Origin of the sequence: Actinokineospora sp. UTMC 2448, from assembly GCF_024760565.1 — a bacterium.
Lineage (GTDB): Bacteria > Actinomycetota > Actinomycetes > Mycobacteriales > Pseudonocardiaceae > Actinokineospora > Actinokineospora fastidiosa.
Map to the genome: position 1 here is coordinate 3,835,756 of NZ_CP031087.1, position 113,418 is coordinate 3,949,173.

Genomic DNA, 113,418 nt, shown 5'->3' on the forward strand with positions numbered 1-113,418 from the left:
GGTTCTGCGGGTCGACGGTGATCCGGGTGACCCAGCGGCCGGGGAACACCGGGCTGCGCAGCCGCTCCCAGGTCACCTGGGCGGGATCGGCCGCCATCGCGTTGCGGCTGACCCACATCAGGCCGCTGTCGGTGCCCGCGTAGACCAGGTTCGGGTCGGCCGCGGTCGTGCCCAGCGCGGTGACGGTGCCGAAGCCGGGGGCGCGCGGCTCGGTGCCCTCGGTCAGGTCGGGGCTGATCCGCTGCCAGGTCCGCTGACCGGCGTCGGTGTTGATCCGGCTGACGTACTCGCTGGCGCCGAACAGGATCCGCGGGTCGGCGGAGAACTCCAGCGGCGCCACCCAGTTCTTGCGCGCGCCGGGGATCGTCATGGAGAAGCCAGCGCCGTCGACGAAGCCGCGGCAGCCGCCGTTCTGGGAGCAGCCGTAGTACTTGCGGTCGTCGGTCGGGTCGATCCGGTTCATCATGCCGTCGCCGCCGACGAAGCCGAACCAGTCGCCGGTCACGGTGTTGTCCGAGCCCCACGACTTGAGCGAGCCGTTGTCCTGGGCGCCCGCGTTGACCCGCGAGCCGTCCTGGTGCGAGACGTCCATGGCGTAGAACTGGGTCACGGGCAGGTACGGGGTCTTGGCCCACAGGCCGCGCGCCGCGCCGTTCTCGGTGGACCAGTAGAAGCCGCCGTCGTTGCCGAGGTACACCCGGCCCGGGGTGAACGGGTCCCACTCCAGGCCGTGCTGGTCGGCGTGCGGGGTGCGCGAGGTCGTCCAGGTGAGGCCGCCGTCGAGGCTCTCGGCGAGGCTGACGCCCGCGACGAACACGTGCAGCGGGTCCACCGGGTCGACGTAGACGCGGCCGAACCACCAGGCGAACCCGCCGCTGATCGACTGCAGCGTGCCGCCCGAGGTCGCCCCGACGGGCGTCCAGGTCGCGCCAGCGTCGGCGCTGGTGAAGAAGCCGTTGAAGTTGCCGCCCGCGGTGCTGGAGATGAGGTAGGCGCGGTTGGGGTCGCTGTCGCTGAAGTCCACGCCCATGCGGCCGACGTAGGTCGCCGAGTCCGGCTGGCCCACCACGTCGACGCTCTGCGGCAGCGGCGCCTGGTGGATGTTCACCCAGGTGCGGCCACCGTCGGTCGAGCGGTACAGGAAGGAGTTCTTGCCGTAGATGCGCGACTTCTCGTCCCGGACCTTGTCCCAGGTCGTGGCGAGCATGATGTCGGGGTTCGTCTTGTTGACGGTCACGTCGATCACGCCGGTGGACGCGCTCGGCGGGGCGATCACCCTGGTCCAGGTGGCGCCGCCGTCCTCGGTCATGAACAGGCCGCGGGTGGGCTCGGTGTCGTGCAGCGCGCCCATGACGGCGACGAACACGCGGTCGTCGTCGCGCGGGTCGATGACGATCTGGCCGACCGTGTCGCCCGAGGAGAGGCCCACGTTGGTCCAGGTGGCCCCGCCGTCGGTCGACTTGTAGACGCCCTTGCCGTAGTACGCCGAGCCGCCGCCGTGGTCGGGCTCGCCGGTGCCCGCCCAGACCACGCCCCGGGAGTCGACCGCGACGGCGCCCATGGACTGGGGCAGCCGGTCGTCCCAGGCGGTGTCGAAGGTGGCGCCGCCGTCGTCGGTGCGCCAGAGGCCGCCCGTCCCGGTGGCGATGTAGACGACGCCCCGCGTCGTCGGGTCGGTGGCGATGTCCCGGATGCGGCCGCCGATGTTGCCGGGGCCGAGCTGCTTCCACACCTGGTCGGTGCCCGCCGCGGCCACGCCCAGCTGCTCGGACTGCGCGATCGCCTGCGTTACCGCGGCGTCCGGGATGGACCCGTCCGGGTTCGCCCGTTGCAGGTACATCCACTCCTCGGCGCCCACCGGGTCGGCCGTGCGCTCGGCGGCGTCGGCCCCGGAGGTCTCAGGAGTGGAGACGGCGCTCGCGCCCGCCATGGCCAGAACCGCGGTGGCGGCGACTATCCAGACAGGGGTCTTGACCACGCATTCCTCCGCCGATCACGGGCGCCCTGCGCGCCGGTGCCACACCGTAACACCGGATGATCGGATTTCACCCCATCGTGAGGGCTGCGGGCATTCCCAGAATTACCTACAGTGGCCGCCATGGTCAAACGGGCGCTGATCGCGGTGGCGGTCCTGCTGACGGGCTGCTCAACCGGGGTGGGCGCGTGCCCGGACCCGGCCGCCGCTCCCCCCGCGGAGGTCGCGCTCCTGCCCGCCGGGCTGTCCCTGGACCAAGTGGGAACGGTGACGCGGGTGGAGAGCGCCGACGGCCACCTCTCGGTCCGGGCCGTGACCGCCAAGCCCATCGACGAGGTCACCGTGCTGATCCAGGACGCGGTGACCGCCGCGGGCTACCGCCCCGCCGGGATGGACAACGAGGGCTTCGAGGCGGAGGTCTTCTTCACCGCCGGGACGTACGCCGCTGGCCAGGCGCTCGTCCGGCGGGGCGCGTGCGAGGGCCAGTGGGACATCGACCTCGTGCTGATCGACCCGGCCACCGTCCCCAGTGGAGGATGAGGTCCCCCTAGGGGTCGGGGCGCCGCCAAGATCAGGGGTTCGACCGGATGTGCGGGCCGCCTGCCCACCCGTAGGTTCTCCGCGTGCCACTCATCGAGACCACAGCGCTGGAGATGCGCTACGACGGCGGGGTGACCGCCCTGGCGGACCTGACGCTGGCGATCGAGGCGGGCGTGGTCGGGCTGGTCGGGGTCAACGGCGCGGGCAAGACCACGCTGATCAAGCTCGCACTCGGCCTGCTCACGCCCACCGGCGGCGGGATACGCGTGCTCGGCCTCGATCCGGTCGCCGACGGCGACCGGGTCCGGGCCAAGGTCGGCTACATGCCCGAGCACGACTGCCTGCCGCCGGACATGATCGCCGCCGAGTTCGTGACCCACATGGCCAGGATGAGCGGCCTGCCCGCCGCCGCTGCCCGGGAACGCGCGTCGGAGACGCTGCGCCACGTCGGGCTCTACGAGGAGCGCTACCGCCGCATCGGCGGCTACTCCACGGGCATGAAGCAGCGGGTCAAGCTCGCCCAGGCGCTGGTCCACGACCCCGAGCTGCTGCTGCTCGACGAGCCGACCAACGGCCTCGACCCGGCGGGCAGGCGGGCCATGCTCGACCTGGTGCACCGCATCGGCACCGAGTTCGGCGTCTCCGTCGTCATCTGCTCGCACCTGCTCGGCGAGATCGAGCGGATCTGCACGTCGCTGGTCGCCATCGACGCGGGCAGGCTGCTGCGCTCGGCGACGCTGTCGGCGATGACCGAGCACAACGACCTGCTCGTCGTCGAGGTCGACGAGGGCGCCGACCGGCTGGCCGACGCGCTCACCGCCGCGGGGTTGGACGTGCGGCGGGACAACCGCGTGCTGACCGTCCGGCTGGGCGATGACGACGGCCCGGCCTACGACCTCATCCGCGACGCCGTCGCCGACCTCGACCTCGCCCTGCACCGGCTCGAACGCCAGCGCCACCAGGTCGCCGACCTGTTCCGCGACCTCCCGACCCCGGCGGTGACCCGTGTCTGAACCCGGCGTGATCCACGACATCGGCTACCAGCGCTACGCGGGCCCCCGGCTGGGCCCGGGCTACTCGGCGCGCTCGCTCTACGTGCACAGCCTGCGCGGCGCGTACGGCCTCGGCCGCAGCCCATGGGCGAAGGTGCTGCCGATCGGCCTGCTCGGCCTGGCGAGCATCGCCTCGCTCATCCTCGTGATCGTCAACAGCCAGCTGCCCGCCCCGGTGATCGACTACGTCGGGATCGCCTCGACGTTCACCTTCGCCGCCACGGTGTTCGTCGCCGTGGTCGCGCCCGAGCTGGTGTCGGTGGACCTGCGCACGAAGCTGCTGCAGCTGTACCTGTCGCGCCCGCTGAGCCGGTCGGCCTACGCGCTGACCAAGGTCGCCGCGCTGGCCACGGCGACGTTCCTGCTGTTCGCCATCCCGATGCTGGTCATGTTCATCGGCATGGCGTTCGGCACCGACACCGGCATCGGCGGGGTGTTCGACGAGCTGGGCGGCCTGCTGCTGGGCCTGCTCGCCGCCGTCGTCCACGCCGCGCTGCTGGCCGCGCTCGGCCTGCCCATCGCCTCGCTGTCCGGGCGGCGGGTGTTCGCCACCGGCATGATCATCGGCGTCTTCCTGCTGACCGCGCCGATCTCGGCCATCCTGCGCGAGCTCGACCCCGGCGCCCTCGGCGCCCTCGCCGGGCTGCTGGACCCGACCAGCCTGCTCAACGGCGTGGACACCTGGCTGTTCGGCTCGGACATCGCGCTCGGCGCGATCGACGGGTACGGGCCGGTCTACGGCGCCGTGACGCTCGCGCTCATCGCGCTCGGCACCGCGTGCGCGGTGTGGCGCTACAGGGGGATCGATTCGTGAACACCGTCGAACTGACCGGCGTGTCCCGCTGGTACGGCAACGTCGTCGCCGTCAACGACGTGACCCTGTCGATCGGCCCCGGCCTGACCGGCCTGCTGGGCCCGAACGGCGCGGGCAAGACGACCGTCCTGCACCTGATGGCGGGCCTGCTCGCCCCGTCGCAGGGCGAGGTCCGCGTCAGCGGCGAGCCCGCGTGGCGCAACCCCGCGATGTACCGCAACCTCGGCCTGGTCACCGAGCGGGAAAGCGTGCCCGGCTTCCTCACCGCGTGGGAGTTCGTGCTGGCCAGCGCGAAGCTGCACAAGCTGCCGGACCCGGCGGCCGCCGCGCGGGCAGCGCTGGACGTCGTCGAGCTCCGCGACGCCCAGGACCGGCGGATCTCCACCTACTCCAAGGGGATGCGCCAGCGCAGCCGCGTCGCCGCCGCCCTGGTGCACGACCCGGCCGTGCTGCTGCTCGACGAGCCGTTCAACGGCATGGACCCGCGCCAGCGGATGCACATGATGGACCTGCTCGACAGCATGGCGGGCGAGGGCAGGACCATCGTGTTCAGCTCGCACATCCTGGAGGAGGTCGAGCAGCTCTCCGGCACCGTCCAGGTGATCGTGGCGGGCAGGCTGGCCGCCTCCGGCGACTACCGCCACATCCGGCGGCTGATGACCAACCGCCCGCACGTGTTCACCATCGCCTCCTCCGACGACCGGGCCCTGGCCACCGCGCTGATCGGCGAGGAGTCGGTGTCGGGCGTGAGCGTCACCGCGGGCGGCCTGCAGGTGCACGCCAGCGACTACGGCACGTTCACCCGCGCCGTGGCCAAGCTCGCCAAGGCCCGCGCCATCCGGCTGACCTCGATCCTGCCTTCCGACGAGTCGCTCGAGAAGGTCTTCTCCTACCTGGTGACGACATGAACCCCACGATCATGCGCCTGACGGCGCGGGCCCTCCTCGGCCGCAGGCGCGTGCTGCTGCTCCTCCCGATGCCGATCGTGCTGATCGGCCTGACCCTGCTCGGCGTGGCCAGTGAGGACGAGTACGTCACCGCGGGCGACTGGGGGCCGCTGGTCTTCGGCAACCTCGGCCTCGCGGTCATCCTCCCGCTGACGGCGCTCATCGTCGGCAGCAGCGCGTTGGGCCTGGAGATCGACGACGGCACCATCACGCACCTGCTCACCAAGCCGCTGCCGCGCGGCGAGATCATCCTGTCCAAGCTCACCGTCGCCTGGCTGGTCACGACCGCGGCCACGGCCGTGCCGCTCGCCGTCGCGGCGCTGATCGCGGGCTCGGGCGCGCTGGCCGTCGGCATGGTCGTCGGCGCGGCCGTGGGGTCGCTGGCCTACAGCGCGCTGTTCCTGGCGCTGAGCGTGATGTCCAAGCGGCCGGTCGCGGTCGGGCTGGTCTACATCGTGCTGTGGGAGAACCTGCTGGTGTCGTTCGTCGACGGCGCGCGGGTGTTCAGCATCCGCCAGCACGCGGGCGCGCTCGCCGACGCGATCGGCGACACCCCGCTGGTCGACTCCTCGCTGACGGTGCTCACCGCGGTCATCATGGCCGCCGCGTTCGCCACGCTCGGCACGTACGCCGCCACACGGCGTCTGCGGTCCTTCGCGCTCACGGGTGAGGCCAATTAGCCCAACGCGTTGCTCCAGAGGAGCGAACGCGACCGGCGGCGGGGGCAAAAAGTCTGGTCTTGATCTTTTAACGCCGGAAAGCTTTGAGCTTCCGACCCCACCTGACGGAAGGACATGGCGTGGGATCAAAGAAGCTCCGGCCATTATCCCGGTTGACCGCCGTCACCGCCGCGCTGTTCCTGCTGGGCGCCACCGCGGCGCAGGCCGAGGGCGACCTCGGTGAGGGCGCCTTCGAGACCAGCGACAACGTGCGGCTGATCGCCAACGTCCCGCACACCGCGCCGCTGACCGACAACGGCGGGCGCGGCAGCGACCTCGCCTTCACCGGGAACTACGTCATCGGCGGCAACTACGCGGGCTTCACCATCTACGACATCGCCAACCCGCACCGGCCGCGCATGGTCAGCCAGGTGCTCTGCCCCGGCTCCCAGGGCGACGTCACCGTGCAGGGCGACCTGCTGTTCTACTCCGTCGACTCGCGGCGCAGCGACGACAGCTGCGCCTCGACGGCCCAGAACGACGGGAGCAAGCCCTACTGGGAGGGCATCCGGATCTTCGACATCAGCGACAAGGCCAACCCCCGCTACATCAAGTCCGTGGAGACCGACTGCGGCTCGCACACCCACACCCTGGTCCCGGACAAGGAGGGGAAGAACGCCTACCTCTACATCTCCTCCTACGGCCCGTCCCCGTCCATCGCCCGATGCAAGCCGCCGCACGACAAGATCTCCATCGTCAAGGTCCCGCTGGCGGACCCGACCGCAGCGGACGTGATCGCCACGCCGGTGCTCTTCCCGGACGGCGGCAACCCGGGCAAGCCCGGCGACGTCGACTCGGGGTACGTGCGGGAGACCAGCGGCTGCCACGACATCACCGCCTTCCCGGAGAAGGACATCGCGGCCGGCGCGTGCATGGGCGACGGCGTGCTGTTCGACATCACCGACCGCGAGCGGCCGAAGGTGATCACCCAGGTCAGGGATGACGCGAACTTCGCGTTCTGGCACTCGGCGACGTTCAACAACGACGCCACCAAGGTCGTCTTCACCGACGAGCTCGGCGGCGGCGGCGCGGCCACGTGCCGCCCGGACATCGCGGCCACCCGAGGCGCGGACGGCGTCTACGACATCACCGGCTCCGGGACGTCCGCGACGCTGCAGTTCCGCTCGTACTTCAAGATCCCCCGCCACGACACCGAGATCTGCGTCGCGCACAACGGCTCGCTGATCCCGGTCAAGGGCCGCGACGTCATGGTGCAGTCCTGGTACAAGGGCGGGGTGTCCGTCTGGGACTTCACCGACTCGGCGAACCCGGTGGAGATCGGCCACTTCAACCCGCTGCCCGAGCGCAAGGGGCCGTCGGGCACGTGGTCGGCGTACTGGTACAACGGCTACATCTACTCGATGGACGGCCAGCAGGGCCTGGACGTCATCGAGATCAACGACCCCCGCGTCAACCAGGCGCGGTCGGTGCACCAGAAGGTGTTCAACGCCCAGACCCAGTACACGGTCCGCCCCGGTCGCAACTGACGACCCGGCTGAGTTAGCGAACGGCGCCCGGGCGCGCAGGGGTCCCACCCCGCGCTCCCGGGCACCGTCGCGTCAGGGGGCGGACAGGTTGTCCGTCGCGTCGCGGCCCGCCGCCGTGGTGCGGTGGAGGAAGTCGGCGATCGCCTCCAGCTGGTCGACCGTGTAGTCGGCCATCAGCTCGTCCATGGACGTGTTCATGCCCGCGTAGAGGCGGAACACCTCGGGGTTGCGCTCGCGCCGCGCGCGCAGGACGACGGCCCGCCGGTCGGCGGGGTCCCGTTCGCGGTCGATCCAGCCGCCGCGTTCGAGCCGGTCCAGGACGCCGGTCATGGTCGCCGCGTGCAGGCCCACCCGCCGGGCCAGCGCGCCCGGGCTGATCGGCTCGTGCCGCCTGATGGTCTCCAGGCAGTCGAAGTCGATGTCGCGCAGCTCGAAGCGGGCGCTGATCCGGTGGTTCAGCAGCGACAGCTGGACGCTCAGCTCACGCAGCGACTCCTTGATCTCCGTGCCCGTGCGCCGCCGACGCCGTTTCGCGTCGGCGTTCTCGTCCCCCGAGCCCCGCCCCGTAGCCATGCCGGGATCGTAGGGCAGCCATCGTACGACTTCCAAAACATCTGCTACGGTTTCCGTAGTATCTGAAACTCGAACGAAGTGGGGGCAGTCATGATCCTGGTCACCGGGGCCACGGGCACGGTCGGCAGACCGCTGGTAGACGCGCTGCGGGCCGCGGGCGCGCCGGTCCGCGCGGTCTCGCGGGACGCGACGGCGGCGGCCTTGCCCGTGCCCGTGGTGGAAGCCGACCCGGCCCAGCCGCGGTCGCTCGCCGAGGCGCTGGACGGTGTCACCGCGCTGTTCCTGCACCCGCGCGCGGTGGGCGCCGCCGCCGCGGATCTGGTCGCACTGGCGCGGGAGCGGGGAGTCCGGCGGGTGGTGGCCCTGTCGGCGATGAATGTGGACGATCCGCTGGCGGAGCAGCCGTCGCGCTACCGGGGCGACCGCAACAAGGAGGCCGAGGACGCGGCGGTGGGCAGCGGCCTGGGGTGGACCAGCCTGCGGGTCGGCGCGTTCGCCGGGAACGCGGTCGGCATGTTCGGCGCCCAGCTCCGCGCCGGGGACGTCGTCCGGTACCCGTTCCCGGGGTTCGCCGAGTCGCCGATCCACGAGCGGGACATCGCCGAGGTAGCCGCCCGGGCCCTGCTCACCGACGACCTGGTCGACCAGCGCCTCGACCTGACCGGCCCGCGGTCGCTCACCCACGCGGACATGGTCGCCATCATCGGCGATGTCCTCGGCAGACGCCTGCGATACGAGGAGATCCCAGTCGCGGACGCCGCCGCCCGAATGGTCGCCCACGGATTGCCCGAGCCGTTCGTGACGGCGTTGATGGCCCGATACACCAGGCACGCCGACGCGCCCCAGCACCCACCGACCGACGACGTGGCCAAGGTCCTCGGCCGCCCCGCGCGCCCGTTCGCGGAATGGGTCGCCGACAACGCCGCCGCCTTCCAGAACGCCGACCGCTGACCGGAAGCCCAGACGCGCCCGCGCGGCGGCTGCTTCACCGCGAATGAAACGGGTGCCCAGGCCGACCGAAGCCGACCTGGGCACCCGAATGACTCACACCAGGTCGAACCGGTCCAGGTTCATGACCTTGTCCCACGCGGCGACGAAGTCGCGGGCGAACTTCTCGGCCGCGTCGTCGCTGGCGTAGACCTCGGCCAGGGCCCGCAGCTCGGAGTTCGAGCCGAAGACCAGGTCAACGCGCGTGCCCGTCCACTTGAGCTCGCCCGTGATGGGGTCGTAGCCGTGGAAGGTCTGCGCGTCCTCCGAGGTCGGCTTCCACGTCGTGCTCATGTCGAGCAGGTTGACGAAGAAGTCGTTGGTCAGCAGGCCCGGCTTGGCGGTGAGGACGCCCAGCGGGGACTGCCGGTGGTTCGCGCCCAGCACGCGCAGGCCGCCGACGAGCACGGTCATCTCCGGCGCGCTCAGGTTGAGCAGGTTCGCCCGGTCGACCAGCAGGTACTCGGCGGGCAGGCGGTCGCCCTTGCCGAGGTAGTTGCGGAAGCCGTCCGCGGTCGGCTCCAGCACCGCGAAGGACTCGACGTCGGTCTGCTCCTGCGTGGCGTCCGCGCGGCCCGGGGTGAACGGGACCTCGATGTCGTGGCCCGCGTCCTTGGCGGCCTTCTCCACGGCGGCGCAGCCCGCGAGCACGATCAGGTCGGCCAGCGAGATCTGCCTGCCGCCCTCGGCGTTGAACGCGGCCTGGATGCCCTCGAGCACCCGCAGCGTCTCCGCCAGCGCCTCGGGCTCGTTGACCTCCCAGTTCCGCTGCGGCTCAAGGCGGATGCGCGCGCCGTTGGCGCCGCCGCGCTTGTCGCTGCCGCGGAACGTCGACGCCGACGCCCACGCGGTGGCCACCAGCCGCGACACCGACAGGCCGGACTCCAGGACCCGCGCCTTGAGCGCGGCGATGTCCTCGGCGTTGACCAGCTCGTGGGTGACGGCGGGGATCGGGTCCTGCCAGATCAGCGTCTCCTGCGGCACCAGCGGGCCGAGGTAGCGCGTGACCGGGCCCATGTCGCGGTGGGTCAGCTTGAACCACGCGCGGGCGAAGGCGTCGGCGAACTCGTCCGGGTTCTCCAGGTAGCGCCGGGAGATCGGCTCGTAGATCGGGTCGACGCGCAGCGCGATGTCCGCGGTGGTCATCGTCGGCGCGTGGGTCACCGCCGGGTCGTGCGCGTCGGGAACCGTGCCCGCGCCCGCGCCGTCCTTGGGCTTCCACTGCTTGGCGCCCGCGGGGCTGTGGACCAGCTCCCACTCGTAGCCGAACAGCGTCTCGAAGAAGCTGTTGTCCCAGGTGGCCGGGGTGGGCGTCCAGGCGCCCTCCAGGCCGCTGGTGATCGTGTGCTTGCCCTTGCCGGTGCCGAAGCTGTTCTTCCAGCCCAGGCCCTGGTCCTCCAGCGGGGCGCCCTCGGGCTCGGGGCCGACGTGGCTCGGGTCGCCAGCGCCGTGCGTCTTGCCGAAGGTGTGGCCGCCCGCGATCAGCGCGACGGTCTCCTCGTCGTTCATCGCCATCCGGCCGAACGTCTCGCGGATGTCGCGCGCCGAGGCCAGCGGGTCGCCGGAGCCGTTGGGGCCCTCGGGGTTGACGTAGATCAGGCCCATCTGGACGGCGGCCAGCGGGTTCTCCAGCTCGCGGTCGCCGGTGTAGCGCTCGTCGCCGAGCCAGGTGGTCTCCGGGCCCCAGTAGACGTCCTCGTCCGGCTCCCAGACGTCGACGCGGCCACCGGCGAACCCGAAGGTCCGGCAGCCCATCGACTCCAGGGCGCAGTTGCCCGCGAAGATCATCAGGTCGGCCCAGGAGATCTTGCGGCCGTACTTCTTCTTGACCGGCCAGAGCAGCCTGCGCGCCTTGTCGAGGTTGCCGTTGTCGGGCCAGCTGTTGAGCGGGGCGAAGCGCTGCATGCCCGCGCCCGCGCCGCCGCGGCCGTCGATGGTGCGGTAGGTGCCCGCGCTGTGCCAGGCCATCCGGATGAAGAGCGGGCCGTAGTGGCCGTAGTCGGCGGGCCACCAGTCCTGCGATGTGGTCATCACCTGCTCGATGTCCTGGCGCAGGGCGTCGAGGTCGAGGGTGGCGAACTCGGCGGCGTAGTCGAAGCCGGGGTCCATCGGGTTGGCGACGGCGGGGTGCTTGCGGAGAATCTTCAGGTTGAGCTGGTTGGGCCACCAGTCGCGGTTGCCGCCACCCTCGGTCGGGTGCTTGCGGCGCACCGCCGTCACCGGGCACTGACCCGCTGGCTCGTCGTTCAACTCTCCAACAACGGCGTCTGGGCTGTCAGACACGAACATCCTCTCAAGAGTGGAAAAAGGACACTCAGGAATCGAGTGCGGACGAGCATTCGGGGCACCGGCCCCAGTAGACGACCTCGGCCTCGTCGATGGTGAAGCCGTGGCTGGCGGACGCGGTGAGGCACGGGGCCTCCCCGACCGAGCAGTCCACGTCGGCGATGGCGCCGCACGACCGGCACACGACGTGGTGGTGGTTGTCCCCCACCCGCGCCTCGTACCGGGCGACGGAGCCCTGCGGCTGGATGCGCCGCAGGAGCCCCGCGGTGGTCAGCGCGCGCAGCACGTCGTAGACGGCCTGGTGGGAGACCTCGCCCAGCGCCGCGCGCACGACGCCGATGATCGAGTCGGTGTCGGCGTGCGGGTGGTCGTGCACGGCGGACAGCACCGCGACGCGCGGACGCGTCACGCGCAGGTTCACCCCCCGCAGCATCCGTTCGAGGTCCGAGGTCGCAGGCACGCCCGAAGTGTGCCGCATCTTCTTGAACGAGTCAAGATTAGGGGGTGACGCCGCGCTGACGCCCCGGCGGCCGTCCGGTGTCGGGCCGGTATTCGGGAAATGGCGATTTCCAAGGTTAGGCAACGCTTAGCACCAGGTTGCGGGCCTGTGCTACCGGTGCCACTGTCCATTCCGTATCGGCGTTCGAGACCAGGGAGAAATCATGACCACGATGGAAATGCCCGCGGTGAACGAGTGCACGGTCACCAACTGCTCGTACAACCACGACGGCTGCCACGCCTACGCGATCACCGTCAGCGGCATCGACGGCTCCGCCGACTGCGGCACGTTCGTCCCGCTGCAGGAGAAGGGCGGCCTGCCGAAGGTGATCGCCCAGGTCGGCGCCTGCTCGCGCACGGACTGCGTGCACAACTCCGAATTGGAATGCACCGCCTCCGGTGTGCGCGTCGGCCCCGGCCAGGGGTCGCACGCGGCGAACTGCCTGACCTACACCCCGAGCTGATTCCCGGCCAGCCCGTCATAGGCGCAGGTGATCCGGCCGCGGTCGTCGCGCCACACCCGGCCCTCCACGGTGAACACCTCCCGGAGCAGGGCCGGGGTGACGGTGGCGGCAGGCGGGCCGTCGGCGTGGACGACGCCGTCGCGCAGGGCGATGACGCGGTCGGCGTAGCGGGCGGCCTGGGCGAGGTCGTGCAGGACTGTGACGACCGTCAGGCCGCGTTCGGCCCGCAGCCGGGTCACCAGGTCGAGGATGTCGAGCTGGTGGTGGATGTCGAGGTAGGTCGTCGGCTCGTCCAGGAGCAGGACGGGCGCGCCCTGGGCCAGGGCGAGCGCCAGGCGGGCGCGCTGGCGCTCGCCGCCGGAGAGCCGGTCGAGCCGGGCGTCGGCGTAGGCGGCGGTCCCGGTGTCGGCCAGCGCCGCGGTGACGGCGGGGTCGTCTCCCCCGGCGAGCATCCCGAGCGGTCCGCGCGCGGCATAGCGGCCCTGCCGGACCAGTTCCCGCACGGTCAGCCCGGAGTCGGGCATCGATTGGGGCAGGACGGCGATGCGGCGCGCGATGTCCCGTCGGGACAAGCCCGCCAGCGGTGACCCGTCGACGGTGACCGTCCCCCGGTCCGGGCGCAGGAGCCCGGCCATGACCCGCAGCAGGGTCGTCTTCCCGCAGCCGTTGCGGCCGACCAGCGCCAACCACTGGCCGCGGGGGACGTGGACGTCGACGTCGTCGAGCACGGTGCGCGGCCCGAAGCCGACGCGCAGGCCGCTGGCCCTGATCACCGGGCGCCTCCCTGGGCGGTGCGGATCATGACGATGGCGCCCGCGACGGCGGTGAGCACGCCGGCGGGCAGACTGGGCGGGGTCCCGCCGACGGCGGGCGCCCAGCCACTGACGGTCTGGGCCACGGCGTCGGCGAGCGCGACGGTGGCCGCCCCGGCGAGCGCCGCGACGGGGACCGGCGGCCCGCCGAGCGCGCGGGCCAGGTGCGGGGCGAGCAGCCCGACGAACGCGAGCGCGCCCACCGCGGCGACCGCGGCGGCGGTGGCGACCACGGCGACGATCAGGACGACGGGCCGCCACCGTGCGGGGTCGAGCCCCACCGCCCTGGCGTGGTCGTCGTCGACGGCCAGCACCGCGAGCACCGGCCCGAGCAGCGTGCCCGCGACGACGCACACCAGCGCGAACGGCCACAGCGCCGCCCAGTGCTCCCAGGTCCGCCCGCCGAGCGAGCCGACGAGCCAGCGCGTCATCGCCCCGGCGAGCTGCGGCCGCGCGGTGAGGATGATCAGCGCGGCGCCCGCGAGCACGGCGGAGACCAGCACCCCGACGACGGTCAGCCCGCGCGGGTCTCCCCCAGCCCTGGCCGCCACCAGCCACAGCACCCCGCCGCCGACCGTCCCCCCGATCACCGCGGTCAGCACGAGCCCGGCGGGACTCGCCGCCGCCGTCGTCGCGACCACCGCCCCGAGCACCGCCCCGGACCCGACCCCGGTCACCTCCGGCGAGGCGAGCGGATTGCGCAGCACGGCCTGCAGGATCACCCCGGCCACACCGAGGCACGCCCCCGCCGCGACCCCCACGGCGACCCGAGGCAGCCGCAGCTCGACGAGGATCGCGGTCGCCCGCGGGTCCCCGGAGAGGATCTCGCCCAACGCGAGGGTGGACCCGGTGGCGGCTTGGAGGGCCGCGACGATCGCGGTAACGCCTATCAGGGCAAGGACGGGTCTCACCGCCACCTCCGTGCCGTCAGCAGCCCGGCGACCACGGCCAGGACGGCGGTGAGGCCGCCCACGGGGAGTTCGACCGGGTACAGGACGGTCCGCGCGAGCAGGTCGGCGCCCAGCACCAGGACCGCGCCGCACGCCGCCGCGCGGCCGAGGCCGCCGCCTGCCAGTCGAGGGGCGAGGAAGCCGACCCAGGCGACCGGGCCGCAGTGGGCGACCACGCTCGCCACCAGGGCGCACGCCACCGCCAGCACTCCCAGCCGTGCCCGACCCGGACGCAGGCCTGCGGAGGCGGCCGCCTCGTCGCCGAGCCGCAGCACGCGCAGCGCGGGCACCGCGAGGACGGCGAACGGGGCCGCCAGCGCGGCGATCGGGAGGGCGGTCAGCACGTCCGTCCACGTGGTGCCGGTCAGCGAGCCCAACAGGTAGCGGACCAGCACGCCCTGGTCGCGGGTGTCCGAAAGGGAGTGTGCGGCCAGCAGCACGGCCTGCAGCGCCGCGCTGACGGCCGCGCCCGCGAGCAGCACCGAGTCCGGGCCCGCCACGCGGCGGATCGCGAGCAGGGTCAGCGAGCCGCCCACCCCGGCGCCCAGGGCGGCGGCGGCCAGGAGCGGGACGGGGAGCGTGAAGACGACGGCCACGGTGACGGCCGCCGCCGCGCCGGAGGACACGCCGAGGAGTTCGGGCACGGCCAGCGGGTTGCGCAGGGACTCCTGCAGCAGGTGCCCGGCCGCGCCGAGGGCCGCGCCCGCCAGCAGGGCGAGCGCGGCGCGCGGCGCGCGGGACTGGACGACCAGCGCGTGTTCGAGGCCGTCGGCGGCCAGCAGCGCGGGGACGAGCCGGTTGAGCCCGACGAACGGCTGCCCGACCATCACCGCGGCCAGGCCCAGCACCACCACCGCCAGGCCGAGCGCCCACGGCCCGGCGAGGCTACGGGGCAAGACCCCGCGCCTCGGCGAGCACCGCTTCGAGGCTGCGCAGCCCGCGCCCGGAGCCCCACAGCTTCGGGTGCACCTCGTGGACCGCGCCGTCCCGCACGGCCGGGATCTGCCGCCACACCGGGTTGTCGGCCAGCTGCTCGCTCAGCGGCTTGTCCGATGTGGAGAACAGCAGGGAGTAGACGAACACCGTGTCCGGCTGCCGCGCCAGGAGTTCCTCGACGCTGTAGTTGCTCGCGGTCGCGGCGTCGGTCCCCTTGGCCGGGAACGGATAGTCGTAGACGGCGTCGAGCAGGTGGCCCTTCAGCGAGTCCGCGGTGTCCACGCCGATCGCGTCCGCGCTGCCGTAGATCACGACCACGGTGCGGTCGGAGGCCGCGGTGTCGGCGAGGACGCCGCGGAAGCGGGTCTCGGCGGCGACCGCCTCGGCGGTGCGGCCGGTGAGCGCGCCGAGCGCCCGCAGGTAGCCGACGGACTCCTCCCAGGTCGCCGGCTCGGCCAGCCACAGCGGGGCGAACCGCTCGATCGCGGGCCGCAGCGCCTCGTGCACGCCCTCCAGGCCGATCACCAGGTCCGGGTCCAGCGCGGCGATGCTCTCCACGTCCTCGCCGCCGAACGACCCGGCGACCACGGGCACGGCCTTCCCGCGCTCGCCGAGCAGGGCCGGGTGGCTGATCAGCGCCGGGTTGCTCGTGCCCGCGGGGACGAGGCCGAGGTCGACCACGATGTCGTCGCAGAGCCCGTTGAGGCACACGATGCGCTCGGGCGGCGCGGGGAGTTCGATCCGCACGCCGTGCGGGTCGGTGACCGCGAGGGCGGGGTCCAGCGGGGCGGCGGTCCGGTCCACCGAGGGCGGGGCCGGGGCGGGGGCCGGGACGGTCGGGGCGGCCGAGCAGCCCGCCGCGACGAGGGCGGCGGCCATGAGGAGGGTTCTGCGCACGGACCGGTTCTACACGATAACGAGAATCGTTCTCAAGTAAGCTGCGCGGCGTGCGCGATGTGGACTTCCGGCGGTACCTGGCCGCCCGACTGATCTCCGTGGCCGGGACGCTGGTCTCGGTCGTGGCCCTCCCCGTGCTCGTCTACCGGTTGACCGGCTCGGCGGGCTGGACGTCGGCGGTCGCGGCGGGCGGAGCCCTGCCCTACCTGCTGTTCGGCCTGGTCGCGGGCTCGGTCGCCGACCGCGTCGACCGGCGGCGGCTCATGGTCGGGCTGGAGCTGGGCGCGGGCGCCGCGCTGGCGACCATCCCGGCGGCGCACGCGGCAGGCGCGTTGACCGCGGTCCACGTCCTCGCCGTCGGGTTCGCGGTGCAGACCTGTTTCGTGTTCTTCGACGCGGCCAACTTCGGCGCGCTGCCCGCCCTGGTCGGGCGGGAGCGGCTGACCAGCGCATACTCGGCCGTGTTCGGCGGCACTACCGCGCTGGAGCTGGTGATCCCGCCGCTGGCCGGGCTCGCGGTGGCCGCGTTCGCGCCATCCCCGCTGCTCGCGGTGAACGCCGCCACCGCCGTCGCGTCGGCCCTGCTGCTGCGCGCGATCAGCGGCCCACTCTCCGCCCCTGCCGGGCCGTCGTCCGGAATGCGCCGCGACATCGGCGCGGGCCTGGCGTTCCTGTGGCGGCACCGGGTGGTCCGCACGCTCACCCTGGTCGGGACCACCCACGCCGCCGCCGCGGGCGCGTGGGTGGCGATGCTCGTCCCGTGGGCCGACGAGGTGCTGGGCGTGCGCTCCTCCGGCGACGCCCGCCTGGGCGCCCTCTTCAGCTGCTGGGGCATCGGCGCCGTGGTGGCCGCCAGGACCACGCCCCGGCTGGCGAGGCGGCTGGGCCGCGCCCGCCTGGCCCTGGCCGCGCTGCCCGCGTCCCTGGTCAGCGGTCTCGCCGTCCTCGCCGCCGACCACTGGATCCCCGCGGTCGCCGCCGCGACCGTCTGGGGGTGGACGCACTCGACGGTCGTGCTGAACGCGATCACCTACCGCCAGCAGGTCTGCCCGGACGACCTGCAGTCCCGCGTCAACACCACGGCCCGCATGCTGTCCTGGGGCGTCGGCCAGCCCCTGGGCGCCGCGGTCGCCGGAGCCGTCGCGGTCAGCGGGCCCGGCCCGCGCGGCGGCCTCGCCGCCGGCCTGGCGATCCTCCTCCTCGGCGTCATCGCCGCGTGGTCGACGCGCGATCTACGCCACGCCCCTCGGGAGGAGACCTGACCTCGCCCGGCCGCGTCACTCAGGACAGGACCCGGTAGGACAGGTGGTGGGCCGCCGGGGTGGACACGACGTCGACCCGCTCCAGCCGCAGCCGTCTCCCGTCCTCGGCCGGGAACAGCCGCGTGCCCGCGCCCAGCACGATCGGGGCGACGTGCAGGTGCAGGAGGTCGACCAGGCCCTCGGCGAGGAACTGGTGGCAGACGTCGCCGCCGCCCATGACCACGACGTCCTTCTCCCCCGCTGCCGCGCGGGCCTGGCGCAGGGCGCTGCGCGGGCCGTCGGTGACGAAGGTGAAGCGGTCGCCGAGCCGCCAGGTGCGCGGCGGGTGGTGGGTGAGCACGAAGACCGGCGGCGGGGCGTTGCGGTCCGCGCCGTAGCCGATCGCGTCGTTCCAGCCCTGGGGGCCGTCGACGACGTCGAAGGTGCGGCGGCCCATGATCACCGCGCCGGTCCGCGCGCTCGTCTCGTCGAGGATCACGCCGTCATCGGGGGTGCCCGCGAACACCCAGTCGTGCAGGGGTTCGCCGTCGACGCCGAGGCCGTGCTCGACGTCCGCGCCGGACGCGGTCACATAGCCGTCGAGCGACATCGTGATGTCGACGATCACCTGGCCGGTCACCGCGCCAGCACCTCGTCCAGCCGCTCCATCGACTCGCGCATGCCGTGCTCCATGCCGCTGGCGACCATGGCGTCGCGGGCCTCGACGGTGGAGTAGACGGAGCGCCCGTGCACGCGGGTGCGGCCGTCGCCGAGGTCCTCGAACGTCATCGTCTCCAGGCAGACGTCGTTCGGCGCGCCCTCGTACTCGAAGGTCTGGATGATCAGCTCGTCCTGGACGACGTTGTGGAAGACGCCGCGGAAGGCGTACTCGCCGGTGTCGTCGGCGTGGATGTAGCGGTAGCCGCCGCCCGGGGTCGCGGTGAACTCCACCACCTTCATCGTCATGCCGCGCGGGCCGAGCCACTGCGGCACGATCTCCGGGTCGGTCCAGGCGCGGAACACCCGGCCGCGGGGCGCGTCGAACTCCCTGACGACCTCGATGAACGGGGTGTCGGGCCGGGCGGTGATCGTGGTCTCGTTCATTTCTCCTGCTCCTCCATGGCTTCCAGCACGGCATCGAGCCTGCGGTAGCGCCGCTCGACCTCGAGCCGGTAGGTGTCGATCCAACTCGTCAGCTCCTCCAGCGCGGCCGCGTTCAGGTGACACGGCCGCCGCTGGGCGTCCTTGCTCCGGGTGATCAGGCCCGCCGCCTCCAACACCTGGATGTGCCGGGAGACGGCCTGCTTGGTGATGGCGAACGGCTCGGCGAGTTCGTTCACGGTCGCGTCGCCCCGCGACAGCCGCGCGATCAGCGCGCGCCGGACGGGATCGCCCAGCGCGGCGAACGCCCGGTCCAACCGCTCCTCAGACTCGTCAGCCGCCATGCTTATCAACCGCTTCCTTTATCAACCGATGTGTTGACTATAAGCCCGCGATCCAGCGCCCGTCAACCGCCATGAGCGACCGTCCCGGACCCCGCGCTCGCGGGCGCGGGCGTCGCGCACCCCCCCCCCGCGGTCTCCGCCGACAGCCTCAGCCGGGGCGCCTACGGTTGCGCGGCCCCAGGCCCCGGAGCGCGGTGTCCACGACCTGCTCGGCGTACTCGGGGGTGAGCGGCCCGGTGCGCTGCAGCCAGCGGTTGAGGATGGGGCCGAACAGCAGGTCCACGGCCACGTCGAGGTCGACGTCCTCGGCCAGCTGACCCGCGCGCTGGGCGGCCCGCAGGCGGGCCTTCTTCAACTCCCGCATGGGCTCGTCCAGCCGCTTCGCGTAGTCGGCTGCCAGGGCGGGGTCGTGGACGATCTCGGTGTGCAGCGCGCGCATGGGCAGGTCGAAGCGCGGGTCGTTCAGTTCCTCGACGGTGGCGCGCAGGACCAGCTTCAGGTCGGCGGCAAGGTCGCCGGTGTCGGGAAGGGCGGCGGCGTCGCCGTCGCCCGCGAGGCCGAGGAACGCGTCGAACAGCAGCACCCCCTTCGACGGCCACCACCGGTAGATCGTCTGCTTGCCGACTCCCGCTGCCTTGGCGATGCCCTCGATGCTGAGCTTCGCGTAGCCCACCTCGGCGACGAGGTCGAGGGCGGCGGTGAGGATCGCCCGCCGCGCGGTCTCGCTGCGGCGGCTGGGATCGGGCAGGGCCTTCGTGGACACGTGACCACGGTAACAGACATGAGACGAGACGGTCCGTCTTGACAAGCGGAACCCAACGGGTAGTCTTCCGGTCATAACGAGACGGAACGGTCCGTCTCGCAATCGAAGGGAACCATATGCGCACCTCTTCTCGGGTCTGGTTCGTCACCGGGGCGAGCCGCGGTCTCGGCCGCGCGTTCACCGAGGCCGCGCTCGCCGCGGGGGACCGCGTGGTCGGCGCGTCCCGGGACGTCTCGCCGCTGGACGACCTGGCCGCCGCGCACCCGGAGCGCCTGCTGGCGCTGCCGCTGGACGTCACCGACCGCCAGGCGGTGTTCGCCGCGGTCGACGCGGCGGTGGAGCGGTTCGGCAGGCTCGACGTGGTGGTGAACAACGCCGGGGCGTTGTTCACCGGCATGGTCGAGGAGTTCGGCGAGGCCGAGGCGCGCGCCCAGCTGGAGGTCAACTTCTTCGGCGCGCTGTGGGTCAGCCAGGCCGTCCTGCCCCGGCTCCGCGCCCAGGGCGCGGGCCACATCGTGCAGATCTCCAGCATCGCCGCGCTGGGCGGCTTCCCGAGCACGGGCCTCTACAGCGCGAGCAAGTTCGCGCTGGAGGGCATGAGCGAGGCGCTGGCCGCCGAGGCCGCCGCGTTCGGGGTCAAGGTCAGCATCGTGCAGCCGGGCGGCTACTGGACCGACCTCTACACCAGCAGCACCGCCACCACCCCCGACCCCGCGTACGACCCGCTGCGGGCGGAACTGGAGAAGCAGTGGGCCGAGGGCTCCGTCGACAGCGAACCCCGGCTCGCCGCCGAGGCGCTCATGGCCCTGGTCGACAGCGACGACCCGCCGCTGCGGCTGCTGCTCGGCAGCATGGTCTACGACCTCGCCTTCGACATCTCCCGCAACCGCATGGCCACCTGGGCCGGGTGGGAGAGCGTCAGCCGCGGCGCCGAGAAGGCAGTCCCGGCGCCGCGGTAGCGGATCAGCCGGCCGCCGCCGCGACCGGGACCCGGTCCTCGACGACCCGGGCGGCGGCGCGGCGGTCGACGCCGAGGGCCACGGCCGCGCATCCGGTGACCGCGAGGGTGACCAGGCCCGCGACGACCAGCGCCGGGCCCGGGCCGAGGCCCTCGCACATCCAGCCCAGCAGGGGCCCGCCCACGGCTCCGGCCGCGGCCGCCACGGCGCCCTGGACGGAGAGCACGCGGCCGCGCATCTCCTCGGCCGAGTCGAGTTGGACGCGGGTGCCCATCACGGTGTCGATGACCACCGCGCCCGCGGCGATCGCCAGGATGAGCGCGGCGAAGCCGAACAGCCCGGGCATGAGGCCGCTGACCGCCTGCAGCACGCTGGTGGTCGCGGCGGCGGCGAGCAGGACCGGCGCGCCGAGGCGGCGCATCCGTGCCGCGATCAGGCCGCCGATGACCGCGCCGACGGCGAACACCGCCGAGAGCAGGCCGTAGCCCTCCGCCCCGGCGTCGAGCGGTCCCGAGGACATCGCGGCCATGGTCACCTGGTAGTTGCGGCCGAGGCTGGACAGCACGAACCCGAGCGCGAACAGCGTGAGGAGGGTGGAGTTGGCCCGCACGTGCGCCAGCCCGGCGCGCAGCCCGGCCCGTTCCGGGGCGCTGACCGCGAGCGGGTGCAACTCCCCCACCCGCACCGCGCGCACGGTGGAGATGACGGCGAGGAAGGTCACGGCGTTGACGAGGAACAGCGCCGGTTCGCCGACCGCCGCGGCGAGCACCCCGGCGAGGCTCATGCCCAGCACGCGCCCCGCGGAGTTCACCAGCGAGCCGAGCGCCAGCGCGTTCGGCAGGTCCTCCGGCGGCACCACCTGGGCCCCGAACCGGCCGAGCGCCGGACCCTCGACACTGGTCACCACTCCCGACACCGCGGTGAGCAGGTACAGCATCCCCAGCGGCGCGCCGCCCCACACCAGCACGGCGAGCAGCAGCGCCAATCCGAGGTGGACGGCCTGGCCCGCCATGATGATCCGGCGCGGGTCGACGCGGTCGGCGAGCGCGCCCGCGAACGGGCCGACCAGCAGCGCGGGCAGCGTGCCCGCCAGCACCGAGAACCCGACCGCCGTGGCCGAGCCCGTGCGTTCCAGCACCACCCAGTTCAGACCGAGCACCTGCATCCAGGACCCGGTGACCGACACCAGGTCCGCGCCCGCCCACAGCCGATAGTTGTGGTGTCTCAGCGCGCGCGCCGACGACGGCAGGGTTCGCCGCACCGTTTTCCTCCGGGATTTCGGCGTAGCCCAACCGCACGCCACCAACAGACCGGGCGCAAAGCTACCCACTGCCCCGAACGGGCTCCAAAGCCACGCGGTGTGGGATGGCCGACACGCGCGGCTGTAACACTTCTCCCACCGTCCAGAGTGGATCATGAGGCACGGCGGCGACAAGCCGGCGGCGACGCGGATCGCGGTGGAGGCGGAGCAGGGGTGCCAGCGGCACAGCTCGCGAGTTGTGCGATGCCCACGCCTGATCGTCGTGCTGGTACTCGGAACGCGGCGTTCGTTTGCCAGGGAACACCGCGCCCGTGGGCTCAGCGGAGGGCAGCGATGGTCTCCCGGAGAGCGTCGTCGGTGGGCGTCGGCTCGATGCCGAAGGCGGCGGTCGCGGCGGAGGAGCCCAGCACGAACGGGCGGCGCAGCTGGTACTGGACCTCCACCAGCTCCCGGGCCGCCGGGGTGACGAGTCCGGCCAGGCGCAGGGCGAACGCGGGCATGCGGGTCAGCCTCGGCGCGGGCGCGCCCGCCAGTTCGGCGGCGCGGACGGCGAGCGCGCGCAGGGACAGCGGCGGCGCGGTGGGCACGTGCCACGGCCTGCCCCACGCGGTCTCGTCGGCGGCGACGGCGACCATGGTGCGGGCCACGTCCCCGACGTAGGTCCAGCTGTGCGGCGCGTCGAGGTCGGCGGGCGCCGACGCGCGGCGGCCCGCGAGGACCCTGGGCAGGACCATGACGCTGAACGGGGACACCGCGCCGGCGCCGAGGTAGTCCGAGCCGCGGACCTCGGCGGTGCGGATGCGCCCGGCGTCGTGGGCGGCCAGCGCGTCGGTCCACAGCCTGGCGCGCACCTCGCCCTTCACCGAGTTGGGGCGCAGCGGCGTCCGCTCGGTCATCGGGGCGTCGACGGCGCCGTAGCCGTAGAGGTTGCCCGTGGTGACCAGCACCGCCCCGGTGGCCTCCGCGGCCCGGATGAGCGCGGCCATGAGGGGCGGCCACTCGGCGGGCCAGCGGTGGTAAGCCGGGCCCGCGCAGCAGTACAGGGCCGTGGCTCCCGCCGCGTGCCGGATGAGGGCGTCAGCGTCGTTGGCGTCGGCGGCGACGCGGGTGATGCCCTCCTGCTCGGGCCCGCCGCCGCGCCGGGTGATCAGGCGGACCTGGTCGCCGCGCGCCGCGAGCGCCCGGGCCGTCGCCGAGCCGACCGGACCCGCTCCGACGATGACGTGCAGGGACATGGGGCGACACCCTTGAAGAGAACACTGTTCTTGGATGTGGACACCGTACTCGGCGGGCGATCACCGGGTCAAGAACACCGTTCTCGCTTCATTCTGGCGTTCTCGGCGCTGTGCGAGACTGGCGGGCATGTCCGCACCGTCGTTGCGCGCCGAGGTCCGCGCGCAGATGAACCAGCGCATCAAGGACGTCGCGCGCAGGCGCCTCGCCGCCGAGGGCGCGAACCTCTCCCTGCGCGCGGTGGCCCGGGACATGGACATCGTCGCTTCCGCGCTCTACCGGTACTTCCCCAGCCGCGACGCGCTGCTCACCGCGCTGATCATCGACGCGTACGAGTCCCTCGGAGCGGCGGCGGAAGAAGCTGAGGCGGCGGTCCCGCGCGCGGACCTGCGCGGCCGGTGGCTGGCCGTCTGCCGCGCCGCGCGGGCGTGGGCGCTCGCGCACCCGGCCGAGTACGGCCTGCTCTACGGCAACCCGGTGCCCGGCTACGCCGCGCCCCAGGAGACCGTGCGACCGGCGGCCAAGGTCGTGTTCCTGCTGGTGGCCGTCGCCATCGACGCCGCCGAACTGCTGGCGCCGGTCACCCCGGCTGTCCCGGAGCCCGTCCGCTCCGACCTGCGCCGCCTGATCGACCGGTACGGCGGCGGGCTCTCCGCCGACCACCTCGACCGCGTGTTCGTCGGCTGGACCCACCTCTTCGGCCTGATCAGCTTCGAGGTGTTCGGCCGCTTGGACGGCATGGTCGACGCTCGCGCCGAGCAGTTCGAGCACCACATGTCCCTGATGGCCGACCTCGTCGGGCTTCCGCGCTGATGCTCACTTCGCCCCGCGCGGCGCCGCTTGCCGAGGGGATGTCGGTTGCCGCCGGTAGGTTCTGCTCCGTGGACGCACGGGAACGGATTCAGGAGCTGGCCGATCGGGTCGTGGTTCTGCGCGACGCGTACTACCGGGGATCGCCGCTGGTGGCCGACGCCGAGTACGACGCGATCGAGGACGAGCTGCGCGCGCTGATCGCGGCGCACCCGGAGTCCGCGCCGGTGCCGAACCCGCTGGAGCAGGTCGGGGCGCCGAGCGTGCTGCACGCGCCCGTCCGGCACTCGCGGCCGATGCTCTCGCTGGAGAAGGCGACCAAGCCCGAGCAGGTCGCGGCGTTCTTCGACCGGTTCCCCGGGCAGCCCGTCGTGGTCATGCCGAAGCTCGACGGCCTCTCGCTCGCGCTGGTCTACGAGTCGGGCAGGCTGCGGCAGGCCATCACCCGCGGCGACGGGACCACCGGCGACGACGTCACCGAGCTGGTCCGCGCGCTGGTCGACGGCCTCCCCGACCGGATCGCGCCGCAGGGCCGCGTCGAGGTGCGCGGCGAGGCGATGATGCTGCGCTCGACCTTCGCCGCCTACAACGCAGCCCACCCGGACAAGCCGCTGATCAACCCGCGCAACGCCGCCGCGGGCACGCTGCGCGCCAAGGACCCGGAGACCGTCGCCGAGCGCAGGCTGCAGTTCCTCGCCTTCGAGCTGGCCACGGAGGACGCCGCCGAGGTCGACCTGGAGGCCGGGCTGCTGTCCCTCGGCTTCACCGTCGCCGACATGCGCCACTGCGCCGACGCCGCCGCGGCGCTGGCGGTGATCGCCGAGATCGAGGCGCGCCGCCACGACCTGGACTACGACCTCGACGGCGCCGTGCTGCGCCTGGCCGACCGGGGCGCCTACGCCGCCGCGGGCACCAGGTCGAACTCCCCGCGCGGCGCGCTGGCCTACAAGTTCGCCGCCGAGGAGAAGACGACCGTGCTGCTCGACGTCGTGTGGGACGTCGGCAAGACCGGCAAGATCGCCCCGGTCGCGTGGCTGGAGCCGGTGTTCGTCGGCGGCACGACGGTCACCCGCGCGACGCTGGCCAACCAGGAGGTGATCCGCGCCCGCGGCATCCGCATCGGCGACACCGTGCTGGTCCGGCGCGCGGGCGACGTCATCCCGTTCGTCGCGGGCGTGCTCGACGAGTCCCAGCGCACGGGGGCCGAGCGGGAGATCGTGCCGCCGTCGGTGTGCCCGTCGTGCGAGCAGGCGCTCACCGAGCAGGGCAACAGCCGGGAACTGTTCTGCACCAACGTCGCCTGCCCGGCGCAGACCGTGCGCAGGCTCATCCACTGGGCCTCGCGCGCGGCGGCCGACATCGAGGCCGTCGGCGGCGTGTGGATCGAACGGCTCGCCGAGGCGGGCCTGCTCGAACACCCCTCCGACTTCTACCGGCTGACCACCGAGCAGCTGCTGGAGTTCGACCGCATCGGCGAGGTCTCGGCCACCCGCATGATCGACTCGATCGACGCCAGCCGAGGCGTCGGGCTGCGCAGGGCGCTCATCGGGCTCGCCATCCCGATGGCGTCGGAGGGCACTGCCGCGCGCCTGTGCCGGGCGGGCTTCGGCTCGCTGGAGGAGGTCGCCGACGCTGGCGAGGAGCGCCTGGTCGCCGTCGAGGACATCGGGCCCAAGGTCGCCGCGTCGCTCACCGAGCACCTGGCCCGCCTGCGCCCGGAGATCGACCGGCTGCGCGCGCTGGGCGTCTCCCTCGACGTCCGCGAGGAGGACCTGCCGCCGGTCGTCGCCACCGACGCCCCGCTCAAGGGCAAGACGGTGGTCGTCACCGGCTCCATCAGCGACCCGCGCACCGGGGAGAAGATCCCCCGCCCCACCTTCCAGCGCCTCTGCGAGCGGGCGGGCGCCACCACCGCGGGCTCCGTGTCGGCCAGCACCGACCTGCTGATCACCGGAGCCGACGTCGGCGCGGCCAAGCTCACCAAGGCCGAGAAGCACGGCGTGCAGGTGGTCGACCAGGGCGAGATCTGGCAGCAGCTGATCGCCGCGGGCCTGGCGTGAGGCGTGGATCACCGGCGCTTGACCTCCAGTTAACCTGACATCGGACTGTTGGCCTCGACGGAACGGATTCTGTGGAGGTCGTGATGCTGGCTGTGCGCGCGGTGGCGTTCGGGGGACCGGAGGTCCTGGTGCCCGGCGAGGCGCCGGTCCCGGTCCCGGGGGCGGGTCAGGTGGTGGTGGCCGTGTCCGATGTGGACGTGTTGTTCCTGGACACCCAGATCCGCGGCGGGTGGGGTGAGCAGTTCGGGCTGACGCCGCCATTCGTGCCCGGGGGCGCGGTCGCCGGGCACGTCGCCGCCGTCGGCCCGGGGGTGGCCCCGGCGTGGGTTGGGCGGGCGGTCGCGGCCAGGACCGTCCACTTCGGCGGGTACGCCGAGCACGCGCTAGTGGCCGAGCAAGCGCTGGTCGCCGTGCCGGACGGGGTGGGGCTGGCGGAGGCCGCCGCGCTCCAGCACGACGGCCCCACCGCGGTGGGCCTGTTCGACGGCGCTGAGATCCAGCCCGGCGAATGGGTGCTGATCACCGGCGCGGCAGGCGGCATGGGCGTCCTCCTCGTCCAGCTGGCCCGATCGGCAGGCGCCCGCGTGATCGCCGCGGCGCGCGGAGCCCGCAAGCTGAAGGAGGTCGAGAACCTGGGCGCCGAGGTCGTGGTCGACTACTCGACGAACTGGCTCGACCGACTCCACGAGGCGACCGACGGCATCGGCCCGCAGGTCGTGTTCGACGGCGTCGGCGGCGACCTCGGCGCAGCCGCCTTCACCGCGACCGCTCGGGGCGGCCGCTTCTCCGCCCACGGAGCCGCCAGCGGCGGCTTCGCCCCCATCGACCCGCGAGAGGCGGAACGCCGCGGGATACGGGTGCGCGGCATCGAGCAGGTCCAGTTCACCACCGAGGAGGCGAAGCGCCTGACCGAACGAGCCCTCAGCGATGCCGCCGCAGGCCGCATCAGGCCCTTGATCGGCCAGACCTTCCCCCTCACCGCCGCAGCCGACGCCCACGCCGCCATCGAGGCACGGCAGACCCTCGGCAAGACCCTCCTGCAGGTAAGCCCGACGCGCTAGCCCACTGGAGAGCCGGTTCGACTCGCGGGACATCGGATCGGCGGATCGACCACTTCCCGGCAGCCGAGGAACGTCGCCAGCTCCATCCCGAACCCGACTACCCGGCTGAACACCTCGGCTCCATCGCCCAGTCCACGGGGAAGTCCACTCCCCGCCGACGAAGGAACGTCGCTGGTTCCATCCCGGCCCACCAGGCCGACTGACCACTTCCCAAACCCCAACCCGCTCCCAGCGACCGAGGACCGTCACCGGCTCTGTCTCCAACCGGGCGGCAAGCCCCTGGGCAGCCGAGGTTCATCCTTGGCTTCACCCCGGCCGCGGAGTGGTGGCGGCCCCATCCGGTCCCCCAGCCCGGGCGGCCAGGGCATCCGTCGGGGGCGTTGTTGTGCATCCCGTGATTGGCGGGACTGGGCTGCGGGCAGTCCCGGATGGTGAAGACCATCGGGGTGGGTGTCCTGGCCGCCGTGGCGGCGGGGGTGGGGTTCTACGCCGCGTTCGCGACCACCGTGTGGGTCGGGGGGCTCGACGCCGCCGATGTGGTGCCGCCTGCCAGTCTCGCCGCTGCGGGACTGGGGGCGGGGGTGGTCGCCGCGCTGGCGTGGCCTCGGGGCGTCCCCGGAACGGTGGGGCTCGTCGTCGGGCCTGCCGGTGTCGGGGCGGTCCTGGGGGTCGTCATCGATGTGATGAGGTCGGGGCTTGTCTGGGGGGTGGTCGGCGGGGCGGTCATCGTTGTCGGGACTGTGGCGGCGGCTCGGATGACCGCCCGGTGATCACGCCGCCATGCGCTGGGCTATCTGGATCGTCGTCTGCTGGGTCACGCCGTTGACCGTCACCGCGATCACGACCGTCGACGGGCGGAGGCCGGTGACGGTGCCGGTGGTCGGGTCGAGGTGGGCGGTGTGCCAGGGGCGGAGGTCGCGGCGGTGGCCGATGTGCAGGTTCGGGGACCCCGACCAGTCATGCGCCACCGGGTACGCCACCGGAACACTCCGGGAGCCCTGGACGACAACCGCATCGACCGGTGCTGACTGCCCCTCCCCCACCACAGTCGGCGCGCGCAGGGTCAGCGAGTCGACGTGCGGCCGCATCTCCGCCAGCAGCCACGGCGGACGGGGCCGGTGCGGCCACGCCCGGTCGGGGGCCGCCGGGTCGACGCCGACAAGGGTCCAGCCGGTGAAGCCGCCAGCGCCCGCGTCCCCGGACGGCGCCTTGCCGCTGTTTCCGTTGATCAGGTACGGCACCCCGTCGACCCGGGAGGCGTGGAAGACGCCGACGTGCGCGCCGATGAAGGCCGCGCCCTTGCCCGTGTCGCGGCGGAAGTCGGCGAGCCAGCGTTCGACCATGGCCGCCTCGCGGCGGTCGGACAGCTGGCTGCCCTTGGTCGGCGTCGGGTCCCGGGGCGGGTGGTGGTGCAGGACGACCACCGAGTGGACCGGGTCGGCGGCCGCGCGGTCCAGCGCCTGCCGCAGCAGGACGGCCTGGTCGAAGCCGCCGCCGCGGAGCGTGCCGGTCGAGGAGTCCAGCAGGACGAAGCGGGTCCCCTTGTGGTCGAACGCCCGATGGGTCGCGCCGAACTCGCGGGCGAAGTTGTCGATCGTGCCCGGGCCCATGATCTCGTGGTTGCCCGGAACGTAGTACCAGGGCAGCTCGTCGCCGAGTTCCTCGGTGAGGACGCGGCGGGCGAGCGCGAGGTCGGCGGGCGCGGCCTCGTCGACGAAGTCGCCGTTGACGACCAGGAAGTCCGGCCGCTGGGCCTTGATCTCGCGCAGCGTGCGCCGGGCGGCGCGGACGAGGTCGCTGTCGGGGTTCCGGGCGACGAACTGCGCGTCGGACATGACCGCGAACCGCCACTGCTTCCCCGCGACCGTGCCGTCCTGGACGACCATGGGGTCGGTGACCGCCGGGTCCTCGGGGATCGCGACCGGCGGCGGCACCTTCGCCACGAAGTCGTCGATCAGCACCTCGCCCGTGTACTGCCGGTCCGCCTTGGTCTCGATCGTGTAGAACCTGTTCACCTTCAGCGGAAACGCCATGCCCGCAGGCACGGGAATCTCCATGTACTTCCATCCCGTCCATGTGATGTACGGGCCGTACAGCGAGCGGGTAGCGCCTTGGCCGTCGGTGACGGTGAACGCCGTCCACTCCCCCTTGCCGTGCCCGTACACCCACGCGCCCAGGGCGAGCGGCTGGCCCTCGATCGTGATCGGCCGCGGCGGGATGGCATACGCGGTGCGGGTCCCGGTGGACTTGGTGAAGTCGTAGGTCAGCCGCAGACCGGGACCGGTCCGCCCGTCGGCGGGCGCCACCGAGCCGGTGCCGCGGGCCGAGCCGAACGTCCACGACGCGGCGTCGTCGAACGCGGCGAAGGTCTGCGCCCGCAGGCCGACGGTCACCGCGACCCGGGTCACCCGCTCGCCGACCCTGGCGGTGATCACGCCCGAGCCTTCCGCGCCCACCGCCCTGACCTGCAGGCCGCCGTCGGCCACCGGGGTCACCTCCAGCAGCCCCCTGTCGTAGTCCAGCTCCACATCGGACGGTTCGATCGGCGCGGTCGAGCCGGTGTCGTCGTAGCCGACCACGCCGAACGTCGCCGTGTCGTCCTGGCCGACCAGGCTCAGCCGCGTCGCGGTCGGGGTGACGCGGGTGAGCGGGCCGAGCACGGTCAGGGCGATCCGGCCGGTCACCCCGCCCCGGCGGACGGTCACCTCGGCCGTCCCGGTGCGCTGCGCGTGGAAGACGCCGTCGGCGTCGACCCGGCCGTGCGGGCCGCGCACGTGCCACGACCTCGGCCCGGGCCGCGCGGGGCCGTACGTCTCGTCGTACCCGTTGGCGACGAGCCTGCGGGTCAGGCCGGGGAACACCCGATCCGGGTGCCCGCCGGGCACGGTGTCGGCGCCCGGCGCCCTGGCGGGCTCGATCGCCGTGCGCACCCAGAACCCGGTCAGCTCCCCGCTGCCCGCGGGCGCGAACAGCGCCAGGCCGTTCGGCACCAGGCGCTCCGCGCCGTCGGACGGCTGGTTCTCCACCCGGACCCCCTCGGCGCCGGGCTCCCGGGCGACCATCGTCGACGAGCCGCCGCCGTCGAGGTTGAGGGCGTTGTGCGCGCCCATCTCCTTCAGCATCGACGCGACATCACGCAGGTTGAGGCCGAGCATGTACGGGCCCTGCCTGCCGTCCACGGTCAGCAGGAACATCTTGGTTCCGTCGTGCGAGAACCCGACCGCGGTCCGCGGGTGCAGCGGGTCCGGCGGGGCCACGATCTCCCCGTCCCTGATCAGCAGCTGGTTGCCGCCGATGGCGGTGCGCGGCACGCTCCCGTCGCTCGTGCGCGAGGTGTACGACACCCGCGCGCGGTCACCGACGACCAGGGCCGCCAGCGTGTCCGCGCCCGCGTCCCGCCCGAGCAGGACGTACCCGTCCGCCGGAATCGGGTCCGCGCCCGCGCCCGCGCGGACCTCGGCCACGACGTCGCCGCGCACCACCACCTCGGTGACCCGCGCCGCGCCGCGGACGGCCCTCGCCCGCGAGTACTCCCCCCACATCGGGTTGAACACGCCGATGCCGTTCACGTCGATGTGCGAGGCGTTGAGCTGGGTGAGCGGGATCGTGCCGTCGCCGGTGGCCACCGCGCCCTCGAAGAAGACCTCCATGACCCGGCCGATCCCGGCCGCGTCCACGCCGACCGCGCGGTGGTGGCCCCGGTTCGGGGACTTGACCAGCTCGCCGTCGCGGATGCCCACGCCCTCGGGGGCGTTGGAGTTGTTGATGTCGAAGAAGTCGCCGTTGACCGCGGCCACCGCACGGCCCGCGTCGGCCTGGGCGGACAGCGGCGCGGCGGCGGAGACCCGGCCGGGGTCGAGGTAGCCGACGGTCGTGCCCGCCGTCAGGTCGGCGGTGAGCACATCCCCGCGCACCCACCCGCCCGCGTCGCCGGGCTCGTACCAGTCGAAGGAGTCCAGCGTGACCCCGGGCGCGACCGGGCGTGACGTGCGGGCGGTCTCGATCCGCCGCCCCGGGTCGACCGCCGCGGTGGACGCGGCCGCGACCCCCGGCAGGTCGTGCACCACCGGCGGCGCGGGCCGCGCCTCCGCGACGGCGGCGGGCGCGGGCACCCACCCGGCCAGCGCGACCACCAGACCGACCGACCACCCACGGGCACGTAACGGCACGGCGACTCCCCACGACGTCCATATCCAACGGACTGTGACGCTATCGGGTGAGTGAGTTGCGAAGACACCGCTGACAGGTGCACATCGGCCGACGTCGGCGTGAACCGCGGCGGCCGGAACGCCGCGTGGCGCCGACCCCCGGATCGGGATCGGCGCCACGCGGGTTCACCCGGGGTTACGGGTTGTCGAGCTGCCGCTGGAGCTCATCGACGCGTTTGCCCAGCGCCTGCACGGCGGTGAGGAGCACGCCGATGGCGTCGACCAGCGGGATGGTGCGCCCGTCCGCGCTGAGGCCGAACACCTGCTGCCAGTCCTGCGCCATGGGACCGAGGTGCCGGACGTCCTCGGCCTCCCACTGGTAGCGCCAGGTGCTTATCGGCAGGTCGGCGAGCTTGTCCAGGATCTGGTGGCCGTTGACCGGTTCGGGCGCGACCACGTCGGGGTCGGCCGTGGCGTCGATGGTCACCGGGTCCAGACCACCTCGACCACGTCGCGCTTGATCGTGCGGTCGCTGAGGCCGCCGAGGATGCTGTTGAGGACGCCGCCCAGGCTGCCGATGGCGAGGCTGGCGGTGTCCTGGCACTCGGCCGCCCGGGCCGTGGGGGCCGCGAGGCGCTCGGCGTTGGCGTGGATGCGCTGGCGCAGAGCGTCAACTGTGTTCTGCATGGCTGAGGATCCCTTCCATCAGGTTGATCTTGCTGGTCCGGCAGTAGGTGGTCTCGGTGCTGTCGAACCTGCCGGTCTCGAAATACTTGTTGGCCACCTGCCCGCCGCGGCAGTACGCGTAGTACGCGCAGGAGTCCCGGCACGCGCTCGCGCCCGCGATGGCCTCGGCGACCCACGGGACGCGCGGGGCCTGGGCCACCAGCTCGGTCAGCTGGGTGCGCAGGACGTTGCCGGTGGCGAAGGCGCCGTGCCGGGGGTGGGTGAACCCGGCCAGCTCGGGGCCGATCGGCACGACGTCGCCGTCCCAGGTCACCATCGGATACGACGGCAGGGGCCGGTTCGCGCGCGCGTCGGCCACGCCCGCCAGCTCGGCCCGGAGGTAGCTGTAGGCCTGGTCGAGTTCGCGGACCCGGATATGCGGATCGGCCTGCCAGCAGGCGGCCAGCTCCCGCCAGAACGCGGTCACCTCGGCGCTGGCCCCCTGCCCGGGGACGTCGTTGACGCCCTTCTGCTCGGCCAGGTTGACGCCCAGGCCCACGCAGCCCAGCTCGCAGGCGAACCGGTAGAGCTCCCGGGCCGCCGCGGGGGTCGCCTCGGCGACGACGGCGATCAGGCCGAAGGGGATCCGGTGCTCGCGCAACCGGTCCACGCCGCGCAGCGTGCGGTCGGTGCTGGCCTGCCCGGCCCAGTCGGCCCTGGCGGCGTTGGCCTCCCCGACGCCGTCGATGCTGACGGTGACCGCGACCGGCCACGAGGCGAACAGCTCGCACCACTGGTCGTCGATCAGCGTGCCGTTGGTCTGCACGGAGTGCGTGACCGGGTGCTCGTCGCCGGGCGCGAACCGCTCCAGCAGCCCGCGGAAGTATGGCGCGCCCACGGCCAGCGGCTCGCCGCCGTGCCACACCACCGACACAGGGTGGAAGCGGGACCACGTGCGCACGCTCGCGGCGACCGAGTCCGCCACCGCCGTCGACATCCGCCGCGCCACCGCCCGCTCGGGGAGGTAGCAGTAGGAGCAGTCCAGATTGCACAAGGTCGTGGGCTGCATCAGCACCACCGCCGCCGAGGTCGTCAGCCGCACCGGCGGGACGTCACGCTCCGAAGTCGACAAACCCGAACCCTCCACCCGCGGACAACGTCGTGGCCATCATCGGCCCGCGCCCGGCATCCCCCCGCCGGTTCACACCATCGTGGGCGCGTCCGACCGAGCTGCGCGGACGAATGCGAAAAATTTCGGCGCGCGCGGGCCTTTTATCGAAAGAACGCATTCACGCCACGTTTTCCGAAACATAACCGAAATCATTGACCGCACAACGCCGCCACTCCGATACTGACGGGCAAAGGAATGGCGCCCGTTCCACGGCCTCAACGGGGAGGAAACACCGACATGAATGACGCCACCGCCGTCCCGACCGGCCGCAGACGCGGCGGGCTCCGGCGGCTGATCGGCCGGGCTGGCGCGGTCGCGCTGGTCGCGGCCGCCACGCTCGCGCCAGGGGTGGCCGAGGCGGCCATCACGACAAATCAGACCGGCACCAACAACGGCTACTTCTACTCCTTCTGGACAGACAGCCAGGGCACCGTTTCCATGGAACTGGGCTCGGGCGGCAATTACAGCACCTCGTGGCGCAACACGGGGAACTTCGTCGCGGGCAAGGGGTGGGCCACCGGCGGGCGCAGGTCCGTCAGCTATTCGGGCTCGTTCAACCCGTCCGGCAACGCGTATTTGACGCTGTACGGATGGACGAGAAACCCGCTCGTCGAGTACTACATCGTCGACAACTGGGGCACCTACCGGCCCACCGGCACGTACAAGGGCACCGTCACCACCGATGGCGGCACGTACGACATCTACCAGACCACCCGCTACAACGCCCCGTCCATCGAGGGCACCCGGACGTTCAACCAGTACTGGAGCGTGCGCCAGTCGAAGCGGACCGGCGGCACCATCACCTCCGGCAACCACTTCGACGCCTGGGCGCGCCACGGCATGAACCTGGGCAGCCACGACTACATGATCATGGCGACCGAGGGCTACCAGAGCAGCGGCAACTCCAACATCACCGTCGGCGGCACCGGCGGAGGCGGAGGCGGAGGCGGCGGTGGGGGCAGCTGCACCGCGACGCTGTCCGCTGGTGAGCAGTGGAGCGACCGCTACAACCTCAACGTCTCGGTGTCCGGCGCCACCAACTGGACGGTCACGATGAACGTCCCGTCGCCCGCCAAGGTCATCGCGACGTGGAACATCAGCGCCAGCTACCCGACGGCCCAGCAGTTGGTCGCCCGGCCGAACGGCAGCGGCAACAACTGGGGGGCCACCATCCAGCACAACGGCAACAGAACCTGGCCGACGGTCTCCTGCAGCGCAGGCTAGCGTCGCCCCGGAACAGCGCCGCACCGCCGTCCTGGCGGTGCGGCGCTGTCCTCATGCCGCCGTGTGGGCCAGCCAGTGGTCGGCCAGGGCGCGGTCGCCGGTGATCGTGATCCGGGAGGCGGGCAGCCGCCGGGTGAAGACCAGGAGCAGGTCGGAGATGGGCGCGGCCATGGTCACGTCCGCGGGGCCGGTGGTCCTGTCCCACTCCACGCCGTCGGGCGTGCGGGTGATCAGCCAGCCGGGGCCGGTGTCGGGGCTGAGCTGCAGGGTCTGCCCGGCGCCGCGCAGCGCGGCGAACTCCGGCTTGATGCTGGGGGTGACCGGGTTGGACAGCAGCTCGAGCCACTCGGTGACGGCGTCGGCGGCGATGTCGGGCTCCACGGCGAACGGCGCGCCCGTGGCCAGCGCCGCGTCGGCGTGGTGGATCGTGGTGTCGTGCAGCATGCGGCGCAGCCAGAACCGGGCGGGGCGCTCCCCGAAGAACGTCCACACCGGACTGTCGCCCGCCGCGGCGACGGCGTCGGCGAGTGCGGTGGCGCCGTCGCGCAGCCAGGCGGACCACTCCCCCGGCGGACCGGGGTCGGCGTCGACCGGGTCGGGGACCGGGGACGGCCCGGACCCGACGATGCCCGCCGCCCAGCGGTGCGCCTGGCCGATGTGGCCGACCAGCACCCGCAGCGGCCACTCCGGGCAGGTGGGCACCCGGGCCTGCGGGTCGGCGCCCGCCACGGCGGCGGCGAACGCGGCGGTGTGGTGGTGCAGTCCCTGAGCGAGTCGCGCGTTGTCCATGGACCTACCGTAGGAACTCCACTCGGCTGGAGGTTCAACCGACGGTGACCGGAGACACACTCGGGATCGGCGACCTGGCGCGGCGCACCGGCGTGCCCGTGCGCACGATCCGCTTCTACTGCGACGAGGGGCTGCTGGAGCCCGCGCGCAGCGTCGGCGGGCACCGCCGGTTCGGCGCGGACGCGGTCGAGCGGCTGAGCCTGGTCCGGCGGCTGCGCGGGCTCGGGCTGGGCCTGCGGTCGATCACCGACGTGCTCGCGGGCCAGCGCTCCCTCGCCGAGGCCGTCGCCGCCGAGCGCTCCGCCCTCGACCGCGAGCTGTCGGCCCTCGCCTGGCGGCGCTCGGCGCTGCGGGCGGTGGAGGAGGCGTCCCCCGCGGAGCGCCCCGCGCGACTCGAACTGCTGTCCGCCGTGCAGGACGGGCACGACGCGCACGAGGTCCTGGTCCGCCTCTGGCAGCCGATGACCACCGGCCCGATCCCGCCGGACACGGCGCGCATGTTCCTCGACGTCAGCGCGCCGCGCCCGCCCGAGCTGCCGACCCCGACGCAGGTCGTCGCCTACGCCGAACTGGTGCTGCTCGCCGCCGACCGGACGCTCGCCGCCCACCTGCGGGCCAGCACGCTCGTCGACCACGACCGGATCGCCGACCTCGCCGCCCTCCACGCCGCCGTCGCCGAGGCGTGCGAGCTGGCGTTCCCCCAGGTGGCGGCAGGCGCCCGACCACAGCCCGGTCCGGCACTCGACCGGTTCGTCACCGCCCATGCCAGCGCCCTCGGCGCCAGCGACAGCCCGGACTTCCGGCGCGCGCTGAACCGCCGCACCGCAGCCGACCGCCACCCCCGGCTCCGCCGCTACTGGCACCTCGCGGGCCAGATCACCGCGGAGCCCGCCCCGCTCGGCGTCACCCACACCTGGCTCCTCGACGCCCTGGACGACTCGGTCGCCTGAGCACGCGGAACCGTCGCTTCGCCGAGCAGGCTCGCGCTACGTTCCTGGCATGTTCACCGAAGCGGACGCCGTCCGGATCGCGCGGGAGGCGCATGACGGGCAGGTCGACAAGTCCGGCAGGCCGTACATCGGGCATCCGCTACGGGTCATGGCCGCGGTGGACGGGGAGCACGAGCGGATGGCCGCGGTGCTGCACGACGTCATCGAGGACACCCCGGTGACCGCGGACGACCTGCGGGCGGCGGGCTGTCCCGACGAGGTCGTCACGGCGGTCGTCGCGTTGAGCAAGGTCGACGGCGAGGACCAGGACGCCTACCTCGCCCGCGTCGCCGCCAATCCCTTGGCCGTCACGGTCAAGCGGGCCGACATCGCCGACAACACCGCACCCGCCCGCATGGCGGCGCTGGACCAGGCCACCCGGGCCCGGCTGGCCGCCAAGTACGCCGCCGCGCTCGCCTTCCTCGACACCCACGGCTGACGTGGACGTCAAGCGGTCGCTGACCCGGCAGTCGCTGGCCGTCGCCGGGGTCTGCGCGGTCACCGACACCGGGCTGTTCCTCACCCTGGGCCCGCCGCCGGGCTGGGAGCTCGCGCTGCTGCTCGGCTGGCTGCTCGTCGCCGACGCCGCGCTGGCCGCGCCCGCGCGGTTCTCCGGGTTCGTCACGCTGGCCCACGCCGCGCTGGTGCTCGTGTCGTGCATGGTGCTGAGCGACTTCGACGGCATGCGCGTGCCCAACAACTCCGGGCTGCTGGTGGCGGGCTTCCACGCGGGCGCGTGGCTGCGGCCGGTGCAGGCCGGGCTCGCCCTGCTCGCGGTGATCGGCGCGCTGCTGGCCAGCGTGGCGGTCGCGGGCCGCTACGACGGCGACTGGCGGGTGGTGCTGTTCGCGGGCGTCATCCCCAACGCGGTGCTGCCCTGGCTCGTCGGCCGGTACACCACCGCCCGCCGCGCGTACCTGGCCGAACTGGAGGCCGAGGCGGAACAGCGCAGGCGCGACGAGCGGGTGGCGGTCCAGCGCGCGGTCGCCGAGGAGCGCAGCGCGGTCGCCCGCGACCTGCACGACATGATCTCCCACCACGTCAGCGCGATCAGCATGCACGCGGGCGCGGCCCGGCTCGGCGTCGCCGACGACGGGCCGGTGCGCCGGTCGCTGGCCGAGGTGGAGTCGGCGAGCCGGTCGGCGATGGCGGACCTGCGGCGGATGCTGGACCTGCTGCACGGCCACGACCCCGGCCCGCGCAACCAGCCGGGCCTGTCCACCGTCGACGAGCTGATCGACGGCGTGCGTGCCGCCGGGCTGCCGGTGCGGCTGACCGTGCGCGGGACGCCGGTGACGGTGCCCGGGTCCCTGGACATCGCGCTATACCGGATCGTGCAGGAGGCTCTGACGAACGCGCTGCGGCACGGGGGTGGTCAGGTGGAGGTCGACGTGGCGTACCGGCCGGAGGGGCTGACGGTGGCCGTGGTCAACGACATCGGGGCCGCCCCGCAGCGCACCGCGTCCCGGCTGGGGCTGCGGGGCATCCGCGAGCGGGTGGCGGTGTTCGGCGGCGACGTCTCCTACGGCCCCGACGGCGGCCGGTGGCGGACCGTGGTCAGCATCCCGCTGGAGCACCCGTGACCGTGCGCGTGCTGCTGGCCGACGACCACGCCATGTTCCGCTCCGGCGTGCGCGCGGTGCTGGACACCCAGCCGGACCTGGAGTGCGTCGCCGAGGTCGGCGACGGCGACGCGGCGGTGGCCGAGGTGGCCCGGCTGCGGCCGGACGTGGCGCTGCTCGACGTGCGCATGCCCCGCCTCGACGGCATCGCCGCCACCGAGGCGATCATGACCGCGGGCGCGGGCACCCGCGTGCTCGTGCTGACCACCTACGACCTCGACGACTACGTCTACGCGGCGCTGCGGGCGGGCGCGAGCGGGTTCCTGCTCAAGGGCACGCCGCCGGAGGAGCTGGTCGCCGCCATCCGGGTCGCCGCGCGCGGCGACGCGCTCATCGACCCGGCGGTGACGCGCAGGCTGATCAGCCGGTTCACCGAGTGCGTCCGGCCGTCGGCCCCGCCGCCGGGGCTGGAGCGGCTGACCTCCCGCGAGCGCGAGGTCCTGCTGCACATCGCCGAGGCGCGCAGCAACGCCGAGATCGCGTCGGCCCTGCGCGTCGGCGAGGAGACGGTGAAGACGCACGTGTCCCGGGTGCTGTCCAAGCTCGGGCTGCGCGACCGCGTGCACGCCGTGGCGTATGCCCATCGGCACGGGCTTGTGGGCCGCCCGTAGGGGCCCCCGTCCCCCGGATTGGGGATGCCTGGTCCCCCGCCGTCCGGACGATCCGCGCGGGAAAGATCACTACCGTGGTCGGCATGGGGGTCAGGAAGGTCTTCGTCGTGCTGGCCGCGCTCGTCGCCGCGGTGGTCGGCGCGGGTCCGGCGCTGGCCGACGGCGCGCCCTCGGCCGCCGACCTGCACGTGGCGCAGACCCTGGGCGAGCGCGAGCTGACCGTGGTGATCCGGCGGGCGGAGCCGGTGCCGGGCCCGCTGCGGGTGGAGGTCGTCACGCACGCGGGCACCGCGCCCGGGACGCTCGTGCTGCGCGCCGCGGCGACGGGCGCGTCCACCTCGGACGAGCCGAGCACGCCGAGCGAGGCGACGCTGGCGCTCGGCGAGCGGCCCGGGCCCTACGCCGCGACGCTGCGGGTGGACCGGACCGGACCGTGGGAGCTGGCGGTCGACGACGGCGAGCGCGTGGCGCGCATCCCGTTCATCGTGCCCGAGCGGGTCGTCTCCGCCTGGGAGAAGGCCGCGTACGGCGGGTTCGTCGGCGCGGGGCTGTTCATGCTGGTCACGGTGGTGGTCGCGGTGCGCGTCCGGCGCGGCTGGGTGGCGCTGGCGCCCGCCGGGGCGGTGGTGGCCGCCCTCGCCGTGGGCATGACGGCGGCGCTGCTCTCGGCGAGCCTCCCGCCGCCCGTGCCGCCCGGCGTGCTGACCGACCCGACCGGCGGCGCGCCGGAAGCCCGCCTCTCCACAGTGGACTACTCGCGCCCGCCGGTGAACCTGCTGGTGCGCGCCGACGGCGACGGTGTCGGCCGCCCGCTGGACCTGCGCATCGGCCTCACCGACACCGGGAGCGGCCGACCGGCCGACGACCTGCTGGTCCGCGACAACGCCCTGATCCACCTGGTCGTCGTGGGGCCGACCGGCGGACTGTGGCACCTGCACCCGATCCGCACCGCCCCCGGCGAGTACACGGCCCGCCTGACGCCGCCCGCGCCGGGCGAGTACGCCCTCGCGGCCGAGCTGTCGCGCCGCGGCGGCGGGGTCCAGCTGCTGCGCTCGGAGTTCACCGTCGGGGCCCCGGGAACCGACTATCGACCGGCGCCGGGTCCCGGTCCCCGGGATATCGAGGGCACCCCGGTGACGGTGGACGTCTCCGGCCTCACCACGCAGGCCGCGAGCGCGGTCACCGCGCGGTTCGGCGACACCGCGGACCTGCAACCGTGGCTGGGCATGGCGGGCCACCTGATCATCGTCGGGCCGCTGTCGACCTCCGCGGCCGACGCGCCGGTCTGGGCCCACGTGCACGCGATGATCCCGGCGTCGCTGGGCAGGCCGGACGAGACCGTGGCGGCCTTCGGGCCGGAGGTGTCGTTCGCGTACCGGTTCCCGCTGCCCGGCCGCTACCGGCTGTGGGTGCAGGCCGAACGCGACTACCGCGTGCTGACGGTCCCGGTCGAGGTGGTCGTGCGATGAAGATCGTGGCGCTGGTCGCAGGCGTGTTCGCCGTCGTCCTGCTCGGCTGGCTGGTGTGGCCGACCGACGACGAGCCGACGGTGCTGCACGCGCGGACCGCGCACCACGTCGTGCGGCTGTCCATGGCCGAGCCGAGGATCGGCGCGAACGAGGTGCGGCTGGAGATCACCGACGGGCAGGGGCGGCCCGCCGACCTGCGCGAGGTCACCGTGGAGCCCGTCATGCCGCAGATGGGCCACATCACCGCCCCGGTGCCCGCCCGCCCGGGCGCGGACGGCCGCCGGGTGGCCGAACTGCCGCTGAACATGGGCGGGCAGTGGGTCATCACCGTCACCCTGCACGGCCCGGCGGGGTCCGAGAACGTCGACTTCCCCTTGCTCGTCAACGGATAGAGGACTGCCATGCAACTCACCGCTTCGCGGTCGGACACCGCGCGGGGCGCGCTGCCCGCCGCCGTGCTGATGGGCGCGTCCCTGTTGTCGCTGGTCGGCGCCACCTGGGACATCCAGTGGCACGAGGACGTCGGCCCGGACACCTTCTTCACCGTGCCGCACCTGCTGCTGTACGCGGGCGCGGCGATCGCCGGGCTGGTCAGCCTCGCCGTCGTGCTGAGCACGACCGCCGCGCAGCGCGCGGGCCGCCCGATCGACCCGGCGGTCGGCGGCAGGCCCGTCCGGATCTTCGGCGGGATCTTCACCGCGCCGGTCGGCTACGTCGTCTCGGGCACCGGGGCCGCGCTGTTCCTGCTCTACGGGCTGTGGGACCTGTGGTGGCACAGCCTGTACGGCTTCGACGCGGTCATCGACTCCCCGCCGCACATCGGCCTGCTGCTGTCGGACATGATCACCTCGATCGGCCTGGTCATCGTCCTGGCCGCGGGCCGGGCCAACCGGTGGCTGGCCTGGGGAACGCTGGCCGCCGTGGCCATGCTGTTCACCTCCAGCACGATCACCGTCCTCGGCCTCGGCCAGCTGCCCGGGCCGGTCCGCTGGACGAACGCGGGCACGGCGTTCCTCGCGGTGCTGCTGCTCTCGCTGGCGTGGGGGTTCCTCGGCCGCAAGGGGGTGCTGGGCGCGGCGGGCATCGTGCTGGCGCTGCAGCTGGCGTTCTGGTGGTTCGCGCCGTGGGCGGCCCGCGCGTACGCCGACGCGGTCGGGCTGTCGGTGCGCGACTACCTCGACGGCGTCCCCGTCACCCCGGCGCTCGTGCCGTTCTGCCTGGTGCCGGTCGCCGCGCTGATGGCGGCGCTGTCGCGGGTCCCGGTGCTCGCGGGCGGGATCGCGGGAGTGGTCATCGTGGTCTGCGCGCCGCTGCAGGTGATGTGGCTCTACGACGCGCCCGGCCCCGATCCCACGCGGCTCATCGCGACCTGCGTCGCGGGGGCGCTGCTCGGCCTGCTCGGCGGATACCTGGGCGCGCGCTTCGGCGCGATGCTCCGGCTGACTTCTGGAGTGCGTGATGCGTAAGGCGATCGTGGCCCTGCTGGCCGTCTGCGGGTTGCTCGTCGGGTCCGGCACCGCGCTGGCCTACCCGCCGGTGGAGACCGTGCACACCGAGCAGGTGCAGGCCGGGCCGTACCGGATGACCGTGGGGTTCAGCGTGTGGCCGCTGCGGGCGATGCAGTCGCTGGACTTCAGCTTCGTGCCCGACGGCGGGATCGCGGGCAAGTCGGGGACGCTCGCGCTGGTCACGCCGGACGGCGGCGAGTACCGCCCGCGGCCGCTGGCCCGGCACCCGCGCGCCCGGGAGGTGTGGGGCCTGGACGTGTTCGCCCTGGACGCGGAGGGCACGTGGACGTTCCGGTTCACCGTGGACGGTCCTGCCGGTCAGGGCCAGGGCGAGATCGCGCTGCCCGTGCTGGAGCAGCCCGGCCCGCCGATGGCCCTGAGCTGGGCGATCAGCGTCATCCCGCTCATCGGGCTGGTGACGTTCCTGGTCGTGGCCTGGCGCCGGGCCAAGGGCGAGCTCACCCGAGCGTGACGGGCAGCTCGACCAGGCCGCGGTTGCGGAACGACGGCAGCGCGCGCAGGTCGCCTGCCGGGACCGCCAGCGCGCACCCGCGCTCCAGCAGCGCCGCCACCGCGATCGCGGCCTCCACCTGGCTCAGCCGGGAGCCGAAGCTGCGGTGCACGCCGTGCCCGTAGCTCAGGTGCGGGTTCGGGTCGCGGTCCAGCCGCAGCGCCTCCGGCTCGGCGAACACGGTCTCGTCGTGGTTGGCCGAGGCGATGCCGAGCAGGACGGTCTCGCCTGCCGGGACGGCGACGCCGCCCACCTCGATGTCGCACACGGGGAAGCGGCGGATGGCGAACTGCAGCGGCTGGTCGTAGCGGGTCAGCTCCTCGACGGCCGTGGGCAGGTCGGTGACCGGCTGGTCGTGGGTCAGCAGGGCGCGCATGCCGTTGCCGATGAGGTTGACCAGGTTCTCGTACCCGGCCCACAGGGTCAGGAACGCCATCGAGACCAGTTCCGCCTCGCTGAGCCGGTCGTCGTCGTCCCGGGCGGCGATCAGGGCGGACAGCAGGTCGTCCTCCGGGGCGGCGCGCTTGGCGGCGATGAGGTCGACCAGGTAGCCGTGCATGCCCGCCACGGCGTCGCGGGCGGCGGTCGGCGGCTGGCCCGGCGACGGCGTGAGCAGCGTGCGGGTCCACTCGCGGAAGCGGGCGCGGTCCCGACGCGGCACGCCCAGCAGGTCGCCGATCACCCGCAGCGGCAGCGGGGCGGCGAAGGCCGCGATCAGGTCGACGGGCTCACCGGTCGGGCAGGCGTCGAGGAGTTCGGCAGCGGCCGAGGTGATGGCCGGGGCCATGGCCTCGACCCTGGCCGGGGTGAACTCGCGGGCGATCAGCGCGCGCAGCCGGGTGTGGTCGGGCGGGTCGAGGTTGAGCAGGTTGGCGTCCAGCGCGGGCGGCAGGGCGAAGCCGCGGTAGCCGTCGCCCGCGTTGGCCCGGTTCAGCGACAGGCGCGGATCGGCCAGGCAGGCGCGGACATCGGCGTGACGGGTGACCAGCCAGGCCTTCGATCCGTCCGGTGTGGACACATGGTGCACGCCGCCGTCGGCGCGCAGCCGGGCGTAGGTGGGATACGGGTCGGCGTAGAAGGTCTCGTCGAATGTCGGGACGGGCGTCACCGGTGCTCCAGGGTCGAGAAGGCGCGGGAGACCCGCACCAGCCAGTCGGTCTCCGCGTCGGCGGGCGGGGTGGCGGGCACGGGGTTGGTGGCCGCCGACTCGGCAGCGCCCACGCTCGCGCGCGAGAGCGCGGCGGCGATGGCGGCGGCCTCGACGTGCGCGCGCAGGTCGTCACCGGAGAGCCCCGGGGGCGCGACCACGGCGTCGGGGTCCTGGTACGGGCGCAGCCAGCGCCTGCCGTCGAGGATCTCCACCACCCGGCGGTGCAGGCGGAAGTCCAGGTCCCGCACGGCGGTGCGGCCCGCCTCCGGGTCCAGGGCCAGGTCGGGGTTGGCCGCGCGCAGCGCGGACCAGAGCGGGTAGAGGTCGCGGTAGGCGCGGTAGTCGCGCAGCCAGTGGCGCAGGGCACGCACCTGCGGTCCCCAGCCCGGGACGCTGAAGCCGATCAGGGTGAGGATGCCGCCGCCGCCCGCGCCGAGCCGGGCGACCACCTCCCAGTCCGCCGGGTCGAGCCCGAGCGGCCCGGCGAGCACGTCGGCGTAGCGGGCCACGACGTACACCAGGCCGCCGACCGCGCCCACCGCCGCCAGCCGCAGGCCGCGGCTGAGCCACCGGCCCTCGACCGCCCGCGCGTACCGCAGACAGCGCACGACCAGGAGGTACTGGGCGACGGCGAAAGCGGTCACGTACAGCAGCAGGTAGAGGGCGTAGCGCCAGTTGCCCGCGTACCGGATGACCGCGGTCGTCGTGTCCTCCGTGCTGAGGTCTGCCGCGGCGAACAGGCCAGCCATCACCGCGAAGAGGCCGATGAACGCGTACGTCTGGCCGCGGACGCGGGGCCGGGCCTCCTCCGCCGAGCGCTCCCAGTAGGTGAGCGCGGCGAGCTGGCTGGCGGCCACCCCGATGACCGCGCCCTGCGACAGCAGCAGCGCGAGGTTCGGCACGCCGCTGACCCGGCTGACCAGCGCCCACACCCTCGGGTCGCTGATGGTGAACGTCAGGCCCATGAACAGGTAGAACAGCGACACCGCCGCGGCGGCCGGTCCCCTGCCCCTGCCGAGCACCTTGAACAGCAGGCTCACCCAGGCGATCCCCGCGCAGAGCGGGTAGAGCACGGCGTTCACCGCGGCTCGCGGTGCGCGGAGTGGTTGAGCGAGTCGGCGATGCGCGCGGCCACGTCGTCGGCGTCGACCGACGGCGCGCGCAGGATCTCGGCCAGCAGGTAGGCCATGACCTCGGCCTGCTGCTCCTGCTCGTCGCTGTAGGTCGTGCGGGCGAGCATGGCGCGGACCAGGTCGGGGTCGAGGTCGGGGAACAGGTCGGGGACCGGGTCGCCGCCGCCGGTGTGGCCGCAGATGAGGTGCCCGATCTCGTGCAGGATGATGTGCTCCTGGTGGGCGCGGCCGGTGTCGGCGTCGTAGAAGACGTAGTCCTCGTCGCGTGTGGACAGCCACAGCCCGCACGGCTGCGACGCGCGCATCGACACCGGCACCACGTGCAGCGGCCTGCCCCTGGCGGCCGCGAGATGGCCGCACAGCCCGGCGAGGTCGGCGCGGGCGGGCAGCCGCAGGCCGTCGAGCAGACGTCCGCACTCCCGCCGGATCCGGCGCAGGTCGGATCGCCGCCCCGCCACGGCTCAGTCCTGGGCGACGTCGGTGACCGGCGGCAGGCCCTGCTGGCGGCGGGCCTGGTCGAGCATGGCGATGATCAGGTCGAGGTTCGCCTGCGGCAGCCCCACCGCCCGCTGCGCGATCCCCACGACGCCGCGCTCGCGCAGCATCTCCAGCTGTTCCAGCTGCCTGCGCACCCGCTCGCCCTGGCCGTCCTCGTCGTCGAAGAAGTAGCTGGGGTTCACGCCGAAGAAGCGGGCCAGCGCGACGAGCAGGTCGGTCGACGGGCTCGTCCGCTTGCCGGTGCGCAGCATGGACAGGTACGCGCCGCTGACCCGCAGGTCCGGGTTGGCCTTCTTCACCTCGGCGGCGACCTCGGCGTTGGACCACTGCCTGCCGCGCGGGCGGCTGATCTTGAAGAGCCGGTCGAGCCTGCTCGTCAACGGCGTCGGCCCGCCGTCGGACATGTGCGTCCCCCAGGTGTGTGTCGCGGAAACAGCCGAACCAGTGTCTCAGGGTAACTGTGCGTTGACAACACGCCCTCCCGGCCCACTACGATGATCGCGGCGGATTAACTGAGAGTTATCCGTCGGCTCGCGGGCCCGTATTTGGGGGTGTGCCGTGTGGTGGGACAACGCCGTCCCGCCACACGGGGCCCGGCCCTGGACATAAAAGAGTTCCGCGCTCGACCGGCCTGGGGGTCACCGGGAGCGCGGAACCGCACTGATCATACCGCCTACCCCCCGGGCGCGCGCAACGGGAACGCCCGATCGATCATCACAATGCGGGGGATCGCCAGGTCGGCTGGCGATAATCCGGTTGAGCGGATGCGGCATCCGCGGTCAGGGTCGGCTCGTGCATCCCAACGAGGTCCCCACCGGCGTCGATCTGGTCCGCCTGCTCCTCGCCGACCAGTTCCCGCGGTGGGCCGACCTGCCCGTCACCGCGGTCACCTCCTCCGGCACCGACAACGCGATGTTCCGGCTGGGCGCGGACCTGGCCGTGCGGCTGCCGCGGATTCCCGGCGCGGCCGGGAACATCGCCCGGGAGCGGGAGTGGATGCCGCGCCTGGCCCCGCACCTGCCCGTCCCCATCCCGCTTCCCGTGGCCGAGGGGCGGCCGGGCCGCGGCTATCCCTTCCCGTGGTCGGTCTGCCGGTGGGTCGACGGCGTGAACCCCGGAGAGGGCGCCGATCCGGTGGGCCTCGCCGCGTTCGTCCGCGCTCTGCGGCGCATCGAGCCCAGTGGGCCCGCGTCGTTCCGCGGTCAGCCGCTCGTCAGCCGCGACACGCCGACCCGGGAAGCGATCGCCGCGCTGGACGGGATGGTCGACACCGTCGCGGTGACCGAGGCGTGGGAGGCCGCGCTCGCCGTGCCCGCGTGGTCGGGCCCGCCGGTCTGGGTGCACGGCGACCTCTCCCCCGGGAACCTCGTGGTCCGCGACGGCGCGCTGACCGGCGTGCTCGACTTCAGCGGGGTCGGCGTGGGCGACCCGGCCGTCGACCTGATGCCCGCGTGGAACCTGATGCCCGCCTCGGCCCGCGCCGCGTTCCGTCGGGCGACCGGTGTCGACGACGCCACCTGGCTGCGCGGGCGCGGGTGGGCGTTGTCGGTCGCGGTGATCCAACTTCCCTACTACAAGGACACGAACCCCGTGCTCGCCGCGAACGCCCGGCGGGTCATCCGCGAGGTCCTGGCTAGCCGACGCCGACCCGGGTCGCCATGAGCCAGGCGCGGTACTCGGCGTAGCGGGCGCGCAGGGCGTCGCCCGGCCAGCCGGCTGGCAGGAGGGCGGGCGGGAGGACCGGGTCGGTCAGCAGGTGGCGGACCGACATGGCGACGGCGGCGAAGCGGGTCGCCGGGTCGGCCGCGGTGGCGATGGCCTCGAGGAGGGCGCGGCCGTGGGCGGCCCAGGCGGGGAGGTCCCACAGCGCGGCGGCGAGGTCGGCGGGGTCCCGGTCCGGGCGCGCGGTCAGGCGCAGGGTGGCCGCGGTGACGGTGTCGGGCCAGGCGCGGCGCAGGTTGTCCGGGCGCAGCCAGACGCCCTCGCGCAGTTCGGCGAGGCGCAGGGCGGCGAGGTCGGCGCGCAGGGCCGCGCGGTCGGCGGGATCGCGGCCGGTGGCGGTCACGACGACGGTCTCCCACTCGCCGTGCCACGGGGTCGTCTCCGGGTGCACGGCGGCGTCCTGGCGGCGCTGGCGGGCCAGCAGGCGCGGGGACAGCGTGTAGCGGCCGTCGGCGCGGTCAAGGTCGCCCGCGGCCACCATGCGCGACAGCGCGGCGCGGGCGGCGGACTCGGCGACCCCCACCAGGCCGACGGCGGCGACCAGCTCGCGCGCGCTCATCGTGGGCGGATGGGCGCCGAGCAGCATGCTCAGCAGCGCGGACCGGGCCGACACCGGGCGGACTAGGGACACGGCCGCCGATATTACACTCTTGCCACGGCCGCATGAGATTCGTAATGTCGAGGGATGACGACCACGGCTCCCCACGACGCGACCACCCACGCGGTCACCAACCAGGCGCCGCCGCTGGCGCCGTACGACGCGGCCGACGACGCCGCGCTGCTGGAGGGGCTGCGCCGGGAGGGCGCGGACTGGGCCGAGCCCGACATCCGGCGCCTCGGGGGGCTCGCGGGCGGCGTCGAGGCGCAGACTTGGGCCGACCAGGCCAACCGGTACCCGCCGGAGCTGCGCACGCACGACCGCTACGGCAACCGGGTCGACGAGGTCGAGTTCCACCCGAGCTGGCACAGCCTCATGCGCGTCGCCGTCGCCGAGGGCGGCGCGGCGTCGGCGTGGGCTGACGGCAGGCCGGGCGCGCACGTCGCCCGGGTCGCGGTGTCGCTGGTCTGGGGCCACACCGAGGCCGGGCACGGCTGCCCGGTGTCGATGACCTACGCCGCCGTCCCGGCGCTGCGCAAGCAGCCCGACCTGGCCGCGGTGTACGAGCCGCTGCTGGTCAGCCGCGTCTACGACCCGGGCCTGCGCGTCCCGTCCACCAAGCGCGGGATCCTCGCCGGGATGGGGATGACGGAGAAGCAGGGCGGCTCCGACGTCCGCACCAACACCACGGCCGCGACCCCCACCGCCGAACCCGGCGTCTACACGCTGCGCGGCCACAAGTGGTTCACCTCCGCGCCGATGTGCGACGTGTTCCTCGTGCTCGCCCAGGCGCCCGGCGGGCTGTCCTGCTTCCTGGTGCCGCGCGTCCTGCCCGACGGCACGCGCAACGCGTTCCGCATCCAGCGGCTGAAGGACAAGCTGGGCAACCGGTCCAACGCCTCGTCGGAGCCGGAGTTCGAGGACACTGTCGCCTGGCTCGTCGGCCCGGAGGGGCAGGGCGTGAAGACCATCATCGAGATGGTCAACTGCACCCGGCTCGACTGCGTCGCGGGCACGGCGACGCTGATGCGCAAGGCGCTGGTCGAGGCGGGCCACCACACCCGGCACCGCGCCGCGTTCGGCGCCCGGCTGATCGACCAGCCGTTGATGCGCAACGTGCTCGCCGACCTGGCCGTCGAGTCCGAGGCGGCCACCGTCCTCACGCTGCGCCTGGCGGGCGCTGCCGACCGCGCGCTGCGGGGCGACGGGCAGGAGCAGGCGTTCCGGCGCATCGCCACGGCGGTGGGCAAGTACTGGGTGACCAAGCGCGGCCCGGCGTTCACCGCGGAGGCGCTGGAGTGCCTGGGCGGCAACGGCTACGTCGAGGACTCCGGCATGCCCCGGCTGTACCGGGAGGCGCCGCTGCTGTCCATCTGGGAGGGCTCGGGCAACGTCAACGCCCTCGACGTGCTGCGCGCCCTGGGCCGCTCACCGTCGACCGCGGAGGCACTGATGGCGGAACTGGCGCAGGCACGCGGCGCGGACGCCCGACTGGACGCCGCGACCGCGCGGCTGCACGCCGAGCTGTCCGATCCGGACGGCATCGAGGGCAGGGCGCGCCGGGTCGTCGAGCTGATGGCGCTGGTGCTGCAGGGATCGCTGCTGGTGCGCCACTCCCCCGCCGCCGTCGCCGACGCGTTCTGCGCCAGCAGGCTCGGCGGGGACTGGGGCCACGCGTTCGGCACCCTGCCGTCGTCCGCCGACGTCACGGCGATCCTCGACCGCGCCCTCCCCTGACGGCCTCACGCTGCCGCGGTGTGGGTCAGGAAGAAGTGTCGGACGTCCTCGGCGAGGAGGTCCGGCACCTCCATCGCGGCGAAGTGGCCGCCGCGGTCGAACTCCGACCAGTGCCGGATGTCGTACAGCCGCTCGGCCAGCGGTCGCACCGACAGCGTGATGTCGTGGGCGAACACCGCCACGCCGAGCGGGACCCGGCACGGGAGACCGCTTCCCCGCGGGGTGTCGCGGTGGAACCGGGCGGAGGAGGCAGCGGTCGCGGTCAGCCAGTACAGCGAGACGTCGGTGAGCATCCGGTCGTCGCCGACCGGCGTGGCGGGGTCGGTCCACTGCGCGAAGCGCTCGGCGATCCAGACCAGCTGGCCCACCGGCGAGTCGGTCAGCGCGTAGCCGATGGTCTGCGGGGTGAGCGCCTGAAGCGCCTGGTACGGGGGGCGGTTCGCCATCAGCTGCCTGACCTTGTCCAGTCGGGCCTCGTCCGCTTCGGACAGCTCGACGCCGGGCTGCGGCCGGGTCGGCAGGTAGTTGACGTGCACCCCCACGACGTGCTCGGGCGCGATCGCGCCGAGGGCCGTCGAGATGCCCGAGCCGAAGTCGCCGCCCTGCGCGCCGTAGCGCTCGTACCCCAGGCGGCGCATCAACTCGGCCCAGGCCCGCGCGACCCGGACGGCGTCCCAGCCGCGCTCGCGGGTCGGCCCGGAGAACCCGAAGCCGGGGACGGACGGGATCACCAGGTGGAAGTCGCGCGACAGCGGCTCGATGACGTCGAGGAACTCCAGGAACGAGCCGGGCCAGCCGTGCGTGAGGACCAGCGCGAGCGCGTCCGGCCGCGCCGACCGGACGTGGACGAAGTGGATGTTCTGGCCGTCGATCTCGGTGGTGAAGTGCGGCAGCTCGTTGAGCTTCGCCTCGTGCTCGCGCCAGTCGTAGCCGGTTCGCCAGTACTCGGCCAGCTCCTGGAGTCTGGCGAGCGGGAAGCCGTAGTCCCATCCGGCGTCGGTGACCTCGTTGGGCCACCGGGTGCGGGCGAGCCGGTCGGCCAGGTCGTCGAGGTCGGCCTGCGGGATGTCGATGCGGAACGGCCTGATCATGGTGCACTCCATCGTCCGGAGAGTAAACGTTTATTCGACTAACGTTTGTCATCCGAACGATAGCAGGATCGTTAGTGCAACCAACGACTTGTTAGACTCGCCACATGGAGAACCCGCGCGCCAGCTGGGAGAGGCTGCCCAGCTGGCTGCTCACCCAGACCGCAGGCCACGCGCACCGACTGGTGGGCGACGGGTTCTCGGCCGTCGGCGCCCGCGGCTACCACTACCGCCTGCTGGCGACCCTGGAGGAGTTCGGCCCGGCCAGCCAGGCCGCGCTGGGCCGCCGCAGCGGCATCCACCTGAGCGACATGGTCGCGGCGATCAACGAACTCGCCGACCGCGACCTGGTCGAGCGCGCCCCCGACCCCGCCGATCGGCGACGCAACATCATATCGTTGACCACCGCGGGCAAACGCCAACTCCGGCGATTGGAGAAGCAGCTGGCCGAGACCCAGGACGAACTCCTGGCTCCGCTCTCCCTCAAGGAACGCGGCCACCTGACTGACCTGCTGTCCAAGCTGCTGGACCACCACAACCACCGAACGGTCACCCCAGAGCCCCCGGGTTGACCGGCGCGACAACGGGCTGTCGGCGCGCGAGCAGGACGAGCCGCCCCACGCGACCACCGGCAGTTCACGACGCGGAACAGGAACCAGACGACCGGGGAGCCCGACCTGTCGTTCAGCGGCTTGCCAAAAGGATCAGGCACCCGGCAGTAATGACACGAGGCGGCCGGGGAGTCCGAGTCTGACCAGCGGTCCGTTTCAGCAGCCAACAGACGCGATCGAACGACCAGCGGCCCAACGGGAGGCCGTGCGGCGGAGCGGTCAGCGGGCCGCGAAGCGGGTGGCGAGCCAGGTGGCGTAGCAGGCCAGGGCGGCGATGCCGAGGGCGCGGGTGCGGGGCCCGGCGATGGCGAGGCCGATGGCGACCTCGGTGGCCCCGTTGCGCAGCACCCAGCGGCGGGTGTCGTCGGGGAAGGGCCTGCGGGAGATCGGCTCGAAGGCCTTCGGCGCGACGAAGTGGGCGGCGCCGGTTCCCGCCACTGCCAGACCGAGGAGACGGGTGCGACGTGACATGCGGCTGCCTTCCGACGATGGTGGCCGCCATCCTCACCCACCCGCCGCCACGGATCAACGCCGGGAGTGCACAGTGCTCATCCCGTGCGCGTCGGCGGGGCCGGAACGCTCACGTGAACAGACAGAACGGGTGCCCGGACGGGTCGAGGTAGACGCGGACGTCGTCCTGGGGCTGGTAGTCGGCGAGGCGGGCGCCCACGGCCTCGGCGCGCCTACTCGCCTCGGCGAGGTCATCGACGTGGATGTCGAGGTGGGCCATCATCCGCTGGTCACCGCCGCTGGCGGGCCAGACCGGCGGGATGTAGTCGGGTTCGGACTGGAAGGACAGCCCCGCGCCGCCGTCCGGCGGGCGCAGCGTCACCCATCCCGGTTCGTCCTGCACGACGGTCCAGTCCAGCAGCCTGCGGTAGAAGTCCGCCAGCTCCCGGGCGTCCAACGCGCTCAACACGGTCGCGGTCAACCGCACGATCCCTCCCCCCGCCGACCCCGCGCGCCCCGAGGCGCGCGGGGTCCGCGACTCACTCGGCGACCACCAGCACGCTCGCGGCCCGCATGCCGTCGTTGTCGTTGTCGTCGTCATCGCCGTCATCGTCGTCACCACAGGCCGCCAGCAGCGGGAGCAGGGCGAAACTGGCGATCACGGCAAGCAGCCGGGGCGACCTGCGGCTCGGGTCGAGGGCCATAACCCACCTTCCTCCAGAGTGATCAAGCACCCCGGACGTACCCACTGCCCGCGCGGGTGAATCGGAAAAACACCGAGAGAGTCATCCGCCCAGCCCGGCGAGCAGGTAGCCCAGTCCGGGGAGCGTAGGTAACCGGAGGCGGTGAGGTCGGATAGGCCGCGGGGTGTCCATCCCCGGCAGGTCGGCCGAGGGCAGCGGCACCTCGGCGACGATCGCGGCCACGGCCAGGTCCAGCACCTCGTCCCTGGCCCTGACATGCCAGCAGAGGGTCTGGCCCCGCGAGGACCAGGCGCTCGGCGAGCACGCAGGTCGTCAGCCTCGCCTCGCCCGCGTGCAGAAGCTCGGCCCCGCCTCGACGATCCGGGCGAGGGTTGGCTACCGCAGGCCTGAGCCGATGCCGGTCAGGGAGCGGACCTCCATCTCGGCCTGCTTGCGCTCGTCGGCGGGTTGTCTGCTCAGGATCGTGCCCAGGAAACCGAACAGGAAGGACAGCGGGATGGACACCAGGCCGGGGTTGCTGAGCGGGAACCAGTGGAAGTCGACGGTGGGGATGATCGAATCCGGGGTGCCGGAGACTGCCGGGGAGAAGGCGATCAGGACGAGCGAGGAGATCAGGCCGCCGTACATCGCCCACAATGTGCCGCGGGTGTTGAACCGCTTCCAAAACAGTGAATAGAGGATGGTCGACAAATTGGCCGACGCGGCGATGGCGAAGGCCAGCGCGACCAGGAACGCGACGTTCTGGCCGTTGGCCGCGATGCCGCCGATGATCGACAGGACGCCGATGACCACCGCCGTCATCCGGGCGACCCGGACCTCCGAGCGGGTGTCGGCCTTGCCGCGCTTGATCACGTTGGCGTACACGTCGTGGGCGAAGGACGCGGACGCGGTGATGGTCAGGCCCGCGACCACGGCCAGGATGGTGGCGAAGGCGACCGCGGCGACGATGCCCAGCAGGACGGTGCCGCCGACCCGGAACGCCAGCAGCGGGGCCGCGGAGTTCTCCCCGCCGGGGGCGTTGGCGATCGCCTCCGGGCCGACCAGCGCCATCGCGCCGAAGCCGATGACCAGGGTGCACAGGTAGAACGTCGCCATCAGCCAGATCGCCCAGCTCACCGACCGGCGGGCCTCGCGGGCGTTGGGCACGGTGTAGAAGCGCATGAGCACGTGCGGCAGGCTCGCGGTGCCGAGCACGAGCGCCAGCGCCAGGGAGATGAAGTCGAGTTTGGTCGTGTCGGTCGCGCCGTACTTGGCGCCCGGGCTGAGCACCGCTTCGCCGAGCGGGCTGCGCTCGGCGGCGCCGCGCAGGATCGCCGAGAGGTTGAAGCCGAACTTGCCCAGCAGGAACACCGTGATCATGGTGACGCACAGGATCAGCAGCACGGCCTTGATGATCTGCACCCACGTGGTGCCCTTCATGCCGCCGACGAGCACGTAGAACAGCATGATCAGGCCGACGATCGCGATGACCGCCGCCTGCGCTGTCCGGTCGTGCACGTCCAGCAGCAGCGCGATCAGCCCGCCCGCGCCCGCCATCTGCGCGATCATGTAGAACAGCGAGATCACCAGGGTCGCGTTGGCCGCCGCGGCGCGCACCGGGCGCTGGCGCATCCGGAAGGCGAGGACGTCGCCGAGGGTGTAGCGGCCGGTGTTGCGCAGCCGCTCGGCGATGAGCATCAGGCCCATGAGCCAGGCGACGACCCAGCCGATGGAGTACAGGAACCCGTCGTAGCCGGTGACGGCGATCGCACCCGAGATGCCCAGGAACGACGCGGCGGACAGGAAGTCGCCCGCGAGCGCCATGCCGTTCTGGCCGCCGGTGAAGCTGCTGCCCGCGGCGTAGTAGTCCGACTGCGTCACGTTGCGGCTGCTCGCCCGGTAGACGATGTAGAGGGTGATCAGCACGAAGACGGCGAAGACGCTGATGTTCAGCGCCTGGTTGGTGGGGTTCACCGCTGGTCCACCAGCGCGCGCACCGCGTCGACCTCGGGATCGACACGGCGCTTGGCGTAGCGGCCGTACAGCAGCGTGATGACCACTGTGGACACGAACTGGAGCATCCCGAACAGCAGGCCGACGTTGACCGCGCCGAACACCGGCTGGCTCATGAAGCCCGGGGCGTAGGCCGACAGCAGCACGTAGGTGAGGTACCAGACGAGGAACAGGACCGTGGCGGGCAGCGCGAACCGCACCGCGCGCCTGCGCAGCCGCTGGAAGTCCGGGCTCGCCTGCAGGGCAACGAAGTCGATCTCGCCGTCGGCGTCGAGGTAGTCCCGCCTCGGTTCCGGCTCGAAGGTGGCGAAACCCGGGCGCGGGCGCGCGGACAGCGACTTCGTCATCGGGGCCCTCCCACGAAACAATTCCGCACCGGCCGTGCCGTACGGAGCGATCAGCCTAACGAGCGGGCGCGCCCAGTCAAGGAACGAGTTGCGGGTATGTTCGGAAAAGAAATTACGTCCGTTCACCTCGTTGTCGCCGAACGATCTCTGACTTACGATGCCGGTCCGACTGGTTTGGGCCGCGCATCCCGGGAGGTAGGCGAGAGAGTGGCACGCGCAACGCCATCCCGGACCGGTGGGCCGCGGACAGGATGATCGTGGCACCTACCGGTATAGATCAACAACCGCGCCCCCGCCAGACCGGATCCTCGCTGGCCGCGGTGCTCGACTGGCGCAACTGGAAGCTCCCGGTGAAGCTCGCCGCGGTGCTCGTGGTGCCGATCCTGGTCGCCTTGGCCGCCGGTGTGCTGCAGATCCAGAGTTACGTCTCGCGCTCGGCCAACTACGCGCAGATGCGCGAGCTGGTCGCCGTGCGCGACGCGCTGGTCCCGCTGATCGACAGCATCCAGCTGGAGCGCACGATGGTCGCGCGCGGCGTGCTCGAACCCGGCGTCTACCAGGAGCAGGGCCGCACGACCGAGTTCATGCGCGTGCACCTGGTCACCCTGCGCGCGGAGACCGCGGGCTTCGGCGAGGTGTCGGCGACCCGCTTCGACGAGGCGGTCCAGCACCTCGCCCCGCTGGCCGACGTGCGGGCGCGGGTGCCCAAGGACGGCTCGACCTCGCTCATGGCCTACACGATCGCGGTCAAGGCGCTGCTCGACTTCGACCAGGCGCTGGTGAGCCAGTTCGGCGACCCGCTGCTGTCCGGAACGGCGACCGCGCTGCACCACATCGAGGTCGCCCGCGAGCAGGTGGCGCTGCAGCAGGCCGTGGTGCTGACCGGGCTCGCGCGCGGCGACCTGGCCAGCGCCGACCAGCGCGCGCTCGCCGAGTCCGTGCTGCGCATGACCGACCGGCTCAGCGACTTCCAGGCGGTCGCCACACCGCAGCAGCGTCGCGAGTTCACGGTGCGGATGGAGTCGACCGACGTCGCGCTGCGCGACCGGCTGGTGCAGACCGCGGTGAACACCAGCGGCGGGCTGCGCATCGAGCCCACCGAGTGGAACCGCAGCTCCGAGGCCACCGCGGCCCGGCTGGCCGAGGTCGGCGCCGGACTGGCCGGCGAGCTGCGCGGCGCCGCCGACCGGCTGCAGGACCAAACCAGCGACCGCGCGGGCCTGGCGTCGGTCATCCTGCTCGGGATGATCGTCGCCGCGGGCGCCATCGGCTGGATCGTCGGCAGGCAGCTGCTGCGGTCGCTGACCGCGCTGCGGCGCGCGGCGCTGGAGGTGGCCGACCACCGGCTGCCCGCCGTTGTCGCGGGCATCCGGGCCAACACCGAGCCGGACACCGCGATCGAGCCGGTCCCGGTGCACACCACCGAGGAGCTGGGGCAGCTCGCGCGCGCGTTCGACGCCGTGCACCGGCAGGCCGTGCTCTCGGCGACCGAGCAGGCCGAGCTGCGCTCGGACATGCGCAACATCTTCGTCAACCTGTCCCGCCGCAGCCAGGGCCTGGTCGAGCGCCAGCTCAAGCTGATGGAGGAACTGGAGCGCAAGGAGGAGGACCCCGACCAGCTGGCCAACCTGTTCAAGCTCGACCACCTCGCCACGCGCATGCGGCGCAACAACGAGAACCTGATGGTGCTCTCCGGCACCGAGGTCTCGCGCCGGTTCACCAAGCCGGTGCCGCTGGTCAGCGTGCTGCGCGCGGCCGTGTCCGAGATCGAGCAGTACCAGCGCGTGGTGGTGCACCCCGCCCCGCCGGTCGAGGTCGTCGGGTACGCCGCGGGCGACCTCGTGCACCTGGTGGCCGAGCTGCTGGACAACGCCACCGCGTTCTCCCCGCCGCGCTCGCAGGTCGTGGTCGGCGCCCGCGCCCGGGGCGACGGCGACGTGCTGGTGGAGATCACCGACGAGGGCATCGGCATGGCCGAGGCGGAACTGATCGCGGTGAACCGGCGGCTGGCCGAGGACGCCCCGGCCGAACTGCCGGTGTCGCGGCAGCTGGGCCTGTTCGTGGTGGCCAGGCTGGCGGCGCGCCAGGGCGTGCGGGTGCGCCTGCGCCCGCTCGGCGACGGCAAGGACGGCCTCCGCGCCGTCGTGCTCGTCCCGGCCGAGCTGGTCCGGGCACAGACGGTGACCCCGGTCCCCGCGACCACGGCGCCCGGCGCCAACGGACGCGTCCTGCCGGGCGGCTCCGCCTCCGCCGCCGCCCTGATGCCACGCGTGCCCGACACCAGTCCGGCGGCGAGCGGTCCCATCCCGGCCGCCCACGGCCTCGACAACCCGCCACCACGTCAGCCCGGCCCCGTTCCGGCCACGAGCGGATCCGGCCTCATCCACGCCACAAACGGCTCCGACCCGCTGCCACGCAGGCCCACCACCCCAGCAGGGAACGGGCTCGACCCGGCACAGCACCAGCCCGGCACCGCGAACGCCTCCGACCCCATCCACGCCACGAACGGCTCCGACCCGCTGCCGCGCAGGCACACCACCCCAGCAGGGGACGGGCTCGACCCGGCACAGCGCCTACCCGGCACCGCCACCGCGAATGGGTCCGACCCCATTCACGCCGTGAACGGCTCCGAGCCGCTGCCGCGCAGGCACACCACCCCGGCGGCCAACGGGCTCGATCCGGCACGGCGCCAGCCCGGCGCCGCCACCGCGAACGGGTTCGGCCCGATTCGCGTCGTGGACGGGGCCGAGCCGCTGCCGCGCAGGTCCGCCGCCTCGGCGGGGAACGGGGCGGACCCCGCCAACCCGGTGTCGCAGGGTGCTGGCCTCGCCCAACCCAACGGGGCGGTGCCGCGCGTGCCCATCGGGTCCGCGTCCTCGGCGGACGGGGCTGGGCAGGGTGACTCGAGCTGGTTCAGCGGGGAGTTGCCGAAGCGGCCCGTTCGCTCCCCCGGTTTCGGGGCGCCGCCGCCGGTGTCGGCTCCCCGGCGGCGCGACCCGGAGCGCGTCCGCGGTTTCCTGGCCAACTACCAGTCCGGGGTGCGTCGCGGCGTGCCCAACGCCAACCAGCGGAATGAGCAGTCATGAGCACAACGCCGTCGCGGCAGGTGAACCAGTTCGGGTGGTTGGTCGGCAACTTCACCGAGCGGGTGCCCGGGGTCGCCCACGCCATCGTGATCTCCGTCGACGGGTTGCTGCTCACCACATCGGCGCGGCTGCCCAGGGACCGCGCCGACCAGTTGGCCGCGATCGCCGCGGGCGTCACCAGCCTGACCGAGGGCGCGTCCCGCTGCTTCGGCGGCGACCGCGTGCTGCGCACGATCATCGAGATGGACGGCGGCATCCTGCTGCTGATGTCCATCAGGGACGGTTCGTGCCTCGCGGTGCTGGCCGCGCCGAACTGCGATGTCGGCCAGGTCGCCTACGAGATGAACGTGCTGGTCGACCAGGTCGGCCAGATGCTCACCCCGGAACTGCGCGCCGAGCTGCGCGGCTCCCGGCACGCCGCGGCAGCGCACTCGGGCTGAGCCATGGGCCCAGACGAGAACGGGGGTGCCGAGGAGCGCGATTTCGCCGACCTGCTCAACGGGTTCACGTTGGACAAGCGCCGCCGCCGCGGCGGGCGCCACGCGCGGGAGCCGGAGCCCGCGCCGCGCGCCCCCGAGCCGCCCGCGCCCCGGCCGGAGCCGGTGGAGGACGGCGCCGAGATCGTCCGCGCGTACGCGTGGACGGCGGGGCGCACGCGGCCGGAGGCGCACCTGGAGGTCGAGACCCTGGTGTCGAGCACGGACGTCCCGCCCCGGCTGCTCGCCCAGCTCCCGGCCGAGCATCACACGATCGTGGAGCTGTGCCGCGCCACCCGCTCGGTCGCGGAGGTGGCCGCGCTGCTGGCGCTGCCGCTGGGTGTGGTGAAGGTGCTGCTCGGCGACCTGGCCGGACGCGGGCTGATCGCCGTGCACCGCACGGGTCACGCGGGCGCGGCCCCGGACCTCGGCCTGATGGAGCGCGTCCTGAGCGGGCTGCGCAGGCTCTGATCGGTCCCCCGGCCGCACGGTCCCTGCGGCCGGGGGATCTCCTCCGGTCACGACCCGGTTGCGAACCGGGTCGGCGGACGGCGGGCGGGGTACCGCTCGGACATGAGAGTCCTGCCGATCGCCGCGCCCGTCCTGATCCTGCTGGCCGCCTGCGGCGGCGAGGTCAGGGAGAACGACGACCTGGGAACCCTCGGAGACCACGGCCGCGCGGGCCCGGTCGAGGTGCTGAACGTGCACGTCGAGCCGCCTGCCGACGACCGCTACGTCCCGGGCGACGACGTCGTGGTCCGCTTCACCATGGTCAACGGCGGTGACCGACCCGACGAGCTGACCGCCGTGAACGTCCCCGGGGCGGACAAGGCCACCGTGCACTGGGACGCGGAGTGCGACGGGACCGCGGAGGCCGTGCGGACCGTTCCGCTGCCGCCCGGGACCACCGGCGTCGACGTGGGCCCGCCGGACGAGCGCAGGCACCAGCCGTACTACCTGACCGTGACCGGGCTCGACGACCTGACCGTGGCGGGCACGACGCTACCGATGTCGTTCACCTTCGCCCAGGCGGGGACCGTCGAGGTCGACGCCATGGTCGCCATCGACCGCCCGCGCCCGACCGACTACGAGTACGCCTGCTCGGTCGAGCCCTCGGTGGGCTAGCGGTTCAGCGCGAGCAGGACGCTGACGCCCACGACGGCGAGGAAGCAGGGCAGGGTCACCAGCAGCACCAGCCCGAATCGCGGCCGCCTGCGGAGGAGGAGCAGCCACGCCAGCGCGGCGGTGAACAACGGCGGGACCACCAGGATGCCGACGATCGCGCCCCACGCGTCGGTGAGCACGGGCGGGCCGGAGACGGCGAACAGCACCACGACCGTCAGGGCCGTCCAGACCATGGCCGCCCCGAAGCACCTCTCGAACAGCGTGGGCTGCGGTGTCCGCCGCGCGGGCTCCGCATCGATGCCGCGCTCGACGATGTCCATTCCGTCCCTCCGATCGCGCAGCCGGATGCTATGCGACCAGCGGCTACGCCCGGCCCAGGGCGGGACGGCCGCCAAGGTGGCCGACGGTCGAGCCCGCGGCGGCCGCTGCGGCGCGGGCGGCGGCCTCGGGGGACTCGCCCCGGGTCAGCGCGACGGTGAGGGCGGCGATCAGCGAGTCGCCCGCGCCCGTCGTGTCGACCGTGGGGTCGGCGGTGTACGGGATGAACACGTGGCCGTCGGGCCAGGCGAAGAGGTCGCCCTCGGCCTCCACGGCCAGCGCGACCATCGACGGGCCCTCGGCCAGCACGGACCGGGCGGCGCGGACGGCGGTGTCGACGGAGTCCATCCGGCTGCCGGTCAGCAGCGCGGCCTCCTTGGCGTCGGCGCGCACGACGTCGGCCGTGGCCAGCAGGTCCGCGCGCTGGTCCGCGGGCGGGGCGCCGTCGAGGACGACCCGGCGACCGGCGTCGCGGGCGATCGTGGCCGCGGCGAGCGCGGCGGGCTGCTGGAGCTGGACGATGACCGACGACGCGGCGACCAGGGTGCCCCGCGCGCCCTCGACCTCGGCCTCGGTCAGCTCGGTCCCCGCGAAGTCCTCCAGATACCGCCACGCGCCGCCGCGCTCGACGACGTTGACGATCAGCGCGGTCCGCCCCTCCCGCCGGTGCACGACGCACACGACGTCGATGTGGTCGGCGCGGGCCTGGGCGAGCAGGGCGGTCCCCACCTCGTCGTCGCCGACGACGCCGAGCAGCGCGACCGACGCGCCGAGCTGGGCGCAGGCCACTGCCTGGTTGGCGCCCTTGCCGCCGAGCAGTTCCCGGCGCTCGCGGACGTCGGCTGCCGCGCGGGCGCCCGGCAGCTCGTCGACGAGCAGGACGATGTCGCGGGCGATCTGGCCGACGACCACGATGTCGAGCTCGCCGCCGAACCCGGCCAGGTAGCGCTCACGGCAGATCCGGGCCTGTCGTCGTGCGGTCGCGGTCATGGTCCCCACCCGCTCTCAGGTCAGGAAACGCCCCCCGGTCACCGCCAGGGTCTCGCCTGTGATGTAACCGGATTCCGGGGAGGCGAGGAAGACGTAGGCCGGTGCCAACTCCGCGGGTTGCGCCGCGCGGCCCATCGGCGTCTGCTTGCCGAACTCGGCGACCTTCTCCTCGGGCATGGTCGACGGGATCAGCGGCGTCCACACCGGGCCCGGCGCGACGGCGTTGACCCGGATGCCGCGGGAGATCAGGTCCCCGGACAGGCTCTGCGTCGCGTTGAGGATCGCGGCCTTGGTGGCGGCGTAGTCCATCAGCTCCGGCGACGGCTCGCGCGCCTGGATCGAGGTGCTGTTGACGATGGTCGAGCCCGGCGGCATGTGCGGGACCGCGGCCCGGCACAGCCAGAACAACGCGTACAGGTTGGTCTTGAACACGCGGTCCATCTGCTCGGTCGACAGCTCCGCGACACCCTTGCCGGACATCTGGTAGGCGGCGTTGTTGACCAGGATGTCGATGCCGCCCAGTTCCCCGACGGTGCGCTCGACGAGTTCGGCGCAGTGCGCCTCGTCGCGGACGTCGCCGCGGACCATGACGGCCTTGCGGCCCGCCTGCTCGACCAGCGCGGCGGTCGCGGCGGCGTCGGCGTCCTCCTGCAGGTACGAGATCACCACGTCGGCGCCCTCGCGGGCGAAGGCGATGGCGACCGCGCGGCCGATGCCGGAGTCCGCGCCGGTGATGAGCGCCTTGCGCCCGCGCAGCCGGTCGGTGCCCCGGTAGGTCTCCTCGCCGTGGTCGGGCTCGGGGCGCATGCCCTTGGTGCTGCCCGGCGCGCTCTGCTGCTGCGGCCCCTGCGCGTCCGGCGTCGGGTACTGCGTGCGCGGGTCCTGGAAGGTGAACTGGTCCATCGTGATCCTCCAACGCCGGGCTATCCACTGTGGACTGCCGATGCGGCATCGCCCCTCAAGGCTTTCCCCGTCCGGGCGCCCGCCAACCAAGGACGCACCGGTCCGGTCACGGCGCGCGCTTCTCCAGCGGCTTGGTCGCCGGTCCCTCCAGGACCTCGCCGTCGACATCGAAGCGGGAGCCGTGGCACGGGCAGTCCCAACTGTGCTCCGCGGTGTTGAACCGCACCACGCACCCGAGGTGCGTGCAGGTCAGGCCGACCGCGTGCAGTTCGCCGTCGGCGTCGCGGTAGACGCCGGTCTTGCCGAGCCCGTCGCGGCGCACGCACGCGTCGCCGGGGGCCAGGTCGTCGAGGTTGGTGGTCCCGGTCGGGGCGAGGTGGTCGGTGACGAGGTCGACGCCGACCTTGGCGTTCAACCGGGCCAGCGTGGGCAACCCGCTCAGCGAGAGCCGGTGCGGGGAGAACAGGTCGACCGCGTCGCGGCCGAGGACGAGGTCGGCCAGCTGCGACCCGGCGAACGTGCCGGTGGACAGCCCCCACTTGGCGAACCCGGTCGCCACGTACAGCCCGCGCACGCCCGGCCGGTAGGTGCCGATCATGGGCAGCCGGTCGAACGGCACCGGGTCCTGCGCCGACCACCGGTGGGTCACCTGCGCGACGTCCCAGTGCTCGCGGGCGAACGCCTCCAGCGCCAGGAACCGCGCCGCGGAGTCGCCGCGCTCGGCGACGTGGTGGCCCTGCCCGCCGACGATCAGCCGGTCCCCCGCGGAGGTGATCGACCAGCCGGGCCCGCCCGCGGCGATGGCCATGCTCGTCGGCGGCGTCCCGCTCGCCAGCGTGGCCGCGACGCAGTAGGAGCGCGTGGGCTCCAGGCGCGCGAAGTACAGGCCGCGGTCGAGGATCGGGTAGTGCGTGGCGACGATGACGCTCGCGGCCCGCAGGTCGCCGTGCTCGGTGCGGATCGTGGCGGGCTCGCCCTCGCGGACCTGGTGCACGCGGCTGCGCTCGAAGACCCGGCAGCCGTCGCCGTCGACCATGCGGGCCAGGCCGACGGCGTAGCGCAGCGGGTGGATCCGGACCTGGTCGTCGAGCCGGACCGCGGCGTGCACCGGGAACGGCAGGTCGGGGGCGGGGTCGCTGACGGCGGGCAGCCCGGCCCGCACGGCGGCGGCGAGTTCGCCCTCCACGGTCTCGACGTCCTCGGGCCGCATGGCGACGGTGTGGGCGGGCCTGCGCTCGAAGCCGCAGTCGATGCCCTCGGCGAGTTCGGCGAGCAGGTCGACGCCCGCCGTGCTCGCCTTGGCGTACGCCGCCGCGGCCTCCTGGCCGTGCTGGCGTTCCAGGTCCGAGTAGACGGTGGACTGCAGCGCGGTGACCTTGGCCGTGTTGTTGCCGGTGACGCCCCGCCCGACCCGGTCGGCCTCGATCACCGCCACCCGCAGGCCCGCGCGCTTGAGCAGCAGCGCGGCCGTCAGCCCGGTGATGCCGCCGCCCACGACGGCCGCGTCGAACCCGGTGTCGGTGACCTCGGCGCAGGTCGGGAACGACGTCGGGGCGACGCCGTCCAGCCACAGCGACTGACGGGCGGTGGTGGTCTGCATGACCGACAGTTACCCCCGCACCGCGCGGTCAAACCGTGATCACCACCAGCGGCCGGTCTCCACCAGCCGCATGTTGGCGTACGCGCGGTCGAGGTAGCGCAGCCTGCGCGGCAGCCGGGGCCAGACCGCGCGGACGACGGCGGCGAACGCGCGGAACCGCCGCTCCTGCCGCTCGGTCCAGGTGAGGCCGAGGATCTCCCGGGCCCGGGGCGGCAGCAGCGCCACCGACAGCCACACGCCGAAGCGCACCACCGGGTCGCGGACGACCGCCCACACCGGGCCGGGCACGAACCGCGGCGGCGGGATGCGCGCGTCCGCGATGCGCACGGCGAAGTCGGTGGTGCTGTTGGCCTCCAGCTCCTCGTCGAGCATGCGCTGCCAGTACGCGGCGAAGTCGGCGTAGTTGTCGATCACCGGCCTGCCCGACAGGCCGTAGCGCCGCCACCAGGTCACGCCCTCGGCGACGAGCCGGTCCTTCTCGGCGTCGGTGAGCGGGGTGCCGAAGAACTCGTTGACCGCGATGATCCCCTCGACGAACGTCGCGTGCGTCCACCAGAACACGTCGGGTTTCAGCGCGTGGTAGCGCCGCCCGCGCGAGTCGGTGCCCGACAGCCCGGTGTGGAAGCCGCGGACGAGGGCCCCGGTGTCGGAGCCCGGCGGGTCGTACACCACGCCCAGGATGGGCGGCATGGACCGGAACAGCCGGTCCAGCGGGTTGTCGAAGAAGTCGGAGTGGTCCCGCAGCGCCGCGCCCACGGCCGGGTGCATGTTCTGCAGGGTGCCGATGCGGCCCAGGAACAGCAGGCTCCGGCTATCCCCGAAGTGGTGCCAGGTCAGTGAGCCGGGTCCGATGGGCGCCGAGTTCATGCACAACAGTGCAACACAATTTGTGGTTCTGTTGCAAGGATCTAGGCTGACCTGGTGGAGAACCCGCTCGCGCCCCTGCTCGCGCCGCCCGCCGACCCGGCGGACGTGCGCATCCTGGAGGCGGCGGTCGCCCAGTTCGCGCTGATCGGCATCCGCCGCACCAGCGCCGACGACATCGCCCGCCGCTCCGGGGTCAACCGCACGACGCTCTACCGCAGGATGGGCACCAAGGAGGAGATCGTCCGCGCGGCGATGGCGCACGAGGTGCGCAAGGTGCTCGCCGAGATCGAGGCCCGGCTCGCAGGCATCGACGACCCGCTGGAGCGGCAGCTGCACGGGTTCGGTGTCACCGTGACGACCCTGCGCGGCAACCCCCTGCTGCGCCAGCTGCTCGCCGTCGACCGCGACGAGACGCTGGTCTGGCTGACCCTGGACGCGGGCGCGGCCATCGAGATCGCCACCGCGTACGTCGTGGGCATGGTGACCGAGCTGCGGACCGCGCTCGGCCTGCCCGACACCCCGCCCGCCGAGGTGGTCGCCGCGACGATCGTGCGGCTGGTGCACTCGCTGGTGCTCACCCCGGACGGGCCGCCGCGGCTGCCCGACGACCGGAGCCTGCGGGAGTTCGCCGCCACGGTGATCTGCCCGCTGATCGGGGTGCCGCTTGACAGGAGCGCGGGCCGGGCGGATCAATAGAGATCACTCTGCCGCACGGGAGGCCCGGGTGAGCGACGACGAACGGCGGCTCCACGAACTCGGGTACGCCCAGGAGCTCTCCCGGTCCATGTCCGGGTTCGCCAACTTCGCGGTGTCCTTCACGATCATCTCGGTGCTCTCCGGCTGCCTGACCCTCTACGGGTTCGGCATGAACACCGGCGGCCCCGCGATGATCGTCTGGGGCTGGCCGCTGGTCGGCATGATGACGCTGCTGGTCGGCCTGGCGATGGCCGAGGTCTGCTCCAGCTACCCGACCGCGGGCGGGCTCTACTACTGGGCGGCCAAGCTGGCCCCGCGCAACGGCGCCGCCTGGTCGTGGTTCACCGGCTGGTTCAACCTGCTCGGCCAGGTCGCCGTCACCGCGGGCATCGACTTCGGGGCGGCGTCGTTCATCAACGCGTTCCTGGACCTGCAGTTCGGGTTCGCGGCGACGCCGGAGCACACCATCCTCATCTTCGGCGTCGTGCTGGCGGTGCACGGGCTGCTGAACACCTTCGGGGTGCGGCTGGTGGCCCTGCTCAACAAGGTCAGCGTCTGGTGGCACCTGCTCGGCGTGGCGGTCATCGTGACGGCGCTGGTGGTCGTGCCCGACCGGCACCAGTCGGCGGACTTCGTGTTCGGCGCGTTCGTCAACAACACCGGGTGGGAGTCCGCGTTCTACGTCGGGCTGCTCGGCCTGCTCCTGGCGCAGTACACGTTCACCGGGTACGACGCATCCGCCCACATGACCGAGGAGACCCGGGGCGCGGCGCGGTCGGGCCCGCGCGGGATCGTCATGTCGATCGTGGTGTCGCTGGTCGCGGGCTGGGTCCTGCTGCTGGGCATCACGTTCGCCATCCAGGACTACGACGGCGCCCTGAACAGCGAGACCGGCGTCCCGCCCGCGCAGATCTTCATCGACGCCCTCGGCAGCACGGGTGGGAAGCTGCTCCTGCTGATCGCGATCGGCGCGCAGCTGTTCTGCGGCATGGCGTCGGTGACGGCGAACTCGCGGATGATCTACGCCTTCTCCCGCGACGGCGCGCTGCCCGCCTCGGCGTTCTGGCACCGGATCAACAAGCGCACCCGCACACCCACCAACGCCGTCTGGCTCGCCGCGGGCGGGGCGTTCGTGCTCGGCCTGCCGTACCTGTGGAACGAGACGGCGTACGCGGCGGTGACCTCGATCGCCGTCATCGGGCTCTACATCGCCTATGTGCTGCCGACCCTGCTGCGGCTGCGACAGGGCGACCGGTTCGAGGCGGGGCCGTGGAGCCTGGGCCGGTGGAGCAGGCCGGTGGGGATCGTCGCGGTGGTGTGGGTCGGGTTCATCACCGTGCTGTTCATGCTGCCGCAGGTGAGCCCGGTGACCGCGGAGACGTTCAACTACACGCCGGTCGCGGTGCTCGTGGTGCTCGGCTTCGCCGGGACCTGGTGGCTGGTCTCGGCCCGGCGCTGGTTCACCGGCCCCAAGGTGGAGGGCACGCCGGAGGAGCTGGCGGCCATCGAGCGGGAACTCGATCTGTAGTTTCACCGGCCGCGCCCGCGGGCACCCCGTTCGTGCCGAGTGAGGAGGTTGGTCCATGCCCGCGAGCAAGGAGATGCCCAGCACGCTGCGCCGTTCGTCGAAGAAGGCCCAGCGCACCTGGGGGAAGGCCCACGATTCCGCCGTGGACACCTACGGCGAGGGCGAGCGCGCCCACCGCACGGCGTTCGCCGCCCTGAAGCACACCCACGAGAAGGTCGGCGACCACTGGGAGCAGAAGGACGACGCGGGCCCGTCGGACAAGCAGGCCGCCCGAGGCGCCTCGTCCCGCCGCGGCAAGACCGCGGGCGGGGTCGACGCGAACGCGAGCAAGAAGCACCTGTACGAACTGGCCCAGCGGATGGACATCCCGGGCCGCTCGTCGATGAGCAAGTCCGAACTGGTGGACGCGCTGGAGAAGGCCAACCGCAAGGAGACCGCGAAGGCCCGGCGGTGAGTTCCCCGGCGGTCCCGGAAGAACCTTTCACGGGAGAAGCGTGAGAAGCACTGTCCGCTGCCCGCGGTCGATGCGGGCAGCGGACATCTGTGCGGACCAGCGTGCGGACCGGACGATCGCGCGGGCCGGGTCCGGCGTCTCGGCGTCGGCTACTCGCGGCCGCGGATGATGGTCGGCTCGTAGCCCTCGTCCTCCGGTGGCGCCGGATCGGTCCAGGTGGTGGCCCGGCCACCGATCAGGTCCACGTCGTCGTCCGGGGCGGTCCGTTGGAGCGGGACCAAGTCGAGTTCCTGAGTCATCGCAACCTCCTTGCCACTTCTTGGCGTACCCCGCGTGGCGCCCAGGAAACCTCAGCTGTCCAGCAGCTTCAGGACCGCCCGCTCGATCCGCTGGCGCGTGGCCTCGTCGGTCAGGTCGTCGCCGGTGCGGTCCAGGGTCGCCCGGATGGTGCGCCCCTCGGCGAACGCCTCGACCACCCGGGCATCCACATAGGACTTGCGGGCGATGGCCCTGGTGTTGCCCAGGTCGTCGGCGACCATGTCCATGACGGCGGCGTCGACCCGCTTGCGGGCGCGCTGCGACGTCGCCGCCTCGGCCCGCGCGAAGCCGATGGCGGCCACCACCGTGGCGTGCCAGGTGCGCAGGTCCTTCACCGTGTAGTCCGCGGCGGTCAGCTCCTTGAAGCGGTCGTTGATCTCTCCCGAGCGCAGCTCGCGCCACTGCCCTCGGCGCTCGCGGTAGGCCAGCAGGCGGTCGCTTCCGGTGCGGACGCGCTTCAGCGAGCGCACGAGAGCGGACAGCTCAGGGTCGTTCAGGGACACGGCGCGCTGGAGGCCGCTCTTGGCCGGGTAGTCGAACACCAGGAGGCCGCGCCGGAGCACCACGTGCTCACGCAGCAGCGTGGCGACGCCGTGGCTGCCGTTCTCCTCGGCGTACTCCTCCCCGCCGGTGCGGAAGACGCCCCGGTCGAGCATGCGCAGCGCCCCGCCCAGCACCCGGCGGCAGGTCAGGCCGTCCGAGGACAGGTCGTCGTGGACGGCGGCGCGGAACCGGGGCAGGATCACGGCCAGCTCCTGGACGCGCTCGTGCTTGGCCTCGTCGCGCTGCTTGCGCCACTGCTCGTGGTAGAGGTACTGCCGCCTGCCCGCGTCGTCGGTGCCCACGGCCTGGATGTGGCCGGTCGGGTGCGGGCAGATCCACACGTCCCGCCAGGCGGGCGGGATCGCGAGCGAGCGGACGCGTTCGGTCTCCTCCGGGCTCAACGGACGCCCGGTGGGATCGAGGAAGCGCCAGCCCCGGCCCTGCCGCCGTCTGGTGATCCCGGGTTTGGACGGATCGCTGCGCCGCACGCCTGCGGTGTACCCAGCCTGGGCCCCGGTCACGCCGGGTCAGGGCGAGCGCTGGTCGCGGTTCTCCTCGTCGGGCTGCTTCATCGCGGCCCCGCAGAGGAAGACCACGGACACCGCCAGGGTGACCGCCCACGTCTGCCCGGCCTGCGCGGGAGCGAACAGCGCCAGTGCGAGGTGCACCAGGGCCGTGACCGCGAGCCGGTCGCGGAAGGACATGGCACTAGGCGTACCGGCGCAGCACGCCGACGCGGTCGCGGAGGTCGATCTCGGGGCCGACGACGCGCACCCTGGCGGAGACGGCGAGGGCGGCGGCGGGCAGGCACTCGTCCAACCGGCACTCGACATCGCCGGACTCCAGCGAGATCGTCTCGGGCGCGCCCGGGGTGACCCAGGCGGTCCCGTCGATGTCCATCGGCATCAGCAGCAGCTCGGCGTTGCCCGCGCGGAGCGCCTCGACGACGTCGGGCAGGCCGTCCACGGCGCGCACGCCGGTCTGCTCGCGGAAGTGGTCGAGGTCGGCCAGGTGGTCGGCGGCGTCGATCTCGGCCAGCGCGCGGGCGACCTCGGCCTCCAGCCTCTGCTCGTCGGCGCCCGCCGAGCGGCTGCCCGCGTCGAGTTCGACGGCGTGCAGCGACTCGGGCAGCTCCGCGCACAGCGCGGCCCGCGATTGGACCTCGCCGGCGACGGCGACCAGACGGGCGCCCGCGCCGCGCGCGACCTCGGCGGCGGTGTCGGCCGCCGTGCGCATCGTGCGGCGCACGGTCTCCTCGACGCGGCGCTGCATCGACAGGTGCGACCAGCCGCCGCCGGGGATCTTGTGGACCGGGTGGTCCTCGCCGCGGACCGTGTCCTCGGCCGTGCCGTCGGAGGTGACGACGCGGTAGTCCATCCCGGTGCTGTCCACGACGAGCACGACGTGCGGCGGCGCCTGGCCCGCGGCCAGCGCGGGCAGCACGTACGGCAGCACGCCGTAGCGGCTCTGCGGCTGGTCGGGCGGGCTGGGCAGCAGCACGTCGAGCAGCACGCGCGATGAGTCGGCGACCATCAGCCTGCCCGCCCGTCCGCGCGGGGGCAGGTCCTCGGTCCACGCGCGCTCCAGGTGGGCGATCGAGGACGGGTCGGCGCCCGCCTCGGCGAGGCCCTCCGCCGCCGCCCGCCAGCGCTGGCGGGCGAGGTCGAGCGCGTCCTCGGTGTCGTGGCTCGCGTCGAGCAGCACGGTGGCGAACGGGCCGGGCTCGCGGACGAGGTCAGCTGGCGACATGGCGGTCTCCTTCCGGCGCGGGCAGCGCCAGCCGCACCGCGTCCAGGACGGTGGGCGCGACCAGCGGGGCCGCGGCGATCTCGGCGGGCAGCGTCCGCGGGGTGGGCACCAGCACCGACCGCGCCCCGGCCGCGGCCGCGGCCTCGACGTCCGCGCCGATGTCGCCGATGACGACGACGTCGGCCGGGTCGACGGCCAGGTCGACGCAGGCGGACAGGATCAGCCCGGGCTGGGGTTTGCGGCACACGCACCCGTCGTCGGGTCCGTGCGGGCACCATTTCCAGGTGCAGAGCCCGCCCAGGAGCTCATCGACGCGGGCGTTCACGGCCGCGACCTGGCCCGGCGTCAGCAGGCCCCGCGCCACCCCGGACTGGTTGGACACCACCCCGGTGCGCAGGCCCCGCAGCCGGACCTCGTCCACCGCCGCGCGCGCGGACGGCATGAGACGGACCAGTGCCGGGTCCCCGTTGTACGGGACGTCGTGCACCAGGGTTCCGTCGCGGTCGAACAGCACCGCCGCAGTACGCATGCCACGGACGTACCCGCTGCGCCGACGCCTTACCCCTCAGCGCGCGTCACGGCGGCGGAGACGGTCACAGATGGTCGCGGGGGAAGCTGTGCCGCCAGTCCCGCGAATACACGCGGTCGTCGCCCTCGTAGGCGTCGAGATGGGCGTGCAGCACGAACTCCGTTTCCGTGCAGGTCAGCTTTTGCCGCGTCTGCACGCGGGCGACCCAGTCGCCGCGGCGGAACGTCATGGTCCAGTCGGTCTCGCCCGCAGCGGAGGTGAAGTCGTTGGCGGTCCAGCAGTACCGTTCCTGGACGTGCTTGCCGACCTCCATGCCGGAGTCGGCGAATCGCAGGAAACCGTTGTCCTTGAGGACATCCAGCGAGCTGCGGTAGTCGGTGAGGTCGCGGCTGACCCGCCAGTGGTAGGCGGGCGGCGTCAGCTGCTCGGTCTCCGGCGGCTCGGCGCCGTCGGGCGGCTCCAGCAGCGCGGGAGCGGTCCCGCCGTCGGTGCGCACCGGCAGCAGCAGCGAGCTCTCCCCTGTGTGCACGGTCACAGTGGCCGCGGTGGGCGGCGGCCACGCCAGGGGCCAGTACGAACTCGACAACGACAATCGGATCCGGTGTCCCGCCGGGAAGGTCTGCGCCACGCCGTTGAGCGGGACCTCGACGTGGTAGACCTCGCCCGGCTCGACCGGCGCGGGATCGTCGTGGCCGTCGCGGTGGGAGAGGTTCAGCAGCCCGTAGCTGACCCGCGTCGCCGCGCCGTCCGGCGCGACGTCGGACAGCCGGGCGGCCACCATCGCCACCGGGCGGTCCGCGGAGACCGCGAGCCGCACGACCGGCGCGCCCAGGATCTCGCACCGCTCGGGCAGCGGCGGCGTCTCGAACACGAGCGCGCCGCCGTCCTCCTCGCGCTGGTCGTACGGCAGGTCGGGCGGGGCGTTGTAGGAGCACCACTTGCCCGCGAACTGCCCCAGGCTCAACGGGGACGACACGCTGATCGCCGCGTCCTCGCCCACCCCGAGCCGGTACGGGGCCATCGGCCAGGCCACGGTCTCCACCTGCGGCGACGGCCACGCTGGCTCGGCAACCCACCGCCCGGGCCGCTCCTGGTAGGAGGTGGACGGCGGGACGCTGTCCTGCATCCAGGTCTGCAGCACCGGTTCGGTGTCCACGCCGTTCTCGCGCCCGAGCAGCCACCGGTCCAGCCAGCGCACGACCTCCTGCAGGTAGCCGACGGCGGGCCCGGGCTGGCCGAGGTGCGGGTACTTGTGCGACCACGGCCCGATGAGCCCCCGGCGCGGCACGTCGAGCCGGGCCATCAGCCGCAGGACGGCGTTGGAGTAGCCGTCCGCCCACCCGGAAGCGGCGAACACCGGGACCTGGATGGCCGAGTAGTCCTCGCACACCGAAGCGTGCCGCCAGTAGTCGTCGCGGCGCTGGTGGGACAGCCAGTGCGCGGCCCACGGCCCGGCGGCGGCCAGGCGCTCGAACCACATGTCGCGCCACCGCTCGCCGACCCCGGCCGGATCGGGCGGGCAGGTGCTGTAGGCGAACATCGTGCCGGACTCGGCGAGGTTGTCCGAGAGCAGGCAGCCGCCCATGTAGTGCATGTCGTCGGCGTAGCGGTCGTCGGTGAACGACGCGATGCACAGCGCGCGCAGGCTGGGCGGTTTGCGGGCGGCGACCTGCAGGGCGGCGAACGCGCCCCAGGAGATGCCCATCATCGCCGTCTGCCCGTCGCACCACGGCCGCGCGGCCAGCCAGGCGAGCACGTCCTCGGCGTCGCGCTGCTCCAGTTCCAGGTACTCGTCGGTCAGCACGCCGCCGGAGTCGCCCGAGCCGCGGATGTCCACCCGCACGCACGCGTAGCCGTGCCCGGCCAGATAGGGGTGGTTGATGCCGTCGCGCACCGAGGTCAGATCGCCCTTGCGGTAGGGGATGTACTCCAGCACCGCGGGCACCGGACCGGCCGACCGGGGCCGCCAGACGCGGGCCGCCAGCTCGATCCCGTCGGAGACCGGGATCGTGGTGTCCTCCACGGCCACCTCGTAGCGCATCACGCCTCCTCCACCCGGTAGTCCAGGGCCGCCACCGTCCGCTCGTACTTGGCCACCAGGTCGTCCTCGTCCTCGGCGCCGACGGTGATCTCGGCGAGCAGGTGGCTGTAGCTGTCGCCGACGGTCAGCCGGTCCCCCGACGAGACCCGCCAGTGCACGCGCACGCCCGGCTCCAGTTCCCTGGCCTCCAACGACCCGGTGAGCACGCCGTCGGAGAAGTGGCGCAGGTACCACAGCGCGGAGATCCCGTGCTTCCCGCCGCCCGCGGGCACTGCCGGGTCCTCCCCCAGCGCGACCGCGAGCATCCGCTGGTGGTTGGGCACCCCGTCCACGTGCAGGAACAGCTCCGCGTGCGACTGCGAGTGCCGCGGGTTGATCTCCAGCAGCCACACCTCGTCGGTCGCCGGGTCGCAGAAGAACTCCACGCTGAACGTCGCCGGGGACAGGCCGATGTGCTCGATCACCTTCTCGGCGACCTCGCACAGCCGCCGCTGCGTCGACTCGGGCAGCTGCGACGGGTACTGGTGGCGCAGGAAGCTCGACACGCCGTCGTAGACCAGCGAGTCGAGCACGCCGTAGACGACGGCCTTGCCGTCCACACAGTACCCCTCGACGGCGGCGCGCGCTCCCGACATCGCCGCCTCGGCCAGGCACACCTGCCCGCCGACGGAGGCGATCTCCTTCGGCAGGTCGGCCTGGGCGAGCAGGTGCTCGAACGGCTCGCCGACCCGCTCGATGCCGTCGGCGATCTCGGTGCGCGCCTTGGTGAAGGTGTCGAAGTCGGTCACCTCGAAGGCCAGCGCGGAGGAGAACGACTTCACCGGCTTGAGCCAGAACGGGTAGTCGACCCCGCTGGGTGGGTTCGGGTCGGTCGGCTCGACCAGCGCGAACGGCGGGTACTCGGTGATCACCTCGGACTGCACGAGCCTGCTCCAGTACTTGTGCTCGCACTTGAGCACCGCCTCCAGCGGCGCGCCGCGCACGTTGTACCGGCGCTGCAGGATCGGGAGCATCGTGCTGACCGGGAAGTCCCAGTAGCCGACGATGGCGTCGATCGGCCCGTCGAAGTCGTCGAGGACCGCGCACGCCTCGGCCAGCAGGTCGTCGATCGGGATGTCACCGCCCTGGAGCTGACCGATCGTGAGCAGGCCGTGGAACTCGTAGCGGTCGGCGTCGGGAACCTGCCGCAGCAGTTCCAGATTCGCCTCGTCAAGGCCCAGTACGAACACGGTCGCCGAACGCACACATCCTCCAGGGGTAGGCATCAGGTGCGACGTACCCCGTCACCCGTTCCGGTACACGTGCACGCAGTCGCGCGCCTCGTTCTCCCGGTCGGGGATGGTGGTCGGCGCCTCAAGGTGCACCGCGCCGCTCGGCAGGATCCCGGCCCCGCCCGCCCGCGCCATGACCCGCCACTGGGCCACGACGTCCTCGCCGCAGTGCCGCGGGGGCAGATCACGCCAGAAGCCGAACCCTCCGGAGGCGAGCAGCTCCGCCCGGTCGAACAGCACGCAGCCGCCCACCCACGCGATCTTGTACGCCCGCCACTCCCCCGGCCGCAAGCGGAGTCGGCGCGCCAGGTGCGCGGGGTTGGCCGCGTTGTGCAGCGTCCACCGCCGCCAGCCCGGGCTTCCCGGCTCGATGCGCTCGGGCTCGGGCGGCCCGGTCCACTCCTCGTACGGCGCCAGCTCGTCCGGCCGCACGTCGTCCAGATAGGACAGTCCCTGCACCGCGGCGCCGACCAGGCCGCAGCCCAGGGTCTCGATGGCGGTGCGCAGCCGCGTCACCGTGCCCGGCGCGAGCCACACGTCGTCGTCGAGGAACAGCACGTACCGCGCGCGGCTCTGGTCGAGCAGGAACGCCCGGTGCTCGGCGACGCCGCGGCGCGGCACGTGGCGCAGGAACCGGACCGGGCAGCCGCGCTCGCGCAGCACCGCGGCCATCGCCCTGGCCGACGGGGTGTCCCAGCCGGGGTCCCCGGTGGACTGGTCGCTGACGACCACCCCGAACTCCGCGTCCTGGGCGGCGAGCCCGGCGAGGGTGGTGGCCAGTTCGACAGGCCGGTCGCAGGTCGGGACCAGGACGTCGAGCCCGCTCATCGGCCCGCCTGGCTGACGATCCGGTCGATGACCGCGCTGGTCGACTGGTCGGGCACGTAGTCCACGATGCGCACCTCGCCGCCGCACTCGCGCACCACGGCGGCCTCGTCGAGCATCGACTCGGTGTAGTCGCCGCCCTTGACGTAGCAGTCCGGCCGCAGCAATCGGATCAGCTCGGCCGGGCTGTCCTCGTCGAACACGGTGACGTGGTCGACGCAGCTGAGCGCGGCCAGCACCTCGGCCCGGTCGGCCGCGGGGTTCACCGGCCTGCCGTCGCCTTTGAGCCTGCGCACGCTCGCGTCGCCGTTGACCGCGACGACCAGCACGTCGCCGAGACGGCGGGCCTGGTTGAGGTAGGCGATGTGGCCGCGGTGCAGCATGTCGAAGCAGCCGTTGGTGAACACGACCCTGCGCCCCTGCGCCCGGTGCGCGCGCACCAGGTCGGCCAGCTCCGCTGCGGCGACCGCGGCGCCCTGGTGCGCGCCGAGGCGCGCTGCCAGGTCCTCGGTCGTGCAGACCGACGTGCCGGGGCGGTGGACCACGATATCGGCCGCGGTCTGGGCGAGCTCGGCCGCCGTGGACAGCGGCAGGCCCGCCGCCGCGGCGACGGTGAGCGCGGCGCAGAACGTGTCGCCCGCGCCCGCGGCCTGGCTCTCCGGCGCGGGCTCGGCCCAGGTGCGGTGGCCGGGGCCGTCGTCGACCAGCACCGAGCCCTCGCGGTCGAGGGTGACCACCACGGCCTTCGCCCCGGCCGCCGCGCGCAGCCGCTCGCCCAGCTCGATCACCGCGCGCACGCGGTCCTCCGCGGGCAGCGGCTCGCCGAGCAGGCCCTCGGCCTCCGCGGCGTTGGGGGTGACGAGGTCCGGCCGGATCCCGGCCCAGCGCGCGGGTTCGTGGGCGTCGACGACGAGCAGCGGGAAGCCGTCGCGGTGCTTGTCCAGGAAGCGGGCCAGCACGGGCCCGCAGACGCCGAGGCCGTAGTCGCAGAGCACGACCGCGTCGGCGTCGGCGACCGCGTGCGCGGCGCTCTCGGCGATGGCCTGGCAGGTCGTCGCGTCGTGTTCACCGACCTCGCCCTCGTCGTAGCGCACCATGAGGTGGTCGGCGGCCAGGACCCGGTGCTTGACCACGGTCTGCGGACCGACCACGAGGTGGTGGGTGTCCACGCCCGCCGCGTCGAGCAGGTCGCGCAGCTCCGCGCCCGCCTGGTCCGGCCCGATCGCGCCGACCAGCGTGGTCTCCGCGCCCAGCGCGGCGAGGTTCACGGCGGTGTTGGCCGCGCCGCCCGCCGCGGCGTGTCTGGTGTGGACGGACACGACCGGGGCGGGGGCCTCGCGGCAGAGCCTGCCTGCGTCGCCCTCCAGCCAGACGTCGAGGATGGCGTCGCCGATGACGGCGATCCTCGGTTTGCGCGCGGCCAGCCTGCGCGGCAGGTCGGCGGTGATGGCGTGGGTGGTCACGGCGCTCCCCCGGGCGGGCTGAGGTGGACGACCTTGGTGGTGGTCATCTCGTCGAGCAGTTCGGGCCCGTAGCCGAAGCCGGTGCCGCTGAGCCGCCGGGGCTGGGCCGCCCCGCCGGGCGCGCCGCCGAAGACGGCGTTGACCTTGACCGTGCCGACGTCCAGCGTGCGCCATGCGCGCTGCGCGTTGGCCATGTCCGCGGTGAACACGCTGGCGGCCAGCCCATGCCGGTCCTCGGCGGCCAGGGCAAGGCCCTCGGCGAAGTCCGACACGACCATCACGGGGGCCACCGGCCCGAAGGTCTCCTCGGTCATGACCGACATCACCGGCGTGCAGTCGGTCAGCACGGTCGCCGGGTACCAGGAGCCCGCTCCGGACGGGAGCGTGCCGCCGGTGGCCAGCGCGGCGCCCGCGGAGACCGCGTCGGTCACCTGGCGGTGCACCCCGGCGCGGTGGTTGGCGTCGACCAGCGGGCAGAGCGTGTCGTTCCACCGCTCGGCCTCCTTGACCAGCGCGTCCAGGAACGGCGCCGCGACGTCCTGGTGGACGAACACGCGCTCCACCGACGTGCAGACCTGACCGCCGTTGGCGTACGCCCCGAGCGCGACCTGCGCCGCCGCCCACGCCGGGTCGACGTCGCAGTCCACAATGGCGGCGTCGTTGCCGCCGTTCTCCAGCAGCGCCTTGGCGCCCGTCGCCGCGGCCGCCATCGCGATGGACCGGCCGGTATGCGTGCTGCCGACGTGCGCGACGACGGCGACGTGCGGATTGGCAGCGAGCGCCGCGCCGACCTCGCCCGCGCCGAACACCGTCTGCACGACGTCCTCCGGCAGCGCCTCGGCCAGCAGTTCGGCGAGCAGCGCGCCGGTCCGGCACGCGCGTTCGCTCGGCTTGTGCACGGCGGTGTTGCCGGTGACGAGAGCGGCCCCCAGCAGCCCGCAGGCCACCGGGACCGGGTCGTTCCACGGCGTCAGCGCCACCACGACGCCGCGCGGCTGCGGGATCATCAGGTCGGTGGCGTTCCAGCCGCCCTGCAGCGCCCGGCCGCGATGCAGCGGGCCGAGTTCGGCGTACTGGCGCAGCGTGCCGATGCCCGCCTCCACCGACGCCCGCGCCTCGTCCCTCGGCCTGCCGGTGTCGGCGTGGTTGGCCTCGGCGAGGTCGTCCAGGCGGGCCGCCATCGCGTCGGCCGCCCGGTGCAGCCGCGCACCGCGCTCGGCCGGGTCCGTGGCCGCCCACGCCGGGAACGCGCGTTCGGCCCGGTCGACGACCTGGTACGGCTCCGTGTGCGGCATCAGCTCGGTCACGGCCATGACGGCTCCCGGTCCGGGCAGACGACCAGTTCGCGGATCTCGCAGCCGCGCGGCGCGGAGAGCGCGTGCAGCACGCTGGCCGCGACGTCCTGCGGCCGGTTGAGCACGGCGTCCGCGCCCGGCTTGTACTGGTCGGGGCGGTCGTCGAAGAAGTGCGTCTGCATGCCGCCGGGGATCAGCAGGGTGACCCCCACCTCCCCCGCGGTCTCCATCGCCAGCGCCCGGGTGAACCCGACGACGCCGAACTTGGAGGCGCAGTAGGCGGTCGCGTCGCCCGCGGGCCGGATGCCCAAGGTGGACGCGACGGTGACCACGCGGCCGTGCGAGCGCTTCAGCGCGGGCAGCGCGGCGCGGACGACGGCGGCGGTGCCGATCAGGTTGACCCTGACGACCCGCTCCCAGTCCGCGGTGGACACCTGGTCAAGCGCGCCGCAGGCGTCGGTGCCCGCAGCGGTGACGACGGCGTCGAGCCCGTCGGCTGCCAGTTCGGCGACGGCGCGCTCGGTCTCGGCGCTGTCGGTGACGTCGACCGTGCGGTACTCGGCTGGGCCGGACGGAGCCTGTTTGTCGAGCACCAGCGGGATTCCGCCGTGGGCGGCCACCGCGTCGGCGATCGCGGCCCCCAGTCCGGACGCCCCGCCGCTGATCAGCACACGGCCAGGATTGGCTGTCACGTCATCTCCCTTCTTGTCCCGCTGTCGCGGGAGATCTCCTCGCTAGCCCGCCTCGGCGAGCGCGCCCGCGAGCCGGGTGGTGGAGCGGCCGGGCAGCAGCGGGGTGGTCACGACGCGGCCGCCCCAGCCGCGCACCAGGTCCGCCTCCGGCAGGTCGTCGGGGTCGTAGTCGCCGCCCTTGACCCAGATGTCGGGCCGCAGCCGGGCCAGCACCCGGCGCGGGTCGTCCTCGCCGAAGACGACGACGGCGTCCACGCAGGCCAGCGCCCGCAGCAGCGCCGCGCGGTCGGCCTCGCCCATGATCGGCCTGCGCGGGCCCTTCAGCCTGCGCACCGACTCGTCGGAGTTGAGGCACACGATCAGGCAGTCGCCCAGCGCGCGGGCGGCGGCCAGCGTCCGGGCGTGTCCGGCGTGGACCAGGTCGAAGCAGCCGCCCGTGGCGACGACGGTGCCGCCCCGCGCCCGCACGGCCGCGATGAGCGCCTCCGGCGTCGGCTCCGGCCTGCTCGCCGAGAGCCCGCCCTCGGCCAGGAAACGGCTCGCGGCGGCCACGGCGGCCTCCACGGCGGCGTAGGTGTCGGCGCCGCGCATCAGCGCGTCGGCGGCGGCCGCGGCGAAGCGGTCGCCCGCGCCGCAGGTGTCGGCAGCGTCGACGGCGGCCGCGGGCACCGGCTCGACGCCGTTGCCCCGGTCCAGCAGCGCGCCCCTGGCCCCGGTGGTGACCGCGACCGCGCCTGCCCGCCAGCGGTCCCGCAGCAGCCGGGCGGCCTCCGGGTCGCCGGTGCCCGCGAACGCCGTCGCCTCGGCGAGGTTCGGGGTGGCCAGCGTGATCCCGGGCACCGGCTCCGGCCCGCGCGGGTGCGGGTCCCAGACGACCGGCACGTCCACCTCGGCGAGGACCGCGCGCAGCCGCTCGCAGGCGGCGAGACCGCGGCCGTAGTCGGACACGAGCACGGCGTCGGCGTCGCGCACCGCGTCGAGCATCTCGTCGGTGGCGCGCGCTGGCGGCCCGTCGCCGCCGCGGTCGAGCCGCAGCAGGGACTGCCCCGCGCAGCGCACGCGCGCCTTGACCGGCGTGCTCGCCGCGGCGCCAGCCACGACGTCGACGCCCGCGAGCGCCGCGCGCAGCCGGTCGCCGTCGGCGTCGTCGGCGATCGCGGTGACCAGGCGGACGGACGCGCCGTCCGCGGCGGCCAGCGTGGCCGCCAGCGCGGCCCCGCCCGCGCGGTCGGTCTCCCCGGCCACGTCCACCACCGGGACCGGGGCGTCCGGGCAGACCCGGGACACCGCGCCGGTGATGTCGACGTCGAGCAGCGAGTCGCCCACGACGACGAGCCTCGGCCTCATGACGCCCGCACCGCCCTCCGCGGCAGCGGCACCGCGAGCGCCTGCTCGAACGCCGCGCACAGCAGGTGCACCAGCACCAGGTGCATCTCCTGGATGGTCGCGGTGCACCCGGGCACGCAGACGGCCTCGTCGGCGACGGTCGCCAGCGGGTTCGGCGGCGGGCCGGTCATCGCCCACACGGTCGTCCCGGCCCGCACGCCCGCCAGCGCGGCCCGGCGCAGGTTCTCGCTGCGGCCGCTGGTCGACAGCAGCACCAGCACATCGCCGGGACGGGCGTGCGCCTCGACCTGGCGGGCGAACACCTCGGCGTAGCCGTAGTCGTTGCCGATCGCGGTCAGGCTGGAGGTGTCCGCGTGCAGCGCCAGCGCCGAGAACGGGCGGCGGTCGCGGTCGAAGCGGCCCACCAGCTCCGCGGTGAGGTGCTGGGCCTCGGCGGCCGAGCCGCCGTTGCCCGCGGCCAGCAGCCTGCCGCCCGCGGCCAGCCGGTCGGCCAGCTCGCGGCCCCAGCGGGTGAGCAGGTCGGTCTGGCCGCGCACGAACGTCAGGGCGCTGGCGATCTCGTCGATGCGGTCGTCGATCATCGGTTCTCCCCCACGGCCTCGCGGACGGCCGCCCCGGACGGGCGGGCGCAGCGCTCGTAGACGCGTTCGGTGTCGGCGGCGATCCGGTCCCAGCCGTACCGGGCGTGCGCCCGGTCCGCGCCCGCGACGCCGAGCATGGTGCGGCGCAGGTCGTCCGGCAGCAGCTCGCGCAGCCGGGCGGCCAGCGCCCTCGGGTCGCGCGGCGGCACGTGCACGCCGGTGACGCCGTCGACCACGGTGTCGGTCAGCCCGCCGACCGCGGCGGCCACGACGGGGACGCCGCAGGCCATCGCCTCGAGCGGCACGATGCCGAACGGCTCGTACCACGGCACGCACGCCACGACGTCGGCCGAGCGCAGCAGCGCGGGCATGTCGGCGCGCGAGACCTGGCCCACCAGGTGGACCCGGTCGGCGACGCCCAGCGACGTCGCCAGCTCCAGCAGCGCGCGGGCCTCCGGGTCGTCGGTGCGGCCGGAGCCGCCCGCGATCACCAGCTCGGTGTCGGGCACCGACGGCAGCGCGCGCACCAGCGTGGCGTACCCCTTGCGCGGCACCAGCCTGCCGACGCTGACCACGCGGAACCGGCGGCCGCGCGCGGCTGTCGGCCCGTCCGGGGTGAACCTGCCCAGGTCCACGCCGCACGGCACGACCGAGATCCGCTCCCGGGGCACGCCCATGCGCACCAGCTCGAACACCTCGTCGGAGCAGGTGGCGGCAACGCGGTCGACGCGGGTGCCGACCATCCGCTCGATGCGGACCCGCTCCGGCGGGCTGGTGTCGGCCCGGCCCTGGTGGCGCTTCTTCACCACGCCCAGCGCGTGGAAGGTCTGCACGGACGCCATGTCCAGCCCGTCGGCGGCCACGACGGTGGCCAGCCCGGACATCCAGAAGTGGCCGTGCGCCACGTCCGGGGGCTGCCTGGTCCACCGGTCGCGCAGGTACCGGGCGAATTCGCCCATGTGCGGCAGCAGATCGTCCTTGGGCACCGGCATCGCCGGACCGGCGGGCACGTGCACGACGTGGTACCCGGCGCTGGTCGCGACCTCCTCCGGGCTGTCGGGGTCGTCGCGTCGCGTGTAGACGGTGACGTCGTGCCCCCGGCGCGCCAGCGCCGCCGACAGCTCGGCCACGTGCAGGTTCTGCCCGCCCGCGTCCACTCCGCCGAGCGCGGCAAGCGGGTTGGCGTGCTCGGACACCATAGCGATCCTCATGCTGCACCTCCGGTTCCAGCGGCGGCATGCGCCAGCACGCCGTCCCAGGTCTCCAGGAACGGGCCGAGGCCGTAGTGGGTGAGCGCGTGCTCACGGGCCCTGGCCCCGGTGTCGGCGGCCAGGACGCGGTCGCCGAGCAGCTTCGCGGCGGCCTCGACCAGGTCGGCGACCCGAGTGGACACGACGCCGACGCCCGGCGGGACGGCCCGCGCCGCCTCGGTCGTGCCCAGCACCACCGGTGGGAGCCCGGCGTGCATGGCTTCGAGCAGGGAGAGCCCCAGCGACGTCCACCGCGTGACGTGCAGGTAGACCCGGCGGCGGGCGAGTTCGGCGTGCAGCCGCGCGGTCGGCAGGTCGCCGATGGTGCGCAGCGCGTCGCTGTCGAGGCCGACGGTCTCCGGAAGCCGCTCCAGCCCCATGCCGAACACATCGAGCCTGCCCGCCTCGGCGAAGCGCGGCAGCAGGTCGGTGCCGGTCACCCGGCCGCGGCGCACGGGCTCGTTCAACACGACGGCGGCGGCGGCCAGTTCGCCGGTGAACAGGTGCCCCGGGTCGGGCACGCCGTGCTCGACGACGGTCGTCGGGGTCGTGCCGCAGTCCCACATCAGGTCGTTGAAGTGGGTCACGTGCACCAGCGGCAGGTCCGGCCGGTCGGCCATGCGGTGCCGGGTGTTCGGCGCGGGCGGGGTGTTGTGCTCCAGGAACACCGCCGGGAGGTCGTGGCCGGGCACGCGCCCGGTCAGCCCGCGCGTCAGCTGCTCCTCCTCGGGCCGCTGGAGCACGACGACGTCGATGGACTCGTCGGCCAGCTCCGCGTAGGGCACCTCGCGCACCGACACCGGCCAGTCGCGGCCCGCGCGGCCCAGCCCGTAGGCGCCGCCGCCGGGCGCGACCGGCAGCAGGTACTCGTGCCTGCCCCGGACGAACGCGTCCATCCAGCCGCCGTGCACGTGCCAGATCAGCACCCTCATGCCCGCACTCCCACCAGTTCGTCCACCACGGACACCACTTCCTCCACACTCACCCCGTCCAGACACGGATGCCCCGGGATGGGGCATTCCTTGGCCCGCGTGCCAGCGCACGCGGCGTGCTGATCGCCCAGCAGGACGACCTCCGCCCGGTACGGCGCCCACTTCGCGGCGGGCACGACCGGCGAGAACAGCGAGACCACGGGCGTGCCGACGGCCGCGGCCAGGTGCGCGGGACCGGTGTTGCCGACCACCACGGCGTCCGCGCCCGCCAGCACCCCGGCCAGCCGGGGGAAGCTCGTGCGCCCGCCCAGGTCGATCCCGTGCGCCCCGGCGACGCGCGCGGTGAGCGCGCGTTCGTCCGGCCCGCCGGTCACCACCACCCGGTGCCCGCGCTCGGCCAGCGCGGCGACGGCCTCGGCGCAGCGGTGCGGCGACCAGGCGCGCGCGGGCGCGGAAGCGCCCGGGTGGACCACGACGTACGGCCTCGGCAGGTCGGCGGCCTCCTCGACGCCGCACACCCGCAGCCTGCCGTCATCCCCCGGCGGCAGCGTGAACCCCGCCGCCTCGGCGACGGCGAGCGCGCGTTCGGGCTCGGGAACCAGTTCCTCCACATCGGACCCGGGGCGCAGCCGCACGTCCAGCAGCGACCCCGGGTAGTCCTCGGAGACCGCGGCGATGAACCGCACACCGGCCAGCCGCGCCAGCAGCGCCATCGGCAGCGGCGACTGGTGGAACGACGTCAGCAGCAGCGCCGCGTCGAAGCGGCCCGCCCGCATCCAGGCCACCAGCGCGCCGACCTCGGACTCGACGACCGGCGGCGGGTCCGCGGCGATCCACGGGCAGTCCCACACGGACACCTCGGCTACGCCGGGCAACATCCGGGCCGCGCGCTCCCCCGAGGGGCCGCACAGCAGGGTGACCCGGGCGCTCGCGGCGGCCGCGCGCACCGCGGGCCCGGCGGTCAGCACGTCTCCGTCGCTGTCCGACCGGACCACCAGCACGTTCCGCTCCATGGTTTATCGAGTTACCGCAGGCGGAGGAGGTGAAACATGGAGTAGCAACTACTACTCAGCGCGACATTGGGCCATCTCGGCGATCGCCAGGCGTGCACCCCTACCCCGATGATGTTGGGAGCACACCGGCGGATTTCGCCGCATTCGGGGAACAAGGGGGCAAGGTGGCAGGAAAAGGACAGCGCAACGCCGACGCGCCCTGGTACCGGTTCGACCCCCGCGACTACCTCGCGCGCAACTACGCCCATGTCCGCGTCGAGGACCGGCAGGTGCTCGAACTCGTCCGCGACTTCCTCGGCGACGCCGGGCGTTCGCGGGACCGGCGCGGCGGCCTGCGCGGCATCGACGTGGGCACCGGGGCGAACCTCTATCCCGCGCTGTCGATGCTGCCGTTCTGCGAGTCCATCACGCTCTACGAGTACGCCAAGTCGAACCTGGAGTGGCTGACCGAGCAGAACGCCGCCGAGTGGCCGTCGTGGGACCCGGTGTGGTCCGGCTTCTGGGCGCTGCTGCGCGAGCGCGACCCGTACGCCCGGCTCGGCGGGCACCCGCGCAGGCTCCTCGCCGAGCGGGTGGAGATCGCCGAAGGCAGCGTGTTCGCGCTCGACCCCGCCGCGGGCACGTGGGACATGGGCACCATGTTCTTCGTCGCCGAGTCCATCACCGCCGAACGCGCGGAATTCGCCGACGCGGTGCGCGGTTTTCTGGCCGTGCTGCGGCCGGGCGCGCCTTTCGCGATCGCGTGCATGGAGAATTCGGTCGGATTCGAGGTCGGCGGGGTCTGGTTTCCCGCTGTCGCCGTCGACGGCGCCGATGTCGGCCGTTGTCTGGCCGGGCGGGCCACCGATGTCGCCATCAACCGGGTCGAGGCGAACGGCACGAGTCTGCGCGCGGGCTACACCGGGATGATTGTCGCGTGCGGTCGCGCTTCGGGGGTGCCCGCCGCCCGCGATTCATCCGTTGGTGAACATCGTCCGGCCCACGCGAAGGAGGTCAGATGACCATGGTACGGTTCGCTCCGCCGCGCCGCGGTGATCAGCAGCCGTTTTCCTCGCGTCTTCTCGTTCCAGGGTGGCCGCTATGAGAATCCAACCGAGACGACAGATCCTCGATATCTGGCGGTCGGTTATCCGGTCGTCGTTCCAGAACGGCTCCTGGGAATGGCGCGGCCGGGACGAGTCCAATTCCATCAGCGACGCCGAGCAGCTGCTGTGCCTGCTCTACCCGGCGACCGAGGTCCCGGCGCTGGCGCTGGACCAGCCCGACATCATCGCCGAGGACGCCACCAAGGCCCTGGAGCGCTTCGGCGACCCGCGCACGATCCCGTACCGGGTCATCGAGGTCATCGAGGACTACCTGCGGCGCAACACCGTCGACGGCGAGCCGCACTTCGGCGGCCGCGGCTACCTGGTCACCGACGGCCCCGAGCCCTCGGAGGAGCAGCTGCGGCTCGGCCTGGTCGAGTCCTACTCGATGTCGGTCTCGCTCTGCCTGGCCGCGCTCGGCTTCCTCCGGCTCTACAAGCCGCCATCGCGCAGGCCCGCGCTCGTGGCCAAGATCGGCGTCCTGCAGACCGAGCTGAGCAAGCGGCTGACGGCGGCGCTCGTCGGCATGCTGCGCTCGTTCGTGGTCAACACCGTCGGCATCGAGGAGGCCGACCGGCCCGTCCGCGCGGCCATGCTCGCCATGGTCAACCAGCGCGACGACCCCGACCAGATCGTCGTCTCCCGGCTGCGCGACCGGCTCCAGCGCGTCCGCAACCGGCTGCTCGAGGACGTCCGCACCGGCGTGACCGTCGACGGCGACCTCGAGGAGGAGAGCAGGCTCTTCGAGATCGGCTGGGGCTGGGGCATCGTGTCGAACGCGACCGCGGTCGACCTCGACCTCGACAAGTGCGCCTTCGACGAGCAGCCCTCCATCTGCACGGTCGCGGGCGTGGCCGAAGCCCGTCCGTACCTCTACTCGACGGTGCTGGCCCTCGACGGCATCAACGACCTCCGCTCGCAGCGCACGCTGGAGCTCAACCTGCTCGACGACGAGCAGCGGCGGCTCACCGAGGCGCTGCGCATCCGGTTCGACCTGACGCAGCGGTACTGGTCCACGATCGCCCGCTTCGGCGAGGTGTGGCCGCTGGAGGACATCCCCTGGCGCACCTCGGACGGCGACGAGTCCGACTACTACTCGCTGCTGGTCTCCGCGGTGCTGGTGCAGGACCTGGAGACCCGCCAGGCCACCGACGACGACCTCAACCGCGCGGTGGTCGTGTTCGAGTCGCTGGCCCAGCGCGGCCGCATCACCCGGCGCGTCACCCAGAACGACCCGTCGGTGGAGATGCACGTGCCCGGCGTGCGGATGCGGCTGGGCGGCTCGGCCGAACTGGGCCCGCAGCTGTACTGGTACGCCCGCGACTTCGCCCCGCTGCTGATGAAGCGGTGCCTGCAGGCGGCGGCCCTCTCCGGCAACCGCGACTCCCGCGACCGGCTGATGCGCCTGGCCAAGGCCACCCTGGACCACCTGATGGCCCGGCGGCTGGAGAGCGGCGACGCCGCGGGCCTGTGGGACGACCCGACGCCGCTGTTCCCGCACGAGACCCGGCCAGCGGAGAAGGAACCGTCCTGGTACCTCACCGAACGGGTGATCGAGGCGCTGATCACCGCGGCCCGCACGTTCGAGGCCGAGCCGCTGCGCAGCCCCGGCATGCGCGCCCGGGCAGAGGAGGTCCTGCACGAGGCCGAACAGCTGCTCAACCGGCTGCTGCTCGACTCCGACATCGACGACACCTCCGCGCGCAGCGTGCGCCTGGCCGAGATCGAGACCAAGCTGAACCGGGCGGCCGACATCCTCATCGAGCGGCCCGCGACGGCCAACGCGCTGGCGCTCGAGGCCCTGCGCGGCCTCGACGAGCTGGCGGTGGCCAGGGACAACGCGGCGAGGAGTGCGTAGTGCTGGTCTTCGCCTCGTCGGACAAGGGCGGCACCGGCCGGTCGGTGACCAGCTGCAACATCGCCTTCCACCTCGCCCAGCGCGATGACGTGGCCTACCTGGACTTCGACTTCGGCTCGCCGACGGCGGGCGCGATCTTCGACATCCCGAGGGCCGAGCGCGGGATCGAGCGCGACGGGCTGCACACCTACTTCACCGACGGCATCACCGACCCGCGCCACCTCGACGTCTGGCACGCCACGGACCGCGCGGACCTGCGCGGGGCCAACGTCCGCGCGGGCAGGCTGTCGTTCTACCCCGGCGAGATGGGCGGGGCCGAGTTCGCCATCTCGGACACGGCCACCACCCGCTGCGCCGAGCTGCTGACCCGGCTCGACCAGGAGTACTCGGTCTGCGTGGTCGACCTGAGCGCGGGCCGCTCGACCGCGCTGGAGATGGTGCTCGCCGCCACCGCCCAGCCGATGATGCGCGCGATCACCACCCGCTGGCTGGTGTTCCACCGCTGGACGCGCCAGCACATCGTCGCCGCCCACGGCCTGGTCTACGGCGAACGCGGCATCGTCGAGATCGGGGCGAGCGCGGGCCACGACCCCGAGGCGCTGCGCGACGCCATCCGGTTCGTCCGGATCGCCGTGCCCAACCTCAAGGAGCACAATCCCGGGCAGACAGCCGCGCAGGCGACCTGGCTGTTCACCTACGACGAGGAGCTGCGCAAACTAGCCGTTGACAAGCGGCTGGGCAAGAGCCGAGTGTTGGGCATGACCCCGGTCGAACCGGTCCTGCAATACCGCGAGCAGCTGATCTCCGACTCCGACGTGTCCACCAAGATCGCCAACCACGCGACGGTGGAGGCGTTCCGCGAGTTGGCCGCCCGGCTGTCCGACGACGCGGTGTGGGAGGGCATGTGAGCGAGCTCGCGAGCGGACCGCCGGGCACAGCGCCCCCGGATCCGCACGGCGCTGGGGGCGAGCGGGTCCGCACTGTCGGGGAGGCGGCGTGAGCAGCCTGGACACGCCCGTCTACACCGAGGCCACGGCCAAGCCGGAGCCGCGCCAGGTGGCGCTGTCGCACCTGTCGGTCGAGGTGGGCCACCTCTACATGGAGGACCTGCTCGGCGGCGAGGAGCGCATCCGCACGCAGTTCCGCAGGGTGGCGCCCTGGCTGACCGCGGTCCGCCAGGCGCAGGCCGTCGAGCTGGGCGGGGTCAAGCCGAGGATCAGCACCTGCTTCCTCATCGACGACTATTTCCGCCCGGACACCGACCCGTCCGTCATCGTGCCGCAGCTGCTGGACATCGCCGCCGAGTGCGGCATCCAGATCGACTACCTGGCGCGCGAGGCGGGCTGCCACGAGGCCGAGCGGGTGCCGCTGGCCGAGGTCACCGCGGCGATGCTGCTGCCCGAGCCGCCGGTGGGCACGACGGGGTCGCGCCCGCCCGTGCAGGACTCCGGCTGGCTGTGCAACGGCGAGCGCTCGCCGGACAACACCGGCCGCCAGGCGATGATGCCCGCGGTCGCGTGGGCGCCGGCGGAGGAGTTCGGCAAGCGCAACCACTCGATCTTCCTCGACGTGGAGCTGTGGAAGGACCAGACGGTCACCGTCGACGGCGTGCGCCGGGTGGAGCGCAAGTGGTCCTGCCCGTTCCTGGCCGCGGTCTGGCAGCTCGTGCGGCTGGGCCAGCTGCGGTACGCGGGCGAGCCGGTTGCCCAGCCGCAGCCGTGGTCGGGCAGCTGGCCGAGGCACTGGCGCGACCTGCCCGCGGTCGTGCAGCTCAGCGAGCGGCCGCAGCCGTTCTCGGCGTACCGCACGGCGTCGATCCTGCCCAAGACGTACCTGAAGATCGAGCACGCGGTCACCGTCATCCTCGACCACCTCGACCTCGACGACGCCGTCGTGGCGCAGACCGCGCGGCGGGCCGAGGCCGAGGGCCTGCGGCTGCCCACCCAGCTCACCGACCGGGTGGCGCACGTCTTCATCGAGCCCGCCGAGTCCCGGGCGGAGCGGGCGTGGTGATCCTGGGCGAGGTGCGCACGAGCCTGCTGCACAACTCCCTCCCGCTGCCCCGCGACGCGGTCGCCGACCTGCTGTCGCTGCGGCCGGGCAGGCAGGTGACGGCCACCGACCGCCCGATCAACCGGACGGTGTCGCCGGAGACGGTGATCGGGGTGGATTGCGCGATCGCCAGCGAGCCCCGCGTCCGCGCCCGCGGGATCGGCACGGTCGCCGCGCACGCGGTGGTCGTCGGCGGCCTGGTCGCGCAGGCGTCCGCGCGGGTTCGTCTGGAGTGGACGGCGGACCGCGAGCGCAAGCCGTGGGCGCATTACGCGCGCAGGCGCGGGGTGGTGGAGGTGCTCGGCGGGGTGACGGCCGAGCAGGTGCTCGCGGGCTACCACCGGCCGGGCAGGCAGGCCGACACGATGGACCTCGGCGCGGTGTGCCAGCGGCTGCTGACGCAGGTGCAGGGCCGCCCGCAGCTGGACCACCGCACCGGGCTGCGCACCCGGCCGACGAGCCTGCGCTGGACTGCGGTCGCGCGCGAGGACGAGCGGCCGTCGGTGCGGCTGCACATCGACGACGAGGTCCAGCGCACGCTGCAGGTGGTCGTGCCGCCGGACCTGCTGGGCGAGGCGGCGCGGTTCTGCGAGGACCTGGCGCTGCACGACTGGCTCTACACCGCGCTGGGCAACGTGGTCGGGCAGGCGGAGCGGGACATGGCCATCGGCGCCGACCCGATGGGCGTGCTCAACGCCGCGTTGAGCCTGCTGGTCCGGCTGTGGATGCCGGGGGCGCACGTGGACCTGGCGCTGCGGCCGCTGTGGCAGGAGCTGGAGACGACGCCGGGGTTCACCGAGTCGTGGGACCGGCAGGTGGCGTGGATGCGCGACCAGGTGTCCATGCGGACGCTCTCGGCCCTGCAGGAAGCCCGGCACTAGCGGAACCAGCGCCGCACCAGCAGCGCGAAGAAGATGTTGAGCGACAGGGCGCCCACGTAGCTCTCGGTCAGCAGCAGGCTCTTGGCCGCGGCGGGCAGCCCGTTCGTGTCGCCGCCGCCCGCCGGGTTGAGGTAGTTCGTGAGCACCATGTGCAGGCTGGTGAGCGGACTCTGGTCCCGGGCGACGACGACCAGGGTGATGCCGAAGACGACCAGCTGGATGAGCACCCACAGCAGCAGCCGGTAGGGCTTGTACCCGTAGCCGCAGGTCAGCCAGGAGATCCACAGCAGTGCCCTGCGCCCTGCCGAGCGCTCGATGCGCTGGCGGGCCAGGTTGCGCCGGTAGAGGCAGCGGTCGCGGGCGATGTTGTCCCTGGTCAGCAGGTGGATCTCGGCGGCGCGGTCGAACGCCTCCGCCGCGTGCAGGTGCAGCTTCTCGACCAGGCACTCCGCGCCCAGCTCCTCCAGGATCGCGGCGAGGTCGGAGTTCTGCGCCTGGGTCAGCTTCAGCGGGCCGTGGAACTCGACCTCGGCGGCGAGCAGGGCGACCAGCAGGGTGCGGCGGCACTCGCTGGCGAGGTGGTCGGGCTTGCGGTCGTAGAGCTCCTTGAAGACCAGCTCGTGGGACTTGGGCCAGCGGCTGGAGGCGAGCCGGTCGAGGATGCTCGACGTGTGCTGCTCGAAAGTGTCCAGCAGCTCACTTTCCCGGCCCGCCAGCGTGCCGTTGTTGATGGCCTCCTCGACATCGTCGGCGTAGCGGCCCGCGCGCTGTTCCACGATCGCGCACAGCCGGTGCGCGCGATCGCGGTCCTGGGTGAACGCCACTGACAAACCGCTACCTAAGCCGCGGATCCTGGGAGTCGCATGGGGCCATTCTGCCCGTGAATTCAGAACATGGCCTGCGCCATTCGGGGGGAATATCGGCGCTGACGATTGAGCGCGTCTTATACCAGCGCGGGGATGCCTATACCACGGGATTCCCTATTCTGTCCGGGAAACGACGGAGAAATGTCGTCGCGTCGCTGTTCCGACACTCTAGTCCGGTGTGGACGGGTGGGGTCACGTCCGGCTCGGCAGCGGGCGCCGGGCGTGGTCGTAAAGCCAGTACCGGGAGCGCTCGAACGGCGTGGTGGGCAGTTCGACCCGGCCGCAGCCCGCGAACAGCCCGGTCCAGTCGGCCTCGGCCACGGCGGGGTCGCCGAGCACGCCGGTCGCCCCCGCCGCCACCGCGGCCAGCCCGGCCCGCAGCTCGACCCGGTCGGCGGCGACGACGACCGCGCGGTGGTCGAAGTGGGTGCGGCCGAGGGCGAGCGTGGCCGCGGTGTCGGGCAGGGACAGCAGGTGGTGGGTGTCGAGGAAGGCCAGCAGCGCCCGCGCGTGGGCCGTGAGCGCCTCCGGGGTCCGTCCGGTGACGACGAACGGCAGCGGCGCGCGCTCCGGGGTGTCCCGGGTGGCCGGTGGCGGCTGTTCCAGCACGACGTGGACGTTGGTGCCGCTGAACCCGAAGGACGACACCGCCGCGCGGCGGGGCCGGTCGCGGTGCGGCCACAGCGTGGCGCCGGGGAGCAGGCGGACGGTGTCGGACCAGGTCACGGCGTCGGTGGGCGGTTCGGCCGAGCCGGGGACGACGCCGTGGCGCATCGCCAGGACGGCGGCGATCACGCCCGCGATGCCGGAGGCGTTCTGGGTGTTCGCCAGCTGCGACTTGACCGACCGCAGCAGCACCGGCTTGCCGCCCGCCCGGTCCGCGCCGTAGGTGGCGTGCACGGCCTGGATCTCGATGGCGTCGCCCAGGGGCGTGCCGGTGCCGTGGCCCTCGACCAGGTCGACGTCGGCGCCGGTGAGCCCGGCGGCGGCCAGCGCGTCGGCGATGACGCGCTGCTGCGCGGGGCCGTTCGGGGCGGCGAGCCCGTTGCTCGCGCCGACGTGGTTGGCCGCGCTGCCGCGCACCACGGCCAGGATCGGGGCGCCGTCGGCCTCGGCGTCGGCGAGTCGGCGCAGCAGGAGCACCCCGGCGCCCTCGGCCAGGCCCATCCCGTCCGCGGTCGCGGCGAACGAGCGGCAGCGGCCGTCCGGGGACAGGCCGAGGGACGCGCCGAGGCCGCTGAAGGTGACCGGGGTCGGGATCACCGCGACCCCGCCCGCGAGCGCGGCGTCGCACTCCCCCGTCAGCAGCGCGCGGGCGGCAAGGTGCAGCGCGTACAGCCCGGACGAGCAGCCGGTGGCCAGGGTGAGCGCGGGTCCCTCGACCCCGAGCGCGTGCGCGACGCGGCCGGAGGCGATGCCCATGTCGTTGCCCTGCGGCAGCAGCTCGGCCACCCCGTCGGGCAGGTCGAGGGCGGCGAGGTCGTGGATGGCCTTGAGCCCGTAGTCGGCCTGCAGGAGCCCGGCGAAGACGCCGGTGCGGGTGCCCGCCAGCGTCCTCGGGTCGGTGCCCGAGCGTTCGACGGCCTCCCAGCACAGCTCCAGCAGGAGCCGCTGCTGCGGGTCCATGGCCAGCGCCTCGGCGGGCGAGATCCCGAAGAACCCGGCGTCGAAGTCGGCGACGCCGTCGAGGAACGCGCCGCCGCTGGGCCCGTTCAGCGAGTCCAGGTCCCAGTTGCGGTCGCCGGGGAACGCGCCGACGGCGTCGACGCCGTCGGCCAGCAGCCGCCACAGGTCCTCCGGGCCGCGCACCCCGCCGGGATAGCGGCACGCCATGCCCACGATCGCCACGGCGTCCTCCGCCGCCCGCTCGGCCCGCACGACCCGGACGGGTTCGGGCGCGCCGGACTCGCGGTGCAGGAACTCCGCCAGCTTGGCCGGGGTCGGGTGGTCGTAGACCAGGGTGACCGGCATGGTGAGGCCGGTCTCGGCCGCCAGCCGATTGCGGATCTCCACCGCCATCAACGAATCAAGCCCCATCTCCGCGAACGACCGCTGCGGAGCGACCGCCCCCGGATCCAGACCCACGACCCCACCCACGACACCCACCACCAACTCCAGCAGGCCCTCCCGGCCCCGCCGCGGCGCGGGTTCCCCGGACTCCCGGTGCAGGAACTCCGCGATCCTGGCGGGCGTCGGGTGGTCGTAGACCAGGGTCACCGGCATCGCCAGGCCGGTCTCCGCAGCCAACCGATTGCGGATCTCCACCGCCATCAACGAATCAAGCCCCATCTCCGCGAATGACTTCTGCGGAGCAACCACCCCCGGGTGCTGGCCGACGACCGCACCCACAACACCGATCACCAGCTCCAGCAAGGCTTCCCGGTCTCGCCGGGGCCGGGCGGACGGGGTGTGGGGGACGGCGCTCGCGCGGGCTTCCGGGATGCCGTCGAGCAGGGGGCGGGGGGCGGCCGAGGCGAAGACGGGGGCGAAGCGGGACCAATCGACGGCGGCGACGGCGACCGAGGTCTCCCGGTGGGCCACCGCCGTGGTGAGGGCGGCGAAGGCGGGTTCGGGGCGCATGTGCGGCAGGCCCTGGCGGCGCAGGATCTCCGGGTCGACCGTCTTCGGGTTGTACGGGTCCAGCACGCCCCACACGCCCCAGGCGACGGCGGTGGTGGGGAGGCCGCGGGCGCGGCCCGCCTCGGCGAAGGCGTCGAGGTAGGCGTTCGCGGCGGCGTACGCGCCGTGGTGGGCGCTGCCCCAGATGCTCGCGATGGACGAGAACAGCACGAACGCGTCCAGGCCGTCGCCGAGCAGGTCGGTGAGGTGGTCGAGGCCGCCGACCTTGGCGGCCAGCGAGTCGGCGAGCCGGGCGGTGTCGGTGTCGGTCAGCGGGGCCAGGTCGATGAGGGCGGCGGCGTGCACGATCGACCCGATCTCGATCCCGTCGCGCCTGAGTCCCGCGACCATCGCGGTCACGTCGGCGCGGTCGGCCAGGTCGCAGGCGGCGAAGGTGAGCCGGACCCCGGCCGCGCCGAGTTCGGCGCGCAGGTCGGCCATGCCGGGGGCGGACGCGCCGCGCCTGCTCGTGAGCACCAGGTGGTCCGCGCCGAGGCCGACCAGCCAGCGGGCGATGTGCGGGCCGAGCGTGCCGCTCGCGCCGGTCACCAGCACCGGCCGCGACGGCCGCCAGCCCGGCGGCGCCGCGGCGGGCAGCGGCGCGCGCACCAGCCTGCGCACGTGCACGCCGGATGCCCGGACCGCTGCCTGGTCCTCGGCCGGGTCGGCGAGCAGGGCGACGACCCCGGCCAGCGCGTCGGGGGTGAGCCGGTCGGGCAGGTCGATCAGCCCGCCCCAGCGGCGCGGGTGCTCCAGGGCGATGACCCGGCCCAGCCCCCAGACCATGTTCTGCTTGGGCGCGGTGGGCGGCGCGCCGCCGATGCCGACCGCGCCCCGGGTGAGCAGGTGCAGCGGGACGGACACGTCCGCGTCGGCGAGCGTGCGCGCCAGGTCCAGGGTGGCGGCCAGGCCGACCGGGACGGCCGGGTGGTCCGGGTGGGGCCGTTCGTCGAGGGCGGCCAGGGAGACGATGCCCGCCAGGTCGGGATGGGCGGCGACGGCGGCGCCGATGTCCGCCTGCGCGAGGACGACCCGCGCGCCCGCCTCGGCCAGAGCGCGGACCAGGGGTTCGGGGTCGATGGGGTCCCCGGCGGGCAGGACGACCATCCACGTTCCGGTGAGCGTGCCCTGCGGCCCGTCCGGCGCGGGCTGCCACTCGACGCGGTAGCGCCAGTCGGCGTTGTCCGCCGGCACGGGCGCCGCGTCGGGCTCCAGCCAGTAGCGGGTGCGCTGGAAGGCGTAGGTGGGCAGGTCGACGGGGGCGGTGGCGGCGGGAAGCGCTCGGGTCAGGTCGACGTCCGCCCCCGCGGCGTGCAGGGTGGCGAACGCGGTCAGCACGCGGTCGAGCCCGCCGTCGCCGCGCGTCATGGTCGGGACGACGACGGCGTCGGCGCCTACCTCCTCGATGGACTCCCGCACGCCGAAGGCCAGCAGCGGGTGCGGGCCGACCTCGACGAACACGCTGGCGCCGTCGGCGAGCAGCTCGCGCAGCGCGGCGTCGAACTCGACGGGCTCGCGCAGGTTGCGCCACCAGTACTCCGCGTCCAGCCCGGTGGTGTCGAGCCGGTGGCCGGTCACGGTCGAGTGGAACGGGATGGCCGAGGCCCGGGGCCGCAGGTCGGCGAGGTCGCGCAGCAGGTCCTCGCGCAGCGGGTCGACGTGGTGGGAGTGGGCGGCGAACTCGGCGGCGACGCGCCTGCACCACACGCCGTCGGCGGCGCAGCCCGCGGCCAGCTCGTCGATGGCGTCCGGATCGCCCGCCACGACCATGGCCGTGGGGCCGTTGGTCGCGGCCAGGCAGAGGCGGTCGCCGTAGGGGGCGATGCGGGCGGCGAGGTCGTCCCTGCGGAGCGCGACGGTCAGCATGCGCCCGCCGGTGGCGACCCGGGCCATCGCCCGGCCGCGCAGCGCGGTGGTCCTCGCGCCCTCGGCCAGGGTCAGCGCGCCCGCCACGCACGCTGCGGCGACCTCGCCCTGGCTCGCGCCGATGACGGCGTCCGGCACGACGCCCCACGACTCCCAGACCGCGGCCAGGCCCATCGAGACGGCCCAGAGCACGCACTGGACGGCATCGGGACGATCCAGTTCGGACATTGCGGCGTGCAGATCGATGTAGGGCGCCAATGCCTCGGCGCACTCCCGGAAGCGGTCGCGGAAGGCCGGTGACATGGCGAGGAGGTCGTCGGCCATGCCCGCCCACTGCGCGCCCTGACCGGCGAACATGAACACCACCGGGCCGGTCGCGGTCGCGTCCGACCGCACCACCCCGGGCGCGTCCGCGCCGTCGGCCAGGGCGTCCAGACCGGACAGCAGCGCGGCGCGGTCGCCGCCCACGACGACCCCGCGGCTGCGCAGGTGCGCGCGGGTGCCCGCGAGGGCGACGGCCGCCGAGGCGAGGTCCGGCTCGTCGGCGAGGCGTGCGCGCAGCCGCGCCGCCTGCGCGCGCAGCGCGACGTCGGTGGCCCCGGACACGGCCAGCGCGAGCGGCCCGGTCCACGGCGCTGGCGGGCGCACCGGGTCGGGCTCGACCGCTTCCAGGATCACGTGCGCGTTGGTGCCGCTGAGCCCGAAGGACGACACGCCCGCGCGGCGGCGGGCCGACTCCCACGGCTCGTTCTCGGCGAGCAGGGCGACCTTCCCGGCGTCCCAGTCGACCTTCGTGGACGGGTTGTCGCCGTGCAGGGTGCGCGGGAGGACGCCGTGGCGCATCGCCTGCACCATCTTGATGACGCCCGCCACGCCCGCGCCCGCCTGCGTGTGCCCGATGTTGGCCTTGACCGAGCCCAGCCGCAGCGGCGCGCCTTCGCGCTGCCCGTAGGTGGCCAGCAGCGCGTGCGCCTCGATCGGGTCGCCGAGCGCCGTGCCCGTCCCGTGCGCCTCCACGACATCGATGTCCTCTATGGACAGTCCGGCGTCGGCGAGCGCGGCGGTGATGACGCGCCGCTGAGCGGGTCCGTTGGGGGCGGAGAGGCCGTTGCTGGCCCCGTCGGAGTTGACCGCCGTGCCCCGGATGACCGCCAGCACCTCGTGGCCGTTGCGCCGGGCGTCCGACAGGCGCTCCAGCAGCAGGAGCCCGCCGCCCTCGGACATCGCCATGCCGTCGGCGGTGTCGGCGAACGGCTTGCACCGGCCGTCCCTGGCCAGCGCCCGCTGCCTGCTGAACTCCACGAGCGGCGCGGTCGAGGCCATGATCGTGGCCCCGCCCGCGAGCGCCTGGTCGCACTCCCCCGAGCGCAGCGCCCGCACGGCGAGGTGGATGGCGACCAGCGACGACGAGCAGGCGGTGTCGACGGTGATCGCGGGGCCGCGCAGGCCCAGGGTGTAGGAGATGCGGCCGGAGGCGACGCTGAGCACCGCGCCGGTGCCGACCAGGCCCTCGGCCTGCTCGGGGATCGCGGCCAGCCGGGAGATGTAGTCGACGTTGTTCGCGCCGATGAACACGCCGGTCTCGGACTCGCGGGCGGCGGTGGGGGCGATGCGGGCGTGCTCGAACGCCTCCCACGCCAGCTCCAGGAGCAACCGCTGCTGCGGGTCCATGGCCAGGGCCTCGCGCGGGGTGATGCCGAAGAACCCGGCGTCGAACGCGGCGGCGTCGTGGAGGAAGCCGCCCTCGCGGACGTAGCAGTGCCCCTTGCGCTCCGGGTCGGGGTCGTAGAGGTCCAGCGGCCAGCCGCGGTCGGCCGGGAAGCCGGTGGTGACCTCGCCGCCGCGCCCGACCAGCTCCCACAGCCGGTCCGGTCCGGTGACGCCGCCCGGGTACCGGCAGCTCATCCCCACGATCGCGATGGGGTCGTCGGCCATCGTGCGCCGTCCTTTACTGGTCGATCAGGGCGAGGGTGGGCTGCGCTGGGGCCAGCCGGGCCACGATGGCCTCGGCCAGCTTGCGCGGGGTCGGCTCGTCGAAGACGACCGTGGCGGGCAGCCGGGCCCCGGTCGCCGCGGACAGCCGGTTGCGCAGCTCGACCGCGGTGGCCGAGGCCATGCCGAGGTCGTGGAACGCGCGGTCGGGGGCGATGTCGGCCTTGCCCGCGTAGCCGAGCACCACGGCGGCGTGGGTGCGGACGAGGTCGAGGGTGCGGCGGGCGCGCTCGGACGGGTTCTCCGCGATGTCGGCCACCGCGACCGGCCGGGCCGGGGCGCTGCCCCGGCAGGTGATCCCGCCGATGACGACGGCGGCGTGCCCGCGCCCGTCGGTCAGCGTCAGGCCGTCCCTGGTGGCGCACAGCGTCAGCGGTCCGGTCGCCGTCGCGCCGCTGACCTCGGTGAACGCGAACGGGCGCGCGTCCGGGTCGCCGAGGTGGGCGGTCAGGGCGGCGTCGATGAGGACCGGGTGGAGGGTGAACTCCCCCGGCGGCAGGTCGACCGAGAGCACAGTGCGGGGTTCGCCGTCGCCGGGATCGGCGGGGTGATCCGCCAGGGAGCCGGTGGCGCACGGAAACCAGGTGTCTACGCGGGCGTGGACGGTGAACGTGCGGTCGGCGGCCACGGCGAGTTGGAGGTCAACCGGCCCGTCCAGGGGGACGGGCGTGTGCAGGACCAGTTCGGCGACCTGGCCCCCGCCCGCCGCGCGCAGGGCCAGGTCGAGCAGGACGCTGGCGGGCAGCACCGCGGCCCCGTCGATCTCGTGCCCGCCGAGCCAGGGGTGCTCGGCCGGGTCGACGCGGGCGTTGAGCACCATCCCGCCGTCGGCCAGGTCGACGGCGGCGGTGACGAACGCGTGCCCGGTGGCCGGGGCCGCCGCGCGTTCGGGGAGCCAGTACCGCCTGCGCTGGAACGGATACGTCGGCGGCGCCACCCGAGGCGGTCCGTCCACGCCGGACACCGCGGTCCAGTCGGCGGGCGCGCCGTGGACGTGGGCCTCGGCCAGCGCGGCCAGCATGCGCGAGCGACCGCCCTCGTCGCGGCGCAGCGTGCCGACGACCGGGGTGTCCATGAGGTCCTGCAGGCCCATCGCGAGCACCGGGTGCGGGCTCACCTCGACGATGAGTCCCGCGCCGCAGGCCTGGACGGTGTCGGCCAGGCGGACCGTGGAGCGGAGATTGCGGTACCAGTAAGCGGCGTCCATGGTCGTGGTGTCGATCGGACCGCCGGTCACGGTGGAGTGGAACGGGATGCTCGCCGCCCGGGGCTCGATGTCGGCCAGCGCGGCGAGCAGGTCCGCCTCCAGCGGCTCCATCGCGGGCGAGTGGCTGGCGTAGTCGACCGGGATGAGCCTGCCGTCCGGGTGCGCGGCGAGGAACCCGGCGACCGAGTCCGGGTCGCCGGAGACCACGGTGGCCCTCGGACCGTTGACGGCGGCGACGTCCAGCCCGGGCCAGCGGGTCAGCGCGGCCCGCACCTGCGCCTCCGGGAGCCGCATGGCGGCCATCGCCCCCGCGCCCGCGACCTTCCGCAGCGCCTGGCTGCGCAGGGCGATCACCTTGGCGGCGTCGCGCAGCGACAGCGCCCCGGCCACGCACGCCGCCGCGACCTCGCCCTGCGAGGTGCCGAGGATGGCGGCGGGCCGCACGCCCCAGGCCAGCCACTGCCTGGCGAGGGCGACCATCACCGCGAACAACGCGGGCTGGACGACATCGATGCGGGTCAGCGGCCCGGCGAGTTCGGTGCGCAGGTCCCAGTCGACGAACTCCGACAGGGCGGCCGCGCACTCGTCGACGGCCGAGGCGAACTCGGGGCACTCGGCGGCCAGCGCCAGGCCCATCCCCGTCCACTGCGCGCCCTGCCCGGGGAAGACGAACGCGACGTCCGGCGGGCCCTCGGCGGCGCCGACCGCGAGACCGGGCGCGGGCAGGCCGTCGGCGAGCGCGTCGAGGCCCGCGTCGATCTCCGCGCGCGACGCGCCCACCACGACCGCCCGGTGCTCGAACGTCGAGCGCGTGGCGAGCGCGTGCGCGATGTCGGCGGTACCGCCGGGGAACGCCCGCAGTCGCCGGGCCTGCGCCCGCAGGGCATCGGGCGTTCGGGCCGACACCGGCCAGGCGGCGGTCGCGTCCGGGATCGGCTCGGGTCCGCCGTCGACGGCTTCCAGCACCACGTGCACGTTGGTGCCGCTGATGCCGAAGGACGACACGGCGGCCCGGCGCGGGCGGTCCACGGCGGGCCACGGCCGCGCCTTGGTCGCCACCTCGACACCCTCCCACTCCACCTCCGGCGTCGGCCGGTCCGCGTGCAGGGTCGCGGGGACGACGCCCGCGCCGAGCGCGGTCACCATCTTGATCACGCCGCCGACCCCGGCGGCCGCGGCGGAGTGGCCGATGTTGGACTTCAGCGAGCCCAGCAGCAGTGGCGCGCCCGATCGCCTGCCGTACGTCGCCACCAGCGCGGCGGCCTCGATCGGGTCGCCCAGCGCGGTGCCGGTGCCGTGCGCCTCGACCACGTCCACATCGGACACACCGAGGCCCGCGGCGGCGAGCGCGTCGCGGATCACGCGCTGCTGCGCGGCGCCGTTGGGCGCGGTCAGGCCGTTGCTGGCGCCGTCGGAGTTCATCGCGCTGCCCCGGACGACGGCCAGCACCGGGTGGCCGTTGCGGCGCGCCGAGGACAGCCGCTCCAGCAGCACGACGCCCGCGCCCTCGGCCATGCCCATCCCGTCGGCATCGGCGGCGAACGCCTTGCTGCGCCCGTCCGGCGACAGCGCCCCGGTCTGGCTCATCCCGACGAACGACCGCGACGACGCCATGACCGTCACCCCGCCCGCGATCGCCAGCTCACACTCCCCCGACCGCAGCGACGCCGCCGCCAGGTGGATCGCGCTCAGCGACGACGAGCAGGCGGTATCGATCGTCAGCGCCGGGCCGTGCAGGCCGAGGGTGTAGGCGACGCGGCCGGAGATGACCGACGAGAAGCTGCCGGTCATCAGCTGGCCCGTCTCGCTCTCCGCGGGCGCGGCGCGCCCGGTGCCGTAGTCGACGGACACGCAGCCGATGAACAGGCCCGTCCGGCTGCCGCGCAGCGACGCCGGGTCGATGCCCGCGCGTTCGACCACCTCCCAGCCGATCTCCAGCGCCAGCCGCTGCTGCGGGTCCATCGCCGTCGCCTCGCGCGGGGAGATCCCGAAGAAGGCGGCGTCGAAGTCGCCGGCGTCGTAGAGGAAACCGCCGCGCTGGGCGCGGCTCGCCGTGCGCAGGGCCGCGAGGTCCCAGCCGCGGTCGGCGGGCAGGTCCCCGGTGGCGTCGACGCCGTCGGCCACCAGCCGCCACAGCGCCTCCGGCGTGTCGGCCCCGCCCGGGTAGCGGCAGGCCATGGCCACGATGGCGATCGGGTCGTCGTCCGAGGCGCGCTCGACCGGTGCGCTCTCGACCGGCTCCGCCGTCTCCTCGCGGGAGAGCCGGTCGACGAGGTGCGCGGCGAGGCGGTCGGGCGTGGGGTGGTCGAACACCAGCGTCGCGGGCAGGGCGAGCCCGGTCGCGGCCGCCAGCCGGTTGCGCAGGTCCACCCCGGTCAGCGAGTCGAACCCGATGTCCTTGAACGGGCGCGCTGCCGACACGTCCTCGGGGGACAGCCTGAGGACGGCCGCGGCGCTCGTGCGCACCAGCCGAGCCACCGCAGTGGCCCGCTCCGCCTCCGGCAGGTCGGCGAGCGCGGAGCCCGCCCTGGCCGCCTCGGGGATGGTCTCGGCCATCCTCGTCCTGGGCAGGCGCGTCCAGTCGAGGTCCGCGACCACCAGGTCGGTGTCGGTCGCCAGCGCCCGCACGGCCCGCTCGGGGTCCATCAGGCCCGCGCCCGCCAGCCGCAGCCCGGCGGCGGCGCGGTCGTCGACCAGCCCGCCGCCCGCCCAGCCGCCCCAGGCGATCGAGGTGGCCGGGAGGCCGTCGGCGCGGCGCCGCTCGGCCAGCGCGTCCAGGTGGGCGTTCGCCGCGCCGTACGCGGCCTGGCCCGCGTTGCCGAGCACGCCGCTGGCGGAGGAGAACAGGACGAACGCGGTCAGGTCGAGGTCTCGGGTCAGCTCGTCGAGCAGGTCGGCGGCGTGCGCCTTGGGCGCGAGGACGGCGTCGACCCGGTCGGCGTCGAGGTCGCCGACCAGGCAGTCGTCCAGCACGCCCGCGGCGTGGACTACCGCGGTGGGGCGGTGCTCGGCGATCACGGCGGCGAGCTGGTCGCGGTCGGTGACGTCGGCCCGGACGAGCGCCATCCTCGGGTCATCGGGCCCTCGGCCGCTGCGGGAGACGAGGACGACGCGCTCGGCGCCCTGCTCGACGAGCCAGCGGGCGGCGTGCCCGGCGAGCGCGCCGCTCCCCCCGGTGACCAGCACCCGCGCGCCCGCCCACGACGTCCCGGCGGTGAAGCCGGTGCGCTCGATGCGGCGCGCGCTGACCCCGTCCTCGCCGATGGCGACCTGGTCCTCGTCGCCCGCCAGCACCGAGCACAGCGCGGCCAGCACGCGCGGGGTGAGGTCGGTCGGCAGGTCGATCAGGCCGCCCCAGCGGTCCGGCTGCTCCACCGCGACCGCCCGGCCCAGGCCCCACACCTGCGCGCGGCGGGGATCGCGGGCGCCGAGGGTGGCCACCCACAGCCGCGCCCGCGTCGTCCGCGCCAGCTCGACGGTCTCCATCAGCGTCGGGTCGACGGCGAGCAGGTGGTCGGGGTGCTCGTCGGTCACCTCGGCGCCGCGGTCGGCGAGGGCGGCGGCGATCGGGGCGGTGTCGTAGCCGTCGGGCGCGGTGATCGCCCAGCGGCCGCGCAGGACCGGGACGGCCGTCTCGCGGACGGGACGCCAGGTGACGCGGTAGGTCCAGCCCTCCAGCGGGTCGGCGGCGTGCCAGTAGCGCTCGCGCTGGAACGGGTAGGTCGGCAGGTCGGCCCGCGCGGGCGGGAAGACGGTCGCCCAGTCGACCGGGACGCCGTGCACGTGGGCCTCGGTGAGCGCCCGCAGGAACGCGCGGTGGCCGCCGTCGTCGCGGCGCAGCGTGCCGAGCGCGGCGACCCGGCCGCCGACCTCGGCAGCGGTCTCCTGCACGGCGGCGGTGAGCACGGGGTGCGCGCTGGGCTCGACGAACCGGCGGAACCCCCGGGCCAGCAGCGCGCGGGTGGCGTCGGCGAAGCGGACCGGCTCGCGCAGGTTGCGGTACCAGTAGTCGGCGTCGAGGGTGGTCGTGTCGATCTCCGTGCCGGTGACCGCGGAGTAGAACGGGACCCGCGCGGCCATCGGCTCCACCTCGACCAGCGCGGCCAGCAGGGCGTTGCGGATCGGCTCGACGTGCGGGGAGTGCGACGCGTAGTTCACCGGCAGCGCCCGCGCCCGCACCCCGCGGCGCTCGCACTCGGCGACCATCCCGGCCAGCGCCTCCGACTCACCGGCGACCACAGTGGACTGTCCACTGTTGAGCACCGCGATAGCGGCGCCGGGTGGCAGCAGCGGGTCGACGTCGGCGGCGGGCAGCGCGACCGACACCATCCTTCCGCTGCCCGCCAGGGCCGTCAGCAGCCGCGACCGCAGCACGACGACCCGCGCGGCGTCCCGCAGCGAGAGCGCGCCCGCCACGCACGCCGCCGCGATCTCGCCCTGGGAATGCCCGACGACGGCCGCGGGCACGACACCGTGCGCCTCCCAGAGCCGCGCCAGGGAGACCATGACGGCGAACAGCATGGGCTGCACGACGTCGTCGCGGCGCAGCGCCTCGTCGTCGCCGAGCACGTCGGACAGCCGCCACGGCGCGAACTCGGCGATGGCCGCGCCGCACTCGGCCAGCGCGGCGGCGAACACCGGGGACGCCTCGGCCAGCTCCAGCGCCATGCCGACCCACTGCGCGCCCTGGCCGGGGAAGACGAACACCGTGCCGTCGCGGCTGGGCACGACCGAGCCCACGATCCCGTCCGCCGGGAGGTCGCCGCGCGCGATGGCGCGGATGTCGTCCGGGTGGAACACCGCTGCCCGGTGCTCGAAGGCGGTGCGGGTCAGCGCGAGCGCGGAGGCCAGCGCCGCCTTGTCCTCCGGCAGGTCCCCGAGTCGGGCGGCTTGCGCGCGCAGCGCCTGCGGTGTGCGGGCGGAGAGCAGCCACGGCGCGCCGTCGACCGGCGTCCCCGGCGTGGGCGCGGTCTCCGGAGCGGCCTCCAGGACGACGTGGGCGTTGGTCCCGCTGATGCCGAACGCCGAGACCCCCGCGCGCACGACCCGGTCCGTGGGCAGCGCCACCGGCTCGGTCGCCAGCCTCAAGGTCGACCAGGCGATCCGGCGCGACGGCGTCTCGACGTGGAGGGTGGGCGGCAGCGTGCGGTGGCGCAGGGCGAGCACCGCCTTGATCACGCCAGCGACCCCGGCGGCCGCGCCGGTGTGGCCGAGGTTGGACTTGACCGACCCCAGCAGCAGCGGCCGATCCCGGTCGGCGTGGAGGGCGGCGAGCGCGCGGGCCTCGATGGGGTCGCCCAGCGGCGTGCCGGTGCCGTGCGCCTCCACCAGGTCGATGTCGGCGGGGGCCAGCCCGGCGTCGGCCAGCGCGGCGCTGATCACCATCCGCTGGGCGTCCGTGCTGGGCGCGGTGAGCCGGGGGCTGGCCCCGTCGGAGTTGGTCGCGCTGCCGCGGACGACGGCGAGCACGGGCGCGCCCTCGGCGAGCGCGTCGTCGAGCCTGCGCAGGTAGAGGATGCCGACGCCCTCGCCCCACGCGGTGCCGTCGGCGTCGTCGGCGAAGGACTTGCACCGGCCGTCGGGGGCCAGCCCGCGCTGGCGGCTGAAGTCCACGAACGGCCCCGGGGTGCCCATGACCGTGACCCCGCCCGCGAGCGCTGCCGAGCACTCGCCCGACCGCAGCGCCCGCACCGCCAGGTGCAGCGCGACCAGCGAGGACGAGCACGCCGTGTCCACGGTCAGCGTCGGCCCGCGCAGCCCGAGCGCGTAGGCGACCCGGCCGGAGACGACGCTGACCATCGAGCCCGTCATCGTGTAGCCCTTGGCGTCCTCGACCGGCTCGTGCATGCGCGGCCCGTAGTCGAGCGCGATCGCGCCCAGGAACACCCCGGTGTCGCTGCCCCGCAGGCGGGCCGGGTCGACGCCCGCGCGTTCGACCGCCTCCCAGGACACCTCCAGCGCCAGCCGCTGCTGCGGGTCCATCGCGACGGCCTCGCGCGGCGAGATCCCGAAGAAGGCGGCGTCGAACCTGTCGGCGTCGCGCAGGAATCCGCCGTGCCGGGTCGCGCTGGGCGTGGCGGGGTCCCACCCCCGGTCGGTGGGGAACGGGCTCACCCCGTCGCGGCCGTCGGCGAGCAGGTCCCAGAACCCCTCCGGCGAGTCCACCCCGCCCGCGAACCGGCAGCCGATGCCGACGATGGCGATGTCCGCGCTCATGTGGGTGCCCCCCGTGGGTCCGGTGCCTGACCACACCGTTGCCGAGCGCGTTGACCTCACCCTGACACCGTCCGCACGGTGGCGCGGAGTTGTCGCCGGGGTGCGGGTTTCGCCAGCGGGCGCGCGGCTCCCGCGCGCAGGATTCGGCTAGGTCCGGGTCGCCTCGCCCAGGTCCTCCCGCTCCTGGTCGTCCAGCGCGCGGGTGTCGCGCGGGGGCAGGAACGGCTCGTCGTCCTCGGCGCTGGCGTCGGTCCTGGCGATCTCGGCGTCCAGCTCGGCGCCGAGGAGGACGGCCAGGTTGGTGATCCACAGCCAGACCAGGAAGGCGATGATCCCGCCGAGGGAGCCGTAGGTCTTGTTGTAGGAGCCGAAGTTGGCGACGTAGACGGCGAACCCGGCCGACGCGGCCGCCCAGATCAGCACGGCCAGCACGCCGCCGGGGGTGATCCAGCGGAAGCCGGGGTGGCGCACGTTGGGCGCCGCCCAGTAGAGCAGGGCGATCACCAGGCTGACGAGCACCGCGATCACCGGCCACTTGACGACGCCCCAGATCGTCAGCCCGGTCGTCCCGATGCCGATGGCCGAGCCGATGCGCTCGGCGATCGCCCCGGTGGCGACCACGCCCGCGGCGCAGAGGGCGAGCAGGACCGCCACGGTGACGGTCATCCCGATCCGCAGCGGGATCGTCTTCCACAGCGGACGGCCCTCGGGCATCTCGTAGATGGCGTTGCTGGCGCGCATGAACGCGCCGATGTAGCCGCTGGACGTCCACAGCGCGCCGAGCAGGCCGAGGACGGCCAGCGGTCCGGCCACGCTCGCCGAGCCCTTCAGCTCCTCGACCGCCGTGGTGAGGATCTCGGCGGCCTGGCCAGGCACGATCGCCTGGATGTTGTCGACCAGGCTGGCCGTGGCCGACGGCCCGAGCAGCGCGGTCAGCGAGGTGACCACGACGATCGCGGGGAAGATGGAGAGGACGGCGTAATAGGTGAGGGCGGCGGCCCAGTCGGTGAGTTTGTCCTTGGCGAACCCGCGGAGGGTGCCGCGCAGGAGCGACTTCCAGGAACGCGGTGTCATCGACGTCATCGAGCCTCCCGTCCCCCGACGAGTACCTCGTTCCGCGCCGGTGAAACGCGCTTACTCCGCTTGGCGGTAGGCCGCGTCGTAGTGCGCCCGCGCCTCGGCGTCGGCCTCCGCGTGCCGCGCGCTGCGGATGTCGCGGGCGGTGCCGTAGGGGTAGCCGTGCCTGGCCGCCCGCATCTCCGCGCTCTCGTGCAGGTAGGAGAAGGAGAAGTAATAACCGATGATCACCGCCAGGCCGACCATCCCGAGCCGGATGGGCAGCGGGCCGGGCACGAGCAGGCACACGACGGCGATCGGGGCGAGGAGCACGCTGGCCCGGGCGGCGTGGCGCAGGACCCAGGTGCGGGCGGTGACGTCGTGCAGCACCCACTCCCGCAGCCGGTCGGGCAGCCTGCCGCCCACGGCGTACCAGAGCCACTGCACGGGGTTGGGTCGCATGGCTCCTCCTGATCGGCTTGCAGTACCCTAACATTTAGCACACTAACAGTTAGGGTGGCCATGACGAGCATCGACCTCGGGGACGACCCCCTGGCCCTGGACCGCCAGGTCTGCTTCGCCCTCTCCGTCGCGTCGCGGGCGGTGATCGGCATCTATCGGCCGCTGCTGGAGCCGCACGGGCTCACCCACCCCCAATACCTGGTGATGCTCGCCCTGTGGGACCGCTCCCCGCGCACGGCCCGCGACCTGTGCCAGACCCTGCACGCCGAGCCCGCCACCCTCTCCCCCATGCTCAAACGCCTGGAGTCCATCGGCTACCTCACCCGCGCCCGCAACCGCTCCGACGAACGCGAGCTCCGGATCGACCTGACCCCCGCGGGCCACGCCCTCCGCCGGGAAGCGGAGAAGATCCCGTACCAGGTCGTCGAGCGACTGGGCATGGAGGTCGTCGAACTCCAGACCCTGCACGCCGCCCTCTCCCGGGTGATCGCCGCCGCCACCCCGGACGGATAACCCGCGGCCCGCCGGGGTATCCGGACCGGCCCAGGGAAGGAGCCCCCCCCCATGACCACCCCAGACCCCGACCCCACCGACCCGGACGACTACGCCGAGGAAGTGGGCATCGACCCCACCCCCGACCAGGTCGACCACTACGTGGAACTGGCCGAGGAGCGCAGCCCGAACCCCGCCGACCCCGACCCCGCCTGACGCCGCCCGCCACCGCCCGAACGGCGAACCGACAAGGCTGACCGCCGGTCGATCATCGCCGGCGGCGGCTGATCGTTGTCACCGTTCCCGATGGCCCAGCGAGGCCACACGCGGTAGCACTCCCCGCCATCGGGCTTCACCTGGTACCGATGCGCGCCGGTCGGCGAGTCCGGGCGTCAACGCGAGAAGGCCCAGACCACGCACACACCTGCCGACCCATAGGGGCCTACCGCAGCACGAGCGCGCCAACCCGCATGGCCGACCCCTCCACTGCTCCGCGCACAGCGTCCTCGCCGCCGACGCCCGAGCCCCCGCCCAGGCAGTCCTCAGCCGCCCAGGTTGTTCGTGGTGGCGGTCAGGGCGGCCGCCTGGCGTTCCAGGTCGTCGTCCGTGAATTCCGTCTGGCCCGTCGTGCGCAGCAGGTCCGCTCGGGAGATGACCTCAAGGCCTGCGCGGTCCGCGCCCGCCACCACGTCCACCCGGCCCTCGCGGAGGACCAGGACCGGGTCAGGAAGGTCGGAGTCCAGCAGTTCGCGGAGATCTCCGCCGTGGACGGTCAGCGGTTCCTCGTTCGCCATAACCCCCGCATACCCCGCCACGGCCGCGCCAACCGCCGAGCTTGACACCGGCGCGCGCCCTCCTCCATGCTTTCACTAGTTTATTAGTTAAAGGAGGTTATGCGTGATCACCTTCCACCTGGACCGCGGGTCCGGGGTCGCGACCTACCTGCAGCTGGTGCAGCAGGTCAAACACGCGCTGCGGCTCGGCACGCTCGAGCCCGGTGACCGGCTGCCGACGGCCAAGGAAGTCGTGGCCGAGTTGGCCATCAACCCGAACACCGTGCTCAAGGCGTACCGCGAGCTGGAGCGGGAAGGGCTCGTCACGGCCAAGCCGGGGGTGGGCACCTTCGTCCAGCGCTCGCTCGGGGGCGCTTCGTTCGCCGAGCACGCACGCCTGCGCAAAGCCCTCAACGGCTGGATCGCCGACGCCCGGGCCGCCGGGCTGGACCAGGGGGACGTCGAGGCGCTGGTCGCCTCCGTGGTCCTCGACGCCTTTCGACACGGGGAGCGGACCGCGTGACTGACCTGCCCGTCCTCGAGGCCACCGGCCTCGGCAAGCGCTACCGCCGCAAGTGGGCGCTGCGCGACTGCTCGCTCGCCCTCCCGAAGGGCCGCGTCGCCGCGCTCGTCGGCCCCAACGGCGCGGGCAAGACGACGCTGCTGCACCTCGCCGTCGGCTTGCTCTCCCCCAGCGAGGGAACCGTCCGGAGCACGGGCGCCACCGCGTTCCTCGCCCAGGACAAGCCGCTCTACCGCGGCTTCACCGTCGCCGAGACGCTCAAGTTCGGCCGCCTGCTGAACCCGACCTGGGACGACGCCTACGCCCACGACCGCGTCGCCGCGCTCGGCCTGCCCCTCGACGCCAAGGCGGGCACGCTCTCCGGCGGCCAGCAGGCGCAGGTGGCGCTCACGCTCGCCCTCGCCAAGCGCCCCGACCTGCTGGTGCTCGACGAGCCGCTGGCCAACCTCGACCCGCTCGCCCGGCACGAGGTCATGCGCGGGCTCATGGAGGCCGTGGCGGAGACCGGCCTGACCGTCCTGCTGTCCTCGCACGTGATGTCCGACCTGCGCGACACCTGCGACTGGCTCGTCGTGCTCAACGGCGGGCGCGTGCAGGTCAGCGGCGACATCGACGAGCTCATCGCGGGCCACCGCCTGCTCACCGGCCCGGCCGAGGACGCCGACGCGCTCGCCCGGCGGGTCGAGGTCGTGGACCGCTCCGGCTCGCGGCGCCAGGTGTCCCTGCTCGCCCGCACGGGACCGACCCCGCTCGGGCCGCAGTGGACCGAACGGCCCGTCGACCTGGAGGAACTGGTGCTCGCCTACCTCCGCCGCCCCGACGCCGCGAGCCTGCCGCGGCCCACCCTGGCCACGGCGTAGGAGGACGACGATGTACTGGATGACCTACCGCCAGCACCGCACCCAATTGCTCGTCTCGGCCGCCCTGCTGGCCGTGATCGGCGCCGTGCTGCTCATCAACGGCCTGCTCGCGAGCGGCGCCGCCGACCCCAGGGAGTCCTTCAAGGACATCTACGTCTACCTGTCGTGGCTGCCGGTCGCGCCGATCGCCGTCGGCGTCTTCTGGGGCACGCCCCTGCTCGCCGCGGAGTTCGAGCGCGGCACCCACCGCCTGGCATGGACGCAGTCGGTGTCCCGTGCCCGGTGGCTCGCGGTGAAGCTGGGCACGCTCGGCCTCGCGGTGGCGGTCGCGGGCGGGGTGTTCGGCCTCATGGTCCAGGCCTGGATCGACGGGTACCCGACCGTCCGCGCCGCCGACCGCTTCGGCGACATCGCCCTGTTCTCGATGACCGGCGTCGCCGCGCCCGCGTGGTGGCTGTTCGGCTTCGCCGTCGGCACCGCGGCGGGCGCGCTCCTGCGCCGGACCCTGCCCGCGATCGCGGTCACCATCGTGATCTTCGTGCTGGTGATGGTCGGCCTGTTCCGGCTGCGCGAGGACTACGCCGAGCCCGTCGAGGTGCGCATCGACCACCAGTCGGAGGTCCCGCACGGCATGATCGTCGGCACGCTGCTCGACGCCGAGGACAACACGGTCGGCCTGCGGGTCCAGCCCGCCGACCGCTACTGGCGCTTCCAGTGGACCGAGGCCGGGATCCTGCTGGCGGCCGCCGCCCTGCTCACCGGGGCGACGGCCGTCGCGGTGCGGCGCAGGCCCTAGGGACGCGCCCGCTCGTTGGGCACGCAGTGGGTCATCTTCAGCCCGGTCACGTCGCGGCTCCCGTTCTGGCCCAGGCTGCCCAGCCGCTTGCGGTCCTCATCGGTGAGTTCCTGGCCGGGGAGGGGCTCGAGCCGGGCGACGTCGGCGGGCGTGATGCCCAGCGCCTCGCCGACGCGCAGGCCCAGGTCGTCCTCCACCAGGAGGAAGTGCCAGACCATGCGCTCCTGGATCGGCCGGTCGCACTGCGCCAGCAGCGCGCCGAAGTTGCGCACGAGGTCGTCGCGCTCCCACTGCTCCATGAGCAGATACCGCTGACCGGCCTGCAGGTAGTCGTTCGTGCGGGGGATGCGCTTGCGGGTCACCCTGCCCTCGATCACCGGGCCCTGCTCGTCATGGGTGGGGTACTGGGCCTCCCGGAGGCCCCCGGTGATCGAGGGCTCGTAGTTGACGTGCGGGTTCTCGCCCGCGCGGTCGACGTAGTGGGCCATCTGGCCGTCGCGCTGGTTGGTCCGCACGTCGGCGTTCTTGGCGTGGTTCACCGGCAGCTGCAGGTAGTTCGGGCCGACCCGGTACCGCTGGGTGTCGCTGTAGCTGAAGGTGCGGCCGACCAGCATCTTGTCGTCGGAGAAGTCCAGGCCGTCGACCAGCACGCCGGTGCCGAAGGCGATCTGCTCGTTCTCGGTGAAGAAGTCCGACACGTTCCGGTCGAGCACCATCCGGCCGACCGGGCGGGCCGGGAACTGGTCCTCCGGCCACACCTTGGTGTCGTCGAGCGGGTCGAAGTCCAGCTCCGGGTGCTCGTCGTCGGACATGAGCTGGACCAGCAGCTCCCACTCCGGGTGGTCGCCGCGCTCGATGGCCTCGTACAGGTCCTTGGTCGCGTGGCCGAGTTCGGTGGCCTGGATCGCGGCGGCGTCCTCCTCGGTCATGCTGCGCACGCCCGCCTTCGGCATCCAGTGGTACTTCACCAGGTGGGTGCCGCCCTCGGCGTCGACCCACTTGTAGGTGTTGACCCCGAAGCCCTGCATGTGCCGGTAGTCCGCCGGGATGCCCCGCGGGCTGAACAGGTTGACCAGCATGTGCATGCACTCCGGCGTCTGCGACATGAAGTCGAAGATCCGGTTGGGCTCCTGCCGGAAGGTCACCGGGTCCGGCTTCAGCGCGTGGATCACGTCGGGGAACTTGACGGCGTCGCGGATGAAGAACACCGCGAGGTTGTTGCCCACGAGGTCCCAGTTGCCGTCCTCGGTGTAGAACTTCACCGCGAACCCGCGCGGGTCGCGCGCGCACTCCGAGGAGTCCCGGCCGCCGATGACCGTGGAGAACCGCACGGCCACGTCGGTCCGCTTGCCGCGGCCCTGGAACAGCTTCGCCCTGGTGTAGCGCTCGATGGGCTCCTCGCCCCACGACCCGTAGCTCTCGAAGTACCCGAACGCCGTCGTCCCGCGCGCGTGCACGACGCGCTCAGGGATGCGTTCGCGGTCGAAATGGCTGATCTTCTCCAGGAAGTGGTAGTTCTCCAGGGTCGCCGGACCCCTCGGCCCGACCGTCCGCTGGTTCTGGTTGTCGTAGATCGGATGGCCCTGCCGGTCGGTCAGCGTCGCCCTCCGGTCGTCCGGGCCCGGTCCCGTGTTCGCCACATCCACCATGTGCACAGGCCTACCCAGCGAGCCCCGGTCTGAACCTACCCGGCCCAGCCCTCCTGCCGGTCCGCCCGGCCTGCGTCGGTCCGCGCGGCGGCGCCCTGGGCGAGCGCGGCCACCGCCTCCGCCAGCTCCCGCCGCACCTCGCCCTCGTCCCCACGGGCGATGTTCAGCCGCACGGCGACCCGGCTGCGGTCCCCGCCGACCTCGTGGACCACCAGTTCGCCGCGGTAGTCGTCCTGGCCGGGGACGCCCCACCGCAGCGTGCGGCTCGCCGCGTCCGCGCGGAACCACCCCTCGCCGTCGACGTGGTGCCCGTGGACATCGGCCTGCACCTCCACCCGGTCGCCGCCCGTGCGGTGCGCCTCGGACACGACGGACAGGAACTCGGGCAGGTTCGCGGGCTCGGCGGCGTACTCGAACAGGTCCTCCGCGGGCACGTCGACCGGCGCCTCGTACTCGTGAACGGTCATCTCGTCCTCCTCCCCCACCGGATACCCGCCGACCGCCAGGCCATCCGCGCGCCCGGCGACTGTGACGCGTTCCGAGAGGCCGCGTATGCCCTGACGGTTCGGCGTGGGGCGGGCGCCCGCCCCCCCACACGGTCCCCTAGTCCTTGAAAGTCAACGCGTTGCGCACCTCCGGCAGCGGGAACGGGTGCGCGCTGAGGCGCTCGATGTGGGTGGCGAGGCTGCGGAGGAAGCGGCTCGCCAGGTCGACGGTGAAGCCCTGGCGGCACACCACCCTGATCACGTCGACGTGTTCGAGGTCCGGCGGGAGGCTGTAGGCGGGCACGTGCCAGCCGTCGGCCTTCAGCGCCTCGGACAGGTGGTAGACGGTGAACCCCGCCTGCTCGGGGTCGCGCATGCGGAAGGTCACCACCGGCAGGTCCTCGCCGTCGGCGACGAGTTCGAGCAGGTCCAGCTTGCGCACGCCCGCGGCGATGTGGCGGGCCGTGTCCTGGCAGCGCTGGGCGATCATCCGGAAGCCCGCCATCCCGTTGCGCAGGAACTGGTAGTACTGGGCGATCACGCCGGACGCCGGGCGGGAGAAGTTCAGCGTGAAGGTCGGGTGGTGCCCGCCGAGCACGTTGCAGTCGAAGACGAGCGACTGCGGCAGGTACTGCGGGTCCCGCCACAGGCACCAGCCCGCGCCCGGGTAGACCAGTCCGAACTTGTGCCCGGACGCGTTGATCGACACCACCCGGGGCAGCTCGAAGTCCCACCGGATGTCGGTGTCGACGAACGGGGCGAAGAAGCCGCCGCTGGCCGCGTCCACGTGCAGCGGGACGTCCGGTCCACCCGAGTCGGCCAGCGCGTCCAGCTTCGCGGCGATCCGCTCGATCGGGTCGTAGCGGCCGTCCTGGGTGCTGCCGAGCACGCCCACCACGCCGATGGTGTTGCCGTCGACGGCCTCGGCGGCGAGGGTGGGGTCGAGGGTGGTCCGGTTGGGCGCCAGCGGGACCGTCCTGGCCTCGACGTCCCAGAAGTTGCAGAACTTCGGCCAGCAGACGTGCACGTGCGTGCCGAACACCAGGTTCGGCACGCCGCTGCCGCCGCGCTCGCGCCAGCGGCGCAGCATCGCGAGCCCGGCGAGCATCGCGGCCTCCGAGCTGCCGCTGGTCGAGCAGCCGACGAACCGGCCGTCGTCGTCGTGCCAGAGCCCGGCGAGCGCGTTGATGCAGTCCTGCTCGATCTCCGAGCTGGCCGGGTACTCCTCGCGGTTCATCAGGTTGATCGCGGCCGTCTCCGCGTAGACCGCCTCCAGCTCGGGCTCGGCGGCGGTGGTGCAGAAGGTGGCCAGGTTGAGCGCCGCCCTGCCGTCGAGCAGCAGGCGGGACCGGATGATCCCGGCCGCGACGGCGGCGGGCATCGGCGACTCGGGCAGCCTGCCGCGCGGGATCACGTCCTCGTCGATGCGCTGGGCGAAGACGGGTGAGATCTGTAGTTCGTCCGTGTCGGTGATCGCTCTCTGCAAACTCACGTCGGCTCTCCTCGGTCGAAACACCCTCCCGGGTCGAGCTTCCCGAGGTCGCGGCCGAGGTGACGACACCCTCACGGGTGGTCGGGCCCCCCGAACGGATGAGGAGCGCGCCGCCACGCGTCGATGACGAGAACCGGGCGCATACCAGCGTTCTCGTAGAGGCTCAAGGCAGGCGTGGTGTTGTTGGTGTCCACGTGCAGGATGGTGCCGCGCAGCCCGGCGGCGCGGTCGGCGGCGAACGCCGTGCGCAGCAGGAAGCCCGCGATCCCCCGCCCGCGCGCCTCCTTGAGCACGCCGAGGTCGGCCACGTACCCGCAGTCCTCGTCCTCGACGAACTCGCGGTTGGTGAGCAGCACGCCGACCGGCGTCCCGTCGAGTTCGGCGACGGTCAGCCCGGGCCAGTCGAACACCGGGTTGTCGTCCAGCGCGGTCTGCCAGTCCGCGAAGGGCTTGCCCACCCAGCCGAAGTGGTCCTCGAACGACTCGACGAGGACCGCGTGCGCGGCAGCGGCCACCTGCCGCCCGGACCGCAGGGTCACCCCGCGCGGGGCGATCGGCGGGTCGGCGTCGCCGTCGTGGTCGATACGCATGCGGTGGAAGGCAGTGGCTGGGGCGAACCCGTGCCGCTCGGCAGCGGCGCGCAGGGCGTCGTCGGCACGGTAGAAGCCCATGTCGACCACGCCACCCGGGGCCATCTCGTCCGCGCGGGCGAGCACCCGCGCGAAGAGGAAGTCGACCGCGGGCGGTTCGGCGATGACGTCGACCTGGACCTGGCCCGCGCCCTTGTGGTACGCCCAGCCGTAGCCGAGCAGCGCGCCGTCGGGCCCGTGCACCAGCCAGGAGTCGGTCTCCGGCGCGAACCCCGGCTCGGCGAGGTCGGTGCGGATCTGGTCCAGGGTGGTGTCGGCGCGGCCGATGACCCGCTCGTTGTACGCCGACACCAGCGCCAGGATCGCCTCGGCGTCGGCCATCGTCGCGGGTCGGCTGGAGTGACCTGGGGGAAGCATCCCGACAGGGTGATCGCCCGCCCCGGTCCTCGTCCACCGGATTTCCGCCCCCGGCTGAGGAACCACATGTTCACCCGGCCGTCGATCGCCGGACGGCGAAACGACCGGAACGCCCACCTAGGGTTTCGCCCGTCCCCGCCCGACGAACCCACCAGGAGAGACCGTGGTCGACACCCCGCCCGCCCCCGGACGCCGCGCGTTCCTGCGCACGGGCCTCACCGCCGCCGCGGCGCTGACCGCGGCCGGTCCGCTCACCGCGCTGAGCGCGCGCACCGCGGGCGCGGCCCCGATGTCCAAGTTGGACGCCAGCCCCGACTACGGGCCGCTGATCCCCGCGCGCGACCACACCACCGGCCTGGCCCTGCTCTCGCTCCCCCGCGGCTTCGAGTACCTGACCTTCGGCTGGACCGGCGACGCCATGAGCGACGGCGTGGCGACCCCCGGCGCGCACGACGGCATGGCCGCGTTCCGCAGAGGCGACGGCAAGGTCGCGATCGTCCGCAACCACGAGGTCGGGGCCTACCGCGGCGCGTTCACCGAGCCCGCCTACAACCCGACCGCGGGCGGCGGCACGACCACGCTGGTGTTCGACCCGGACAAGGGCGAGTTCACCGAGTCCTGGGCCAGCCTCGGCGGCACGATCCGCAACTGCGCGGGCGGGCCCACCCCGTGGGGCACCTGGCTGACCTGCGAGGAGACCACCGAGATCGCGCCGAACGGCACCCGCCACGGCTACGTCTTCGAGGTCCCGTTCGACGGCGCAGGCGACCCGGAGCCGCTGCGCGCCATGGGCCGGTTCAGCCACGAGGCCGTCGCCGTCGACCCGTCCACCGGCTACGTCTACCTTACCGAGGACGCCACCCCGTCGGGCCTGTACCGCTACATCCCCCGGCGCCGGGGCAACCTCGCCGCGGGCGGGGACCTGCAGATGCTGGCCGTCGAGAGCGCCGAGGGCGGCTCGTACTCGACCTACACCGACGGCACCGGCACCGAGTACCGCACCTCGTGGGTGCCGATCGCCAACCCCGACTACGCCCCCGGCGAGACCCGTCCGGCCCTGCAGGGCGCGGCGCTGGGCGGCGCGGTGTTCCGCCGCCTGGAGGGCGCGTGGTGGGGCAACGACCGCCTCTACATCGTCTCCACCAGCGGCGGCCCGAAGGGCCAGGGCCAGGTCTTCGAGTACGACCCGGCCACCGAGCGGATGCGCGTCCTGTTCGCCTCCCCGGACGCGAAGGTGCTCAACAACCCCGACAACCTCTGCGTCAGCCCGCGCGGCGGCATCGTCCTGTGCGAGGACGGCAGCGAGAGCGAGTACATCCACGGGCTGACCACCGACGGGCAGATCTTCCCGTTCGCGCTCAACACGGTCGTGATCCCCGAGGGCGGCGTGCCCGGCAAGTCGGTCCGCGCGGGCGACTACTCCGGCTCGGAGTGGTGCGGCTCGACGTTCGAGCCGAAGAACGGCAACTGGCTGTTCTTCAACGCCCAGTCCCCCGGCATCACCTTCGCCGTCACCGGCCCGTGGCGGCGGGGCTCGCTCTGACACCGCGCGTCCGACACCGCCGGTTGACATTGCCATCCTGATGACCAGGTGTTACTGAGAGAGGGGTAGTCAACGGCCGATCGACACCCCGGAGGCCAGTGATGACGGCAGGCGAGCGCAGGTCCGTGGTCGAGCGTTTCCCGAGCGGGCACCTGCCGCCGCCGCAGGTCAGGCCGCTGCCGGACGCGCCTGCCTCGACCTGGCGGATCATCGGGCCGGGCGTCATCGCCGCGGGCGT

The 113,418-nt window shown here is 73.6% G+C and carries 106 protein-coding genes and 1 pseudogene (2 of these 107 cut by a window edge); 45 read left to right on the forward strand and 62 right to left on the reverse strand.

Annotated elements, in window-relative coordinates:
- Positions 1-1,978 carry the 5' portion of a WD40/YVTN/BNR-like repeat-containing protein gene (locus Actkin_RS17375; RefSeq protein WP_258903419.1) on the reverse strand. The gene continues 344 nt to the left of window position 1, outside the view, so 1,978 of the gene's 2,322 nt are visible here — the first part of the coding sequence; it begins with the start codon at positions 1,976-1,978; the stop codon falls past the left edge of the window.
- A gap of 120 nt (positions 1,979-2,098) precedes the next feature.
- Between Actkin_RS17375 and Actkin_RS17380 the strand changes: the two genes are divergently transcribed.
- The 6 genes from Actkin_RS17380 (at position 2,099) to Actkin_RS17405 (ending at position 7,534) form a co-directional block, all read left to right on the forward strand.
- A complete protein-coding gene (locus tag Actkin_RS17380; protein WP_258903420.1) occupies positions 2,099-2,515 on the forward strand; it encodes a hypothetical protein in 417 nt (138 codons plus the stop codon).
- Between the two features lie 83 nt (positions 2,516-2,598).
- Complete coding sequence (locus Actkin_RS17385) at positions 2,599-3,528, forward strand: ABC transporter ATP-binding protein (protein ID WP_258903421.1); 930 nt, start codon at positions 2,599-2,601, stop codon at positions 3,526-3,528.
- The gene (locus tag Actkin_RS17390; RefSeq protein ID WP_258903422.1) at positions 3,521-4,381 is read left to right on the forward strand and encodes a hypothetical protein; all 861 of its coding nucleotides are present in this window, start codon (positions 3,521-3,523) and stop codon (positions 4,379-4,381) included. Before Actkin_RS17385 ends, Actkin_RS17390 begins: the two co-directional genes overlap by 8 nt.
- Positions 4,378-5,289 (forward strand): ABC transporter ATP-binding protein, encoded by a 912-nt coding sequence (locus Actkin_RS17395; RefSeq protein WP_189210589.1) that lies wholly within the window; start codon positions 4,378-4,380, stop codon positions 5,287-5,289. The genes Actkin_RS17390 and Actkin_RS17395 overlap by 4 nt, the downstream gene beginning before the upstream one ends.
- Positions 5,286-6,008: an ABC transporter permease gene (locus tag Actkin_RS17400; RefSeq protein ID WP_258903423.1), complete on the forward strand. Its 723-nt coding sequence runs from the start codon at positions 5,286-5,288 to the stop codon at positions 6,006-6,008. Before Actkin_RS17395 ends, Actkin_RS17400 begins: the two co-directional genes overlap by 4 nt.
- A gap of 152 nt (positions 6,009-6,160) precedes the next feature.
- Complete coding sequence (locus tag Actkin_RS17405) at positions 6,161-7,534, forward strand: LVIVD repeat-containing protein (protein ID WP_258903424.1); 1,374 nt, start codon at positions 6,161-6,163, stop codon at positions 7,532-7,534.
- 72 nt (positions 7,535-7,606) lie between these two features.
- On the opposite strand, the gene Actkin_RS17410 is transcribed toward Actkin_RS17405, so the two are convergent.
- Complete coding sequence (locus tag Actkin_RS17410) at positions 7,607-8,107, reverse strand: MarR family winged helix-turn-helix transcriptional regulator (protein ID WP_258903425.1); 501 nt, start codon at positions 8,105-8,107, stop codon at positions 7,607-7,609.
- Between the two features lie 90 nt (positions 8,108-8,197).
- Here Actkin_RS17410 and Actkin_RS17415 point away from each other — a divergent pair, with 90 nt between their 5' ends.
- Positions 8,198-9,058 carry an NAD(P)H-binding protein gene (locus tag Actkin_RS17415; RefSeq protein WP_258903426.1) on the forward strand — a complete coding sequence of 287 codons (861 nt, stop codon included), beginning with the start codon at positions 8,198-8,200 and terminating at the stop codon, positions 9,056-9,058.
- A 93-nt stretch (positions 9,059-9,151) separates the two neighbouring features.
- Here the strand turns inward: Actkin_RS17415 and katG are convergent, their stop codons facing one another.
- Both katG and Actkin_RS17425 read right to left on the reverse strand, forming a co-directional pair.
- Positions 9,152-11,383 (reverse strand): catalase/peroxidase HPI, encoded by a 2,232-nt coding sequence (gene katG, locus Actkin_RS17420; RefSeq protein ID WP_189210593.1) that lies wholly within the window; start codon positions 11,381-11,383, stop codon positions 9,152-9,154.
- A gap of 25 nt (positions 11,384-11,408) precedes the next feature.
- On the reverse strand, positions 11,409-11,840 hold the full coding sequence (locus Actkin_RS17425) for a Fur family transcriptional regulator (RefSeq protein ID WP_189210594.1): 432 nt from the start codon (positions 11,838-11,840) through the stop codon (positions 11,409-11,411).
- Between the two features lie 202 nt (positions 11,841-12,042).
- Between Actkin_RS17425 and Actkin_RS17430 the strand changes: the two genes are divergently transcribed.
- The gene (locus tag Actkin_RS17430; RefSeq protein WP_189210595.1) at positions 12,043-12,342 is read left to right on the forward strand and encodes a DUF1540 domain-containing protein; all 300 of its coding nucleotides are present in this window, start codon (positions 12,043-12,045) and stop codon (positions 12,340-12,342) included.
- Here Actkin_RS17430 and Actkin_RS17435 read toward each other — a convergent pair.
- From Actkin_RS17435 to Actkin_RS17450, 4 genes are read right to left on the reverse strand one after another with little or no spacing between them, the layout of a single operon-like run.
- Positions 12,327-13,115 carry an ABC transporter ATP-binding protein gene (locus tag Actkin_RS17435; protein WP_258903427.1) on the reverse strand — a complete coding sequence of 263 codons (789 nt, stop codon included), beginning with the start codon at positions 13,113-13,115 and terminating at the stop codon, positions 12,327-12,329. The two genes, Actkin_RS17430 and Actkin_RS17435, sit on opposite strands and share 16 nt — an antisense overlap.
- Positions 13,112-14,065 carry a FecCD family ABC transporter permease gene (locus Actkin_RS17440; RefSeq protein ID WP_258903429.1) on the reverse strand — a complete coding sequence of 318 codons (954 nt, stop codon included), beginning with the start codon at positions 14,063-14,065 and terminating at the stop codon, positions 13,112-13,114. The genes Actkin_RS17435 and Actkin_RS17440 overlap by 4 nt, the downstream gene beginning before the upstream one ends.
- A complete protein-coding gene (locus tag Actkin_RS17445) occupies positions 14,062-15,000 on the reverse strand; it encodes an iron chelate uptake ABC transporter family permease subunit (RefSeq protein ID WP_258903430.1) in 939 nt (312 codons plus the stop codon). The genes Actkin_RS17440 and Actkin_RS17445 overlap by 4 nt, the downstream gene beginning before the upstream one ends.
- Positions 14,990-15,937, reverse strand: coding sequence for an ABC transporter substrate-binding protein (locus tag Actkin_RS17450; RefSeq protein ID WP_258903431.1), 948 nt, complete (start codon positions 15,935-15,937; stop codon positions 14,990-14,992). Before Actkin_RS17450 ends, Actkin_RS17445 begins: the two co-directional genes overlap by 11 nt.
- A 50-nt stretch (positions 15,938-15,987) precedes the next feature.
- On the opposite strand from Actkin_RS17450, the gene Actkin_RS17455 reads away from it, so the two are divergent.
- Complete coding sequence (locus Actkin_RS17455) at positions 15,988-17,199, forward strand: MFS transporter (protein ID WP_258903432.1); 1,212 nt, start codon at positions 15,988-15,990, stop codon at positions 17,197-17,199.
- Between the two features lie 19 nt (positions 17,200-17,218).
- On the opposite strand, the gene Actkin_RS17460 is transcribed toward Actkin_RS17455, so the two are convergent.
- The 4 genes from Actkin_RS17460 to Actkin_RS17475 form a co-directional block, all read right to left on the reverse strand.
- On the reverse strand, positions 17,219-17,818 hold the full coding sequence (locus Actkin_RS17460; protein ID WP_258903433.1) for a dihydrofolate reductase family protein: 600 nt from the start codon (positions 17,816-17,818) through the stop codon (positions 17,219-17,221).
- Complete coding sequence (locus Actkin_RS17465; protein ID WP_258903434.1) at positions 17,815-18,282, reverse strand: SRPBCC family protein; 468 nt, start codon at positions 18,280-18,282, stop codon at positions 17,815-17,817. Before Actkin_RS17465 ends, Actkin_RS17460 begins: the two co-directional genes overlap by 4 nt.
- Positions 18,279-18,623, reverse strand: a complete 345-nt coding sequence (locus Actkin_RS17470) for an ArsR/SmtB family transcription factor (RefSeq protein WP_258903435.1) — start codon at positions 18,621-18,623, stop codon at positions 18,279-18,281. The genes Actkin_RS17465 and Actkin_RS17470 overlap by 4 nt, the downstream gene beginning before the upstream one ends.
- Before the next feature lie 148 nt (positions 18,624-18,771).
- Entirely contained in the window at positions 18,772-19,386 is a 615-nt protein-coding gene (locus Actkin_RS17475) for a TetR/AcrR family transcriptional regulator (RefSeq protein WP_258903436.1), read from the reverse strand.
- Positions 19,387-19,502: 116 nt separating this feature from the next.
- On the opposite strand from Actkin_RS17475, the gene Actkin_RS17480 reads away from it, so the two are divergent.
- Positions 19,503-20,345 (forward strand): SDR family NAD(P)-dependent oxidoreductase, encoded by an 843-nt coding sequence (locus Actkin_RS17480; protein ID WP_189210600.1) that lies wholly within the window; start codon positions 19,503-19,505, stop codon positions 20,343-20,345.
- Positions 20,346-20,349: 4 nt separating this feature from the next.
- On the opposite strand, the gene Actkin_RS17485 is transcribed toward Actkin_RS17480, so the two are convergent.
- Both Actkin_RS17485 and Actkin_RS17490 read right to left on the reverse strand, forming a co-directional pair.
- Positions 20,350-21,606, reverse strand: coding sequence for an MFS transporter (locus tag Actkin_RS17485; protein ID WP_258903437.1), 1,257 nt, complete (start codon positions 21,604-21,606; stop codon positions 20,350-20,352).
- A 317-nt stretch (positions 21,607-21,923) separates the two neighbouring features.
- On the reverse strand, positions 21,924-22,841 hold the full coding sequence (locus Actkin_RS17490; protein ID WP_309569068.1) for an NAD-dependent epimerase/dehydratase family protein: 918 nt from the start codon (positions 22,839-22,841) through the stop codon (positions 21,924-21,926).
- Between the two features lie 127 nt (positions 22,842-22,968).
- Here Actkin_RS17490 and Actkin_RS17495 point away from each other — a divergent pair, with 127 nt between their 5' ends.
- From Actkin_RS17495 to Actkin_RS17510, 4 genes are all read left to right on the forward strand, one after another.
- Positions 22,969-23,652 carry a TetR/AcrR family transcriptional regulator gene (locus Actkin_RS17495; RefSeq protein WP_258903438.1) on the forward strand — a complete coding sequence of 228 codons (684 nt, stop codon included), beginning with the start codon at positions 22,969-22,971 and terminating at the stop codon, positions 23,650-23,652.
- Between the two features lie 68 nt (positions 23,653-23,720).
- Positions 23,721-25,709: an NAD-dependent DNA ligase LigA gene (gene ligA, locus Actkin_RS17500; RefSeq protein WP_258903439.1), complete on the forward strand. Its 1,989-nt coding sequence runs from the start codon at positions 23,721-23,723 to the stop codon at positions 25,707-25,709.
- Between the two features lie 83 nt (positions 25,710-25,792).
- Positions 25,793-26,770 (forward strand): zinc-binding dehydrogenase, encoded by a 978-nt coding sequence (locus Actkin_RS17505; protein WP_258903440.1) that lies wholly within the window; start codon positions 25,793-25,795, stop codon positions 26,768-26,770.
- 428 nt (positions 26,771-27,198) lie between these two features.
- A complete protein-coding gene (locus Actkin_RS17510; protein ID WP_258903441.1) occupies positions 27,199-27,540 on the forward strand; it encodes a hypothetical protein in 342 nt (113 codons plus the stop codon).
- Here Actkin_RS17510 and Actkin_RS17515 read toward each other — a convergent pair whose 3' ends face one another.
- The 4 genes from Actkin_RS17515 to amcB all read right to left on the reverse strand — a co-directional run bounded on the left by Actkin_RS17515 (position 27,541) and on the right by amcB (position 32,716).
- Positions 27,541-30,939 carry a phosphodiester glycosidase family protein gene (locus Actkin_RS17515; protein WP_258903442.1) on the reverse strand — a complete coding sequence of 1,133 codons (3,399 nt, stop codon included), beginning with the start codon at positions 30,937-30,939 and terminating at the stop codon, positions 27,541-27,543.
- A gap of 175 nt (positions 30,940-31,114) precedes the next feature.
- On the reverse strand, positions 31,115-31,405 hold the full coding sequence (locus Actkin_RS17520; RefSeq protein ID WP_229786862.1) for a tail fiber domain-containing protein: 291 nt from the start codon (positions 31,403-31,405) through the stop codon (positions 31,115-31,117).
- Entirely contained in the window at positions 31,402-31,605 is a 204-nt protein-coding gene (locus tag Actkin_RS17525; protein ID WP_189210606.1) for a hypothetical protein, read from the reverse strand. Before Actkin_RS17525 ends, Actkin_RS17520 begins: the two co-directional genes overlap by 4 nt.
- Complete coding sequence (amcB, locus tag Actkin_RS17530; RefSeq protein ID WP_258903443.1) at positions 31,589-32,716, reverse strand: cyclophane-forming radical SAM peptide maturase AmcB; 1,128 nt, start codon at positions 32,714-32,716, stop codon at positions 31,589-31,591. The genes Actkin_RS17525 and amcB overlap by 17 nt, the downstream gene beginning before the upstream one ends.
- Before the next feature lie 276 nt (positions 32,717-32,992).
- Here amcB and Actkin_RS17535 point away from each other — a divergent pair, with 276 nt between their 5' ends.
- The gene (locus Actkin_RS17535) at positions 32,993-33,979 is read left to right on the forward strand and encodes an endo-1,4-beta-xylanase XynA (RefSeq protein WP_189210607.1); all 987 of its coding nucleotides are present in this window, start codon (positions 32,993-32,995) and stop codon (positions 33,977-33,979) included.
- A 51-nt stretch (positions 33,980-34,030) separates the two neighbouring features.
- Here Actkin_RS17535 and Actkin_RS17540 read toward each other — a convergent pair whose 3' ends face one another.
- The gene (locus Actkin_RS17540) at positions 34,031-34,768 is read right to left on the reverse strand and encodes a maleylpyruvate isomerase family mycothiol-dependent enzyme (protein ID WP_258903444.1); all 738 of its coding nucleotides are present in this window, start codon (positions 34,766-34,768) and stop codon (positions 34,031-34,033) included.
- Positions 34,769-34,812: 44 nt separating this feature from the next.
- Between Actkin_RS17540 and Actkin_RS17545 the strand changes: the two genes are divergently transcribed.
- The 8 genes from Actkin_RS17545 (at position 34,813) to Actkin_RS17580 (ending at position 41,439) form a co-directional block, all read left to right on the forward strand.
- Positions 34,813-35,718 (forward strand): helix-turn-helix domain-containing protein, encoded by a 906-nt coding sequence (locus Actkin_RS17545; protein WP_258903445.1) that lies wholly within the window; start codon positions 34,813-34,815, stop codon positions 35,716-35,718.
- Positions 35,719-35,767: 49 nt separating this feature from the next.
- A complete protein-coding gene (locus tag Actkin_RS17550; protein WP_258903446.1) occupies positions 35,768-36,196 on the forward strand; it encodes an HD domain-containing protein in 429 nt (142 codons plus the stop codon).
- A gap of 1 nt (position 36,197) precedes the next feature.
- A complete protein-coding gene (locus Actkin_RS17555; protein WP_258903447.1) occupies positions 36,198-37,340 on the forward strand; it encodes a sensor histidine kinase in 1,143 nt (380 codons plus the stop codon).
- On the forward strand, positions 37,337-37,990 hold the full coding sequence (locus Actkin_RS17560) for a response regulator (RefSeq protein WP_189210611.1): 654 nt from the start codon (positions 37,337-37,339) through the stop codon (positions 37,988-37,990). The genes Actkin_RS17555 and Actkin_RS17560 overlap by 4 nt, the downstream gene beginning before the upstream one ends.
- A gap of 83 nt (positions 37,991-38,073) precedes the next feature.
- Entirely contained in the window at positions 38,074-39,459 is a 1,386-nt protein-coding gene (locus tag Actkin_RS17565; protein WP_258903448.1) for a DUF8832 domain-containing protein, read from the forward strand.
- Complete coding sequence (locus Actkin_RS17570) at positions 39,456-39,851, forward strand: FixH family protein (protein WP_258903449.1); 396 nt, start codon at positions 39,456-39,458, stop codon at positions 39,849-39,851. Before Actkin_RS17565 ends, Actkin_RS17570 begins: the two co-directional genes overlap by 4 nt.
- Before the next feature lie 9 nt (positions 39,852-39,860).
- A complete protein-coding gene (locus tag Actkin_RS17575) occupies positions 39,861-40,925 on the forward strand; it encodes a hypothetical protein (protein ID WP_258903450.1) in 1,065 nt (354 codons plus the stop codon).
- Positions 40,918-41,439, forward strand: coding sequence for a hypothetical protein (locus tag Actkin_RS17580; protein WP_189210615.1), 522 nt, complete (start codon positions 40,918-40,920; stop codon positions 41,437-41,439). Before Actkin_RS17575 ends, Actkin_RS17580 begins: the two co-directional genes overlap by 8 nt.
- On the opposite strand, the gene Actkin_RS17585 is transcribed toward Actkin_RS17580, so the two are convergent.
- From Actkin_RS17585 to Actkin_RS17600, 4 genes are read right to left on the reverse strand one after another with little or no spacing between them, the layout of a single operon-like run.
- Positions 41,426-42,586, reverse strand: a complete 1,161-nt coding sequence (locus Actkin_RS17585) for a cytochrome P450 family protein (protein WP_258903451.1) — start codon at positions 42,584-42,586, stop codon at positions 41,426-41,428. The genes Actkin_RS17580 and Actkin_RS17585 overlap by 14 nt on opposite strands.
- Positions 42,583-43,710, reverse strand: a complete 1,128-nt coding sequence (locus Actkin_RS17590) for an MAB_1171c family putative transporter (protein WP_258903452.1) — start codon at positions 43,708-43,710, stop codon at positions 42,583-42,585. Before Actkin_RS17590 ends, Actkin_RS17585 begins: the two co-directional genes overlap by 4 nt.
- Positions 43,707-44,219 carry an ImmA/IrrE family metallo-endopeptidase gene (locus Actkin_RS17595; RefSeq protein WP_258903453.1) on the reverse strand — a complete coding sequence of 171 codons (513 nt, stop codon included), beginning with the start codon at positions 44,217-44,219 and terminating at the stop codon, positions 43,707-43,709. Before Actkin_RS17595 ends, Actkin_RS17590 begins: the two co-directional genes overlap by 4 nt.
- Before the next feature lie 3 nt (positions 44,220-44,222).
- Positions 44,223-44,663, reverse strand: a complete 441-nt coding sequence (locus Actkin_RS17600; RefSeq protein ID WP_189210618.1) for a helix-turn-helix domain-containing protein — start codon at positions 44,661-44,663, stop codon at positions 44,223-44,225.
- A gap of 388 nt (positions 44,664-45,051) precedes the next feature.
- Between Actkin_RS17600 and Actkin_RS17605 the strand changes: the two genes are divergently transcribed.
- The gene (locus Actkin_RS17605; RefSeq protein ID WP_258903454.1) at positions 45,052-45,921 is read left to right on the forward strand and encodes an aminoglycoside phosphotransferase family protein; all 870 of its coding nucleotides are present in this window, start codon (positions 45,052-45,054) and stop codon (positions 45,919-45,921) included.
- Here the strand turns inward: Actkin_RS17605 and Actkin_RS17610 are convergent.
- Positions 45,893-46,612 carry a PaaX family transcriptional regulator C-terminal domain-containing protein gene (locus tag Actkin_RS17610; RefSeq protein ID WP_258903455.1) on the reverse strand — a complete coding sequence of 240 codons (720 nt, stop codon included), beginning with the start codon at positions 46,610-46,612 and terminating at the stop codon, positions 45,893-45,895. The two genes, Actkin_RS17605 and Actkin_RS17610, sit on opposite strands and share 29 nt — an antisense overlap.
- A 54-nt stretch (positions 46,613-46,666) precedes the next feature.
- Between Actkin_RS17610 and Actkin_RS17615 the strand changes: the two genes are divergently transcribed.
- A complete protein-coding gene (locus tag Actkin_RS17615; RefSeq protein WP_258903456.1) occupies positions 46,667-48,316 on the forward strand; it encodes an acyl-CoA dehydrogenase family protein in 1,650 nt (549 codons plus the stop codon).
- A 5-nt stretch (positions 48,317-48,321) separates the two neighbouring features.
- Here Actkin_RS17615 and Actkin_RS17620 read toward each other — a convergent pair whose 3' ends face one another.
- A complete protein-coding gene (locus tag Actkin_RS17620) occupies positions 48,322-49,407 on the reverse strand; it encodes an epoxide hydrolase family protein (RefSeq protein ID WP_258903457.1) in 1,086 nt (361 codons plus the stop codon).
- A 104-nt stretch (positions 49,408-49,511) separates the two neighbouring features.
- On the opposite strand from Actkin_RS17620, the gene Actkin_RS17625 reads away from it, so the two are divergent.
- Positions 49,512-49,976 carry a MarR family winged helix-turn-helix transcriptional regulator gene (locus Actkin_RS17625; protein WP_258903458.1) on the forward strand — a complete coding sequence of 155 codons (465 nt, stop codon included), beginning with the start codon at positions 49,512-49,514 and terminating at the stop codon, positions 49,974-49,976.
- A 258-nt stretch (positions 49,977-50,234) separates the two neighbouring features.
- Here the strand turns inward: Actkin_RS17625 and Actkin_RS17630 are convergent, their stop codons facing one another.
- The 6 genes from Actkin_RS17630 to Actkin_RS17655 all read right to left on the reverse strand — a co-directional run bounded on the left by Actkin_RS17630 (position 50,235) and on the right by Actkin_RS17655 (position 53,508).
- A complete protein-coding gene (locus Actkin_RS17630; protein ID WP_258903459.1) occupies positions 50,235-50,453 on the reverse strand; it encodes a DoxX-related protein in 219 nt (72 codons plus the stop codon).
- A 142-nt stretch (positions 50,454-50,595) separates the two neighbouring features.
- The gene (locus tag Actkin_RS17635) at positions 50,596-50,952 is read right to left on the reverse strand and encodes a VOC family protein (protein WP_258903460.1); all 357 of its coding nucleotides are present in this window, start codon (positions 50,950-50,952) and stop codon (positions 50,596-50,598) included.
- Positions 50,953-51,004: 52 nt separating this feature from the next.
- Positions 51,005-51,169: a hypothetical protein gene (locus tag Actkin_RS17640; RefSeq protein ID WP_189210625.1), complete on the reverse strand. Its 165-nt coding sequence runs from the start codon at positions 51,167-51,169 to the stop codon at positions 51,005-51,007.
- A gap of 81 nt (positions 51,170-51,250) precedes the next feature.
- Entirely contained in the window at positions 51,251-51,406 is a 156-nt protein-coding gene (locus Actkin_RS17645) for a hypothetical protein (RefSeq protein WP_258903461.1), read from the reverse strand.
- 138 nt (positions 51,407-51,544) lie between these two features.
- A complete protein-coding gene (locus Actkin_RS17650) occupies positions 51,545-53,122 on the reverse strand; it encodes a monocarboxylic acid transporter (RefSeq protein ID WP_258903462.1) in 1,578 nt (525 codons plus the stop codon).
- Entirely contained in the window at positions 53,119-53,508 is a 390-nt protein-coding gene (locus Actkin_RS17655; protein WP_189210627.1) for a DUF485 domain-containing protein, read from the reverse strand. Before Actkin_RS17655 ends, Actkin_RS17650 begins: the two co-directional genes overlap by 4 nt.
- 257 nt (positions 53,509-53,765) lie before the next feature.
- Here Actkin_RS17655 and Actkin_RS17660 point away from each other — a divergent pair, with 257 nt between their 5' ends.
- From Actkin_RS17660 to Actkin_RS17675, 4 genes are all read left to right on the forward strand, one after another.
- Positions 53,766-56,594 (forward strand): sensor histidine kinase, encoded by a 2,829-nt coding sequence (locus Actkin_RS17660; protein ID WP_258903463.1) that lies wholly within the window; start codon positions 53,766-53,768, stop codon positions 56,592-56,594.
- Positions 56,591-57,034 carry a roadblock/LC7 domain-containing protein gene (locus Actkin_RS17665; protein ID WP_189210629.1) on the forward strand — a complete coding sequence of 148 codons (444 nt, stop codon included), beginning with the start codon at positions 56,591-56,593 and terminating at the stop codon, positions 57,032-57,034. The genes Actkin_RS17660 and Actkin_RS17665 overlap by 4 nt, the downstream gene beginning before the upstream one ends.
- Positions 57,035-57,037: 3 nt before the next feature.
- Positions 57,038-57,541 (forward strand): DUF742 domain-containing protein, encoded by a 504-nt coding sequence (locus Actkin_RS17670; protein ID WP_189210630.1) that lies wholly within the window; start codon positions 57,038-57,040, stop codon positions 57,539-57,541.
- Positions 57,542-57,643: 102 nt separating this feature from the next.
- Positions 57,644-58,195 carry a copper chaperone PCu(A)C gene (locus Actkin_RS17675; RefSeq protein WP_189210631.1) on the forward strand — a complete coding sequence of 184 codons (552 nt, stop codon included), beginning with the start codon at positions 57,644-57,646 and terminating at the stop codon, positions 58,193-58,195.
- Here Actkin_RS17675 and Actkin_RS17680 read toward each other — a convergent pair.
- From Actkin_RS17680 to Actkin_RS17700, 5 genes are all read right to left on the reverse strand, one after another.
- The gene (locus tag Actkin_RS17680) at positions 58,192-58,515 is read right to left on the reverse strand and encodes a hypothetical protein (RefSeq protein WP_189210632.1); all 324 of its coding nucleotides are present in this window, start codon (positions 58,513-58,515) and stop codon (positions 58,192-58,194) included. The two genes, Actkin_RS17675 and Actkin_RS17680, sit on opposite strands and share 4 nt — an antisense overlap.
- A 43-nt stretch (positions 58,516-58,558) precedes the next feature.
- Positions 58,559-59,503, reverse strand: a complete 945-nt coding sequence (locus Actkin_RS17685) for a PfkB family carbohydrate kinase (protein WP_258903464.1) — start codon at positions 59,501-59,503, stop codon at positions 58,559-58,561.
- Between the two features lie 15 nt (positions 59,504-59,518).
- On the reverse strand, positions 59,519-60,406 hold the full coding sequence (locus Actkin_RS17690) for an SDR family oxidoreductase (RefSeq protein ID WP_189210634.1): 888 nt from the start codon (positions 60,404-60,406) through the stop codon (positions 59,519-59,521).
- 106 nt (positions 60,407-60,512) lie between these two features.
- A complete protein-coding gene (locus Actkin_RS17695; protein ID WP_258903465.1) occupies positions 60,513-62,006 on the reverse strand; it encodes an FAD-dependent oxidoreductase in 1,494 nt (497 codons plus the stop codon).
- 39 nt (positions 62,007-62,045) lie between these two features.
- Entirely contained in the window at positions 62,046-62,873 is an 828-nt protein-coding gene (locus tag Actkin_RS17700) for an oxygenase MpaB family protein (RefSeq protein WP_258903466.1), read from the reverse strand.
- 54 nt (positions 62,874-62,927) lie between these two features.
- On the opposite strand from Actkin_RS17700, the gene Actkin_RS17705 reads away from it, so the two are divergent.
- From Actkin_RS17705 to Actkin_RS17715, 3 genes are all read left to right on the forward strand, one after another.
- Positions 62,928-63,569 carry a TetR/AcrR family transcriptional regulator gene (locus Actkin_RS17705; RefSeq protein ID WP_258903467.1) on the forward strand — a complete coding sequence of 214 codons (642 nt, stop codon included), beginning with the start codon at positions 62,928-62,930 and terminating at the stop codon, positions 63,567-63,569.
- An 88-nt stretch (positions 63,570-63,657) separates the two neighbouring features.
- Positions 63,658-65,097 (forward strand): amino acid permease, encoded by a 1,440-nt coding sequence (locus tag Actkin_RS17710; protein ID WP_258907949.1) that lies wholly within the window; start codon positions 63,658-63,660, stop codon positions 65,095-65,097.
- A gap of 55 nt (positions 65,098-65,152) precedes the next feature.
- Positions 65,153-65,551 carry a ChaB family protein gene (locus Actkin_RS17715; RefSeq protein ID WP_189210637.1) on the forward strand — a complete coding sequence of 133 codons (399 nt, stop codon included), beginning with the start codon at positions 65,153-65,155 and terminating at the stop codon, positions 65,549-65,551.
- 149 nt (positions 65,552-65,700) lie between these two features.
- Here the strand turns inward: Actkin_RS17715 and Actkin_RS17720 are convergent, their stop codons facing one another.
- The 16 genes from Actkin_RS17720 to Actkin_RS17795 all read right to left on the reverse strand — a co-directional run bounded on the left by Actkin_RS17720 (position 65,701) and on the right by Actkin_RS17795 (position 81,400).
- Complete coding sequence (locus Actkin_RS17720; RefSeq protein ID WP_189210638.1) at positions 65,701-65,850, reverse strand: hypothetical protein; 150 nt, start codon at positions 65,848-65,850, stop codon at positions 65,701-65,703.
- Positions 65,851-65,901: 51 nt separating this feature from the next.
- The gene (locus Actkin_RS17725) at positions 65,902-66,900 is read right to left on the reverse strand and encodes a DNA topoisomerase IB (protein ID WP_258903468.1); all 999 of its coding nucleotides are present in this window, start codon (positions 66,898-66,900) and stop codon (positions 65,902-65,904) included.
- Positions 66,901-66,939: 39 nt separating this feature from the next.
- Complete coding sequence (locus Actkin_RS17730; RefSeq protein ID WP_258903469.1) at positions 66,940-67,116, reverse strand: hypothetical protein; 177 nt, start codon at positions 67,114-67,116, stop codon at positions 66,940-66,942.
- Between the two features lie 4 nt (positions 67,117-67,120).
- Positions 67,121-68,161, reverse strand: a complete 1,041-nt coding sequence (locus tag Actkin_RS17735; protein ID WP_258903470.1) for a baeRF2 domain-containing protein — start codon at positions 68,159-68,161, stop codon at positions 67,121-67,123.
- Complete coding sequence (locus Actkin_RS17740) at positions 68,148-68,690, reverse strand: D-glycero-alpha-D-manno-heptose-1,7-bisphosphate 7-phosphatase (protein WP_189210642.1); 543 nt, start codon at positions 68,688-68,690, stop codon at positions 68,148-68,150. The genes Actkin_RS17735 and Actkin_RS17740 overlap by 14 nt, the downstream gene beginning before the upstream one ends.
- A 64-nt stretch (positions 68,691-68,754) precedes the next feature.
- Positions 68,755-70,731: a CocE/NonD family hydrolase gene (locus Actkin_RS17745; protein WP_258903471.1), complete on the reverse strand. Its 1,977-nt coding sequence runs from the start codon at positions 70,729-70,731 to the stop codon at positions 68,755-68,757.
- Positions 70,731-71,975 (reverse strand): ATP-grasp domain-containing protein, encoded by a 1,245-nt coding sequence (locus Actkin_RS17750; RefSeq protein WP_309569069.1) that lies wholly within the window; start codon positions 71,973-71,975, stop codon positions 70,731-70,733. The genes Actkin_RS17745 and Actkin_RS17750 overlap by 1 nt, the downstream gene beginning before the upstream one ends.
- A 39-nt stretch (positions 71,976-72,014) precedes the next feature.
- On the reverse strand, positions 72,015-72,830 hold the full coding sequence (locus Actkin_RS17755) for a glycosyltransferase family 2 protein (protein ID WP_258903473.1): 816 nt from the start codon (positions 72,828-72,830) through the stop codon (positions 72,015-72,017).
- Positions 72,827-74,290, reverse strand: a complete 1,464-nt coding sequence (gene rfaE2, locus Actkin_RS17760; protein ID WP_258903474.1) for a D-glycero-beta-D-manno-heptose 1-phosphate adenylyltransferase — start codon at positions 74,288-74,290, stop codon at positions 72,827-72,829. Before rfaE2 ends, Actkin_RS17755 begins: the two co-directional genes overlap by 4 nt.
- Positions 74,287-75,603, reverse strand: coding sequence for an aldehyde dehydrogenase family protein (locus Actkin_RS17765; protein ID WP_396122744.1), 1,317 nt, complete (start codon positions 75,601-75,603; stop codon positions 74,287-74,289). Before Actkin_RS17765 ends, rfaE2 begins: the two co-directional genes overlap by 4 nt.
- Positions 75,594-76,277: an SDR family oxidoreductase gene (locus Actkin_RS17770; RefSeq protein WP_258903476.1), complete on the reverse strand. Its 684-nt coding sequence runs from the start codon at positions 76,275-76,277 to the stop codon at positions 75,594-75,596. The genes Actkin_RS17765 and Actkin_RS17770 overlap by 10 nt, the downstream gene beginning before the upstream one ends.
- Positions 76,278-76,319: 42 nt before the next feature.
- Positions 76,320-77,624: a PfkB family carbohydrate kinase gene (locus Actkin_RS17775; RefSeq protein ID WP_258903478.1), complete on the reverse strand. Its 1,305-nt coding sequence runs from the start codon at positions 77,622-77,624 to the stop codon at positions 76,320-76,322.
- The gene (locus tag Actkin_RS17780) at positions 77,621-78,205 is read right to left on the reverse strand and encodes a D-sedoheptulose-7-phosphate isomerase (protein ID WP_189210649.1); all 585 of its coding nucleotides are present in this window, start codon (positions 78,203-78,205) and stop codon (positions 77,621-77,623) included. Before Actkin_RS17780 ends, Actkin_RS17775 begins: the two co-directional genes overlap by 4 nt.
- On the reverse strand, positions 78,202-79,416 hold the full coding sequence (locus Actkin_RS17785; RefSeq protein WP_258903480.1) for a glycosyltransferase: 1,215 nt from the start codon (positions 79,414-79,416) through the stop codon (positions 78,202-78,204). Before Actkin_RS17785 ends, Actkin_RS17780 begins: the two co-directional genes overlap by 4 nt.
- The gene (locus Actkin_RS17790) at positions 79,413-80,387 is read right to left on the reverse strand and encodes a glycosyltransferase (protein WP_189210651.1); all 975 of its coding nucleotides are present in this window, start codon (positions 80,385-80,387) and stop codon (positions 79,413-79,415) included. The genes Actkin_RS17785 and Actkin_RS17790 overlap by 4 nt, the downstream gene beginning before the upstream one ends.
- A complete protein-coding gene (locus Actkin_RS17795; RefSeq protein ID WP_189210652.1) occupies positions 80,384-81,400 on the reverse strand; it encodes a glycosyltransferase family 9 protein in 1,017 nt (338 codons plus the stop codon). Before Actkin_RS17795 ends, Actkin_RS17790 begins: the two co-directional genes overlap by 4 nt.
- 164 nt (positions 81,401-81,564) lie before the next feature.
- On the opposite strand from Actkin_RS17795, the gene Actkin_RS17800 reads away from it, so the two are divergent.
- From Actkin_RS17800 to Actkin_RS17820, 5 genes are all read left to right on the forward strand, one after another.
- Positions 81,565-82,401 carry an SCO2525 family SAM-dependent methyltransferase gene (locus Actkin_RS17800; protein ID WP_258903481.1) on the forward strand — a complete coding sequence of 279 codons (837 nt, stop codon included), beginning with the start codon at positions 81,565-81,567 and terminating at the stop codon, positions 82,399-82,401.
- Between the two features lie 79 nt (positions 82,402-82,480).
- Positions 82,481-84,343 carry an SCO2524 family protein gene (locus tag Actkin_RS17805; protein WP_258903482.1) on the forward strand — a complete coding sequence of 621 codons (1,863 nt, stop codon included), beginning with the start codon at positions 82,481-82,483 and terminating at the stop codon, positions 84,341-84,343.
- Positions 84,343-85,251 carry an SCO2523 family variant P-loop protein gene (locus tag Actkin_RS17810; RefSeq protein WP_189210655.1) on the forward strand — a complete coding sequence of 303 codons (909 nt, stop codon included), beginning with the start codon at positions 84,343-84,345 and terminating at the stop codon, positions 85,249-85,251. The genes Actkin_RS17805 and Actkin_RS17810 overlap by 1 nt, the downstream gene beginning before the upstream one ends.
- A gap of 88 nt (positions 85,252-85,339) precedes the next feature.
- Positions 85,340-86,356 (forward strand): SCO2522 family protein, encoded by a 1,017-nt coding sequence (locus Actkin_RS17815; protein ID WP_258903483.1) that lies wholly within the window; start codon positions 85,340-85,342, stop codon positions 86,354-86,356.
- Positions 86,350-87,276, forward strand: a complete 927-nt coding sequence (locus Actkin_RS17820) for an SCO2521 family protein (protein ID WP_189210656.1) — start codon at positions 86,350-86,352, stop codon at positions 87,274-87,276. The genes Actkin_RS17815 and Actkin_RS17820 overlap by 7 nt, the downstream gene beginning before the upstream one ends.
- Here the strand turns inward: Actkin_RS17820 and Actkin_RS17825 are convergent.
- The 5 genes and pseudogenes from Actkin_RS17825 to Actkin_RS17845 all read right to left on the reverse strand — a co-directional run bounded on the left by Actkin_RS17825 (position 87,273) and on the right by Actkin_RS17845 (position 103,560).
- Entirely contained in the window at positions 87,273-88,100 is an 828-nt protein-coding gene (locus Actkin_RS17825; RefSeq protein WP_189210657.1) for a hypothetical protein, read from the reverse strand. The genes Actkin_RS17820 and Actkin_RS17825 overlap by 4 nt on opposite strands.
- A gap of 234 nt (positions 88,101-88,334) precedes the next feature.
- On the reverse strand, positions 88,335-94,562 hold the full coding sequence (locus Actkin_RS17830; protein ID WP_258903484.1) for a type I polyketide synthase: 6,228 nt from the start codon (positions 94,560-94,562) through the stop codon (positions 88,335-88,337).
- A 13-nt stretch (positions 94,563-94,575) separates the two neighbouring features.
- A pseudogene (locus Actkin_RS17835) lies at positions 94,576-102,030 on the reverse strand (type I polyketide synthase); the annotation flags it as partial.
- Between the two features lie 159 nt (positions 102,031-102,189).
- Entirely contained in the window at positions 102,190-103,116 is a 927-nt protein-coding gene (locus tag Actkin_RS17840; protein ID WP_258903486.1) for a YihY/virulence factor BrkB family protein, read from the reverse strand.
- Between the two features lie 60 nt (positions 103,117-103,176).
- Entirely contained in the window at positions 103,177-103,560 is a 384-nt protein-coding gene (locus tag Actkin_RS17845; RefSeq protein WP_258903487.1) for a DUF5313 family protein, read from the reverse strand.
- Positions 103,561-103,620: 60 nt separating this feature from the next.
- On the opposite strand from Actkin_RS17845, the gene Actkin_RS17850 reads away from it, so the two are divergent.
- Positions 103,621-104,073: a MarR family winged helix-turn-helix transcriptional regulator gene (locus Actkin_RS17850; protein WP_258903488.1), complete on the forward strand. Its 453-nt coding sequence runs from the start codon at positions 103,621-103,623 to the stop codon at positions 104,071-104,073.
- 51 nt (positions 104,074-104,124) lie between these two features.
- Positions 104,125-104,268: a hypothetical protein gene (locus Actkin_RS17855; protein ID WP_189210663.1), complete on the forward strand. Its 144-nt coding sequence runs from the start codon at positions 104,125-104,127 to the stop codon at positions 104,266-104,268.
- A 326-nt stretch (positions 104,269-104,594) separates the two neighbouring features.
- Here Actkin_RS17855 and Actkin_RS17860 read toward each other — a convergent pair whose 3' ends face one another.
- Positions 104,595-104,846, reverse strand: coding sequence for a hypothetical protein (locus Actkin_RS17860; RefSeq protein ID WP_258903489.1), 252 nt, complete (start codon positions 104,844-104,846; stop codon positions 104,595-104,597).
- 103 nt (positions 104,847-104,949) lie between these two features.
- Here Actkin_RS17860 and Actkin_RS17865 point away from each other — a divergent pair, with 103 nt between their 5' ends.
- From Actkin_RS17865 to Actkin_RS17875, 3 genes are read left to right on the forward strand one after another with little or no spacing between them, the layout of a single operon-like run.
- Complete coding sequence (locus tag Actkin_RS17865; RefSeq protein WP_258903490.1) at positions 104,950-105,348, forward strand: GntR family transcriptional regulator; 399 nt, start codon at positions 104,950-104,952, stop codon at positions 105,346-105,348.
- Entirely contained in the window at positions 105,345-106,208 is an 864-nt protein-coding gene (locus tag Actkin_RS17870; RefSeq protein WP_258903491.1) for an ABC transporter ATP-binding protein, read from the forward strand. Before Actkin_RS17865 ends, Actkin_RS17870 begins: the two co-directional genes overlap by 4 nt.
- Before the next feature lie 10 nt (positions 106,209-106,218).
- Positions 106,219-107,004 carry an ABC-2 membrane transporter-related protein gene (locus Actkin_RS17875; protein WP_258903492.1) on the forward strand — a complete coding sequence of 262 codons (786 nt, stop codon included), beginning with the start codon at positions 106,219-106,221 and terminating at the stop codon, positions 107,002-107,004.
- Here the strand turns inward: Actkin_RS17875 and Actkin_RS17880 are convergent.
- From Actkin_RS17880 to Actkin_RS17895, 4 genes are all read right to left on the reverse strand, one after another.
- Complete coding sequence (locus Actkin_RS17880; RefSeq protein WP_258903493.1) at positions 107,001-108,653, reverse strand: catalase; 1,653 nt, start codon at positions 108,651-108,653, stop codon at positions 107,001-107,003. The two genes, Actkin_RS17875 and Actkin_RS17880, sit on opposite strands and share 4 nt — an antisense overlap.
- A gap of 35 nt (positions 108,654-108,688) precedes the next feature.
- Positions 108,689-109,120 carry an SRPBCC family protein gene (locus tag Actkin_RS17885; RefSeq protein ID WP_258903494.1) on the reverse strand — a complete coding sequence of 144 codons (432 nt, stop codon included), beginning with the start codon at positions 109,118-109,120 and terminating at the stop codon, positions 108,689-108,691.
- Positions 109,121-109,256: 136 nt separating this feature from the next.
- A complete protein-coding gene (locus Actkin_RS17890) occupies positions 109,257-110,630 on the reverse strand; it encodes a glutamate decarboxylase (protein ID WP_258903496.1) in 1,374 nt (457 codons plus the stop codon).
- A gap of 71 nt (positions 110,631-110,701) precedes the next feature.
- A complete protein-coding gene (locus tag Actkin_RS17895; RefSeq protein ID WP_258903497.1) occupies positions 110,702-111,637 on the reverse strand; it encodes a GNAT family N-acetyltransferase in 936 nt (311 codons plus the stop codon).
- A 163-nt stretch (positions 111,638-111,800) separates the two neighbouring features.
- Between Actkin_RS17895 and Actkin_RS17900 the strand changes: the two genes are divergently transcribed.
- Both Actkin_RS17900 and Actkin_RS17905 read left to right on the forward strand, forming a co-directional pair.
- Positions 111,801-113,180: a PhoX family protein gene (locus tag Actkin_RS17900; protein ID WP_258903499.1), complete on the forward strand. Its 1,380-nt coding sequence runs from the start codon at positions 111,801-111,803 to the stop codon at positions 113,178-113,180.
- Positions 113,181-113,281: 101 nt separating this feature from the next.
- Positions 113,282-113,418, forward strand: the 5' portion of a protein-coding gene (locus tag Actkin_RS17905) for an Nramp family divalent metal transporter (RefSeq protein ID WP_258903500.1). It continues 1,288 nt past the right edge of the window; only the first 137 of its 1,425 coding nucleotides appear in the window; its start codon is at positions 113,282-113,284; its stop codon lies off the right edge, out of view.

Excerpts from the sequence above, each read along its gene's own strand:
- Actkin_RS17380 (WP_258903420.1), top strand. The coding sequence starts at position 2,099 with ATGGTCAAACGGGCGCTGATCGCGGTGGCGGTCCTGCTGACGGGCTGC.
- Actkin_RS17400 (WP_258903423.1), top strand. The coding sequence starts at position 5,286 with ATGAACCCCACGATCATGCGCCTGACGGCGCGGGCCCTCCTCGGCCGC.
- Actkin_RS17410 (WP_258903425.1), bottom strand. The coding sequence starts at position 8,107 with ATGGCTACGGGGCGGGGCTCGGGGGACGAGAACGCCGACGCGAAACGG.
- Actkin_RS17415 (WP_258903426.1), top strand. The coding sequence starts at position 8,198 with ATGATCCTGGTCACCGGGGCCACGGGCACGGTCGGCAGACCGCTGGTA.
- katG (WP_189210593.1), bottom strand. The coding sequence starts at position 11,383 with ATGTTCGTGTCTGACAGCCCAGACGCCGTTGTTGGAGAGTTGAACGAC.
- Actkin_RS17430 (WP_189210595.1), top strand. The coding sequence starts at position 12,043 with ATGACCACGATGGAAATGCCCGCGGTGAACGAGTGCACGGTCACCAAC.
- Actkin_RS17465 (WP_258903434.1), bottom strand. The coding sequence starts at position 18,282 with ATGAACGAGACCACGATCACCGCCCGGCCCGACACCCCGTTCATCGAG.
- Actkin_RS17470 (WP_258903435.1), bottom strand. The coding sequence starts at position 18,623 with ATGGCGGCTGACGAGTCTGAGGAGCGGTTGGACCGGGCGTTCGCCGCG.
- Actkin_RS17480 (WP_189210600.1), top strand. The coding sequence starts at position 19,503 with ATGCGCACCTCTTCTCGGGTCTGGTTCGTCACCGGGGCGAGCCGCGGT.
- Actkin_RS17490 (WP_309569068.1), bottom strand. The coding sequence starts at position 22,841 with ATGTCCCTGCACGTCATCGTCGGAGCGGGTCCGGTCGGCTCGGCGACG.
- Actkin_RS17495 (WP_258903438.1), top strand. The coding sequence starts at position 22,969 with ATGTCCGCACCGTCGTTGCGCGCCGAGGTCCGCGCGCAGATGAACCAG.
- Actkin_RS17505 (WP_258903440.1), top strand. The coding sequence starts at position 25,793 with ATGCTGGCTGTGCGCGCGGTGGCGTTCGGGGGACCGGAGGTCCTGGTG.
- Actkin_RS17510 (WP_258903441.1), top strand. The coding sequence starts at position 27,199 with ATGGTGAAGACCATCGGGGTGGGTGTCCTGGCCGCCGTGGCGGCGGGG.
- Actkin_RS17525 (WP_189210606.1), bottom strand. The coding sequence starts at position 31,605 with ATGCAGAACACAGTTGACGCTCTGCGCCAGCGCATCCACGCCAACGCC.
- Actkin_RS17535 (WP_189210607.1), top strand. The coding sequence starts at position 32,993 with ATGAATGACGCCACCGCCGTCCCGACCGGCCGCAGACGCGGCGGGCTC.
- Actkin_RS17540 (WP_258903444.1), bottom strand. The coding sequence starts at position 34,768 with ATGGACAACGCGCGACTCGCTCAGGGACTGCACCACCACACCGCCGCG.
- Actkin_RS17550 (WP_258903446.1), top strand. The coding sequence starts at position 35,768 with ATGTTCACCGAAGCGGACGCCGTCCGGATCGCGCGGGAGGCGCATGAC.
- Actkin_RS17565 (WP_258903448.1), top strand. The coding sequence starts at position 38,074 with ATGGGGGTCAGGAAGGTCTTCGTCGTGCTGGCCGCGCTCGTCGCCGCG.
- Actkin_RS17570 (WP_258903449.1), top strand. The coding sequence starts at position 39,456 with ATGAAGATCGTGGCGCTGGTCGCAGGCGTGTTCGCCGTCGTCCTGCTC.
- Actkin_RS17575 (WP_258903450.1), top strand. The coding sequence starts at position 39,861 with ATGCAACTCACCGCTTCGCGGTCGGACACCGCGCGGGGCGCGCTGCCC.
- Actkin_RS17580 (WP_189210615.1), top strand. The coding sequence starts at position 40,918 with ATGCGTAAGGCGATCGTGGCCCTGCTGGCCGTCTGCGGGTTGCTCGTC.
- Actkin_RS17600 (WP_189210618.1), bottom strand. The coding sequence starts at position 44,663 with ATGTCCGACGGCGGGCCGACGCCGTTGACGAGCAGGCTCGACCGGCTC.
- Actkin_RS17615 (WP_258903456.1), top strand. The coding sequence starts at position 46,667 with ATGACGACCACGGCTCCCCACGACGCGACCACCCACGCGGTCACCAAC.
- Actkin_RS17620 (WP_258903457.1), bottom strand. The coding sequence starts at position 49,407 with ATGATCAGGCCGTTCCGCATCGACATCCCGCAGGCCGACCTCGACGAC.
- Actkin_RS17625 (WP_258903458.1), top strand. The coding sequence starts at position 49,512 with ATGGAGAACCCGCGCGCCAGCTGGGAGAGGCTGCCCAGCTGGCTGCTC.
- Actkin_RS17640 (WP_189210625.1), bottom strand. The coding sequence starts at position 51,169 with ATGGCCCTCGACCCGAGCCGCAGGTCGCCCCGGCTGCTTGCCGTGATC.
- Actkin_RS17655 (WP_189210627.1), bottom strand. The coding sequence starts at position 53,508 with ATGACGAAGTCGCTGTCCGCGCGCCCGCGCCCGGGTTTCGCCACCTTC.
- Actkin_RS17665 (WP_189210629.1), top strand. The coding sequence starts at position 56,591 with ATGAGCACAACGCCGTCGCGGCAGGTGAACCAGTTCGGGTGGTTGGTC.
- Actkin_RS17670 (WP_189210630.1), top strand. The coding sequence starts at position 57,038 with ATGGGCCCAGACGAGAACGGGGGTGCCGAGGAGCGCGATTTCGCCGAC.
- Actkin_RS17675 (WP_189210631.1), top strand. The coding sequence starts at position 57,644 with ATGAGAGTCCTGCCGATCGCCGCGCCCGTCCTGATCCTGCTGGCCGCC.
- Actkin_RS17680 (WP_189210632.1), bottom strand. The coding sequence starts at position 58,515 with ATGGACATCGTCGAGCGCGGCATCGATGCGGAGCCCGCGCGGCGGACA.
- Actkin_RS17685 (WP_258903464.1), bottom strand. The coding sequence starts at position 59,503 with ATGACCGCGACCGCACGACGACAGGCCCGGATCTGCCGTGAGCGCTAC.
- Actkin_RS17690 (WP_189210634.1), bottom strand. The coding sequence starts at position 60,406 with ATGGACCAGTTCACCTTCCAGGACCCGCGCACGCAGTACCCGACGCCG.
- Actkin_RS17695 (WP_258903465.1), bottom strand. The coding sequence starts at position 62,006 with ATGCAGACCACCACCGCCCGTCAGTCGCTGTGGCTGGACGGCGTCGCC.
- Actkin_RS17700 (WP_258903466.1), bottom strand. The coding sequence starts at position 62,873 with ATGAACTCGGCGCCCATCGGACCCGGCTCACTGACCTGGCACCACTTC.
- Actkin_RS17710 (WP_258907949.1), top strand. The coding sequence starts at position 63,658 with ATGTCCGGGTTCGCCAACTTCGCGGTGTCCTTCACGATCATCTCGGTG.
- Actkin_RS17715 (WP_189210637.1), top strand. The coding sequence starts at position 65,153 with ATGCCCGCGAGCAAGGAGATGCCCAGCACGCTGCGCCGTTCGTCGAAG.
- Actkin_RS17720 (WP_189210638.1), bottom strand. The coding sequence starts at position 65,850 with ATGACTCAGGAACTCGACTTGGTCCCGCTCCAACGGACCGCCCCGGAC.
- Actkin_RS17730 (WP_258903469.1), bottom strand. The coding sequence starts at position 67,116 with ATGTCCTTCCGCGACCGGCTCGCGGTCACGGCCCTGGTGCACCTCGCA.
- Actkin_RS17735 (WP_258903470.1), bottom strand. The coding sequence starts at position 68,161 with ATGTCGCCAGCTGACCTCGTCCGCGAGCCCGGCCCGTTCGCCACCGTG.
- Actkin_RS17740 (WP_189210642.1), bottom strand. The coding sequence starts at position 68,690 with ATGCGTACTGCGGCGGTGCTGTTCGACCGCGACGGAACCCTGGTGCAC.
- Actkin_RS17745 (WP_258903471.1), bottom strand. The coding sequence starts at position 70,731 with ATGCGCTACGAGGTGGCCGTGGAGGACACCACGATCCCGGTCTCCGAC.
- Actkin_RS17755 (WP_258903473.1), bottom strand. The coding sequence starts at position 72,830 with ATGAGCGGGCTCGACGTCCTGGTCCCGACCTGCGACCGGCCTGTCGAA.
- Actkin_RS17765 (WP_396122744.1), bottom strand. The coding sequence starts at position 75,603 with ATGGCCGTGACCGAGCTGATGCCGCACACGGAGCCGTACCAGGTCGTC.
- Actkin_RS17775 (WP_258903478.1), bottom strand. The coding sequence starts at position 77,624 with ATGAGGCCGAGGCTCGTCGTCGTGGGCGACTCGCTGCTCGACGTCGAC.
- Actkin_RS17780 (WP_189210649.1), bottom strand. The coding sequence starts at position 78,205 with ATGATCGACGACCGCATCGACGAGATCGCCAGCGCCCTGACGTTCGTG.
- Actkin_RS17785 (WP_258903480.1), bottom strand. The coding sequence starts at position 79,416 with ATGAGGATCGCTATGGTGTCCGAGCACGCCAACCCGCTTGCCGCGCTC.
- Actkin_RS17790 (WP_189210651.1), bottom strand. The coding sequence starts at position 80,387 with ATGAGGGTGCTGATCTGGCACGTGCACGGCGGCTGGATGGACGCGTTC.
- Actkin_RS17795 (WP_189210652.1), bottom strand. The coding sequence starts at position 81,400 with ATGGAGCGGAACGTGCTGGTGGTCCGGTCGGACAGCGACGGAGACGTG.
- Actkin_RS17805 (WP_258903482.1), top strand. The coding sequence starts at position 82,481 with ATGAGAATCCAACCGAGACGACAGATCCTCGATATCTGGCGGTCGGTT.
- Actkin_RS17830 (WP_258903484.1), bottom strand. The coding sequence starts at position 94,562 with ATGGCCGACGACCCCATCGCGATCGTGGGGATGAGCTGCCGGTACCCG.
- Actkin_RS17840 (WP_258903486.1), bottom strand. The coding sequence starts at position 103,116 with ATGACACCGCGTTCCTGGAAGTCGCTCCTGCGCGGCACCCTCCGCGGG.
- Actkin_RS17845 (WP_258903487.1), bottom strand. The coding sequence starts at position 103,560 with ATGCGACCCAACCCCGTGCAGTGGCTCTGGTACGCCGTGGGCGGCAGG.
- Actkin_RS17850 (WP_258903488.1), top strand. The coding sequence starts at position 103,621 with ATGACGAGCATCGACCTCGGGGACGACCCCCTGGCCCTGGACCGCCAG.
- Actkin_RS17855 (WP_189210663.1), top strand. The coding sequence starts at position 104,125 with ATGACCACCCCAGACCCCGACCCCACCGACCCGGACGACTACGCCGAG.
- Actkin_RS17860 (WP_258903489.1), bottom strand. The coding sequence starts at position 104,846 with ATGGCGAACGAGGAACCGCTGACCGTCCACGGCGGAGATCTCCGCGAA.
- Actkin_RS17875 (WP_258903492.1), top strand. The coding sequence starts at position 106,219 with ATGTACTGGATGACCTACCGCCAGCACCGCACCCAATTGCTCGTCTCG.
- Actkin_RS17880 (WP_258903493.1), bottom strand. The coding sequence starts at position 108,653 with ATGGTGGATGTGGCGAACACGGGACCGGGCCCGGACGACCGGAGGGCG.
- Actkin_RS17885 (WP_258903494.1), bottom strand. The coding sequence starts at position 109,120 with ATGACCGTTCACGAGTACGAGGCGCCGGTCGACGTGCCCGCGGAGGAC.
- Actkin_RS17895 (WP_258903497.1), bottom strand. The coding sequence starts at position 111,637 with ATGCTTCCCCCAGGTCACTCCAGCCGACCCGCGACGATGGCCGACGCC.